Consider the following 115343-nt stretch of genomic DNA (forward strand, 5'->3'; position numbering starts at 1 on the left):
GCCTGGCGGGTCTGGCCCGCATTGTCTGGGACGATCTCACCCTCGATGAACTGGTCAGGTCCAAGGGCGACCTGGACAAGCTGACCGCGCTGATCCAGAAGCGCTACGACATGACCCACGAAGAAGCGCAAAAGCAGATCCTGAGTTTCTTCGAGCGGCACCGCACCACGTGACCGACAAACCGACGGGCGACGCGTGCGAACAAGGCGAAGACTGTTTTCCCGTGCATATAGTGAGAAGGTCTATCGCTCAACCACCGAAGGGACTCCATGCTTGAAGACTGCACACCACAGCAGAATGACTTGCTGGCCGCCCTGCCCGGCGATGTCCGGCAAAGGCTTTTCTCACATCTGGAACACATCACCCTGCCCCTTGGACAAGTGCTTTATGAGTCCGGCGAAACCATGCGTCATGTGTATTTCCCGACCGACTCGATCATCTCGCTGCTCAATGTCATGGAAAGCGGTGCCTCGGCCGAGATCAGCGTGGTCGGCAACGAGGGGATGGTGGGTATTTCGCTGTTCATGGGCGGCGAAAGCACCCCCAGCCGCGCCGTGGTGCAAAGTGCCGGGCACGCTTATCGCTTGCAGGGTCAGCGCTTGAAGGATGAATTCAATCGCCACGGTGAACTGCTGGTGCTGATGCTGCGCTACACCCAGGCGCTGATCACGCAAATGGCGCAAATCGCCGTGTGTAACCGTCATCACTCGATCGATCAGCAACTGTGCCGCTGGCTGTTGCTGTCTCTGGATCGCCTGTCGGGCAATCAACTGACCATGACCCAGGAGTCGATCGCCAACATGCTCGGTGTCCGCCGTGAGGGCGTCACCGAGGCCGCCGGTAAATTACAGCGCCAGGGCGTGATCGAATACAGCCGCGGGCACATCACCGTGCTCAATCGCCCGCGACTCGAACAGTTGTCGTGTGAATGTTATGCGGTGGTGAAAAAGGAAACGGACCGTCTGCTGTCCTGATTCATTGCAGCACATACTCATGAAAGAGCTGCGGCCCGTGCTGCTCATCGGCGCGGCAGGTAAACCCCAGACTTTTCGCCAGGCCGTCCATGGCCAGATTACCCGCCGAGTCCATCGAAGAAATCTTGCGAAAACCCTGACGGATCGCCGTGTCCATCAGGTGCTGCATCAAGGCCGTGGCAACGCCCTGGCGCTGCCAGTCATCGGCCACCGCCACGGCAAACTCACAATGCACATCGCCTGGATAGGCACCGTAGCGGGCCTTGCCGATTTGTGTCAGGTGGCCGTCTTCATAGACCAGAGCGATAAAGGCCACGCGATTGGGCAGGCACACATCCATCAATTTATCGTGGGTTTGCTTCAAGTCGCTGAAGGTCGCCAGAAAACGAAAGTGTGGCGTGTTTTGCTCGATGCGCTCAAAGAAAAGCCGGTCGCGCGCGCGGTCAGCCTCTACCAGCGCGCGGATCAACAAGGGCGTGCCGTTTTTGAGCGATTCGATCCAGTACTCGCCCTGGATACTGTCGGTCTCGTCGCTGAAGCGTTTGATGATGGCGGCGTCATAGCTCATGTGCAGTGCTCCGGTGCGTTCAGGAACGGCTTCCTCCAGCATAGGCTTATGTACGCCACCCTTTGACCCTATATTGGCCTGCCAAACGCACTGGCAGACCGCTGGTCATTCGTCAGCCGATCAGGGAATCAAGCGTGCCTTGCGCAACCGCTCAAACACCTCGAAAAAGGCCTGATCGCTGGCCTGAAACGCGGTGAAGCCCATGGCGCGACTCTTCGACATGTCGGTGACCACTTCAATCGGGCGACCGAGATCGGCGTCGGTGTGCCATGGCGACACCAGTCGAGTGATGTCGGCCTCTTGCAAGCCATGCTCACGCACGATCTCGGTCCAGGCACGCTGGTCGTCGGCCATCTGGGTTTCCAGCGGCGACGGTTGCGCCGGGAAGTCGGCCGCTTGCACGCCAAAGTAATCGGCGATTTGCCCCCACATCCAGTTCCAGCGGAACACATCGCCGTTGGTGATGTTGAACGCCTGATTGGCCGCTGCTGGCGTAGTCGCGGCCCACAGCTGTTGTTTGGCCAACTGACGGGCATCGGTCATGTCGGTCAGGCTGTCCCACTGCACACGCGAGCCCGGGAACACAAACGGCCGGCCTGTCGCCTTGCAGATCGAGGCATACACGGCCAGGGTCGTCGCCATGTTCATGGCATTGCCCACGGCGACCCCCGTCACGGTGTGCGGACGGTGCACGCTCCAGGTGAAGCCGTCTTTCTCGGCCGCCGCAAAGACTTCGTCTTCCTGGGCGTAGTAGAAGTTTTCGACGTCCAGACGGCCTTGGGATTCGCGAAATGGCGTTTGCGGCAAGCTGCCTTTGCCATAGGCCTCGAACGGCCCCAGGTAGTGCTTGAGTCCGGTGACCAGCGCCACATGTTGCACGCTGTTGGCGGGTCGCACTGCATCGAGCACGTTGCGCACCATGGCGGCGTTGACACGAATATTTTCAGCTTCCGTGGCCTGCCGCGACCAGGTGGTAATGAACACATGGGTCGGTTTCAGATCGCCCAGTGCACTGGCCAGCGAGGCGGGATCCTGCAGATCGGCGGCCACCGGGATCACACCGGCCACTGAAGACGGGCTGCGAGAAAGCGCGGCGACCTGCCACTGGTTTTCGAGCAAAAGCTCAACGATTGCGCTGCCAACGATGCCGCTGGCACCGACGACCAAAGCGGTCTGGATCATGGGATTCTCCTGAGGTTGAAAATGCATCGCGTGGCAGAGCACCGGTCTGAACCGCCACTCTGCGCCATGCAGACTCAGAACAGGTTGAAGCGCCAGAGGTTCAACGGCAAGTGGGCGTATGCGCGCACCCTGCTCCGGTTTTTCAAAGATGAAGTGCCGGTACCGCCTCAGTACCTTGCCCAGGTGTCTGAACCTTGACCTTTACCGCGATCAGCAGCGCCGCCAACAGCATCATACTGGCAGCGGCGACAAACACACCGGTAACCCCAGTGAAGCCGAACATGACGCCGCCCGCCGCAGCGCCTGCAGCAATGGCCGACTGTACCGACGCTACCACCATGCCGCCTGCGCTTTCAGCCTGATCAGGTACCGAGCGCGCAACCCAGTTCGACCATGCCACGGGCACACCGCCAAAGGCGATGCCCCACAGCATCAACAGCCCCGCGTGGCCGGGGACAGTCGCAGGTAACAATGCAAGTCCCAGTGCGGCAACCCCCACCAGAACAGGCATCAACACCAGCGTTGCGCGAGGGCTGCGCTCAAGCAGCCAGCCGGCCAGTAATGTGCCGACGAAGTTCGCCACACCAAAGCCCAGCAGCATCAGCGACACTCCCTCGGAGCCGACACCGAGGGTGCTTTCCAGGAACGGCCGGATATAGGTGAACAGCGCAAAATGACCGGTGTGTACCAGCACACATCCCGACATGCCCACTGCGATTCCCGGACGCAACAGGACCTCAAGCACCGTTCTCAAGCGCGCCGTTCTTCGTGGCGCCAGCGATGGCAGGGTGAAAAACTGAAAAGCCAGCGTCACACCGCCGACAGCCGCTGCCGCCAGAAACGCACTGCGCCAGCCGTACAAACCGCCCAGGTAGCTGCCCAGTGGAACTGCCACGACTGTGCCCAGAGCAATGCCACTGAAAATGATCGACAACGCACGCGGCAGCAACGCCGCCGGCACCAGACGCATCGCCACCGCAGCGGCCATGCTCCAGAAGCCGCCCAGGGCGATGCCCAGCAGCACACGCATCAACAGCAGCACAGTGAGGCTCGAGGAAAACGCCACCAGCAGATTCGAGCCGATCATCAGTACGCTGAAGCACAACAGCACCACACGGCGGTCGATGGCCCGCGTCAGGCCAGGCACCAATAACCCGGCGAACAAGGCAACCACCGCCGTGACCGTCACCGCTTGCCCGGCCAAGCCTTGCGATACCCCCAACTCAACCGCCATCGGCGTCAACAGGCTGGCCGGAAGATACTCGGCGGTCAACAGCCCGAACACGCCCATCGCCAGCGAGAACACCGCCATCCAGGCCGGTGTTGCAGGGGCTGCATCCACTGTCTCGTCACTTGCACAATCACTCATCGTCAGACATCCCTTGGTCGTTATCGGGAAAAGAAGTCTATGGATGAAAAACCGGATGATCTATGATGCAAAACCCTGAATGATTGACCAAAACCCCGGAAAACATGCTTTCAGACTCAACCGACGCTGCTTCTGACCTCGTCACCGAACTGCTACGAGGCATGCGTCTGCACGGTGTCGAATACCGCCGCATCCAGGTCGGGCCAGCGTTTGGCCTGGGTTTCGCAGCACGGCCCGGGCACGCCTGGTTTCACTTCATCGCCGCCGGCGGCGCCACGCTACGTCTTGCCGACGACACCCGCTACGAACTGACAGCAGGCAACGCGGTGTTCATCGCTCACGGCGGCGCTCATCAACTGCTGTCGGGCGTGGAGAAGCCGGCGCAGGATATCGACCTCTTCGCTGCCACGCCGCTGGGGGATTCGGTGTGTGCCATGGACACACGCCTTGAGGCAGACAGCACCCAGGGTGCCCTGCTTTTCAGTGGCTGCATGGCGTTTGAGCTCGGGCGCCTGCAAGGGCTTGGCCGGCTGATGCCGGAGCTGCTGCTGATCGATGCGCAAGGCCAGCGCTACCCAGGGCTGATGCCGATACTGGCGGCCATGGAGCGCGAGGTCAGTTGCGCACGAATTGGCTTCGCCGGCATTTTGGCCCGCCTTGCAGACGTCGTGGCGGCGATGATTGTCCGCGGCTGGGTCGAATGTGCCTGCGGCAATGCTGGCGGCCTGGTTGCCGCATTACGCGACCCTCGCCTGTCCAGCGCTTTGCTGGCCTTGCACCAACAGCCAGGGCGCGACTGGACAGTGGCCGAGCTGGCGCAGTTGTGTAATGCCTCACGCTCGGTCTTTGCCGAGCGCTTCCAGGCGACCCTTGGCACTCCACCGTTACGCTATGCCACTGAACTGCGAATGCGCCTGGCCAGTCAATGGCTGACGCTGGAGAGGCTGCCTATCGAAACCGTGGCCCAGCGTCTTGGCTACAACTCTCAAGCCGCTTTCAGCCGCGCCTTCAAACGCGTCACTGGTTATCCGCCCGGTGCCAGTCGACAACGTGGTCGAGATTAAGGCGCCTGAACAAGACCAGTCACAGGCATATGGCATTGACAGGTAAAGCGCTCAATGGTCGTTCGCCCACGCATCAGGACGGCTTGAAGCCTGCCCGCCAATGCTCTACCACCCCGCCCTGCCCCGGTGGGTAGGCGCCGACCACCCTGAAATCGTCGCTTGCGCCAAGGTTGCAATGCCCTGTCCCCGCAGGCAGCAACAGTACACTCCCGACCTTGACCTCGACCACGTGGCCGGTCGCGCTCAGTGCGGCGGAGTAGATCAGCACGGGCAGCACCGGATTTGAATTTAAAAACACTGATGTAGGAGGCAGCTCTGCTGGCGATTGAGCGCGAAGCGCTCACAGAAATCTGCGAAACGCTGAATACTTACGACTGCTGGCGCAGCCGATCGCCAGCAAAGCTGCCTCCTACAGGTCCCATGTTTGCTGCGCGACAGCGCGGCGCCATGGCGGTGGGTAATCGTCTAAAGGATGCGGGCCGATCTACGCGCCAGCGGCAATGGAATGGCCAAGCGACTCGAACCCGGTTTGCTGCAACTGCCGAAAGCTGCCTGAAATGGCATCGATCAATTCCGAGTCATCGACCGGATCCATGCCTGGATAAGGCTTGCCGTTGTAGTCGCCGTTATGGGTCAGCACGGCCTCGACATTATCGTCGTTGTCCTTGTACAGCCGCTTCATCACCTGCGCTTCCAAGTCCTTACTGTCGTTGCAACGCAGCGCGTAGTGAATCGCCAAGGCGGCGCCGAAGGCCAACGCTGGCGTTTCAATACCATGCTTGCGCGCCAGGTCGATGCTGCTCAGGATGCGCTCATTGCGTTGCAGTTTGCGCAATGGATCGCGTCCGACACGGGCACATGGGTCCTTGAACGAGGTTTTGCAGCGTTCCAGAAATGTCTTGGCAAAACCGCTGACGGCCTCTGCCATCTCTGCGTTTTCAGCCATCAGGGCGGGCGCGACTTCTTCGCGAATCAAGCGTTCGGCCAGCGCACTGACACGCTCGTCGCCCATGCCCTGACCGACCCAGGTATAACCCAGCAGGCTGGCGTACCAGGCGATGATGGCATGCGGGCCATTCCACAGGCGGTTCTTGATGACCTGGATCTGACCGATGTCAGTGACCGTTTTAACCTGGCGCAGACGCTCCAGCAGATCGCTGCCGCGCTCTACATACAGTTGCATGTCGGGCTCACTGTTGAACAGGATCAAATGCATCTGGCTCAATGCACTGCTCGATTGCGCGAAAGGTCTGAACCGGCCGATCAGCCGTTCGTATTCAGGAACCGGCGCCGATGGCTTTCTAGCGACGACAGGTTCTCCCTCCTCCAGGCTGTTCTGGAACATCTGCGACTTGATACGCAATTGTCGAACCAGTGCGTCATTGCTGATCTTGGACACGATGCGGCTGACCACCGTTTCGGCAAAATGAGTCTTTTGCAGGATCTGCTCGCTGATCGGCGGCGCGCACAGCAACTCCAGCTCGGCTTGCACATGCAGGCGCACGAACGCGGCACCGCCAATCTTGTTCAGCACGATCAGAATGGTCAGCTCGCGACCACGGCGCTCGAAGCGGCGCAGCAAGCCCTTGGCAATCACTTTGGCCTGGTTGCGGATGGCCTGCTCGGGCAGGCTGAGCCCGATGATTTCGGCGCTGTTGTACATGTCGATCACCGCGTCGTCATCGTCCATGTCGATCATGCGCACATTTTCAATGGTCTGGTCGAACGAGGTCGCGCCGTAGCGCACGCTGTAACGGCCGAACGCAGAGACGGTTTCGCGCAGCATGCGCGACCGGGTCGCGGCGATGATTTCAAACGGCCGGGTGTAGCCATCCCAATGCGAGAACACTTGCGTCAGGTAACCACCGCCGATGGCACCGAAGCCATGGATACCGACGCGAAACTGGTTCAGCGACGAAGGAAACGGCTCCGTCAGCTCGGGCATGCCCAGATCGGGAACGCACTCACTCAGGTCGGCCAGAAATTCGTTCATGCTGCTGTAGGCTTTGAGCGCACCGGCCTTGACCTCGGGTGCCGGCGACTTGATGTCTTCGATCAGAATGGCTTGTCCTTCAGCGCGCATGGCCGAGAGCATGCCGTTCTCGGAGTCTTCGACCATGAAGCATTGGTCGGGCTCGCAATTGAGCGCGCTGGCGGCCTTCAGGAATATTTCCGGATGGGGTTTGCCCTGGCTGACTTCATCGCCACAGACGGTGATGTCGAAATATTTGAGCACATTGGCGTTGATCAAATACTCCTCGGCAATGGCACGGCGGCTGGACGTCGCGACGGCCATCGTCAGGCCCGACTTGCGTAACCGCTCCAGCACTTCGAGCAGGCCGGCCTTGATTGGCACGCCGTACTGACGCACATACTCCAGCTCAAGCTCATCGGCGCGCTTGCGAATCTGCGCATACGGAAAGTCTTCACCGTTATGAGCCTTGGCGAGGGCTTCGGCCTTCTTCGCGCTCAGGCCCAGCGAGCCGATCAATGTTTGCTCGCTTAGCGCCTTGCCGAAAATCTCCATCGAGGCTTGTTTCAATGTCTTGAAGCGCAAGCGCTCGGTATCGAACATGGTGCCGTCCATGTCGAAAATGGCGCTGAAAATTCGTTTACCTTGAAAAAAAATCATAACGTGATGCCCCTGTTTGTTGCCTCGTGAAACAGCCCGCTGTCAAAACGCGGACACGCGAATACTGCGAAAAAACTGCAGATGGCTGTCAGGTAGGGGGCATACGACCTATGGGCGCGCGCTTGGGCACAACGACGAGGTAAGGCGGGACAGAGCGGGGGGTGCAAAGCAGGGTTACAAGCTTCGAGGCACTCAAGGCGCCTTGTTTGACGTTGACTTCACGCTCACTGGCTGCCTTGAGGTTGGCAGACAATGAGCGAAAAAAGCGATGGATACGTGTGATTCCGGGCATAAGGTGCTTTTTTTCCTGTACGGTGACTGATGTTCCTTTTTACCCTTGCACGTATGCGCTGTCACATGCAAGTCGTAAGGCCATCACAGGAGGCAAAAGCAGGCGCGTTTCAAGCCTGTTTCGATGTGTTATCGCGGATGGTCTGATGATTGATCACGACTTCATCGATGACGGTTCTGAAGACTTTTTGAATGAGTTCGGCACTCACTCCGTAGCGTTCAGCCAGCACGCTATACCGTTGCGCTTGCGCAGCCTCGCGAGACGGGTCGACTGCTTCCAGACTGTGCGCGGCCTTGAGATGGCCCACTTTGCTCGTCGCGATGAATCTCAGCGAAAGATTCCTGATGATCTCTTCATCCAGATGATCAATTTCAGCTCTCAATAGCCCTAATTCATCGTCGCTCATGCAGATTGCCTCGAAGTTGATGGAGTTGCGGCGGAGTGTATCCTGTCCGGGTCAGGCTTTGCCTTACGTCTGAAAGCGACCTGGATCTGTAGCTTAAGCACATTAATGCCAACTCGCTAAACAGTGCATGCACTGGCGTGCCCGCCAGGTCCTCAACGGCCCACCGCAGAATGAGCAGTACGCAACCTTTTGCGTGCAACTGAGCGTCATTCGATGATGGAAATACTCACTGACGATGCCAGGATCAACCTTCTCCCGTCGTGCGATCTCATTGATCACTGCCTGAGGGTCTACATCCAGGAAAATCTTGGGTGCCGCAAACGTTTCAATCAAAGGGCAATACGCTGTTATCCGCTCACCACAACGATCACAAAGACGATGTCCATAGTCGCGTTCCATAAAATCACTTCTCTGGATAGAGCAGGAACTGTACCTTTTGTGCGTGCCACGAGAGACGCATCAACAGATGCCGATGGACATGGCATGAGCGTATTTCATGCCCTCTTCACCCTGCACCAACGGTTATATAACACATGACTAACCTCCTGTTTATCTGCAGCCGTAACCAATGGCGCAGCCCCACTGCAGAAACCATCTGGCGTCGCCGTCCGGGCTTCAATGCCCGCTCGGCAGGCACCAGCCCGAACGCACGCAAACCTGTCGGAGTTGTGGATATTCGCTGGGCTGATGTCATTTTTGTCATGGAGCGCAAGCACCTGAATCGCCTGCAGGCCGACTACGCCCGCCTGCTTGAACACAAGCCGATTCATTGCCTGGAGATTCCCGATGATTTTCGTTACATGGACCCTGAATTGGTGGACATGCTTGAAGACACGGTAGCGTTCTATCTGGCTGACTAATTTTCCGGCCTGCATCAGATCTTCTTGTACCTGTCCGTGAAGGCTACTCCGCTGTTTCAGCAAGCAAACCAAAATACTTCCCCCTGCCACCTTGCAGAAAAATCCCGCCGCCTCACATAATGATAATGAATCCTAATTACATCACCTCCCGACATCATGCCCAGCCCTTCCCCCTTCAAACAGCAGGTCGGCACGTTTTACCGCGACCATCACCGCTGGCTATTCAGCTGGTTGCGGCCGCGTGTCGAATGCCGGGATCTGGCGGCCGACCTGGTGCAGGACGTGTTTATCCGGGTGCTGACCGCCAAGGACGGTGAAGCACAACTGGAGGCGGTGCGTGAGCCCAAGGGCTATCTGGCGACTATCGCACGGCGCTTGATGATCGATCATTTTCGCCGTGCCCGGCTGGAACGCGCCTGGTTGCAGGCCTTGGCCGAGCAGCCTGAGGCGGCGACCATCAGCGAAGAAACCCGGGCGATTCTGCTCGAAAGCCTGTGCGAACTGGACGCCATGCTCGCGGGGCTGGGTGCCAATGTGCGACGGGCGTTTCTGTTGTCGCAGCTGGACGGCATGACCTACACCGCGATTGCCGCCGAACTGGAAGTGTCGGTGGTGACGATCAACCGCTACATCGCCAAAGCCACGCAGCATTGCGTGCTGTTCAGCCTGGGCGTGGTCACCTCTTCAACATGACGACGCTCGACAGCCGGCAAATGGTGGCCATCAAACAGGCCGCGCACTGGTTTACCCGGCTGCAAAGCGAGGCGGCCAGCAGTGCCGACCAAAAGGCATGGCAGCACTGGCTGGAGGCGTCCGGGGAGAATCGCTGGGCGTGGGAACAGGTTCAGGGATTGCAGCAACGCCTGCATGGCATGCCGGCAGGGCTGACCGGGCGGGCCTTGAGCCTGGCCGATCAGCCGGACAAAAATCGGCGCACCCTGCTCAAAGGCCTGATGCTGGCGGCCGGCACAGGCCTGGTCAGCTATGGCGGCTACCGCCAGGTGCAGACCTCGGGCTGGCTGGCCGACTACCGCACGGCGACGGGTGAGCAGCGCACGATCGTGCTGCCGGATGGCTCACAGTTGCAGCTCAATACCGCCAGTGCCGTAGACCTGGCCTACAGCGTCAGCGAACGGCGGCTGATCGTCCGCGAGGGCGAAGTATTGATTACTACAGCGACCAACAGCGCTGGCCGACCATTTTTCGTGCAAACCCCGCAAGGCACGGTGCAGGCACTGGGCACGCGCTTTTCGGTCCGCCGCGACGGTACGCGTGACCATGTCGCGGTCTTCGAACATCAGGTGCGTATCACGCCGTTCGCGGGGCAACCGTCCTTGCTGGCAGCGGGTAATCAGTGCAGCTTCGACAGCCGTCAGACAGCCGCAACGACGCCTGTGAGCGCCGGCCAGGACGCCTGGGTCAAAGGTGTGCTGGTGGCCAACGATCAGCGGCTGGACGCCTTCATTGCCGAACTGGGCCGCTACCGCGCCGGCTGGCTGCGCTGTGATCCAGCCGTGGCCGGGCTGCGCATCAGTGGAGCGTTTGCCTTGAACGACACGGATCAGGCCTTGCAGGCGCTGACCACCAGTTTGCCGGTGCGGGTCGAACAGAAAACCCGCTACTGGGTCACCGTTGTGGCGCGCTGAAAAATATTTTCGCGCAGGTGATAGGTTTTCTCATTCTCGTTCGACTCATGGGTGCCAAGGGACAACTGCTCCACCCTGCCCATCACGACAACGAGATCAACCCGACATGAAACGCCCTCCACAGCCCAGCCGCCTGACGCTCAGTCTTCGCCGCGCCCTGCTCTGCTCGACCTTGCTGACAACAGGTGCCGCCCTGCAGGTAAACGCCGCCGAGACCGCCGTGCGCGAATACCACATCGGTGCTGGCGATCTGGGTGCGGCCCTGACCCGCTTTGCCGCTGAAACAGGCGTGGTGTTGTCGTTCGACCCGGCGCTCACCCGTGGTCAGCGCACCACCGGACTGGATGGCCGCTTTGCGGCGAACGAAGGCCTGGAGCGGCTGCTGTCGGGCTCGGGCCTGCAAGCTATTCGCGAGAGCGACGGGCGTTACTCCCTGCGCGCTGGCAGCCAGGAGGCTTCGGTGCTGGAGCTGGGACAGACGCAAATCGTCTCCAACGAACTGGGGACCATCACCGAAGGCTCAGGCTCCTACACCCCCGGCACGATTGCCACGGCGACGCGCCTGGTGCTGTCGCCGCGTGAAACGCCGCAGTCGATCACCGTCGTTACCCGCCAGCACATGAACGATTTTGGCCTGAACAATGTTGACGACGTCATGCGCCACACGCCGGGCATCACTGTGTCGGCGTTCGATACCGAGCGCAGCAACTATTACGCGCGCGGTTTCTCGATCAACAACTTCCAGTACGACGGCATTCCCTCCACCGCACGCAACGTGGCTTATTCGGCGGGCAACACGCTGAGCGACATGGCCATTTATGACCGTGTCGAAGTGCTCAAGGGCGCGACCGGCCTGCTGACCGGCGCAGGCTCTCTGGGCGCCACCATCAACCTGGTGCGTAAAAAACCCACCGCCGAGTTTCAGGGCCATGCCAGCCTGGGCGCCGGCTCCTGGGACAACTACCGCAGCGAACTAGACGTCAGCGGCCCGCTGACCGACACCGGCACTGTGCGCGGCCGCGCCGTGGCGGCGTACCAGGACAAGCATTCGTTCATGGATCGTTATTCGCGCAAGACGCCGGTGTACTACGGCATCATGGAGTTCGACCTGTCGCCGGACACCATGCTGACCGTTGGTGGCGACTATCAGGACAGCCTGCCCAAAGCCTCGACCTGGTCGGGCAGCTTTCCGCTGATCGATGCCAATGGCAATCGCAACAACGTTTCACGCTCGTTCAACAACGGCGCGGACTGGAGTAGCTGGGAGCAATACACCCGCACCGTGTTCGCCATGCTGGAACATAACTTCGACAATGGCTGGGTGGCCAAGCTGCAAGTGGACCACAAGATCAACGGTTACCACGCGTTGATGGGTTCGATTCAGGGCAACACGCCCAACACCGACGGCACTTCGTCGATCACGCCCGGCAAGTACACCGGCGAAACCACCAGCGACTCGGCCGACCTGTATGTCAGCGGCCCCTTCAGTCTGTTGGGCCGCGAGCATGAACTGGTCGTGGGCGGCTCCATCGCCAATTCGACCTGGAAAGGCAAAGGCTTCTGGAACTACACCCCATACGGTCCCAACGTCGTCGACTTCAATAACTGGCACGGTAACTTCCGCGAACCGGACTGGGGCGAACAAGCACAAACCATCGACGACACCGTGCGCCAGACCGGCGCTTACATCACCACTCGCTTGAACCTGGCCGACGACCTGAAAGTGCTGCTTGGCGGACGCGTGGTCAATTACCAGCTCACCGGGCTGACGCCGTCGTACAAGGAAACCGGGCGCTTCGTGCCGTATGTGGGTGCGATTTATGACCTGAACGACACGTACTCGGTGTACGCCAGCTACACCGACATCTTCATGCCGCAGGAAAACTGGAACCGCGACCGCGACAACAAGATTCTCGAGCCGGACGAAGGCCAGAACTACGAACTGGGTATCAAGGCCGAGTTCTTCGACAAGCGCCTGAACGCCAGCGCGGCCGTATTCGAAATTCGCGAAGACAACCGCTCGGTCTCCGACGACGACTACAACAACCGCCAGCCGACACCGTCCAACTACGCCTTCAAGGGCACTAAGGCTGTGACCAAAGGCTATGAAGTCGAAGTGTCCGGCGAAGTGTCCCCAGGCTGGCAAGTGCAGGCCGGCTACACGCACAAGATCGTACGCGACGATAACGACGTGAAGATCTCGACCTTCGAGCCTGAAGACCAGGTCACCCTCTACACCTCGTACAAACTGCGCGGCAGCCTGGACAAACTCACGATTGGCGGCGGCGCCCGCTGGCAGAGCGTGGGCTGGCAGGACATCTACAATTCGCCAAAAGGCGGCTATGAAGAGTTCTCGCAAAAGGCCTACTGGCTGGTGGATGCCATGGCCCGTTATCAGTTCAGCGAACACCTGTCGGCCACGTTGAATGCCAACAATGTCTTCGACAAGTCGTATTACACCAACATCGGTTTCTATAACTCGGCGGCGTATGGAGAGCCACGCAACTTCATGCTGACCACGCGTTGGGATTTCTAAGAGCACAGTATTTCCAGGGGCCTGCAGGCTCCTGGAAGCAGCCCAACTACCATCCACACCACGAATAGCGCAAGTGCACTTTTTCGATTTCCATAATCCTCATCAATCCATCACCCTGCACGCCGGATAAGCCACCACCTGCCTACAGGGATAGAACATGTTCAGCAAAACCGTACTTCTTGCAGTGCTGCCAACGGCCATGGCGTTCATGGCCGGGGCGGTCATTCCGGTTCAGGCGGCCAGCAATTCCGCCGTCGGGCGTGCGCTGGGGCATCCGTTATGGGCCGCGCTGACCTCGTTGTCGCTGAGCACGGTGGTGGTGATCATCGCTCTGCTGGTGCTGCGTATTTCCGCACCGGACATCAACAAGGCCCTGCAAGGCTCCTGGTGGTTCTGGACGGGCGGCATTCTGGGCGCGTTCTATGTCGGCTCGGCAGCGGCGCTGATCCCGCAACTGGGCGCGGCAGGCTTTCTGGTGCTGGTGGTGGCAGGCCAGATTCTGGTGTCGATCGTGCTCGACCATTTCGGTTTGATGGGGCTGGCGGAAAGACCCATCAGCCTGCCCCGAGTGGCGGGCATCGTGCTGATCCTCGGTGGCGTGCTGCTGGTGCAATACACGCCCGGCACAACCAAACCTGAAAGCCCCGCAGCCGACGTCAGGTAATCGGCTGGCTACATGCAAAGATCGCTTCACGCAGCCAGCGATGGCCGGGATCACTGTCTTTACGGACATGCCAGGCCTGCTGGTAGGCAAACGGTGCCAGCGCCAGTGGCGGCTCGAATTCGCGCAGGACCTTGTGCGATTTGAGCGAGCCGATGGCGCGCCTGGCCATGGTCAGGATCAAATCGGTGCCGGGCAGTATCTCGACAGCAGCGCTCCAGTGCGGCATGACCAACACCACATCGCGTTGCAAACCCTTGGCGATCAGCGCCCGCTCGACCTCGTCCTGCGCATCGGGGCGCATGGTCAGCATCACATGCGGGCGCGCCAGCCAGTCGTCCAGGGCCAGCCCGCCGCGCGCCGGCAACACGCTTTTATCGGCGATGCTGACGAAGTGCTCCTCAAACAGGTCCTGCACCAGCACTTCACCGGACGAGGGCGCAAAGATTCCCAGCGCCAGATCCAGCTCACCGTCCAGCAACTGCGCCAGCATCACGTCACGGCTGGCCTGACTGATCGACAGATGAATGCCCGGCGCTACCCGGCGCAGATGGCGGATCAACGGCGGCAAGACAAGCCGCGACGCATAATCGGACAACGACAATCGAAACCGCCGTTGAGCCTGCGCCGGATCGAAATCCGCTGCGGCCAGCAAGCCATTGAGGCTGCCCAACGCCTCAACCAGCGGCTTGACCAGCCCTTGTGCCCGAACACTCAACACCATGTGACCGTCACGGCGAATCAATAATGGATCATTGAAGTGTGCGCGCAACTGCGCCAGCGCATGGCTCACCGCCGGCTGGCTGCGATGCAGGCGCAAGGCGGCACGGGTCACATGCCGTTCGATCAGCAAAGCGTGCAGAGCCAGTAGCAGGTTGAGGTCGATTTTGCGCAGTTCATCCATGGGGCGAATAGTCTCGGTTCAGTGCTGGCGTTTCATTCGGACGAAGGATAACGCCAGACCGGCGCCGGGTCAGTTCTTCCAGCAATCGACCAGACGCTCGCACACACCATAGCGCCGATCGAGATCGGCCATACGCGTCAGATGCTGGCTGTAGCTTTGCTTGAGCACATCCTCGGTCAGCATGCGGTAGTACTGCGTCCTTGAGCTGTTGACCTCAAGAATCCGGCTTTCATCGGCGCTGTCGCTGTCGGGCAGCAGCCGCTTGAGTTCAGCGCTGTCGAGCTGACGCAGCCGGGTGCGGTAGTCGTCCTTGTACAGCTGCAAGGTCCGCGCCTTGCTCGCCACCATGTCCTGCGTGAACGTCTCCAGATTCTGCCGGTACTCGGTCCAGTAAACCGTCGGCAGGTTGAAACTGATTTTCTGCTGACGCTCTTTGAGGCTCTTGTCGATGGCCTGCAAGCGCTCGGCTTCGCTGCCAGCCGCCAGCTCGGTTTTCATCTGCGTCGTGATGCTGTCGTCGATGATCCGCTCGATCATCGCCGTGCGCTCCGGGGTATCAGGCAGCGTCTTGGGGGCAGCGGGAAACACCGGATTGCTGCCTGCGCAGGCCGGCAAACCGTTGTTCAACAGTGGCACCGGCGAGCGCGTCACCTGGCCGTTCAACTCATGCAGGCGCATCAACGACGACACGCACTGGCGGCCCTTGAAGCTGAAGGTCAGCTCGTATTCGGAATTCGCCTGCGGGACGAAGTTGAACGCGTTGGTGCACACGCTGCCGGTGCTGAGCGTATTGGGGCGCAGCAACACTTCGTTGCCCGGCTTCAGGCGAATCTCCAGGTACGGCTCGTCTGTGCTGGACGGCGCAATGCGCATGTCGGCGCGGCGCGCGGTGTCGGCGGAAAACAGATTGTTCATTAACCCGGTGGTCTGCCCGCCGCAATGTGCAACATCGAAAACATCCAGCGTGACATTGTCCATGCTGCTGATAAAACGCAGCTTGGCAGCATCAGCCTCGGTGGCATCGGGGTAGGTGCCGTTGAAACTACAACCGCCGAGCAAAACCGCGCCGCCCAGCAGCGTGGCGAATAAATGCAAAAAACGAGAGTCGAAGGTGACCATGTGTCGTCCTTGTCGGAAAATGTCCAGGCTAACTGGACCTGCCGAGTGCGATCTGGTTCCAATCGACGAGGTAAGGGATGCGCAAAATTCTGGCGATAAGCCTTATAGGGATGTTGGGGGGCTGCGCCACGATGCCCGATGAAATCAAGCTCGACTCCACTGTTTATTCGGCGCAAAACGCAGGTCTTGTCGTCGGTGCAATGGCCGACAGTGGACCGTACGGCTCCTGGATCGAGTTTCTCAATCTCGACACCGGCAAACGCTTTGGCTGGGGCGTGCAGGATTATTATTCGGCCTGGTTGCCGCCGGGATCCTACGAAGTGCACAGCATGGGTTCACGCCGTGGCGTGATGGGCCCCTACTCCAGACCACTGCGCTTCAGCGTGAAACCGGGCGCCATTAACTACCTCGGGGAAATGACCTACGGCTGCTCGGCGCGAGCGCAGCCCGAAGCGTTGTACGGCGTAAAAAGCTGTGGCTTTCTGGCGCTGTTTACCTGCAGCGTGCCTTCGCCTACGGTCGGCCTGTGTGTCGAAGACCGGCAGGAACAGGGCGTACGTAACTTCCTGAAAAAGAACCCCGAATACGCCACCCTGCCCGTGCGCTCTTCAGTCATGGTGCAGCAAGCGCAAGACTGATTTTTCAGGCTCGGATCACTCGGCCAGCGGTGCCGGAATGCGCCGCAACACATCGTCATAAGGCACCAGATCCAGAAAGGCCGTGACCTCCACGGCCTTGCCTTCACGCATGTGCAAGATCCACGCGTAGCTGTTGTCATAGGCCTGCCCGTCACGTGCAACGCCGGCGCCGTCCCACTGGATCAGCACATGGTCGCCATCGGCCCACAGTTGCTTGCTGACCGGCCGCACCGGGCTGGACAATCGCGACACAAACGGGCGCACGGCCTGTTCGACAAACAGCTCACGGCCTTTGAACACACCGGCACTGGGGCCTGAGCCCTTGATCGTCCAGATCACATCCGGCGCCAGCACATCATTGAAAAATGTATTCCCACCTGCGGCCCAGCGATCAAATGCCTCACTGACCGTCTGCTTGTTACGCGATGCCGTATCGGACGCTGAAGCGGCTTGAACCACGCCCGACAACAGCACGATGCCGATGACTGCCGCGACGACCGAGCGGATGTTTTGCACGATTGAAACGTACATGCCAAAGACTCCTTTTGGGGTATCAAACGAACGGCCGCATGCTTACGCCCGGTGTTGCAGACGAGTACCGCCGAAGATCAGTTGCTGCACCAGAGGACGCTCGACAAAGCGCGCCGGAAAGATCGGCTCTGGCGCACTGGCCCGATCAAGGCGGGCGATATGTTCCTCGCTCAATTGCAGGCTCAGCGCGCCCAGATTGTCCTGCACCTGGGCCAGGGTTCTGGCGCCCATCACCGGCGCAACCACAGCCGGATTCCACAGCGTCCAGGCCAGGGCTACTTGCGAAGGCGTCACGCCGATCTCTTGCGCGACTTCGCCGACCACACTGGCAATCTGCAAGGCGCGCTCGTTCATATGCCCGGACGAACTGATCACGCCCTTGCGCGTGGGCGACACATTCGCTTCGCTGGCCTGGCTCAGGTCGTCGCGGCTGTACTTGCCGCTCAAAATCCCGCCACCCAGCGGCGACCATGGCAACACCCCAAGGCCCAGCGCCTGCGCCATCGGGATCAACTCATGCTCGACGCTGCGCTCGACCAGGCTGTACTCGATCTGCAGGGCCACCAGCGGCGACCAGCCACGCAAATCGGCGAGCGTTTGCAATTGCGCCACCTTCCACGCCGGGGTGTTGCAAATGCCGAGGTAAAGCACCTTGCCGCTGCGCACCAGATCGTCCAGCGCACGCATCACCTCGTCGTCCGACGTGGTGAAATCCCAGGCATGCAGGTACAGCAATTCGATGCGATCCGTGTCGAGCTGGCGCAGGCTGGTCTCCACCGAGCGCATCAGGTTCATGCGGTGATTGCCGCCTGAGTTGGGGTCGCCCGGATCACGCGCCATCGTGTACTTGGTCGAGACGACAAGGCGATCCCGCTTGCCCTTGAGCAACTGGCCGAGAATGCGCTCTGCGGCGCCATTGGTGTAATTGACTGCGGTATCGATGAAATTGCCGCCGTGGTCGACGTACAGATCGAAGATCTGCTGCGCCCCCGCCTCATCCGCCCCCCAGCCCCAGTCAGAGCCAAAGGTCATGGTGCCCAGCGCCAGCGGTGAAACGCGCATGCCTGATCGTCCGAGCAAGCGGTAGTGGTCGAGTAACGGGAGAGTGGCCATACTGAACTCCTTGCAAAAGTGAAAGACGACTTCTATGGCGTTCAGTCTGCCGCCAGGCGAGCAGCCACCTGTAGCAAGATCGTCCTGTGTTCTTGCACGATCATCCGGAAGCAGACACCCATGGTCTCTCTGAAAACGCTGGTCGACCTCATCAGCCGCCACACCCCCGGCGACGGTATCCACCCAACCCCGATCCCCGGCGTCAGCCTGGCACGCTCGGCCAGCCCGACAGCGCCCATGCCCGTCGTGTATGAGCCCACCCTGTGCCTGATCGCCCAAGGCCGCAAACAGGTCATGGCCGGCACCACCACCTATATTTACGACGCCGCCAACTACCTGGTCGCCTCGGTCGACATGCCGGTGATGGGCTCGGTCATCGAGGCCAGCGAAGCCGCGCCCTACCTGTGCCTGATCCTCGACCTGGACATGGCCGCTCTCAGCGACCTTGCCTTGCGCTACCCCGCCGCAGACGAAAAGAATGCCCTGCCCGCCGCCGGTATCGAGCTCAACCCGACCACCGCTGAACTGCTCGACGCCGCCGCACGGCTCGCCAGCCTGCTCGATACCCCAGACGATATCGATGCCCTTGCGCCGCTGGTGACGGGTGAAATTCTTTATCGCCTCCTGACCCGCAGCGGCAACGGCATGGTCCGGCAAATGGCCAGGGCCGACAGCCGCCTGAGCCAGATCGCCAAGGCGATTGCGTGGTTGCGCAGCCACTATCGGGAAACCTGCCGCATCGATGATATTGCCGATATCGCCGGCATGAGCCGCTCAACCTTTCATGCGCATTTCAAAGCGGTTACCGCCATGAGCCCGCTGGAATTTCGCAGCCAGCTGCGGTTGCAGGAGGCCCGCCGATTAATGGTCGCCCAAGCGCTGGATGCGGCCGCTGCGGGGTATCGCGTAGGGTATGAAAGCCCCTCGCAGTTCAGCCGCGATTATGTGCGCATGTTCGGGCTGCCACCGGGCAAGGATGCGGGGCGGTTGCGCGAGCCAGTGAGTGTATTTCGCGATTAAACCAGGACGTTTCATCGATCACACTGATGATTACTATCGAACGGCTCGCCTGTCGGGTTGCCGAAACCGACTCCTATAATTGCCGCCCAATCCCCCCCGCTCCTCCGTCTGTTTCAGGCGACATTCCCCCCAGGAATCCAGCACCATGCCAAGCGCCAGCCAGGCCTCTCACCGTCCCCCCGAACCTAATAAACAGAGCGTCGCACAGCAGTGGCTGGCGATTCTTTCGGTCGCCGTGGGTGCCTTCGCCCTGGTGACCAGTGAGTTTCTTCCGGTAGGCGTGCTCAACGATGTCGCCAGCGACCTCGGTATCAGCGCCGGCCACGCCGGCCTGATGGTCACTTTACCCGGCATCATGGCCGCCCTCGCCGCGCCCTTGCTGTCTGTGGGCATTGGCGCCATGGACCGCCGGTATCTGCTGATCGGCCTGACACTGATCATGATCATCGCCAACGCCGTCGTGGCCTACGCCAGTGACTTCAACCTGCTGCTGTTCGGCCGCGTTTTGCTGGGCATCAGCATCGGCGGTTTCTGGGCGACGGCCATTGCCCTCAGCGGCCGCCTGGCGCCCAAGGGCGTCGGTGTCGCCCAGGCGACCTCGATCATCATGGTAGGCGTGACGCTGGCCACCGTGCTGGGCGTGCCCGTAGGCACCTGGCTGAGTGGCCTGATGGGCTGGCGCATGACCTTTCTGGTCACCGCGCTGGTGGGCATTCCGGTGCTGTTGGCGCAGGTCTTTCTGTTACCGCAACTCAAGCCGGACAAGGCCATTCGCATCAGTGACCTGCCGGCGTTGTTTATCAACCCACAAGCCCGGGTTGGATTGATTGCGGTCTTGCTGATTGGCCTGGCGCACTTTGCCGCCTACACCTATGTCGCGCCCTTCTTCAAACAAAGTGCCGGCTTCGATGGACCCACGATTGGCTCGCTGTTGCTGCTCTATGGCATCGCCGGCGTCATGGGTAATATTTTCGCCGGCTTCGCCGCCAACCGTAGCGTGCGCCACACCTTGTTGCTGGTCGCCCTGATGATCGGCACCAGCACCGCACTGTTTCCCTGGTTCGCCACCGGCATGACAGGCGCTGCGATGCTGATCGCACTGTGGGGCTTCGCCTTCGGCGCCTTCCCGGCCTGCGCCAGTATCTGGATGTTTGTCGTGGCGCCCAAGGATGTCGAACGCGGCATGCCCCTGTTCGTCGCCTTGTTTCAGGTGATCATTGCGTTGGGCTCGTTCTTCGGTGGGCAGATCGTCGACCAGTTGGGCAGCTCGGCACTGTTGAGTCTGGCCACGGCATTGGTGGGCTGTGGTTTTGTCACGGTGCTGGTGCTGGGGCGTAATGTCAGTAATGGTTTGGCGGCGCAGCCCTGCTGATCAATTGCTCCCTCTGGTACGCTGACGTTTTTTCTCCAGCATGGAAGAACCTATGTCAGCGGTGTACCAGGGAAGCTGCTTATGCGCAGCCGTCACTTATGAGTTGCTAACTCCCCCCAAAGCGGTGAGCCATTGCCATTGCAGCCAGTGCCGCAAAGGCCATGGGGCCGCATTCGCTTCGTATGGCAGCGTTCCACGCAGTGCGCTGCGAATACTGGGTGGCGCCAGCAGCATCAAAAGCTATGCGTCATCAGAGACCGTGTCGCGCGAGTTCTGCATGCACTGCGGCTCGACCCTGTTCTGGTCACGCACTCAAGGTGAGTTTGCCGACTGGATTTCGATCGCGCTGGGCACGCTGGATACGCCCTTCGTGCCTGAAAAGCAGAAACATGTTCATGCCGACTCGGCAGTGCCCTGGTACACGGTCTCCAGCGCAGGTACTTGTATCGAGCGTTGATGGCTAATCGTTGAGGCCCCGCATAATGTCCCGAACCAATGGCTTCGTGTATTTTTCGCCAGGTTCAGTCTGCGGCGGGTCGTCACCGCGGCGCCATTCACCCTGATCGAACGCTTGGTAAAGGGCAAACGCAGGCTGAGGCATATCATGAGTCATGCCCACCTCAACCACGGCATTTATGATCCCGTTCATGACGTCATCGCAAAATTCATAGGTCAACGATCCATCCAGATAATCTTGCGCAACCAGGACGGACAACTCATTCAACACCTGTTGCGGCGCAACATCGTATGTCTCGCAAAAAGCGGCGAGATCATGCAGCGTTAAACCATCTGCCTGGGCTTTCACCGAAAGCTCCAAGAGTTCGTTTTTCGGTAGCACCCTTATCATGAGCCTCACTTTTTCAAATTCGAATGCTGCTCAATCGACAGCCTGTCAGGCAAAAAGCATTAAGCTCCTTATGTCTTGAAACGTGAACCTCCCACATGACCGCTTTTTATCTCAAGCTCCTCATTACTCCTGCCCTCATGCTAGCCATCTCGCTGGCGGCCAAACGCTGGGGCACTCACATAGGCGGGCTGCTCTCCGGATTGCCCATCACTTCAGCGCTGGTCATGCTGTTTCTGAGCCTTGAGCAAGGCGCAGAATTTGCGTCGATGGCCGTACCCGGTGCATTGGCCGGACTGGCGGCGATTCAGGCGACTTACCTGTTTTACTTTCTGATAACCCGCAAAGTTTCAGCCGTTATTGGCTGCCCGGCGGCCCTGGCGTTTTACGCGGCAGTTGCCTTCACATTGAGCCGTCTGGATGAATTGGCAATGTCGATCGCTGCCACGCTGCTGTTGGTCGTCTCGATCATAAGCCTCACCGCGAAACAGGCAGCGCCGAGCGAAGCGCCTTATGTTCCGGTGCCACGCTGGATCATTCCGATGCGCATGCTGACCGCCACGCTGCTGCTGTTGGCGATTACAGCCAGTGCAACATGGCTGGGGCCGGTGGTCAGTGGATTGCTGGCGCCGATTCCGGTGATCGCCTGGCCGCTTGCCGTGTTCGCCCATGTTCAGGGCGGGCGCTTTGAGCTGGCGGCCATCATACGCGGCAACGCCATTGGCGCTGTTGGCGTGGTGGGTTTCTACCTGACGCTTAACTATTCAATTCTGCAGTGGGGTGCGCTCGCCTCTATTACCACAGCCGTGATACTGGCTGTCGTCGTCACTGCGCTGTTGGCAAGATTGCTGGCAACGCGGTAACCGCAAACCCCTTTATGAGGATCTGCCAGCGTATGAAGTCGTTCCTTGAAGACATTCGGGATTTCCTGATCAACGCTGTTGTTGTGGATGATGCTTTTTTGCCCATGCACTATGCCGACCCGGAACGCCTCGATGATTACCAGGCAGGCTTTCGCACGCACGGTCTTACCGGCGAAAACCTGGTGTCCGAAGCTGACGGCGAGTGGCAGCCGGACTGGTATGTCATCGCACTGACGGGGCTGGATGATCCGGTTTTTGTTGCCACAGGTGAGGCCCAAAGCGGCTATCCCGTTTATACCGCACTCCATGGCGCCGGACGCTGGGATGCGATAAAGATAGCGCCGAGCCTCGCAGCCTTTGCCCGTCTGCTAGAAGCGTTGGCAGAGGTGCAGGAGGATACCGCCGAGTTTGAACGTTTGATCATCGCCTGGACCGATCCTGCGAATACCTACTGGCGCGAGGTTCTCGATGCACTTCGCGATAGCGAGGACTCAGAGGAGCCGCCGTCTGACAGTGGCGATTTCGATCCCGCCGACTTTGAACAAGGTGACCTGATCGTCAACGACCTGGGCCCGCATAAACTCAAGGTGGTGCAGATCATCAGCAAATCGCGCGGCGTGTCGTTGAAGGACGCACTGACGCTCGCCGAAACGCCGCCATTGAAAGCTGCAAGCGGCGTAAGGCTGCGACTGCAACGTTTGCACAAACAACTTGAAGCGGCAGGCGCGACGGTCGAATTCAGGCCTGAGTCATAATTTCATGCGTAACACCTCAGTCTTCGATGACGTGGGTTATAAATTGCGTGACATCAGGTATTGGGGCTTTTCCCATGCCGCAAAGCGCTCCAGCACCTGCCACCCAAGCCGCCTGTAGTAGTCACTCTGGTCGTGGGTGTGCAGATACAAAACCTTGAACCCAGACTGTTTTGCCTGATTACAAATGCCTTCGATCAACTGCGCCGCGAGCCCTCTGCGTCGCGCGTGGGGAGCAATGAGCACACACGCAAGCCATGGCCCCAGATCAGGGCGGTCAGGCAGGTCGTTACTGGCGAGCGTAGCGCCGCCCAGCAATTGACCATGTTCCATTGCAATCAGGCAGCTCCAGTTGCCATCGCACTGCCCCTCAGCAAACTCCTGCTGCCAACTTGAAAGAGATTGCTGCGCATATTCATGGCTGAACGCTTGATACAGCCACTCCGCCATTACGTCGCATTGGTCCATGTGTTTGACCAGCCAATCCACTTGCAGCATCTACAACACTCCTTGTCTACCTTGTGTATCAGTCCGGACTATCAAGCATGCGTTCACGGCTGACAACGAAACCTGTGAGTGGCTTCTGGAATGGGAAGGCGATCAGCTTTCAAATCGGCCGGTCCACAACCCTGGCGTTCCACTGCTCGCGGTAGCGTTCGCGCCAACCCGGACTGCCGTGATCCAGCCACACCAATGTCGCTTCAATGCTGTCGGCACTGATGATGAAACTGTCTATATGGTCGGCAATACGCTCATTCGACAGGTGCAGTGCATCAAGATAGCCATTGAAAGAGTCCGCCAGCACGACGTACTCGTTGCCTTGCTGACGGCGCCCGGTCCATGCCGGCAAGCCCGCCACCATCGCCGCGACGTCCTGGCGACCGTCGCGCAGGTCCAGCAGCAGGATGCTCGCACCCCCGTCGCGGCCGATAGGCAACAACCCGGTCATGGGGAAGTCGGGGTCCTTGAGCAACTGCACAAGTTCGAAAGGGTTGGATTCATACTCTTCAGCAGCATCCAGCCCATACAACGCAAAACTCAGTAATTCCTTATCGCCATTGGCCATGGTGGCGAGCACATCGTAGTCCAGATAGCCGCCGTTGCAGGTCTTGAGAAACTGTCGGTAATCGTCTGGCAAACGTGCGCCAAGGCTGGCTTCCAGTTGTGCGATGGCAGCGTCGGTGGCGCCTTCGCGCGTGTCGTCGAATATCAATCCACGGTAGTCAGTCATTCAGGCCTCGCAACGATTCAGGGGATGCGCCGGATACTCGCATAACTCAGGAGCAATGGCTTCTCCATGACAATGGTGCGCTCCTGGCCATGAAACTCATCCCGGACTTTTTGATAACCCAGGCCGGCGTAGAACCCCTGTGCGGTGATCGATGACGGCACGCGCAACGTGCCAACCCCTGAACTGACAGCGGTGGCATGAATAGCCTCCATCAGTTGCCTGCCAATCCCCCTGCCCTGATACAAGGGATCAACGAACACACTTCTGACCACATCGTAATCAAGGCTCGCCGTCGCGATCAGGCGCTCTGCTGACAGGGCTACGAACACGGTGCGTTTGTCGAGAAGCTCCTTGATGGCCTCTGGCGCGAAGCTCTTTTCAACCTGAGCGATGATCTCAGGCGAATAGTCCTGAGCATTCGACTCTCGCAACGCCGCAATCACTACACGGCTGATCGCGGCTGCATCGTCGTGCGTGGCGCGTCGAATCTGGCAGGTCATGCGGTGTCCCTCAATCTGTAAATCGCAAGTAGTGCGCCCGTCAATACAGCGGTCATCCCCAGCGTTTCATACACCGTCGGCAGGCGTTGCTCAAATGCCAGGCCCATGACAGTGGCGAAAAAGGCTTCAAGCGCCACAAGCTGCCCCGAAAGCACCATGGGCAGAACACGAGACGCCTTGTTCCACGCCCATGCCCCCAATACCGATGACAACACGGCAATGACAAAGGCCCACACATACAGGCGTCCTGCCTGAGCAAAGCCGGCACCTTGAGCAGGCATTTCAAACAGGTTGAATACATAACCTATGGGCACGATAAAAAGCATTCCCAGCGAACTGCCCACCATCATCAGTCCTGTCCAGGCACCGGTTGAGTGCGCGGCAATAGTGCCCAGACCCTTTTGATTCAACCAACTGAAAGCCAGCCATAACGCCACGGCCCCCAGAGAAAACAACACTCCCATTACAGGGGTGCCCGCTGAGGCCTGCGAGGTGTCGTGACCCAGGATATTGACCAGTAGCAAGCCGGACACCAGCAGCAACAAAGGCAATGCCAATTGTCGCCACGTCAGCACCTGGTCTTGCGCGTTACCCAGCAGCGCCAGGATCACGGGCACCACGGCAATAAATGCCGGCGTTAGAACAGGACCGCTGATCATCACGCCACAGGCAATGCAGATACCGTAGCCAAGGTAACCAATGACGCCTAGCGCCAATGCCATGAGTCGCATGGAACGTTTCAGCTCACGGACTCTGTGGCGCTCGACAATCATCCAGACGGCACCAATAACCCCGACGACCATGAACTTGACGGCCAGAAAATCGAACAGGCTGTAGCGCCCCGTGACGTAAGGAACAATGAAGTTCGTGCCCCAGCACAGGGTGGCGAATAGCGCAAACAGCACGCCTGCGGCCAAGGGATGGGCAGAGATGATCATGAACGACTCCAGGCAGAGGAGTCGCCAGCTTGTACGTTTGCGCCGTTATGTTAAAACGAGTTCTCAGCCCGCCATGCATAAGCCACGGTTATGAATTTACTCGGCCAGTCACTTCCTCCACTTGCCAGTTTGCTGCCCTTCGAAGCCGCCGCGCGGCTGGGTAGCTTTTCAAGGGCCGCTGACGAGCTGCACATCACTCAGGCAGCGGTCAGCCGGCAGATTCGCGGGCTTGAATCCGATCTTGGCGTCGTCCTGTTCGAGCGGCGTAACCGGGCTGTGTTTTTAACGCCGCAAGGGCAACAGTTAAGCCAGGTCGTCAGTGCCGCGTTGAACCAGATAGGCGCGGTGGCTGATGGTTTGCGCGATGCATCACGCAAACATCAGGTGGTCTTGCTTTCGCAGTTATGCGAGGCGTTTTACTGGTTGATGCCGCGCCTTGCCGGCTTTCATCAACGCCACCCCGATATCGAGATTCAAGTGGTGACTACCACGCAACCGCTGACTGAATTCGGCGGTCATTTCGACGTGGCGTTGCAAAGTACCGGACGAGCCAGCGGGCTCAGCCCACTGTTATTCACCGCCTCAGACAAAGTGTTCCCGGTGTGCAGCCCCGATTACCTTCAAACATCGCAGCCAGCCTTGAAAGTCGCCGACTTGATGCAGCACACACTGTTGCATCATCGCGCGACTCCACCTCATTTAATGGAGTGGGAAAGCTGGCTGGCCGAGTTCGGCGTGTTAATGGACAGGCGCAATAAACATCGTTACTTCGACAGTTACCCCATGATGCTTCAGGCGGCGGTGCAAGGGCATGGCATTGCCGTGGGTTGGGCTCGCACCGCAGGACGGTTGATTGAAAGCGGCGACTTGATAAGGCCCTGTGCTGAAAGCGTCCTGTTGCCGCAAGCCCTCTCGGTGTTTAAAAGCCCGATGGCGGCTGAACGAGCAGGCACGAACTCGCTGATAGAGTGGCTCAGGTCCGAATTACTGGAAGCGTCGTCGCCATTCAGACCTGCAAAATAATCTTGCCGACATTCTCCGAAAACTCCATGCGCCCCCTGTGGTTCTCGACTTGCGCCCGCTACCCGCAGATAAACGCCAGCAAATCCGCATTGATTCGGTCCGCATGGGTCGTCGGCATACCATGAGGAAGACCCGGATACGATTTCAGCGTGCCATGCTTCAACAGCTTCACCGACAACGGTGCGGAATCTGCAAATGGCACAATCTGGTCGTCTTCACCGTGCATGACCAGCGTAGGCACTTCAATCGCCAGCAGGTCTTCGGTGAAGTCGGTTTCGGAAAACGCTTCGATGCAGTCGTAATGCGCCTTGGCGCCGCCCATCATGCCTTGGCGCCACCAGTTATTGATCGTGCCTTGCGCAACCTGGGCATCGGGGCGATTGAAGCCGTAGAACGGACCCGTCGGGATATCCAGATAAAACTGCGCGCGGCCGGCAACCAGTGCGGCACGAAAGCCATCGAACACCTCCAGCGGCAGACCGCCAGGGTTGTTGTCCGACCGGACCATGATCGGCGGCACGGCGCTGATCAACACGGCTTTGGCAACCCGGCCGGGTTTGGCGCGGGCGGTGTAGCGCGCCACTTCGCCACCGCCGGTCGAATGGCCGACATGGATGGCATTTTGCAGGTCCAGCGCGTCGGTCAAGGCGATGACATCAGCGGCGTAGGTGTCCATTTCGTTGCCTTGCCAGGTCTGGGTCGAACGCCCGTGCCCACGGCGGTCGTGGGCGATCACCCGATAGCCTTCGAGCAGGAAGAACATCATCTGGTTGTCCCAGTCGTCAGCGCTCAACGGCCAGCCGTGGTGAAAGACAATGGGTGTAGCGTCTTTGGGGCCCCAGTCCTTGTAGAAAATTACGGTACCGTCCTGAGTGGTAATCGAGTTCATGGCGCGTCTCCCTTTTTAGCGTGTGGGTTACTGCACTGGGTGATTTGAACTCATTGAACCCTAGACGGTTTGCGCAAAAGATCGCCTGCCTGCTGTCGGCGAATCACCGGCCGCACAGGCAGCACCGCCGCTTGCTGCCGTCTGCCAGCCGGGTGCTCGAACTCAAGCCTTGACCCCACCGGCCGGTCTTCGACGATGCGCCCGCCGTCCAGTAACAACACGCGCTGGCAGAAATACTGCACCAGGCTCAGGTCGTGGCTGATCAGGACAAAGGCCGTCGAGCTTTCACGGCGCAAGGCATCCAGGCGCTGGAGCAATTGCAGTTGCAGCACCCGGTCGAGGTTCGACAAGGCTTCGTCGAGCACGATCAGTTCCGGCGCGATGGCCAGTGCACGCGCAATATTGGCGCGCTGCAGCTGGCCGCCGCTCAGTTGCTGCGGCAGGCTGTGCGCGTGTTCGGGGCGCAGGCCCATCTGTTCGAGCAACTGCACAACGCGGGCGTGCTGCTGTGTTTCGTTCAGGTCACTGAGGTGGCGCAGCGGCTCGGCGATGCTCCAGCCAATACTGCGCTGCGGGTTGAAAGCGCCGGGAGCGTCCTGAAAGACCAATTGCACCTTGCGCTGAAAATCACGCGCCGGCTCGCCGCGCAAACTGCTGACGTCTTGTCCGGCAAAGCTCACCTGGCCCCGGGTCGGTTTTTCCAGGCCCAGCAATAGCCTGGCCAGTGTGCTCTTACCGCTGCCGCTGCTGCCGAGCAGGCCAACCGACTCGCCGGCCTGCAGGTGCAGGTCGATACCGTCCAGCACCTGCAACCAGCCGCGTTTACGCAATAGCCCGCCGGTGCGGTAGCCGTGGTCGACGTGGTTAACATGCAGCAGGCTCATGACGGGCTCCCGGTGAGCATCTGGTGGGCTTGGAGCAAAGTCTGCGCGGTGTGGCTCTGCGGCCGGTCGAACAGGTCGTGCACGCTCTGGCGCTCCACGATATGCCCGCCGTCCATGACCACGACCTGGGCGGCGCAGCGCGCCACCACGCCCATATCATGAGTCACCAGCAGCACGCCCAACCCGTGGAGGTCGACCAGCTCCATCAGCAGGTCGAGAAAACGCGCCTGGCTCAACAGGTCAAGGTCGCTGGTCGGTTCATCGGCAAGTAGAAACGGCGTTTCGGCCATCAGCGCCAGCGCGATCATCATGCGTTGCAACATGCCGCCACTGAGCTGAAAGGCGAAGGATTCCAGTACCCGGCTGCGGTCGCTCAGGCCCACCGCGTCCAGGCATTCGTCCATGCGCTGGCGGGCGTCGCGGCCAGTGATACCGAGCGGCTTGAGCGTTTCCAGAGCATGCGCGGCCATGCTGCGCACCGGGTTGAACGCACTGCGCGGGTTCTGCAAGACCAGGCTGGCCAGCCGGCCGCGAACCTGGTGCGCCTCAACCGGATGGTCGTCGAGCAACAGTTGGCCGCGCGTGCGGCTCAGGCCGGGCGGCAACAGGTCGAGCAACCCGAGGCAGCTCAAGGATTTGCCCGAGCCGCTGCTGCCGACCAGCGAGCAGACTTCGCCACGGCGCAATTGCAGGTCCACGTCATGCACCAGCACGCCGGCAGGGCCCTCGATGCGTAGCCCGCGTATTTCCAGGGTCGAGGCGTTCATTCAGTGTTTCTCCGCTGTCGGATCGAGGCGATCGCGCAGCGCATCGCCCAACAGATTGAAGGCCATCACCGAGAAGAAAATCATCAGGCCGGGCAACAGCAACAACTGCGGATGGGTCCAGATGAACTCCTTGGCGTCGTTGATCATCACGCCCCACTCGGCAGTGGGCGGTGTGACGCCCAGGCCGAGAAAAGACAGCCCCGAGACGTGCATCATCATGTGGCCGATGTCCATGGTCGCCAATACCAGCAGGGGGCCGGCGACATTCGGCAGCACATGCTGGCGCAGCCGCGCCCAGCGCGAAGCACCGGCCAGCCGCGAAGCCAGAACGTATTCGCGACCACGCTGGGCAATCACCAGGCCGCGCACCATGCGCGCATACCAGGCCCAGTGCGACAAGGCGATGGCGACGATCACGTTGCTCAGGCCGGTGCCCAGCAGGGCGATGAAGAAAAAGGCCAGCACCAGGGTCGGAAAAGTCATGAACATGTCGCACAGGCGCATCAACAGCAGGTCGGTGCGCCCGCCAATAAACCCGGCCACGCCGCCGATAGCCAGTCCCAGGGCAAGCACCAGCGCCAGAGTCAGCATGACGCTGCCCAAGGACAACCGGGTGCCGACGATCAGCCGCGAAAGCAGGTCGCGGCCCAGATGATCGGTGCCCAGCCAGTGACTGGCATCGGGCGCTTGCAGGCGCTGGCCGAGGTCGACCAGGTCCGGGTCGTGCGGCGCGATCCACTGACCGAACAGTGCCAGCACGACCAGCAGACCGACCAGTACTGCCCCCAACAGCAAGCTGCCGTAACCCGCCAACACAGGTCGGCGCAGGATGGAAACAGCCTTCATGCGCTCACCCCTTGCAGACGGCTGCGCGGATCAAGCCAGGCATAGCAGACGTCGACTACCAGATTGCACAGCATCAACAGCCCGGTGAGCAGTAGCGTGAAGCACTGCATGACCGGAAAATCGCGGTTCAGCACCGCCGACACGGCAAAGCGGCCGACGCCGGGCCAGGCGAAAATGGTCTCGATCACCAATGCGCCGCCGATCAGTTCACCGACATGCATGCCGGTCGCAGTCACCAGCGGCAGCCAGGCATTGCGCAGAATATGGTCACGCCACACCCGACGCTCGGGCAGGCCACGGGCGCGGGCATAGATCACATGCCGCTGACCGCCGGCTTCGAGCAGGCTGGCACGCAGCAAGCGGGCGTTGATCGACATCGACATCAAGGCAATCGCCAGCACCGGCATCACCAGGTGACTGGCTGTGCCGCGCCCAAGCGGTGGCAGCCAGCCCAGCCATAACGAAAACAGGGCGATCAGCAAAAACGCCAGCCAGAAATTGGGCATCGACACGCCGAGGAAGGTCATCGCCCGCACCGTGTGATCGGGCCAGCGACCTTGCCAGCGAGCCGCCAGCAGCCCCAGCGGAATCGACAGCAACAGCGTACACACCAGCGCCAGACCGCCCAGTTGCAGGGTGGCGGGCAGGTAATAAAGCAGGTCGTCGAGCACCGGGCGGCCGGTCATGTACGAAATACCAAAATCCAGGTGCAAGGCTTTCCACAGCCAGGTGAGGTATTGCTCATACAACGGTCGGTCGAGCCCCAAGGTATGACGCACCTCGGCAATCGCCGCATCGGTCGGCGGAATGTGCGACAAGCGCAAAAAATCCAGCGCCGGGTCAGTGCTGCCCAGGTGCAACAGCACGAACACCAGCAACGAGACGCCGAGGATCACCGGCACCAGCAGCACCAGGCGCAGGCAGATATAGCGCAGCATGTCAGCGCTCCTGCTTCGGGGTCATGACTTCGAACGGCACATCGAACAGCGTGCTGCCGAATTGCACGTTGCTGACCGTGTCACGGCGCACGCTGATCGCGGTCAGGTAAGAAATCGGCAAGTACACCGCCTGCTCGTGCAGGGTGCCGAGGATAAAGCGGTACTGTTCGGCACGCTGTTGCTCATCGGTGCTGGCCAGCACCTCGCCGATGCGCCGGTCCAGCTCGTCCTTGATCGGCAGGCCACGCTGGGCCATGTAGTCGGCGTGCCCGGCGTAGCGCATCGAGCTGACAAACGAATGCGGGTCGTACGGCGCGCCCCAGGTATCGGCGAAGATCATGCCGAAGTCGCCCTCACGCTGACGCCGCACCATGGCGCCCTCCTCCACGGCGCGCAAGACGATCTGGATGCCGACCTTGGCCAGTTCGCCCTGCAGCACTTCGGCGAGGCTTTTCTGCAAGGCGCTGGTGCCGAGAAACACCAGTTCGATCGACAGCGGCGTGCCGTCCTTGCTGCGCACCGAGGCACCGGCAGCAAGTGTCCAGCCGGCGGCATCGAGGCTGGCAGTGGCTTGCGCGGGGTCGAAGCGGTAAGGCTTCAGATTGAGGTCGGCGTAAGGCATGTTCGGCGCGAACAGTGCGTCGGCGCGTGGCTCCAGACCATAAAGAATCTTGTCGATGATGGCCTGCTTGTCGACCGTCTGATTGATGGCCTGACGCACGGCAAGATCGCCGGTGGCGCCACGACCAGTGTTCATCGCCAGGGTGCGAGTGGCCAGCGGCGCCGACAGCGCAGTAGCAAACCCCTGGTCGCGCAAACGCACGAAGGTGCCGGCGGTGATCTCGCCGGCAGCGCCCTGAATCAGCTCCAGCTCACCGGCTTGCAGGGCCAAGGCACGGCTGTTGGGGTCGGGAATGACCTTGACCATGACCTCGCCATAGGCCGGCTTCGGCCCCCAGTATTCAGGGTTACGCACGAAGCGGTCGTATTCGCCCAGACGCGCTTCGGCGCGCATCCACGGCCCGGTGCCGGCAGGCTGGCCCGGCCTGGCCTGGGGTGAGCCGAAGCGCAGCGGGCGAACCTGGGCCAGCTCCATCAACGTCGGGTAATACGGGTGCTTGAGCACCAGGCGCAGGGTCAGCCGGTCCGGGGCTTCGATGTGATCAAGGGTGGTGACCAGTTCGAGCCAGCGATGACGCTGGCTGTTGGCCAGGACCGCGTCCAGATTGGCCTTGGCTGCCGCCGCATCGAACGCGGTGCCGTCACTGAAACGCACGCCGTCGCGCAGGGTGAAAGTGTACGTCTTGCCGTCGGCGGACACTTGCCAGGCCGTGGCCAGCCAGGGCTCAACCGTACCTGCGGCGGTGTAGCGCACCAGTGGCTCGTAGACCATGGCCTGAGCGTACATCTGATTGGGCGAATAGCCACGCGGGTCGAGCGGCCCGGCATTGACCGGCCACGAATAGACCAGCGTGGGACCGTGATCGCCCGTGCTGGCGGCCTGCGCAAAGAAGCTTGCGGCGAGCAAGAGAAGGCCCCAGAGGGCGGGCTTTTGTTTGCCGGTCGGCTGCTTCAAACTGCGGTCCCCACTTCAACGGAGGCGGTAGCCTAAAGAGCGGTGGGTATGATGTCTATGCAAAATCATCTTACTGGAAGTAACAAAATGCAACGGATCACCATCACGCTGGACGAAGAACTGCTTGAGGTCATCGACCGGCGGGTGACCGAGCATGGCTATCAGGGCCGCTCCGAAGCCATACGCGACCTGCTGCGCACCGGCATGCGCGAGTCAGAGCCGCTGGCACCAGAGGCCGAATGCGTGGCGGTGGTCAGTTACCTGTACGACCATGAAACCCGCGAGCTGCCCAAACGCCTCAATCAGACCTTTCATGCCCACCACGACCTGACCCGCTCGACACTGCACGTGCACCTGGATGCCGGTCACTGTCTTGAGGTGTCGGTGCTACAGGGTCAAAGCGGGCAAGTGGCCGAGCTGTCGCGCCAATTGATGACCGAGCGCGGTGTCGAACACGGGCAAGTGCAGATGATGCCGGCACCGGGGAAAGGATCGGTGGATCGTTGATTTCCTTGGGTGATTGTCGGTCGTTGCTCATTACAGAAGTAGGAGTATTCCGAAAATTCTGGAATCCTCTCTCGTAATCGAGTAAGCGCTTGTTCATCTCTTGCCTGTTCACTAACCTGAGACGTGCTACCACAGTCCAGAATCGCGGCCAAAAGCCGATATCCATGAGATGAGCGGGCTCTACAGGACCACTTGTCCACTTTGAAGTGACGCCTGAACGACTCCGTTGACTAATGGATAAACTGACTGACAATCGCGCCCCTGCGAACCCAAATGCCCATGGATGGTGCAAGAGAGGTGACTCTTGATTTTTTCCGAACAAAAAGTGGCCCAGATGGCGGCTTTCTTTTTGGCTCGCCGTGAAGCCCCGATGGCTCACATCAAGCTAATGAAGCTGCTTTATCTGGCTGACCGCTTGAGCATGGAACGGTATGACGTTCCTATGACCGACGATGTTCACTGCAACATGAAAAACGGCCCGGTCCTTTCAGCCACACTGAATCTGATGAACGGATCCAGGCAAAGCAAGGCATGGAGTGCGTTTGTTGCTCCCATCCAGAATTTCGAGCTCAGCTTGCAGAGAGACTTCGCCTGGGATGAGCTGGATGAGCTTTCTCGTGCAGATGTCGCCATTCTCGATGAAGTGTTTGAAAAATATGGCCGCATGACCCGATGGGCGCTTGTGGATCTTCTCCACACACTTCCCGAATGGGAAAACCCCGGTAACTCGAGTAAAGCGATTGATACCGAGGTGACGTTCCAGTCTTTTGGTTTCAGCAAGGCGCAGGCTCATGAGAAGGCTGAGATGCTTAATGCCCGCCGTCAGCTAGGTCAGAAACTCTCAGAGATGTCGTAATGCCAAGGACTGTTTTTCAGCAAGGAACGCTGTTGATCCAAACCGGGCCATCACATCATCTTCACATCGTAATGAATGACCCTGTGTTGTGTGGCGAGTTAGGCGAACTTAGCGTGTTGGTAGTCAATATTTCCTCTGTTAAAGACAAAGACGGGGGAAAACATGATTCGACGTGCATTCTTCCTACCGGTTGTCACCCCTTCGTGCGCCAGGGCAGTTGGGTCGTGTACGGCGAAGCCGTGGTACTGCGTCTTCCTCGTCTGGAAGCCGATATTGCCGCAGGAGGCACTATTGCTCGGCCTCCTGTGAATATCGATGTATTCCTCCAGGTTAGATGCGGCTTTGATATATCGCCTCGGGTAAAACCCAAGATTGGCCGGTATCTACGTTGTCATGGAATCTGAATAATCGATCCCTATGGTTTTATCTGTGCGTCTTCACCCGCCGTATCGATACTGACCACCACCGACATCCCCGGCCTTAGTCGTCTGGCCAGTTCCTGCCCGGCATCCACGCTGATACGCACCGGAATGCGCTGAGAGATTTTCACGAAATTGCCGGTCGCATTGTCGGCCGGTAACAGGCTGAATTCCGAGCCCGTGGCGGGCGAGATGCGCTCTACCCTGCCCGTCAGTTTCTGGTGATTCAGCGCATCCACGGTAAAGCTCACCGGCTGGCCCAGTTGCACATGGGCCATCTGGGTTTCTTTCATGTTGGCAATCACCCACAGGGTGTCGGGCACCAGCGCCATCAATTGCGCACCGGAGTTGACGTACGCACCGAGGCGTACGCCAATCTGGCCCAGTTGCCCATCGCGCGGGGCGGTGATGCGGGTGTTGTCCAGGTCGATACGCGCCAGTTCCACGGCGGCCTGGGCGTTGACCACCTGAGCCTCGAGCGAGTCGCGGTTGACGATAACCGTTTGCAGGTCTTCCCTGGCGATCTGGATGGCAGCGCGAGCTTCGGCGACAGCCGCCTGGGCCTGGGCATCGGCGGCGCGGGCAACGTCGAGTTCGCTGCGTGATACCGAACCATCGGTGACCAGCGCCTGATTGCGTTTCAGGTCAGCGGCGCTTTTGCGGCCCTGGGCGATGCTGCTTTGCAGGCTGGCTTCGCGCTGAGCAATGGTCGCCTCGGCGCTGCGCCGTTGTTGCAGGTTATTGGCCAAGGCGGCTTTTTGTACGCCGACCTGGGCCTCGGCCTGTTCCAGCCGCTGCTTATAGATGCGGTCGTCGAGGCGCACCAGCAGGTCGCCGGCTTTGACGTGCTGAAAGTCCTGCACGGTGACTTCATGCACATAGCCGCTCAACTGCGGGCCAATCAACGTGGTCTGGCCGCGCACCAGGGCGTTTTCGGTGCTTTGCACTTTGCTGGTGAAGGGCGGCAGCTCCCAGGCATAAAGCACCAGCAAAATGCCGCCGATGGCAATCAGGGCAAACACGGTCGTGGACAGCACACGGGCACGGGTCGAGCGCGGCTGGACGGTGGCTGGCGAAGTCAGCGGCGCCGGTGGCGGGTTGCTGGCGGCGGCCGGAGTGGAAGCTGGCGGGTCGTTGCGAGTCGTGTCGTTCATTAATTTTGCGCACTACTGGAAGATACGGGAGCCGCCGACAGCGGCGCGACAGGTCGGGTGGTCATTTTCAGCCACAGCACGCGAAAGCTGATCCACACCATGGTCAACACAGCGATCAGGGCAATGAGCATGAACACATCGTTATAGGCCAGCACATTGGCCTCGCGGGTTGCGGTCGTCGACAACGCGCGCATGGCTTGGGATGTACGCGCAGCCGGGTCGGCGATCACCCCGGCATAACTGGCCGCGCCGCTTTGCAGGCGGGCTTGCACCAACGGGTCGAACAGGGTCAGGTGTTCAACGAGCTGGCTGGAGTGAAACTTCTCGCGCACCACCTGAAAGGTGCCTAGCGCCGCCGAGCCGATCAGGCCGCCGAGGTTTTGCGCGATCCCGAACAGCACCGAGAAACTGACCATGTTGCGTGGGTTGGCCAGTACCCCGCTGATGCCCATTACCAGCGTCGGGCCCAGAAAGAAAGTGCCGCCGAACGCCAGCAGAAACTGGCTGAGGTACATGTTTTCCGGGCGGGTCTGATAGGTCGAACCGCTGTCCATCCAGGCACCGGTGGCCATCATCGCCAGCGATACCAGCAGCGGTTTGACCAGGTGCGACGGATGTATGGTCAGGGCGCTGACGACCAGCCCGGCGATACTGCCGACCAGCATCACCAGATACAGGCTGTGCAACTGCTCGCTGCCCAGGTTCAGGGTCTGGAAAAAGCCCACCGCGCCAATCGATTGTTCCGACAGCACAACGCGAAACAACATGACCGCCAGCCCCAGCCGCAGGATTGCGCCGCTGCCCAGCCAGCGGGTGATCAGCAGCGGGTTGCGGCGATTGTGTTCAATGGCCAGCCCCGCGCAAATCAGCGCGATGGACGCCGCCGACGCAAGACCGATCCACGGCGCCTCCAGCCACCATTCGATACGCCCCAGCGACAGCACGGCACACAGCAGCGCCACACCGGTAGCAAGCAGGCCGAAGGTCAGGAAGTCGAGTTTTTCGAAGGCCTTGAAGCGGTCGCCCGGCGGCAGTTTGAGCATCAGTACGCAGCCCAGCGAGAGCATCGCCATGCCCAGTTCGAACAGGTACAGGCCACGCCATTCGGCGATTTGCAGCAGGTCTTCGGAAATCAGCCGGGCCATGGGCGTGGCCAGTTGCGCAGTGCCCAGGCCCAGCACCAACGCCTTGAGCCGCCATTTTTGCGGAAAGGCCTGAATCATGTAGTACAGCCCCAGCGTACTCAACGCTGCACCGACCATGCCGTGAGCGGCGCGCACAGCGATAGCCGAGTCGATGTCGTTGACGAACAGGTGGGCCAGGGTCACCAGCGCATAGAGCACCAGAAACAGCTCGGTGAAGGCACGCAGACCGTACTGCTGACGGAACTTCACCAGCAGCAGGTTCATCGAAACATTGGTCATGATGTAAGCCGCCGGCAACCAGGCAATGTCTTGCGAGGTTGCACCCAATGCACCTTGCAGGTACGGCAGGTTGGCGACTACCAGGGCGTTGCCCAGCCCGCCGGTCAGCGCCACGATCACCCCGACCAGCGCAAAGGCCCAGCGCTTGTGCGTAGGGTGCAAGGGCGTTGAAGGCGAACCCGGCATGGTCGGCCGCTCGTGGGGCTGCCACTGGCGAGGCGCGTACTTATCTTTCATCGTCTGGGGTTTTCATGAGCAGAGTCTTTCATGAGCGGGCGTTTTTAGAGGCAGACCTAGAAAATTCAAGGGTGTGACATTGGCGGCAGCCGGAATACTCAGCAACATCTGCAAATACACGCCACTGTCAGCCAGTGAAGCCTAATCGGCTGTAAAGCACCAGAGACACTTGAGGGTTGGAGCTATGCTGTGGCTATCCGCGAAATACCCAGTACAAGGAGTTCACCATGAGTTCATCGCAGGCCTCTCAGGTCAGCCAAAAGCCCATCCTGATCGAGGTACGCAATCACATCGGTCATCTGGTGCTCAACCGCCCGGCGGGCCTGAATGCCCTGGACCTGCACATGGTCCGTACCCTGCAAGCGCAGCTCGATGCCTGGGCCGCGGATGACGATGTCTATGCCGTGGTGCTGCGCGGTGCCGGGGGCAAGGCGTTTTGTGCCGGCGGCGATATTCGTGCGCTGTACGACAGCTACACCAGCGGCCAGGATCAGCACCTGCGTTTTTTCGAAGAAGAGTACGCGCTGGACCTGAGCATTCACGACTACCGCAAACCGGTGCTGGCCTTGATGGATGGCCTGGTTCTGGGCGGCGGTCTGGGGCTGGTACAGAGCGCTGATTTACGGGTGGTCACCGAGCGCAGTTCGCTGGGCATGCCGGAGGTGGCCATCGGTTACTTCCCGGATGTCGGCGCCAGCTACTTTCTGCCGCGCCTGCCCGGCGAGCTTGGCCTTTACCTGGGCGTCAGCGGCGTGCGAATCGGCGCGGCCGATGCCTTGTATTGCGGGCTGGCCGATTGGCACATGCCCAGCCAGTCGCTGTCACGCCTGGACCACATGCTCGACCACCTGAAATGGAAAAGCGCGCCGCTCAAGGATTTGCAGGGGGTGATGGCAAAGCTCGGCACCCAGCGCCTGCCTGACCCGCCGCTGCAGGCCTTGCGTACGGCCATCGATCATTTTTTCGCCCTGCCCGACATCGCCAGCATCATCGAGCAATTGCAGCAGGTCACTGTCGCCGGCAGCCGCCAATGGGCGCTGGACACCGCCGCCGCCTTGCAAAGCCGCTCGCCGCTGGCCATGGCCGTGACTCTGGAATTGCTGCGCCGTGGCCGGCAACTGCCGCTGCAGGAGTGCTTTGCACTGGAGCTGAGCCTGGACCGGCAATGGTTTCAACACGGTGACCTGATCGAGGGCGTGCGCGCCCTGATCATCGACAAGGACAAGCAACCGCGCTGGCAGCCTGCCACTGTGCAGGCCCTCAAGGATGAACATGTGCAGCGTTTCTTCACGACAGCGGAGAGCTGAACATGCATGACATCGAACTGAGTGAAGAGCAGGTGATGATCCGCGACATGGCCCGGGATTTTGCCCGCAATGAAATTGCCCCGCATGCCAAGGCATGGGAGCAAGCCGGCTGGATCGACGACGCGCTGGTCGCACGCATGGGTGAGTTGGGCCTGCTGGGCATGATCGTTCCCGAACAATGGGGCGGCAGTTATGTCGACTATGTAGCCTATGCCCTGGCGGTGGAGGAAATCTCTGCCGCCGATGCAGCCACCGGCACGTTGATGAGCGTCCACAGCTCGGTGGGTTGTGGGCCGATTCTCAATTACGGCAATGACGAGCAGAAAAACACCTGGCTGGCGAAACTGGCTACCGGACAAGCCATCGGCTGCTTTTGCCTGACCGAACCGCAAGCCGGTTCCGAGGCGCATAACCTGCGCACCAAAGCCGTGTTGCAGGGTGGACAGTGGGTGCTCGATGGAACCAAGCAATTCGTCAGCAATGGCCAGCGGGCACAACTGGCCATCGTGTTTGCGGTGACTGACCCCGCGCTGGGTAAAAAGGGTCTGTCGGCGTTTCTGGTGCCCACCGACACACCGGGCTTCAACGTCGAGCGTCGCGAGCACAAGATGGGCATCCGCGCCTCGGACACCTGCGCCATCAGCCTGACCGACTGCCGTATTCCGGCCGCCAACCTGCTGGGTGAACGCGGCAAGGGCCTGGCAATTGCCCTGTCCAACCTGGAAGGCGGGCGCATCGGCATCGCCGCCCAGGCGCTGGGCATTGCCCGTGCGGCCTTTGAGGCGGCGCTGCTGTATGCCCGTGACCGGGTGCAATTCGACAAGCCGATCATCGAGCATCCCGGCGTCGCCAATCTGCTGGCCGACATGCACACGCGCATCAATGCCAGCCGGCTGCTGGTTTTGCATGCAGCACGACTGCGCAGCGCCGGCCTGCCCTGCCTGTCCGAGGCCTCGCAGGCCAAGCTGTTTGCTTCGGAAATGGCCGAGCAGGTGTGTTCAAGTGCCCTGCAGATCCATGGCGGCTATGGCTACCTGGAGGATTACCCGGTTGAACGCTATTACCGCGACGCGCGGATCACCCAGATCTACGAAGGCACCAGCGAGATCCAGCGTCTGCTGATCGCCCGCGAGTTGCGGCATTATTTGCCGTAAACCCTTACGCCCGCGTGGCGAACCTCTCGCGGCCCAACAGGCTGATGAGCAAGGCCACGGAGTCAGCGTTTTTCAGCATGATTGCACTGCGCTTTTGCGCGTTCACGTAAAACACGTCCCGTGCTTCTTCGAGAGTGTTCTTGCCGGTAATCCTCAGGATACTGGTCTTGCCATCCTTGTCGCGCCGGCGCAGATCCTCCCAGACGCCGTCCTTTAACTGGCGAAACAACTCACTGCGATCAGTGTTCCAGGACAAGGTGCGTTGCTGCGCGGCGATCACCTGGTCGCGCACGCGCTTTCGATAGCCTGCCGTGTCTTCGAGCATGTCGATGTACGGGCTATTGGCGTCGACATAGGCAATGTCATCGGTCTTGCAGTACAGATGGGATAATTCATGAAGCAGCACCACGGCCCGGTGGTGCGTGCCGTAATTGAAGCTGCTTGCCCGCCAGATCCTGCTTTTGAGACGAAATACCGGTGTCTGAAAGAAGCGCTCGGTCAAAAAGATACGCTTCTGCGGGTCGGAATCGAAGGTGAACGCCATGGAGTCTTCATGGCCTAGCCTGCTCAAGCCCACGACATAACGCTCAGAGCGATAAGGAGACAGTGAGTTGTCCAGCAGGCCTCTGTAAATAGCCTTGATCGTGTCGCCAATGGCGTCGCACAGCGCCTGATCAGGCTCAGTAACGCTGAAAAACTCGCCAATGATTTTTTTGCTGCGTTCGCTGCGAAGGTTGGACGGCGTATGCGGCGCCAGATTATCCAGACAGTTTTCCAGGTACTGACGTGCCTGGGTATGCGCCTCGGCAATGTACTGGGACTTGTCGCGAAATTTCTGGCGAATTTCCGGCATGCTGCGGGCCTGGACGATCATGACCTGATTGACCAGGCTGTCCAGCGCCACCTCACGCACACGGCTGACCACGCCACCTCCGCCTTTGAGCCCGCCCTGAATATCCAGTTGCCACTGAAGCTGCTCGTTAAGCTTGATGGGTGGCCCTACCCGGTCATCTACCACAATGTAAGAGGCCTCGGCGCTGAACAGAATCTGATAGACCTGTCCACCGACCCCGGCGTAGCGCTTGCTGGTACGGGTATCCAGATAAAAGTTGTAAGCCTCGTCTTTTTGCAGGGTGTCAAGCACCACATCATGGGCTTCGAATTGCTGCAGGCGGGCCTGCAACTCGGTACTCAGGGTATTGTTGCCCCAGTTGAACACCGGAAAGGCCATTGGCTCTATTGCGCTCTCCGGCTCCGGCACAGCCTCGGCAGCGGCATCGGGCTGCATTTGCGCGGTTTCGCGGTTGGAGATCAGCAGTCCCAGTGCCGTCATGAACTGCATCAAGGCCTTGCCCCACTGCTCTTTCGAGCCTGACTTGAAAGAGTCGTGAAACAGGTCCTTGGCTTGCCACAAAGCCACCAGAAAGCCCACCCGCCCAGGGAGCAGGGCCAGCACCTGCTCGCCTCCCAGCGTCATCAGATAGTGGGAAGACAAGCGATTTGTTTCAGCCGTGGTGACGCTTTCCTGCCCGGCTTTCAACATCAGCGTTTGCACAGTGCCCTCGAACAAAAGCTGCATGGCATTGCCCTGAAACGGCGTGATCTTGATAGTGACCGGCGCAGGTGCGCCTAAAGGAATATCCAGGGAGGACTCGACACTGAATGGCACATGTGGCTCGATAAATCCGCCGTTGTCGTAGAGCTTGCGCGCATAGGTATCGACCCTGCCGAGAATGCACGTTTGCAGTTTCAGATCAGTGTGCAGATCGGCCAGCAACTCCGCACGCCCTGCATACTCTTTAAACACAAAGCCCTCATAAAGAATCATGTAAAGCACCCATGGTCCGTCCTGCGGTTCAATGGGGGCTATCACATAAGCACCCGTGACAGGATTGGGTGCCAGCCCCTGATCCTCGACCCATAACTGCAGCGGGCTGATCATCACATGACGCTCAAGCATGGGCAGGCGAGCCAGCGCATCGGGCATGCTCATCACCGCGCAGATGAACATGAAGGCTTTGCCGCTCAGTTCAGCGGATATCTGCATCTTGATGGCCTTGAGCATTTCCGTCAGCGGCATCTGTTGGTAGAAGTAACCCCTGCGCGTCAGGTAATCCGGGGCGTCTTCAGACAGCTTGAGCTTCAGTTGGGCGCGGTACTTCGCTGCCACATCCAGAGATTCAACCAGGCTCTTCAAGGCCTCCAGGCTAATGATGTCCTTGAGTGACTGCCCTTTTTCGTCAGACAGACTGATGAGCCCATCCTGCAGTTGAGCAAAGCGGTTGATTGCATACTCTGTCAGGGTTTCAGTGACCCGGCGGGTCGCCGCTGGCAACCCGCCTGGAGTTTGTCCTGCGCCGACCGGAATGCCGATGTAACGGGTCGAGGTGACCATGATCTGCTCGGGATCCAGAGACTGACCGGGATATTCGTCATCCAGCTTTGCCTGCACGAGCGTACGCGCGTAGTCGGTCAGTTCGGGTATGCCATACCGGTAATCGGGCTCGGCAGAGAAGATCATGAAAAACCTCCGGACAAGCCAGCTCAATACAATCAGATCCCTTATCGAGGCGCCCCTGACCCAGTCAGGAAGACTCAGGTTGCTGAGCAAGGTGTCGAGCAGCGCCGCCACATCGTTGAGCTGCTGGCGATTCATGTCATCGCTCTCGGTAGCGCCCAGGGCATTGCGCATCAACTGCGAATCCAGTTGCCATGCCCGGCTGCTGTGCAGCATGTCCATGACTTCCAGCCTGTTGCGTACAAACTCCGCCTGTTGCAGCGCCTGAATGAAGTGGCCTTCGATCGGCTGCAACTGGATACGCAGCATCGCCATGTCAGGTCGATTGAGGTAACTGCGCATCGCCGGCCGATCAGCCGGTAGCAGCATTTCCTGCCAGTGTTCGAACCAGTTGTGATAACGCAATCGATAGTTGAGGGCTGTTTCCAGGTCGGCCAACGAATCGTAGCCTTCCAGCCCCATGTACACCGACCAGAGGGCAATGCGCCCGGTGCCTGAGTGCGAGCGCAGCACGAAGGTATTGCTCCATTCCATGACCGCCAGATTCGATGCCAGCTGACAACGCAAGGTGCACACCTCAAGGCGCTGATCGCCCTCGGCCAGCCGCAACAGCTCAAGCGGACGGTCGAGCACACGGCCGAGCATGTCCTTGATGTCCTTGTCGCCCGGCTCCAGGCGCCGCTCCATAGTCAGTTCGAAGCGCAGGGCTCGCTCGCGGGTGATGACGGCCAGCGCACCGGGGTCCAGTTGCATGTCCTGCCAGCGCATCGTCCGGGTACAAAACCTGCGTAACTGACGCTCATAAAGCCGGGTGAAATCGTTTTGCACCAGCACCAGCACTTGCTCGATCAGATCGGGTGTCAACCCCGCAACCGCCTGGGCACTCTCAGGATCGACCGAAAGCGTCCTGATACTGCTGCCTTGGGTAAAAGGCTGAGGATTGAATCCGTTGACCTGCTCCAGAGCCACATCGATCAGCGCCTTATGGCTCTGATCGGCGTAATGCACCTGCAGGTCACGTGCATCGGTCGAGGAAAGATCGAAAACGGCCAGGTAGCGATTCAGTGCATGCCGCACACAGCCCCCCGGCCCTTCGTGCAACTGGCTCTGGCACTCGATCAGCCAGTCCAGCTTCTGCACCTGATCGAACCAGGTGCCGGTGTCCTCCAGCACGATGCCATCGACCGCCTGGCCTGGATGTGCCGTGGCTGCCAGGCCGGGTTGCGGCACTGGCAGAGCGTTGGCCGGCCAGATTTGCGCAAACGACCAGAGTCCTGCGCGCCAGCGGCCTGAATCGTGCAATGTCAGTAGACGACGATCAATCAGAGCGCGTACATCCAGCGCATCATCGACTCTGACCGGCGAGTGCAGGTCCGCGATCGCAGGCAGGGTCAGTACATACGCCAGGTTACGTTTGTTCAAAGCAATGATCGTGTCGATGACCTTGAGTGCCCAGGGTGACTGCAGCGTTTCAAGGTGCAGCGAACGCTCGCCCTGGCCTTGCACGAGGGGGTGGTCATTCAAGGAGGTATGGCACAGCAGCTCGACCTTGCCTGCAACACTTTCCAAGTGCTCGATCAGCTTCTTTTTACTCTCGACGCGGCGCAGGCCATGCGAAGTCGAATACATGAACAGACAGGGCAGGTTCGCTACCTCAATCTCGATCAGCAGCATGCCGGCCAGCTTGACCGGCTCCTGCTCGCCAATACGCAGGGCCATGCGCTCGACTTTGATCGATTGATCCACATCCCCGCTCAGGCCCACGTCAGACAGCCTGCCGAGCAGGTAAAACGCCTCGGCACTCAACACGCCGGCAGCACGTTGGTGCAATAACGTCTGGCGCAAGAACCCGGCCAGCGCCCGCGCCATTTTTTCGCGCCTGGAAAGCGCACCCGCCTGGGTGCTTGCCCAGTAGTCGGTCAACAGCCGCTCATAGGCTGCAGGCAAAGAGCCGTTGGTATCGGCCAGCGCCTGGATATACGAACGAGACTGGTCGTCTGTAAGCGTTTGCCCTTGCGCACCCAAAAAACGTCTTTGCAGGGTGGGCTTCAACTGTCGGCCACTGAACAGATCGAATGCTGCCTCGACCAGGCTCTGGGTGCCGCTGACGTGCTCTGCTGCCCGGTTGTGCGCAGCGGGGTCAACCTTGACGACTTGCAGCAGATGACTGAACACATCGAGCTGTGTGCCGGGCATTTTCAACGTGATCTGCTCCTGCAAGGCCCTGCCAAGCGCCTGACGCAAGGTGGGCAGCTCATGCAGTTCGTCGAGCAGAGTGTCCAGATGATGACTCTGCTGCTTGAGTATCATCAGCATCCGCTGCTGGAACAGGTCGTCGTCGACCCACTCGGCCTCTAGCTGCGACGCCGCAGAAGCACCAAGAGCGAATCGCTGTTTCACCGCATCGATCAGCGCCGCCCGATCAGTAAATCGTTCGATACCCGACAATAAGGTACTGAGAAACGCAGGTCCGGCGGTGACCGTCGTATCGGTGATCATCCAGGCACTGGCGAGCTCGTCATGCTCCGGCGTGGCATCGCCGATCAGCAGCCTGTCGACCCGAGGCATGGGCGATGTATCGTTATCGGCGTCCAGCGGAGCGCTCAGACGGGCAAGCCACTGGCTCTGAGCATCGTCGATGCGCGAGGCCGTCAACGCCGCCTTGACATCCTGGGTGAAGCGCGTGCGCAACGAATCGCTGTAAAAATACGGCGTGGCCATAGCTCTTTTCCTTGGATAAAAAGGAAAAGAGCTTACGCAGGGCCTGACAGGGCCCTGCGCTACATATTGATAGTGATCAGGCGCGGTTCTTCTCGACCCAGGCGGCAAAGGTGTCGATGAAGGTTTGCAAGAAACCACGAGTGCGTTCGTTCAACTGGCCGTTCTCGTCGAAGCCGGCGCCGATGTTGCCCAGATAGGCCTCAGGTTGTTGCAGGCAGGCGACATCGAGAAACACCAGCGACTGGCGCAGGTGATGGTTGGCACCAAAGCCGCCGATAGCGCCGGGTGATGCACTGACCACAGCGCCCGGCTTGCCGCTGAAGGCGCTCTTGCCGTAAGGGCGGGAGCCGACGTCGATGGCGTTTTTCAGGGCGCCAGGGACAGAACGGTTGTATTCGGGGGTCACGAACAGCACACCGTCGGCTGCTGCGAGTTGTTCACGAAAAATGCTGTAGGCTGCCGGCGGGCTCTCGCCGTCGATGTCTTCGTTGTACAGCGGCAGGTCGCCGATTTCGACTATGTTCAGGCTCAGGCTCGGCGGCGCCAGTTCGGCGAAAGCCAAGGCGATTTTGCGGTTGATCGAGTCTTTTCTGAGACTGCCGACCAGTACGGCAATGGAATGGACCTGACTCATGTAAGCTCCTGCTCTGCGGTTTGAGGAGTCATGAGTTATAGATCAAGCGCGACCCGGGTTGTATAAAGCCTGTGCTTTTCTTTTTACGACAGCACAGGAAGCGACCGGGCGGCGAACTCAATTTCGTTTTGGTGGTCTACAGGGCCAATTGGCAAGCAAAATCCGTGGTTCTTCACAGAGGTTCAAGGCAAATGGCTTCAGTTATGGTTGGACAGTTTCAGGCAAGAGATGCCGAGGGGCGCGTCTACCCGATGCATGAATTCCAAGAGGCAAAGATCGACGAAGCCGGTGATGCGAGTGTGGTGACCACTTACCGCCTGGCAATCGGCGATCGGGTCAACCACCTGGGTGGCGATGAGTTCGAGCTGGTACAAAGCGGCATCAAGATGATTCGCATCGCTTGATGATCCAGGTGGTTCTGAGTCGCCCGGCGCGACTCAGGCGGCCTTGAAGATCAAGTACCAGAAAATACCGGTTTCACGGGTGTGCGCATCGATACCGCGATAACACAGGTGATCGACGCTGCCGACCACAAACCCGAAGTTTTCATACAGCATGCACGCCGCCAGATTGTTGTTCTGGGTCTCCAGTACAACCCCCGCCAGATTGCGCTCTTCGCTCCATGCCCTTGCCTTTTCGAGCAGTGAACGCGCAACCCCCGTGCGCCGTGCCGGCCTGTCCACGGCCAGTTCATCGATATAGGCAAAGCCGTTCCAGTGCATGCGCAGCACGATATGCCCGACTGCCTGCTCGCCCCACCAGGCGACCAGTACCGTGGACTGACTGGCCTGACGGCGGTCGCAGAACTCCTGGGAGTCGATGCAGTAGTTCTTCTCGAAAGGCTCGACCTCATCCACCCGCCAGGCCGCTACCGGCTCGCCGACGCGTGCGTGGGCGTAGCCGTGCACCATAAAGGTGAAGTCACCGTTCAGAAGGTAGTCTTCGAACGTTTCGTCAGCGGCACGAATGCTCAGGATGTGGACCATGGCGCGATGAACTCAGGACGCCGCCGGTTGCCCGGCTTCCAGCAATTGCGCCCATAGCGACGGTGCACCGGCGGCCTTGGCGATGATTGCCAGACGCGCCTGATGCTCGGCCAGTTCGCTGTCGCTGGCACGGATGATCCGCGAGGCCGGGCGATTGGCCGGCAAACGACGGATTTCACTCGGCCGGCTCGCGTCGCCGTCGCCGCCCTCAGCGCCCTGGCCAGACAGTGACAAGGTGGTCTGGCCACCGGTCATCGCCAGGTAAACGTCAGCGAGAATCTCGGAGTCGAGCAAGGCGCCGTGCAGCTCACGCCCTGAGTTGTCTACGCCATAGCGTTTGCACAGGGCATCGAGGCTGTTGCGCTGGCCGGGGTGGCGCTCACGAGCCATGAGCAAGGTGTCGAGCACCGTGCAGTATTGGGTAACGTCGGTTTTGTCCGACTGGCCGATCAGGGCAAATTCGTTGTTGATGAAACCAACGTCGAACGCCGCGTTATGAATGATCAGCTGTGCGCCACGAATGAACTCGTAGAACTCGTCGGCCACCTCGGAGAAGCGCGGCTTGCCGACCAGAAATTCGTTGGTGATGCCGTGCACACCGATTGCGCCCTCGTCGCTTTCGCGATCAGGCTGCAGATAAACGTGAAAGTGCCGGCCGGTCAGGCGCCGGCCGATCAGCTCGACACAACCGATCTCGATGATGCGGTGGCCTTCGGTCACCGGCATGCCGGTGGTCTCGGTGTCGAGCACGATCGAGCGGTTTTCGATGTTTTGCAATGCCATGGTTCGTTGCCTCTTGTGCAGGCGGCGATCTTAACATGGGCTTACCGCTTACCGGGACCTCAAGCCTTGCCGCGCACCTCATCCACGCCACGGTTGGCCAACTGGTCGGCACGTTCGTTGCCGGGGTGGCCGATATGGCCGCGCACCCACTGCCATTTGACCTGATGGCGATTGACCTGCTCGTCGAGCAATTGCCACAGGTCGGCATTTTTGACCGGTTCTTTGGCGGCGGTTTTCCAGCCGCGCTTCTTCCAGTTGGTCATCCACTCGGTGATGCCTTTCATCACGTACTGCGAGTCGGTAACCAGGGTCACTTCGCAGGGGCGCTTGAGGGCTTCAAGGCCACGAATGGCGCCGGTCAGTTCCATACGGTTGTTGGTGGTGTTGGCTTCGCCACCCCAGAGTTCCTTTTCCTGGCCCTTGCAGACCAGCAACGCGCCCCAACCGCCAGGTCCGGGATTGCCCTTGCAGGCACCGTCGGTAAACAGTTCAACGGATTCGCTCATCAATCTCTTCCCAAATAACGGTAATACCAAGGCTTGGGCATCGGTTGACAGGGGTCAGGGCTCACAACCGTCACGGCTGACCTTGGCCAGCGGCATCGGGATCAGCTTGCCCAAGGGCTCGCGCCGCACCTGACGCAGTGGACGCAAGCCCACCACCAGTTTGCGTGCGACCAGCAGATAAAATCCGCCGCCCAGCGCCTGCCGGCTGTGGCCCCAGCCTTCCAGCCCTTGCAGGCGTGCCTGCCAGTTTGCCGATGCAAACGGCGGACGATAGCACCCGAAGCGGCGCTTCTCCAGCGCAAAGCCCAGCAGGTTCAGCCAGTCGACGACCCGTGAGGGCGAAATACAGCGGGCCTTGCGCAAAGCACCGCGACTGAATAACCGCCGCACTCCCCAGGTGCTCCAGGGGTTGATGCCGACAATCACCAGGTGTCCGCCGGGGCGCACACTGCTGGCCGCCTCACGCAGCAGGCCGTGGGGCGAAAGACAGAAATCCAGACCGTGCTGCAGCACCACGATATCGGCAGCGTGCTCGCTCAGGGGCCAGGCCAGTTCTTCACAGACAATCTCCGTGCCCGGCAAGGGTGCCCCCAGACGTACGGTACGCTGCACTTGCGGTGCCTGTGGCGGGTTCTGCGCCGTGGGGCCGTAATGCACCAGGTAGCCACCAAAGAAACGCGCCAGTTCCTCTTCGAGCACCCGGCGTTCTTCTTCGACCAGCATGTGTCCCAACGGACCGGACAACCATTCACGGGCCGCCAGGGTCAATGCCAGCCATTGCGGATCGGCCTGGGCAAACGCTTGATCGGTCATCGGTGTATTTCCTCCGGGAGCTTGCGGCTCGACGAGCCTGTGTACAGACCCTAAGATGCACTATTGTTCCTCGCCAAGCGAACTGCGCCATGATACAGATCCACGCCTTGCACGCTTTCAGTGACAATTACATCTGGTTGTTACAAGACCTTTCGACCCGCCGCTGCGCCGTGGTCGATCCGGGTGATGCAGCGCCGGTGCTGGACTGGCTGCAGCACAATCCTGGCTGGCAACTGACCGACATTCTCATCACCCATCACCACAATGACCATGTCGGTGGCGTGGTGGCCATCAAGCAGGCCACCGGCGCCAAGGTGTCGGGACCGGCCAGCGAGACCATTCCCGCCCGTGATGTCGCCCTCAACGACAACGACCAGATCGTGGTGCTGGGCCTGACCTTTGACGTGCTGCTGGTGCCCGGCCATACCTCGGGGCATATCGCCTTCTATCACGCAGATGCCGACCAGCCTCTGTTGTTCAGCGGCGATACTCTGTTTGCTGCCGGCTGCGGGCGACTGTTCGAGGGCACGCCCGAACAAATGCACGAAGCCCTGACCCGGCTGGCCGCCCTGCCCGCGCACACGGCCGTGTACTGCGCGCATGAGTACACCCTGAGCAACCTGCGTTTTGCCAAAGCCGTCGAGCCGGACAACCGCGACATCGCCGAACGCTTCGAACACGTCAGCCGGTTACGCCAGCAAAACCGTATCAGCCTGCCAACCAGTCTGGCACTGGAACACCTGACCAACCCTTTTCTCAGGGTCCACGTAACATCCGTTAAAGAAAAAGCGGACGAGTGGAGCAGGCGAGACAACACGTCGCCTGGCGCGGTTTTTGCCAGCTTGCGAGCCTGGAAAAACGACTTTTGAAGTGACCACCCAGCTGCCCAAAGTTCCCTAAAGGTTGACCAGTGGCATCGCGCTTTCTAGAATCGCCCGACATTTTTGCCTGGATACACCCCGGACAATGTCGTCATCTACTGGAAAACCCGCAAGTTCCGACACATTGACGCGCCTGGCTCAAGCCATCGCGGTGACGGCAAGCGCGCTGTTGGCAGGCTGCCAAAGCACCAGTCACGTCGACTCCGAAGCCAATCAAACGACTTCGACTTCGACCTGGCGTGCCCAGCCCAACCTCGCGGCGGGCATCAAGCAGAAACCGATCTTCGCCCCCGCCCCATCCGTGCAGGCGCCACCGCAGGATGTGTGGGAACGCATTCGTCTGGGCTATCAGTTGCAGCAAGGCAACGATATGAACCCGCGCATCGACCAGCAGCGCCTGTGGTTCGCCAACAACCCGTCGTTTCTCGAAAACGCCGGCGAACGTGGCAGCCTGTACATGCACTACATCGTCGAGCGCCTCGAAGAACGCAACATGCCGCTGGAGCTGGCCCTGCTGCCGGTGATCGAAAGCGCCTACAACCCGATGGCGGTTTCCCGCAGCCAGGCCGTGGGCCTGTGGCAGTTCATTCCGTCTACCGGGCGCTACTTCAACCTGCGCCAGACCGGCTTTTATGACGGGCGTCGCGATATCCAGGCCTCGACCAACGCAGCACTGGATTATCTGGGCCGCCTGCACGAAATGTTCAACGGCGACTGGATGCTGGCCCTGGCCGCCTATAACGCTGGCGAAGGTACGGTAAGCCGGGCCATCGAGCGCAACGAAAAGCTCGGCCTGCCCACCGATTACTGGAACCTGCCGCTGCCTCAGGAAACCCGCGACTATGTGCCCAAGCTGCTGGCCCTGTCGCAAGTGGTCCTGACGCCTGCGGCCTATGGCGTCAACCTCAACCCGATCGCCAACGAGCCGTACTTCGAGGCGGTCGCGGTAAACAAGCGTGTCGACCTGTCGCGGGTCGCCAGCCTTGCCAATATCGATGAAGACGAGCTGATCCAGCTCAATCCCGCCTTCAAGAAGCGTATGACCGTCGACGGCCCGCAGCACCTGCTGGTGCCAACGGCCAAGGCGCAACTGGTGACTGCCAACCTGCCGAATCTGAAACCTGCCGAGTTGATGGAATGGCAGCAATACCGGGTCCGCCGCGGCGATACGCTGGAAAGCCTTGCCAAGCGTTATCAGGTATCGACCAGCTCGCTCAAGAGCAATAACCGCCTGGCTGGAAATGCGCTGAAAATCGGCCAGTCGTTGAGCATTCCGGCACAACCGGGCGGCGTATCGCAACCGGCGTTCGAAGCCCTGGCGAGCAATGACAAACCGGCTCGTTCGCGCACCTATCGGGTCAAGAACGGCGACAACCTGACGACGATTGCGCGCGCCAACAAGGTCGATGTCGAAGCCCTGCAACGCTGGAACAACCTTACTGGCCACCGTCTGAAAATCGGCCAGAGCCTGGTGATCCAGGACAACAGCAAAGCCGCGCCGGCCCGTAGCAGCACCAAGGCCACCGCCGTCGCCAGCAGCGCTGACAACGACGGCAAGCCGATGCAGTACAAGATCAAGAAGGGCGACTCGATGTACCTGGTGGCCAAGCGCTTCAATGTCGAGATGAAACACCTCAAGCGCTGGAACCCACGCTCTGGCCAGGCGCTTAAACCCGGCCAGACCCTGACCGTTTACCTGCCTCATTGATCTGCCGACGCGCCAGTCCCGCCAAGGCCGCGGGGACTGGCGTGGCCTTTTGCAGGCTCCTGCAAGCTGTTACTGTTAGCGCCCCGAAAGCCCAAGCCGTATGGATCGTGATACGTCCCATCCTGTTAGCCATCAGCCTGGGTTTGAGCTTCAACGCCAGCGCCGCCATCAGCGAAAGTCATGGCTATGCGCAGTTTGGCGTCCTCAAGTACCCGGCCAGCTTCACCCATTTCGACTGGGTCAATCCCGAGGCGCCGAAAGCCGGCACCTTGAGGATGATGGCATTCGGCACGTTCGACACGCTTAATCCTTATACCCTCAAGGGCAGCAGCCCGGTTTCGACCGGCAATTTCCTGCAGTACGGCGTCAACGAGCTGAACGAACCGTTGATGGTCGGTACCGGCCCTTATGATCCGTCAGGCGACGAAGCCACGTCCAGCTACGGGCTGATTGCGCGCAGCGTCGAGTACAGCGAGGACCGCAGCTGGGTGGTCTACAACCTGCGCCCCGAAGCACGCTTCCACGACGGCAAGCCGATCACCGCCTACGACGTGGCGTTTTCCTGGCGCACGCTGCTCAAGGATGGCCATCCGCAATACCGCACTGCGTTGCAGGAGGTGCAGCGGGTCGACATTCTCAATCGCCACCGCATCCGCTTTGTATTCAAGCGCGTCGGCAACCCGCTGCTGATCATGCGCCTTGGCGAGATGCCGGTCTTGGCGCAGCACTACTGGAAAGACCGCGACTTCAAGGCCACCACCTTCGAACCGCCGCTAGGTAGCGGGCCGTACCGCATCACGCGGGTGCAGCCGGGCCGGCAGTTGGTCTTCGAACGGGTCAAGGATTACTGGGGCAAGGACCTGCCGGTCAATCGCGGCAAATACAACTTCGACCGCGTCGAGGTCGAGTTCTACCGCGACAGCGAAGTCGCGTTCGAGGCGTTCAAGGCCGGTGAGTTCGACATTTATATCGAGCACCAGGCCAAGAACTGGAGCAATGGCTATCAGTTTGCCGCCGTCAACAACGGCCAGGTGATCAAGGCGGCCATCCCGCACAAGATCCCGACGCAGACCCAGGGCCTGTTCCTCAATACCCGCCGCGCGACCTTCAGCGACAGCCGGGTGCGCGAAGCACTGGGCATGCTGTTCAATTTCGAATGGACCAACCGGGCGCTGTTCAGCGACGCCTACCAGCGCTCGACCAGCTATTACCCCAACAGCGAGTTTGCTGCCAGCGGGCTGCCGACCGGGCGAGAATGGCTGATGCTGTCTCAATACCGCGACCGCTTGCCGGCCAGCCTGTTCACCCAGCCGTTCGAGCTGCCGCGCACCGACGGCGGCGGCATCCCGCGTGAAACGCTGCGCAAGGCACTAGGGTTACTGAGCGAGGCCGGCTGGCACTTTTCCGGGCAACGGCTGGTCAATGATCAGCAACAGCCGCTGCGCTTCGAGATTCTGTTGGTCAACCCGAACCTTGAGCGCATTCTGCAGCCGTATGTGCAAGACCTGCGCCGCGTCGGCATCGACGCCGGCCTGCGTACCGTAGACCGCGCCCAGTACAAACAGCGCCTGGACCGTTTCGAGTTCGACATGATCCTTTTGACCCTGCCGCAGACCCTGAGCCCGGGGCTGGAGCAATGGCAGTACTTTCACTCCAGCCAGGCCACGGTCAATGGCAGCAAGAATTACGCGGGTATCAATAGCCCGGTAGTCGACGGCCTGCTCAATCAATTGCTGGCAGCGCAAAGCCGCGAAGACCAGGTGGCCGCCGCCCGTGCCCTGGACCGGGTGTTGCTGAGCCAGCACTACATGATTCCCAATTGGTACCTCAACAGTCATCGTCTGGCCTGGCGTGATCGCTTTGCCAGGGTCACCACCCCGCCCTACACCCTGGGCCTGCGGGCATGGTGGCTCAAGCCTCTGGAGAACACCCGATGAACCCGATCCGTTTGCTGCTCGCGCAGGCAGGCGGCCTGTTGCTGGCCAGCCTGGCCTGCACGGCCCTCGCCGCGCCCCAGCATGCTGTAACGCTGTACGACGAAGCGCCCAAGTACCCGGCCAACTTCACGCACTTCGACTATGTGAACCCGGACGCGCCCAAGGGTGGCACCTTGCGTCAGGCCGGTTTCGGCAGCTTCGACAGCCTCAATCCTTTCATCAACAAGGGCACACCGGCCGAAGACCTTGGCGGCCTGGTCTATGACACGCTGGCGCGTTCGAGCCTGGATGAGCCGCTGACCGAATACGGCCTGATCGCCAGCAAGATCGAAAAAGCCCCGGACAATACCTGGGTGCGTTTCTACCTGCGTCCTGAAGCACGCTTTCATGATGGCCACCCGATCCGTGCCGAAGACGTGGCGTTTACCTTCAACACCCTGATCAAGGACGGCGCGCCGATGTATCGCGCCTATTACGCCGGCATCGACCAGGTGGTCGTCGAAGACCCGCTGCGCGTGCTGTTCAAGTTCAAGGACAGCCACAGCCGCGAATTGCCGCTGATCATCGGCCAGTTACCCGTGCTGCCCAAGCATTTCTGGGCGACGCGCGATTTCAACAAGGGCAATCTGGAATTTCCGCTGGGCAGTGGCCCTTACAAGGTCGCCGAGGTCAAGGCCGGTCGCTCGGTGCGTTACGAGCGGGTCAAGGACTATTGGGCCAAGGACCTGCCGGTCAACCGTGGCCAGTACAACTTCGACGTGATGAACTACGACTATTATCGCGACAGCGACGTGGCCCTGGAGGCTTTGAAGGCCGGGCAATACGACTACCGCGAGGAGAACGCCGCCAAGAACTGGGCCTCCGCTTACGATATTCCGGCCGTGCGTGACGGCCGGCTGATCAAGGAAGAAATACCCAACGGCAACCCGCAAGGCATGCAGGGCTTCATTTTCAACCTGCGCCGCCCGGTGTTCCAGGACCCCAAGGTACGCGAAGCCCTGACCCTGCTGTTCGATTTCGAATGGACCAACAAACAGCTGTTCAACGGCTCCTACACCCGCACCAAGAGCTATTTCGACAATTCCGAGATGGCCGCCAGCGGCCTGCCCTCGGCCGAAGAACTCAAATTGCTCGAACCGCTGCGCGGCAAGGTTCCAGACCGGGTGTTCAGTGAACCGTTCGCGCTGCCCACCAACGATGGCAGCGGCATGATTCGCCCGCAATTGCGCCGGGCCTATCAGTTGTTGCAGGAAGCCGGCTGGCGCATCAAAGATGACAAGATGACCGATGCCCAGGGCAACCCGGTCAAGCTTGAGTTCCTGATGGCTCAGACGGCTTTCGAGCGGGTCATGCTGCCCTACAAGCGCAACCTTCAGGACCTGGGCATTGAACTGGTGATCCGCCGCGTCGATGTGGCCGAGTACATGAACCGCCTGCGCTCACGCGACTTCGATCTGATCGTCAGCAGTTTTCCGCAATCCTCCTCGCCGGGTAACGAGCAACGCGAGTTCTTTCATTCGATCAGCGCCGATCGCACCGGCAGCCGCAACTTCATGGGCTTGAAAGACCCGGCGGTGGACACGCTGGTCGACGGTCTGATCAATGCCGACTCCCGCGAAAGCCTGATTGCCCACACCCGCGCACTGGACCGGGTGCTGCTGTGGGGCTTTTACATGGTGCCCAACTGGCATATCAAGAGCTGGCGCATTGTTTACTGGGATCACCTGGCGCACCCCAAAGCCAAGGCGCTGTCGGATATCGGCCTGAGCAGTTGGTGGGCCAAGCCGGACGTGCAGCCGGCGCCACCGGCCTCACCGCCGCCCGAGAGCGACGCCAAGAACGAGGAGCGCTGAAATGCTGGCTTATATTTTTCGGCGCCTGTTGCTGATCATTCCCACCCTGCTGGGCATCCTGATCATCAACTTCGTCATTATCCAGGCCGCGCCCGGTGGCCCGGTGGAGCAGATGATCGCCAAGCTCGAAGGCTTCGACGGCGCCACCAGCCGTATTTCCGGCGGCGGTTCGGAAGTGTCGGTGGCCGGCTCCAACTACCGCGGTGCGCAAGGGCTTGATCCCGCTCTGATCGAAGAGATCCAGCGCCTGTACGGCTTCGACAAGCCGGCACCGGAGCGCCTGTGGATCATGATCAAGAACTACGCGAAACTCGATTTCGGCACCAGCTTCTTTCGCGATGCCAAGGTCACCGACCTGATCATCGAGAAGATGCCGGTGTCGATCTCGCTGGGGCTGTGGAGCACGCTGATCATGTACCTGGTGTCGATTCCGCTGGGCATCGCCAAGGCCACCCGGCACGGCAGCCAGTTCGACGTCTGGACCAGTTCGGCGATCATCGTCGGCTATGCGATTCCGGCGTTTCTGTTCGCCATCCTGCTGATCGTGGTGTTCGCCGGTGGCAGTTATCTGGACTGGTTCCCGTTGCGCGGCCTGACCTCGAACAACTTCGACGAACTGAGCGCTACTGGCAAGGTGCTGGACTATTTCTGGCACCTGGTGCTGCCGATCACCGCGCTGGTGATCGGTAACTTCGCGACCATGACGCTGCTGACCAAGAACAGCTTCCTGGATGAAATCAGCAAGCAGTACGTGGTCACCGCCAAGGCCAAGGGCCTGAGCAACAACCGCGTGCTGTATGGCCATGTGTTTCGCAACGCCATGCTGCTGGTGATCGCCGGCTTTCCATCGGCGTTCATCGGCATCTTCTTTACCGGCTCGTTGCTGGTAGAGGTGATCTTCTCCCTCGACGGTCTGGGCCTGATGAGTTTCGAGTCTGCCATCAATCGCGACTACCCGGTGGTGTTCGGCACCCTGTTCATCTTCACGCTGTTGGGGCTGCTGGTGAAACTGATCGGCGACCTGACCTACACCCTGGTCGACCCGCGTATCGACTTCGAAAGCAGGGAGCACTGATATGCCGTTGTCCCCCCTCAATCGCCGCCGTTTCGAGCGTTTCAAGGCCAACAAGCGCGGCTGGTGGTCGCTGTGGCTGTTCATGGCGCTGTTCATCTTCAGTCTGGGCGCCGAGTTGATCGCCAACGACAAGCCGCTGGCAGTGCGCTACGACGGGCACTGGTACTTCCCGGTACTGGAGCGCTACCCGGAAACCACCTTTGGTGGTGAATTCCCGCTGGAAGCCAACTACAAGAGCCCTTATATCCAGGATCTGCTGGCCGCCAAGGACGGCTGGACATTGTGGGCCCCGATTCCTTTCAGCTACCAGAGCATCAACTACGACCTGAAAGTCCCGGCCCCCGCGCCACCGTCGCGGGACAATCTGCTGGGCACCGACGATCAGGGCCGCGATGTGCTGGCACGGGTGATCTATGGCTTCCGGATTTCGGTGTTGTTCGCCCTGACCCTGACCCTGATCAGTTCGGTCATTGGTGTGATTGCCGGCGCCCTGCAAGGCTTTTATGGCGGCTGGGTCGATCTGGTTGGCCAACGCTTTCTGGAGATCTGGTCGGGCCTGCCGGTGTTGTACCTGCTGATCATCCTGGCCAGCTTTGTACAACCCAACTTCTGGTGGCTGCTGGGCATCATGCTGCTGTTTTCGTGGATGAGCCTGGTCGATGTGGTGCGCGCCGAGTTTCTGCGTGGCCGCAACCTCGAATACGTACGCGCTGCCCGCGCGCTGGGCATGCGCAATGGCGAGATCATGTTCCGGCACATTCTGCCCAACGCGATGATCTCGACCATGACCTTCATGCCGTTTATCCTCACCGGCGCCATCGGTACCCTGACCGCGCTGGACTTTCTCGGGTTCGGCCTGCCGGCAGGTTCGCCGTCGCTGGGCGAACTGGTCGCACAGGGCAAGGCCAACCTGCAAGCGCCATGGCTGGGCATCAGTGCCTTTGCCGTACTGGCCGTGATGCTCAGCCTGCTGGTATTTATCGGTGAATCGGCCCGCGATGCCTTCGACCCAAGGAAATGACATGACTCAGGACACTCTGATCGAAATCCGCGATCTGGCGGTCGAGTTCGTCAGCGGCGATACCCGCCAACGTGCGGTCGAGGGCATCAGCTTCGATATCCGTCGCGGTGAAACCCTGGCGCTGGTCGGCGAAAGCGGCTCGGGCAAATCGGTCACCGCCCACTCGATCCTGCGCCTGCTGCCCTACCCCATCGCCAGCCACCCTTCGGGCAGCATCCGCTATGCCGGCGAAGACCTGCTCAAGCTTGACGAGAAGCACCTGCGCCGGCTGCGTGGCAACCGCATCGCGATGATCTTCCAGGAGCCGATGACCTCGCTCAACCCGCTGCATTCGGTCGAGAAGCAGATCAACGAAGTGCTGGCGCTGCACAAGGGCCTGACCGGCAAGGCCGCCACCGAACGCACGCTGGAGCTGCTGGAGCTGGTCGGCATCCCCGAACCGCGCAAGCGCCTGAAGGCCCTGCCCCACGAATTGTCCGGTGGCCAGCGTCAGCGGGTGATGATCGCCATGGCCTTGGCCAACGAGCCCGAGCTATTGATTGCCGACGAGCCGACCACCGCGCTGGACGTCACGGTGCAGCTGAAAATCCTCGAATTGCTCAAGGAGCTGCAGGGCCGTCTGGGCATGGCGCTGCTGCTGATCAGCCACGATTTGAACGTTGTGCGGCAAATAGCCCATCGCGTATGTGTCATGCAGCGCGGTTCCATCGTCGAACAGGCATCGTGCGAAGAACTGTTCCGCGCGCCTCGACATCCGTACACGCAAACGCTGCTCAATGCCGAGCCCAGCGGCGGGCCTGTGGCCAATGTGCCGGGCAAGCCGTTGATTGAAGTCGACGATTTACGGGTCTGGTTCCCGATCAAAAAGGGCCTGTTCAAACGCACCGTCGATCATATCAAGGCAGTGGACGGCGTCAGTTTCAGCCTGCCACAAGGGCAGACACTGGGGATTGTCGGGGAAAGCGGATCGGGTAAATCCACATTGGGCCTGGCGATTTTGCGCTTGCTGTCCAGCGATGGCGCCATACGTTTTCAAGAGCAGCCCTTGCAGGGTTTGTCGCAGCAGCAGGTGCGCCCGCTGCGCCGGCAGATGCAGGTGGTGTTTCAGGACCCGTTCGGCAGCCTGAGCCCACGCATGTCGGTGAGTGAAATCGTTGGCGAAGGCCTGCGCATTCATGCCATGGGCACACCGGCCGAGCAGGAACAGGCAATCATCGAGGCACTGACGGAGGTAGGGCTGGACCCGCAAACGCGTCACCGTTACCCTCACGAGTTTTCTGGCGGGCAGCGCCAACGTATCGCCATTGCCCGGGCGCTGGTGCTGAAACCGGCGCTGATTCTGCTGGACGAGCCCACTTCGGCGCTCGACCGGACCGTGCAGCGCCAGGTGGTCGAGCTGCTACGCTCGCTGCAAGAAAAGTACAACCTGACGTATCTGTTCATCAGCCATGACCTGGCTGTCGTCAAGGCGCTGAGCCACCAGTTGATGGTGGTCAAGCAAGGTAAAGTGGTCGAACAAGGTGCAGCCGAGGCTGTTTTCGCCGCACCGCAACATCCTTACACACAGCAGCTACTGGAAGCCGCCTTCATGGCACCCGTAGCTGTCGATTAACCTGAAGAGGAACAACACATGGGTTTTCTCGCCGGTAAGCGCGTCCTGATCGTCGGTGTCGCCAGTAAACTGTCCATCGCATCCGGCATCGCTGCCGCCATGCATCGTGAAGGTGCAGAGCTTGCTTTCACCTACCAGAACGAAAAACTCAAAGGCCGTGTCGAAGAGTTCGCCGCAGGCTGGGGTTCCAATCCTGAGCTGTGCTTCCCTTGCGATGTGGCCAGCGACGAAGAAATCGCCAAGGTCTTCGAAGAGCTGAGCAAGAAGTGGGATGGCCTGGACGTGATCGTTCACTCGGTCGGCTACGCGCCGGGCGACCAGCTCGATGGCGACTTCACCAGCGCCACCACCCGTGACGGTTTCCGCATTGCTCACGACATCAGCGCCTATAGCTTCATCGCCCTGGCCAAAGCCGGCCGCGAACTGATGAAAGGCCGCAATGGCAGCCTGCTGACCCTGTCGTACCTGGGCGCCGAGCGCACCATGCCTAACTACAACGTGATGGGCATGGCCAAGGCCAGCCTGGAAGCCGGTGTACGTTACCTGGCCGGCAGCCTGGGCGCCGAAGGCACCCGCGTCAACGCCGTCTCGGCAGGCCCTATCCGTACTCTGGCAGCCTCGGGCATCAAGAACTTCCGCAAGATGCTGGCCGCCAACGAAGCGCAAACCCCGCTGCGTCGCAACGTCACCATCGACGAAGTCGGCAACGCTGCCGCCTTCCTGTGTTCGGACCTGGCCTCCGGCATCAGCGGTGAAATCATGTACGTCGACGGCGGCTTCAACACCACCGCGATGGGCAATATCGAAGAGTAAGCTTTACGCTTGGTCAGACGCCAAAAAGAAGGCCGTCCCAAGGGGCGGCCTTCTTTTTGGCTGCAAGCTATGAGCTGCAAGCTACAAGCGAATCGCGCTGACCTGAATTGCCTTTTCAGTCAGCGCGACCTGCTTGCAGCTTAAAGCTTGAGGCTGCTTTTCAGTTCTTCTCGATCTTGGCTTTGTGTTCCAGCTCGGCGCGGTACGCCGCGAAATCCTGCTGGCCGGCACGTGAGGCCAGGAAACGACGGTACTGAGTTTTCTCTTCGTCACTTGGCGCTGCGGCCTCGTTGACACCCTTCAGGCGCACGATCACGTAGCTGCCATCACCGGTGGTGAGGCTTGCGTACTCGGGCTTGTCCTTGCCTTCAGGCTTGGGCATGCGGAACAGGGTCTGCAGCACCGACGGATCAACGCCTTCCTGACCGCGGCTGACCGCTTCCAGGACTTTCCACTCGATACCGTCCTGACGAGCTGCCAACGGTACCTTGCCGTCGCGCAGGCCGCTCAGCAGAGCCTCACCCTTGGCTTTGGCCGCAGCACTGGCCTTGTCCTTGAGCAACTGGCCACGAATGGACGCGGATACGCTTTCCAGTGGTAACTGCTGGGGCTGCAGATGCTCTTTGGAACGCACCACCAACACGGTGTCCGGATCAAGTTCCAGTGCACTGCTGTTGGAGCCTTCTTCAAGCACTTCAGGGCTGAATGCCGCCTGGATCACAGCACGGTTGGCGGTCAGACCTTCCCCGCCTTCACGACCGAAGGGCGCGGTGGTCTGAACCTTCAGACCCAGTTCCTGAGCCGGCTGGGCCAGATCGGACGATTCAAACGCCGAATCCTGCAACTGCTTGGTCGCCTCGACGAACTTCTGCTCGACCTGTTGGGACTTCAGGTCGGCGGTCAGTTTGTCTTTCAGGCTGGCCAGGGTTGGCACCGACGGAGCCTCGACACCCAACAGCTTGATCAGGTGCCAGCCGTAGTCGCTGCGTACCGGCTGCGAAACCTGGTCTTTGTTCAACGCGTACAGCGCGCTTTCAAAGGCCGGGTCATAAACACCCTTGCCGGCATAGCCCAGATCGCCACCCTTGTTCGCCGAACCCGGGTCCTGCGAGAACTCTTTGGCCAGGGTCGCGAAATCTTCACCCTTGGCCAGTCGCTGCTGCACTTCTTCCAGCCTGGCCTTGGCCTGCTGGTCGTCGAGCTTGCCGCCCACCTCAATGAGGATATGCGCGGCGCGGCGCTGCTCGCTCAGGTTGGCGATTTCCTTCTCGTAGGCCGCTTGCAGATCTTCATCCTTGACCTGAACCTTGTCGAAGAAAGACGATTTTTTCAGCTCGACATAGTTCAGCACCACCTGCTCGGGGCTCATGAACTCTTTGGCGTGCTGGTCGTAATGCGCCTTGACCTCGTCATCGGTAACCGAAACCGCCGTCAGATTGACCGGCACGGTCAGGGTTGCCGAGTCACGGGTCTGCTTCTCAAGACGAGCGAAGGCCGCAACCTGAGCGTCGGTGACGAAGGCACTGCCCGCGATACCGGCACGCGCCTGGGCGATCAGCATTTCCTGGGTCAGCATCTGACGGAACTGCAAACGGTTGTAGCCGAGTTGACGGATGACCTGATCGAAACGATCGGCACTGAATTTGCCGTCGACCTGAAACTCGGGCGTCATCAGCAACTGCTGGTCGACTGCGGCTTCGGAGAAGGCGAATTTGTCGTCAGCCGCGGCCTGCAACAGCAGTTTGCGGTCGATCAGACCCTTGAGCGCCGACTCACGCAGCAGCTTGTCATCCAGCAGCGCAGGGTCGAAGTCCCGGCCCAGTTGCTGAACCAGTTGCTGGGTCAATTGACGGCGTTGCATTTCAACCGCCTGACCCAGTTCGTTCTGGGTCACTTCTTCGCCGTTCACTTCGGCAGCGGTCTGCTTGCTGCTGTTAGCGGTGAACAGCGCTTCAATGCCCGTCAGAGCCATCAGTGCAACGATGATCCCGATGATTGTCTTGGCAATCCAGCCTTGTGAATTGTCCCTGATGTTTTGCAGCATGCGTCCCCCAGAACGGTTGAACTCACGAACCAACCGCGGAGCGTGGGTAGAAAGCGGATAGAAGAAAGGCGCATCCGAGGATGCGCCTTCTCGTAAATCGCGAAGCAGAGGGTCTCGACCCCTTCGCAAGCGGTCCGCGAACAATCGCGGACCCGCGCGCGTCAAGCCTGGAAAAAGCTTAGTTGACGGCTTCTTTCAGCGCTTTACCGGCTTTGAAAACAGGCTTCTTGGCCGCCGGAATTTCCAGAGTGTTGCCGGTTTGCGGGTTGCGGCCCACGCGAGCAGGACGATCGGTTACGGAGAACGTACCGAAGCCAACCAGTACAACGGAGTCGCCAGCCTTCAGAGCGCCAGTGACGGATTCGATCACAGCGTCCAGCGCACGGCCAGCAGCAGCTTTCGGGATATCAGCAGATGCAGCGATAGCATCAATCAGTTCCGACTTGTTCACGCTAAGTCCCCTTATCTCTTTATGGAGTATGTTTCTAAGTTTTTGGTTTAAGCAAAACGTGCACTGAATGGCCTACAGGCACCGGCTTGAAGGAGCCGCTTTATAACAAGCGCTCCAAAAAGCTGTCAAGAAAGGCCATTCAGACTTAATGCGTGCTAATTCTTTCCTTAGAGTCAGACTCGCGCTTTTCGTCCTTTGCCACTCTCTCGGGAGCCACATCCGGCAAGGGCTCAGGCGCGTATTGCAGCGCAATTTGCAGGACTTCGTCAATCCATTTAACAGGCTTGATCTGCAGGTCTTGCTTGATATTGTCAGGAATTTCTTTCAAATCCCGTACGTTTTCTTCGGGAATGATCACTGTCTTGATTCCGCCCCGATGTGCGGCCAGTAGTTTTTCCTTCAGACCACCGATGGCCAATACCTGACCACGCAGGGTAATTTCACCGGTCATTGCCACATCGGCGCGCACCGGAATCTGGGTCAGGGCCGACACCAGCGCGGTGCACATGCCGACACCGGCGCTTGGACCATCCTTGGGCGTAGCACCTTCGGGCATGTGGATATGCGTGTCGTGCTTCTCGTGGAAGTCCGACGCAATCCCCAGGCTCTTGGCGCGGCTGCGCACAACGGTCTGTGCAGCGGTGATCGATTCAAGCATCACATCGCCCAGCGAACCGGTCTTGATCAGTTGCCCTTTGCCCGGCACCACAACCGACTCTATGGTCAGCAACTCGCCGCCCACTTGAGTCCAGGCCAGGCCGGTCACCTGACCGATCTGATCCTGCTGCTCGGCCAGACCGTAGCGGAATTTGCGCACGCCCAGGTAGTGCTCAAGGCTTTCGGCCGTGACATGAATTGAAAACTTTTTCTCCTGCGTATGCTCTTTGACCACCTTGCGGCAGACCTTGGCAATCTGACGCTCCAGCCCGCGCACACCGGCTTCGCGGGTGTAATAGCGGATGATGTCGCGGATCGCCTTGTCTTCGAAGTCCAGCTCGGTCTTTTTCAGACCGTTGGCCTGAATCTGCTTGGGCGACAGGTACTTGACGGCAATGTTGATCTTCTCGTCTTCGGTGTAACCGGGCAGACGGATGACTTCCATACGGTCGAGCAGCGCCGGCGGAATATTCATCGAGTTGGAGGTGCACAGGAACATCACATCGGAGAGGTCGTAGTCGACTTCCAGATAGTGATCGTTGAAGTTGTGGTTCTGCTCGGGGTCCAGCACCTCAAGCAAGGCCGAGGCCGGGTCGCCACGCATGTCGCTGCCCATCTTGTCGATTTCATCGAGCAGGAACAGCGGGTTGCGTACACCCACCTTGGTCATCTTTTGAATCAATCTTCCTGGCATCGAACCGATGTAAGTACGGCGATGGCCACGAATTTCCGCTTCGTCACGCACACCACCCAGGGCCATACGCACAAACTTGCGGTTGGTTGCACTGGCGATGGACTCGGCCAGCGAGGTCTTGCCGACACCCGGCGGGCCAACCAGGCACAGAACCGGGCCACGAATCTTTTTCACCCGTTTCTGCACGGCGAGGTACTCAAGGATGCGTTCCTTGACCTCTTCCAGACCATAGTGGTCGGCATCGAGAATTTCTTCAGCGCGGGCCAGGTCCAGACGTACCTTGCTCTGCGCCTTCCACGGCACCTGTACCAGCCAGTCGATGTAGGAGCGAACCACGGTGGCTTCGGCCGACATGGGCGACATCTGCTTGAGCTTGTTCAGCTCGGCCGTTGCCTTGGTGAGTGCATCCTTGGGCAGGCCGGCAGCATCGATGCGCTTTTTCAGCTCTTCGATTTCGTTGTGACCTTCGTCGCCATCGCCCAGCTCTTTCTGAATGGCCTTCATCTGCTCATTCAGGTAGTACTCACGCTGGCTGCGCTCCATTTGTTTCTTGACCCGCCCACGGATACGTTTCTCGACCTGCAACAGGTCGATCTCGGCATCCAGCAGGGCCAGTACGTGCTCGACGCGGCTGGACAGGTCGATGATTTCGAGGATTTCCTGCTTTTGCTCGATTTTCAGCGCCATGTGCGCCGCCATGGTATCGACCAGGCGACCCGGCTCTTCGATGCTGTTGAGCGAAGACAGGACTTCGGCAGGGACTTTCTTGCCCAGTTGAACGTATTGCTCGAACTGCGCCAGCAGGCTGCGCACGAACACTTCGGACTCGCGATCCGGCGCGTCGACTTCGTCGATCAGCGACACTTCAGCGCGGCAATGGCCGTCAACCTCGATGAAACGCTCGACATAGCCGCGCTGCTCGCCCTCGACCAGCACCTTGACGGTACCGTCGGGCAGCTTGAGCAATTGCAGAACAGTGGCAATGGTGCCGACGCCATACAGCGCTTCTTCGCCAGGATCGTCGTCAGCCGGGTTTCTCTGCGCGAGCAGCAGAATCTGTTTATCACCCGTCATCGCAGCCTCGAGGGCTTCGATAGACTTCTCGCGCCCCACGAACAGCGGGATAACCATGTGCGGATAAACCACAACATCACGCAATGGCAAAAGAGGCAATTCGATGGTGGTTTTCATGATTTCGCCTCTACAGCGGCCAATCGGCCGTGGACAGATGGAATGAGCTTGGGACCAAGATGGGGGCAGTATCGGAAAAAAACAAGCCTTAGTGTCTTGCTATGGTAATAGTTGCCCACTTGCCTCCCACCCCTTGCATGGCTTGCCGGACAGCGATGCGCATCGCCATCGTCACAAGCACCTCGATCAGGCGGTATCAGGCTGACAGAGACGCAAAAGGGGGCCCGAAGGCCCCCTTTTGTCAACGGTTACCACCCGCTACAGGACGCAGGTCACACGTCAGGTACAGCCTTTGCGGTAGGCTCGTTGTTTTCGTAGATCAACAGCGGCTTGGAGGTACCCTCGATGACGCTCTCGTCGATCACCACTTTGCTCACGTCGTTTTGCGACGGAATTTCATACATGGTGTCGAGCAGCACGCCTTCAAGGATCGAACGCAGGCCACGGGCGCCGGTCTTGCGCTCCAGCGCACGACGGGCAACCGCCTTGAGTGCGTCGGCACGGAACTCCAGGTCGACCCCTTCCATCTCGAACAACTTGCCGTACTGCTTGGTCAGCGCGTTCTTCGGTTCGGTCAGGATTTGCATCAGTGCCGCTTCGTCCAGCTCGTCCAGCGTGGCCAGAACCGGCAGACGCCCGACGAACTCGGGAATCAGGCCGAACTTGACCAGATCGTCCGGCTCGACTTCACGCAGCGACTCGCCGACCTTCTTGCCTTCTTCCTTGCTGCGTACTTCAGCGTTGAAGCCGATGCCGCCGCGGGTCGAACGGTTCTGGATAACTTTTTCCAGACCCGAAAAGGCACCACCACAGATGAACAGGATATTGCGCGTGTCCACTTGCAGGAATTCCTGCTGCGGGTGCTTGCGGCCGCCTTGAGGCGGTACGGAAGCCACAGTGCCTTCGATCAGCTTCAGCAGAGCCTGCTGAACGCCTTCGCCGGACACGTCCCGAGTGATGGACGGGTTGTCGGATTTGCGCGAAATCTTGTCGATTTCGTCGATGTAGACAATACCCATCTGGGCCTTCTCTACGTCGTAATCACATTTCTGCAACAGCTTCTGAATAATGTTTTCCACGTCCTCGCCCACATAACCGGCTTCGGTCAGTGTGGTGGCGTCGGCAATGGTGAACGGAACGTTAAGCAGGCGTGCCAGCGTTTCGGCGAGCAGGGTCTTGCCCGAGCCGGTAGGCCCGATCAGCAGGATGTTGCTCTTGCCCAGTTCAACGTCATCATTTTTCTTGTCGCGCTGGTTCAGACGCTTGTAGTGGTTGTACACCGCTACTGCGAGAACCTTTTTGGCTCGCTCCTGACCGATGACGTACTGGTCAAGGATGCCGCTGATTTCTTTAGGCGAAGGCAATTTATGCGCGCTGCTTTCGGCCTGTGCCTCCTGCACCTCCTCGCGGATGATGTCGTTGCACAGGTCGACGCACTCGTCGCAGATAAAGACCGAGGGGCCGGCAATCAATTTGCGCACTTCATGCTGGCTTTTGCCACAGAAGGAGCAATAGAGCAATTTGCCGTTGTCCTCGCCGTTGCGGGTGTCAGTCATTCGATCGATCCAATCCGTTAGGCTTGCAACACAAGATGAAGGCTATTGCGGGCTTTTTCAAGTCCACAGGCGGTCAGTTACGCAGACCGCCTATATCCCGGTTGCTCAGGCAGGCATTTCACGCTTGGTGATGACCGAGTCGATCAGGCCGTATTCAGCAGCGCGATCCGCACTCATGAAGTTATCGCGCTCGGTGTCACGCTCAATGGTTGCAAGGTCTTGACCGGTGTGTTCGGCCAGCAACGAGTTGAGGCGATGACGGATATGCAGGATTTCACGGGCATGGATATCGATATCCGTGGCCTGACCCTGGAAACCGCCCAGCGGCTGGTGAATCATCATGCGCGAGTTCGGCAGGCAGTGACGCTTGCCCTTGGCGCCACCGGCGAGCAGGAAGGCGCCCATGCTGCAGGCCTGGCCGATGCAGATGGTGGAAACGTCTGGCTTGATGAACTGCATGGTGTCGTAGATCGACATGCCTGCAGTGACCGAGCCGCCAGGTGAGTTGATGTAGAGATGGATATCCTTGTCCGGGTTTTCCGCTTCAAGAAACAGAAGCTGCGCGGCGATCAGGTTGGCCATGTAGTCTTCTACCGGGCCGACCAGAAAGATCACGCGCTCTTTGAGCAGGCGCGAATAGATGTCATACGCGCGCTCGCCACGGGCGGACTGCTCGATAACCATCGGGACCAGGCCGCCAGCGGCCTGGATGTCAGAGTTCTGCTGAAAATAAGAATTGCGGGACATGTCCTGCATTCACTCCCAAATAGTCGAGTCTTCAATACGCACAAGCCAGCGCGAAGGCTGGCTTGTGAGTGTTATCGAACGAAAGGAGAAAGTCAGTCGGCTTGTGGAGCTTGCACCGGCTTGACCGCTTCTTCGTAGGAGACCGAAGTGTCGGTCACGCTAGCTTTCTGCAAAACAGTATCCACAACTTGCTCTTCCAGCACAACAGAACGGACTTCGTTCAGTTGCTGCTCGTTCTTCAGGTACCAGGCCACGACCTGCTCTGGCTCCTGGTAAGCCGAAGCCATTTCCTGGATCAGCTCGCGAACGCGGGCTTCGTCAGGCGTCAGGTCGAACTGCTTGACTACCTCGGCAACGATCAGACCCAGCTCGACGCGGCGCTTGGCCTGCTCTTCGAACAGCTCGGCTGGCAGTTGGTCAGGCTTGATGTTGCCGCCGAACTGCTGAACAGCCTGCACGCGCAGACGGTTGACTTCGTTTTCCAGCAGTGCCTTTGGCACTTCGATCGGGTTGGCGGCCAGCAGACCGTCCATGACCTGGTTCTTGACCTTGGACTTGATGGCCTGACGCAGTTCACGGTCCATGTTCTTGCGAACTTCGGTACGGAAACCGTCGATACCGGTTTCCTTGATGCCGAACAGCTTGAAGAACTCTTCGTTCAGCTCAGGCAGTTTTGGCTCGGAAACGGTGTTGACGGTCACGGTGAACTCGGCGGCCTTGCCGGCCAGCTCCAGGTTCTGGTAATCCTCAGGGAAGGTCACGTTCAGAACGCGCTCTTCACCGGCTTTGGCGCCAACCAGGCCATCTTCGAAGCCCGGGATCATGCGGCCGGAGCCCAGAACCAGTTGAGTGCCGGTCGCCGAACCGCCAGCGAATGCTTCGCCGTCGACCTTGCCAACGAAATCGATGTTCACCTGGTCGTCGGTTTGCGCGGCACGGTCGGTTTCTTCGAAACGGACGTTCTGCTTGCGCAGGATTTCCAGCATGTTGTCCAGATCGCTATCGGCGACGTCGGCCGACAGGCGCTCTACCTTGATCGACTCGAAGCCCGAAACGGTGAACTCCGGGAATACTTCGAAAGTAGCAACGTATTCCAGATCCTTGCCCTTTTCGAAGGCTTTAGGCTCAACGGAAGGCGCGCCAGCAGGGTTCAGCTTCTGCTCAACCACAGCTTCATAGAAGGTTGCCTGGATCAGTTCGCCCAGCGCTTCCTGACGGGCGCCGTCTTCGTAGCGCTGACGGATCACGCTCATTGGCACCTTGCCTGGGCGGAAGCCCGGGATCTTGGCCTTGCGTGCAGTCTGTTGCAGACGCTTGCTGACTTCGGTCTCGATACGCTCGGCAGGGACGCCGATGGTCATGCGGCGCTCAAGAGCAGAAGTGTTTTCAACAGAAACTTGCATGGATATTCCTCGTTGCACAGACGGTAGCCGGCGTTTCCGACCCTAGAATCAAGGGCATGCATTCTAGTGGGTCAAACTCAAGAAGTCACCCTGCATCAAAGGACCAGGTAAAGAGGATGTGATCGACCAGCCGACAAAAGGCCGAAGGCTTGTCGATAATGCCTCGCCGAGGTGTCTGGGACAGACGTCAGCACGGACTGCCAGCGAGTGACGCTACCAATGATTTTGCACGGCGCAATCAGCCCGCTCGACCAGCGGACGCCACTGCCACGCCCTGACTTGCGCCACTCAAAGAGCGTGCTTTACACCTCCACGCATGCCGCAACAATTGCAGAACAGCACAAATGCCCCAAGGCGCTACTGTTGACTATTCCCGGATCAGCCCTACCATGGCTCAACCTATAAATTTGATAGGTAAAGGATGACAACTGCCAAGCCGTTATGGACAACGCTGGAATTGGAAAATCTGGTTCATGTACTGGCCAGAGACTCTGCCAAGGTAGTGATTACCCTGCACTGCCAGGAAAGAATGGTTCAGCGCGAGATATCTACCATAGAGGTGCTGCGGTGCCTGCAACGTGGCGCAATCATCTCGGAACCGACCTACAACCAGCAAAACAGGCACTTCGTATTCAAGATGAGCGAGCCTGCGCCAAGGGATGTCGTGTGCGTAGTCGCAGCTGTCGAGCCAAATCCTGAGCCCGGCAAGCTTTTTGCCGTTACGGTATGGGAGGTATGAGTATGTTCGAATACACAGGCAGCGGCCTGGATGGCATCTTTCTGAAAAACGGCTACACCCTTGTCGAATCAGACTTCGGCCCAGGCGTTGCAATTCAGGATGTGGAGGGCCTGCATCGCGCCATCGCAGCAGACATCGTGCGCCAGAAAACACCGATGACCGGCCACCAGTTCCGCTTTCTGCGCAAAGAGCAGGATCTGGTGCAGTCAGAGCTTGCTGCGATGCTCAGAATCGACGTGCAGACCATTGCGCGCTGGGAAAAGCTTGGAACACAAGCGGTGCCAGGCCCCGCCGACTTTGCCATGCGTGCTTTTTACTCAGCTTTGCGCCATATACAGAACGGCCCTTTCGAGGTACCACCTTGTGCAGCCCCGGATGAAAGCGCTGTTTTCGCGTTTACCGAGGACCAGAGATGGACCGAAGTATTGGCCGCCTAGAGATGCGCCACACCCGAACCCGCTACCAGCCCACACCGATGATCACCTAACCGGATCAGGTGCCGAAGGAAAGACTCGAACTCTCACAGATTGCAGCACTGGAACCTAAATCCAGTGCACCAACCTGCCGCCTCTCAACCGCCAAATAAAGCGCAAAAAAAAGCGCCAGACCGTTAAGCCTGGCGCCTTTAAAATATGGGGTGGACGATGGGGATCGAACCCACGACAACAGGAGTCACAATCCTGTGCTCTACCAACTGAGCTACGCCCACCATATTGCATGAAAAACCCGCCACCAGACGGGCCTTTCGAGAGTTTTACAGCGACCTGTGACAGCCTGTAAAACCCGAATTGGTGCGGAAGGAGAGACTCGAACTCTCACGTCTTGCGACGCTGGAACCTAAATCCAGTGTGTCTACCAATTCCACCACTTCCGCATGCAAAGCGCTTAAAGCAAAGGCGCCAGATGATAAGTCTGGCGCCTTTTCGAATATGGGGTGGACGATGGGGATCGAACCCACGACAACAGGAGTCACAATCCTGTGCTCTACCAACTGAGCTACGCCCACCATATTGCGCATTACCTGTGCCAAAGCTGCCAGTTTATGGCGCACCCGGCAGGACTCGAACCTGCGACCATCCGCTTAGAAGGCGGATGCTCTATCCAGCTGAGCTACGGGCACTTATATAATCTGCATCTTGAACGACGACAAATTAAAGGCTTCAAATCACATCGAACAAGGCGTTAAACCTACCCGACCTGATCAGCATTAACCAGCACCTATTCAAACCGTGCTTGGCTCTGCCCGACAAGTGCGACGAATCTTATAGACGGCCCCAAAGGTCGTCAACACCTTTTTTAAAAAAACTCAGTCAGATAAAGGAGTTAGCTACATCTGCAAGCCAAGCGCCTTTGCCCTGACGTCAGGTCATGCGAGAATGCGCGCTCTTTTCAATTCCTCTCGATGGTTATCACCCGTCATGACTGCAAAACTTATCGACGGCAAAGCGATCGCCGCCAGCCTGCGCCAGCAGATCGCCGAACGTGTCGCCGAACGTCGCCAGCAAGGCCTGCGCACACCAGGCCTGGCTGTGATTCTGGTAGGCAGCGATCCTGCCTCCCAGGTCTACGTCTCGCACAAACGCAAGGATTGCGAAGAAGTAGGCTTCCTCTCCCAGGCTTATGACCTGCCTGCCACAACGACCCAGGTCGAACTGACCGACCTGATCGATCGTCTCAATGACGACAGTCAGGTCGACGGTATCCTGCTGCAATTGCCGCTGCCGGCGCATCTGGATGCTTCGCTGCTGCTGGAGCGCATTCGCCCGGACAAAGACGTCGACGGTTTCCACCCGTATAACGTCGGCCGTCTGGCCCAGCGCATCCCGCTGCTGCGTCCGTGCACGCCCAAAGGCATCATCACCCTGCTGCAGAGCACCGGTGTCGACCTTTACGGTCTGGACGCTGTAGTCGTTGGCGCCTCGAACATCGTCGGCCGACCAATGGCCATGGAACTGCTGCTGGCCGGCTGCACCGTGACCGTCACTCACCGCTTCACCAAGGACCTGGCCGGCCATGTGGCCCGTGCCGACCTGGTGGTGGTGGCTGCGGGCAAGCCTGGCCTGGTCAAGGGCGAGTGGATCAAACCCGGCGCCATCGTCATCGACGTCGGCATCAACCGTCAGGCCGACGGCAAGCTGGTCGGTGACGTGGTTTATGAAACCGCCCTGCCCCGCGCCGGCTGGATCACCCCGGTACCTGGCGGCGTTGGCCCGATGACCCGCGCCTGCCTGCTGGAAAACACCCTGTACGCTGCCGAAACCCTGCACAAGTAAGTTTCTGTAGCGCACAAAAAAACGGCACCCGAGGGTGCCGTTTTTCATTTGCAGATAGCCATCAGTCAGCCAGACGCCAGGTCGTGCCGCCCTTGCCGTCTTCCAGCACCACGCCCATGGCGGTGATCTGGTCGCGGATACGGTCCGATTCTGCCCAGTTCTTCTCGGCCCGCGCGGTCAGGCGCGCCTGAATCAAGGCTTCCACTTCGGCAGCGTCCACCTTGCCTTCAGCGCCAGCGCGCAGAAACTCGTCGGCCTCAAGCTGCAACACACCCAGCACACTGGCCAGTTGCTTCAAGCGTGCCGCCAGACCCGCTGCAGCGCCAGCATCGCTGTCGCGCAGGCGATTGATCTCGCGGACCATCTCGAACAGCACGGCACAGGCTTCAGGCGTGCCGAAGTCGTCGTCCATCGCTGCCTTGAAACGCTCGACGAAGGCTTCCCCACCTGCAGGCTCGACAGCTGGCAAGCCTTTAAGCGCGTGGTAGAAACGCTCCAGCGCGCCCTTGGACTCGCGCAAACTGTCTTCGGAGTAATTGATCGCGCTGCGATAGTGGCTCGACACCAGCAGGTAGCGCACCACTTCAGGGTGGTACTTATCCAGCACATCGCGAATGGTGAAGAAGTTGTTCAAGGACTTGGACATCTTCTCGCCATTGATACGAATCATGCCGCAGTGCATCCAGGCATTGGCGTAAGTCTTGCCGGTGGCCGCTTCGCTCTGGGCGATTTCGTTTTCGTGGTGCGGGAACTCAAGGTCGCTGCCGCCGCCATGAATGTCGAAGGTCTCGCCCAGGCAGCAGGTCGACATCACCGAGCACTCGATATGCCAGCCCGGACGCCCGGCACCCCATGGCGACTCCCAGCTCGGCTCGCCGGGCTTGACGCCTTTCCAGAGCACGAAATCCAGTGGATCGTCCTTGGACTCATCGACTTCGATACGTGCACCGATGCGCAGGTCTTCGATCTTCTTGCGCGACAGCTTGCCGTAGCCAAGAAACTTGCCGACCCGGTAATACACATCGCCGTTACCCGGCGCGTAGGCGTAACCCTTGTCGATCAAGGTCTGGATCATAGCGTGCATGCCGGCGATATGACCGGTGGCACGCGGCTCCATGTCCGGCTTGAGGATGTTCAGGCGCGCCTCGTCCTCGTGCATCGCGGCGATCATGCGCTCGGTCAGTTGCTCGAACGGCTCGCCCTTTTCACGGGCGCGATTGATGATCTTGTCGTCAATGTCGGTGATATTGCGCACATAGGTCAGATCATAACCGCTGAACCGCAGCCAGCGGGTCACCAGGTCGAACGCGACCATGCTGCGCCCGTGACCCAGGTGGCAGTAGTCATATACGGTCATGCCGCAGACATACATGCGCACGTTGTTGCCATCGAGCGGCTTGAAGACTTCTTTGCTCTTGGTGAGCGTGTTGTAGATGGAAAGCACTTTCTACCCTCAGCTCCACGAGTCGCGGAGCGTCACTGTACGGTTGAATACCGGTCGGCCAGGCTGCGAATCCTTGAGGTCGGCGCAGAAGTAACCTTCGCGCTCGAACTGGAAACGGTCCTCCGGCTGCGCTTGCGCCAGCGAAGGTTCAGCACGACAACCGGTCAGCACTTGCAGGGAGTCAGGGTTGATGTTGTCCAGGAAGCTGGCGCCGTCTTCGGCCTTTTCAGGCGAGGCGGAGCGGAACAGGCGGTCATACAGACGCACTTCGCACTCGACGCTTTCAGCGGCCGGCACCCAGTGGATCACACCCTTGACCTTGCGGCCTTCAGGGTTCTTGCCCAGGGTGTCCGGGTCATACGAGCAGCGCAGTTCGACGATATTGCCGTCGGCGTCCTTGATGGCCTCGTCGGCGCGGATCACGTAGCTGCCACGCAGGCGCACTTCGCCGTTGGGCTCCAGACGCTTGTAGCCTTTTGGCGGCTCTTCCATGTAATCGTCGCGGTCGATGTACAGCTCACGCGAGAACGGCAGTTCGCGCACACCCAGGTCTTCCTTGGGGTGACGCGGCAGTTCGAGTTTTTCGACCTGACCTTCCGGGTAGTTGGTGATCACCACCTTGATCGGGCGCAGGACGCACATGGCGCGTGGCGCGCTGCGGTCCAGGTCGTCACGGATGCTGAATTCGAGCATGGCGAAATCGACCACGCCGTCGGAACGGTTGGTGCCGATCATTTCGCAGAAGTTGCGAATCGAAGCTGGCGTGTAGCCACGGCGGCGGAAACCCGACAGGGTCGACATGCGCGGATCGTCCCAGCCCTGTACGTGCTTTTCGTCGACCAGTTGCTTGAGCTTGCGCTTGCTGGTCACCGTGTAGCTCAGGTTCAAGCGCGAGAACTCGTACTGGCGCGGCTTGCACGGCACCGACAGGTTATCCAGGAACCAGTCGTACAGCGGGCGATGGCTTTCGAACTCAAGGGTGCAGATCGAGTGGGTGATGCCTTCGATGGCGTCCGACTGACCGTGAGTGAAGTCGTAGATCGGATAGATGCACCACTTGTCACCGGTCTGGTGGTGATGAGCGTGGCGAATGCGGTACAGGATCGGGTCGCGCAGGTTCATGTTCGGCGAAGCCATGTCGATCCTGGCGCGCAACACACGGGCGCCGTCTTCGAACTCACCGGCCTTCATGCGCGCGAACAGGTCGAGGTTTTCTTCGACGCTGCGTTCACGGAACGGGCTGTTCTTGCCAGGTTCGGTCAGGGTGCCGCGGTATTCACGGGCCTGCTCGGGAGTCAGGTCGTCGACATACGCCTTGCCGGCCTTGATAAGTTCCACCGCCCAGTCGTGCAACTGGTCGAAATACTGCGAGGCATAGCGCACCTCACCGGCCCAGTCGAAGCCCAGCCACTTGACGTCGCTCATGATGGCATCGATGTATTCCTGGTCTTCCTTGGCCGGGTTGGTGTCGTCGAAACGCAGGTGCGTCGCGCCACCGAACTCGTTGGCCAGGCCGAAGTTCACGCAGATCGACTTGGCGTGGCCGATGTGCAGGTAGCCGTTAGGCTCCGGCGGGAAGCGGGTGATGATTTTGCTGTGCTTGCCCGCGTCCAGATCGGCCTGCACGATGGGGCGCAGGAAATTGGTAGGGACGACAGGGCCTGCCTTTGCGTTCGCAGCGGATTCTGGGGTGGGCTTGCTCATGGGATCCTTGGGCATACAGTTTCGCGGCCAGGAAGGGCCGGTCAAATCAAAGCGCCTATCATAGCCGATGCTGTCAAGCCCCTGACAACACAGTGTGCGAAAACTGCGGCTTAACCTGCCACACGGGCAGGCGAACGTGTAAAAACCCTGAAAAAAGATGTATCGCACACGTTAAACTGCGCGTCAGGGTGACATTCACACCTGTTCATGCATGCCAAGAGAGCGACTTTTTATGTCCAAAGTAAAACTGACCACCAACCACGGCGACATCGTCCTGGAACTGAACGCTGAAAAGGCGCCGATCACCGTCGCCAACTTCATCGAGTACGTGAACGCCGGTCACTACACCAACACCGTATTCCACCGCGTCATCGGTAACTTCATGATCCAGGGCGGCGGTTTCGAGCCAGGCATGAAAGAAAAGAAAGACAAGCGCCCAAGCATCCAGAACGAAGCCGACAACGGCCTGGCGAACAACAAGTACACCGTTGCCATGGCCCGCACCATGGAGCCGCACTCGGCCTCGGCGCAGTTCTTCATCAACGTTGCCGACAACAGCTTCCTCAACCACAGCGGCAAGAACACCCAGGGCTGGGGCTACGCGGTATTCGCTAAAGTGGTCGAAGGCGAAAGCGTCGTCGATGCGATCAAAGGCGTGAAAACCACCAGCAAGGCCGGCCATCAAGACGTACCGGCTGAAGACGTGATCATCGAGAAAGCAGAGATCGTTGAGTGATTCTGCTGATCTCCGATCTTCATCTTGAAGAAGAGCGTCCGGACATTACCCGGGCGTTTCTGGATCTGCTGGCGGGCCCTGCCCGCAAGGCCCAGGCGCTGTATATCCTCGGGGATTTCTTCGAAGTCTGGATCGGCGACGATGCCATGTCGCCGTTCCAGACCTCGATTTGCCAGGCCCTGCGCGCCCTCAGCGACAGCGGCACACCTATATTCCTGATGCACGGCAATCGCGATTTCATGCTCGGCAAACGCTTCTGCAAGGCGGCCGGCTGCACCCTGCTGCGTGATCCCTGCGTGGTGCCACTCAATGGTGAACCGGTGCTGTTGATGCACGGCGACAGCCTGTGCACCCGCGACGTCGGCTATCTCAAGATGCGCCGCCTGCTGCGCAACCCGCTGACGCTGTTCATCCTGCGGCATTTACCGCTGAACACCCGGCACAAGCTGGCGCGCAAACTGCGCAACGAAAGCCGTAGCAAGGTCAGCATGAAAGCCAACGACATCGTCGATGTCACCCCCGATGAAGTGCCGCGCATCATGCAACAGTACGGCGTGCGTACGCTGATCCATGGCCACACACACCGGCCGGCGATCCACAAATTGCAGATCGGCGCTCAAACCGGGCAACGCATCGTACTCGGCGACTGGGACCGCCAGGCCTGGGTGCTGCAGGTCGACGAACATGGCTTTGCCCTGAACGCCTTCGATTTCGCGCCCGAGCCGCTGTTACAGTTGGGCTGAGACCTTCTGGCTGCGCGCAAAGCGCAAGGCCAGCAATGAGCCGATCCCGCAAGCGCCCATGATCAGGCACATCGGCAACGGTGTGCCGTCATACAACGCGCCCACCAACGCACTGCACGCCATGCCCAGGCCGAACTGACAAGCCACGGCCAGCCCTGCCGCCGCACCGGCCTGCCGGGGAAACGCCGCCAGCAGGCTGGCCAGGCAATTGGCGCCCAGCAGGCCGGTGATGCTGACATAAAGCACCACGCCGGCCGCCACCGCCGGCAAACCGCCCCAGCCACTGATGCCGGCCACCAGCAAGGCCACGCCCGCCACCGCCGCCACCGCCGTACCGGCACTGAGCAGCCGCTGCGGCCCCAGGCGCTTGACCAGCCGGGCGTTGAGCCAGGTGGCAATGATAATGCCGACAATGTTCATGCCGAACAGCCACGCATAGCCCAGGGGCGACAGGCCAAAGTAATCGATATAGATAAAAGGTGAGGCAGTGATGAACGCGAACATACCGCCGAACCCCAGGCCCATGCACAAGGTGTAACCGATCGCCAGCGGCTGCAGGGCCATGCGCCCATAGGCGAGAAAGACCTGCCCTACCGAATCACCGCGCCTGGCCGGCGGCAGGGTTTCCGGAATCTTCCAGGCCACGGCAATCAGACACAACGCAGAAAACACCGCCAGCGCCACAAACAGCGAGCGCCAGCCGGCCAGCAGCATCAGATACCCCCCGAGCAACGGTGCGGCAAGGGTCGCCAGCATGCTCACCAGGTGCATCAGCGACAGCACCCGCGCCGCTTCGTCGAGCGGGAACAGATCGCGAACAATCGCCCGCGCCAGTACCGACGCCGCCGCGCCGCCCAGTGCCTGAAGAAAACGCCAGAACACCAGATGCTCGACCTGCGCCGCCAGTGCGCAACCGATGCTCGCCAGCAGGTACAACATAATGCCGCCGAGCAGCAAACGCCGGCGGCCGAAACGGTCCGACAGCGGCCCGTAGAGCAACATGCCCAGGCACAAGCCGCCGAGAAAGACACCGATGGTCATCTGTACCTGGGCGTGCCGGGCATTCAGGTCGTCGGCAATGCTGGGCAGGCTCGGCAGGTACATATCGACCGACAACGGACCAAAGGCCACCAGCGCAGCGAGCAAAACGATAAGGCGTTGCGGTACGAGCATCGAAGACTCCGGAACAATGAACGCTCGCCTGCCGGCCAGCAAAACCGTCAACAAGTTAACTTGTTAATAAAACCTGTCAATCCTTGTTACATAGAATCAGACGCTGGCCTGGCAGGCATAGACAAGACCCCTCGGTGCGCCACGGTGAATAATGGCGCGAGTCCGATCACTGCCTGCGAGGGTTGCACCATGAGTGTTTGCCATCATGAACTGGCCCGTCATTGTCTGAACGCTTTTACCCGTCAGGTGCCCGCAGCACTGGGCGCGTTTTACCGGATCGATGACGCCCTGCAAGCCTGCGACTTCGAGTTACACGGCATGCAGCCGCCGATGCATGACGCCTGGCTGCAACACTACCGCTGGCTGGACCCGTTGCAGCCCAGCGCCTGTGCGGCCATCGGCCAGCCGGTGATCGCACTGCGCGAAGGCCTGGCGCAACAGGACGTGGACAGCAGCGGCCAGTACCAGCAGTTTTTACGCCGTCATCAGGTGGTCGATGTGGTGGAAATCATCGCTCAGGTCAACGACCGTCCGGTCGTGGGCCTGTCACTGCTGCGCTGCAAGGGCCAGGGCCTGTTCCAGCCCGATGAACTGCACAGCCTGCTGGCGCTGCAAGGGCTGATGCAGATGGCCGCGCACAGCCTGCCCGCCGACAGTGAAACGGACCGCCTGCAAGGCCTGACCCCGCGCGAACGGCAGATCGCCGTGCTGTTGCAGGACGGCGCCAGCAACAAGCAGCTGGCCCGCCAGCTCGACCTCGGCCTACCAACGGTCAAGACGCATTTGCTCAATCTGTTTCGCAAGATCGGCGTGAAAAGCCGCACCGAACTGGTCAGCCGATTGTTTTTGTAAGGCCCTCTCAACCATCCGGTTGATACCGCGCCCGCGCCCTTGCCTGCACCATCGTGTTCGTCATTCACTTCACGAGCACACCTTGATGAGCACACAAAACGACTGGATCACCGTTGGCGCCCTGGCCGACGGCTTTGCCCCTGAAGCCTTTATCCTGCCCAACATCGCTGAACTGGCCGGCCAGAGCTTCGAGCTGAATTTCGCCAACGGCTGGCAGATCAGCCACCGTTTCGATGCCGAGCAAGTGCACTGGCACGCCGCCGATGGCCACAGCAGCGGCAGCGCGGCCTATCGGGCCACCTCGTTGCGCCCCGGCATTTACCTGGTGGATTTCCTCAAAACCGAAGGCGGCCAGCACTGGTCGATCAGCCTGGTGCTCGACACCCTGACCTCGTCCTTTACCGCCGTGATCGGGCGCCTGCCCGGTGAGGCCGAAACCCGTGAAGGCTTGTATGGCCGGGCGCTGGCCGGCAAGCCACTGACCGGCGTACAGGCCGACTTTCTGCACGGCAGCCTGAATAAACCCTGGCAAGACGGCGCCTGCCCGCATGCGCCCACCGAAGAGCTGGTCGGCGTGCGCAACCTCTATCGCTACAGCCCCACCGAAGTCTACGAACACATCTACCTGAACCGCGACTACTACAGCTGGCAGTGCCTCAAGGGCGTGGAACAAGGCCTGTGCGACACAGATCGGGCGCACTACTACAAGATCGCCGAGCAGCTGTACCTGTTTGTCTGGCGCGAAAAAATCGTCCCGACCCTGGGCCTGATCGTCATCGACCTGCAACAGCACCGCAGCGACGGCAAGATCTATGGCTATGCCGGCGACACCTTCGATGCGCTGAGCAATTTCCCGGTGGCCTCGTACTGCCACCTGCTGAATGTCACGGAGTATGGCCTTGATGCCTGAAACCATCCTCATTACCGGCGCCGGGACCGGCATCGGTGAAGCCTGCGCCCGACGCCTGGCGGCCGAGGGTGCCAACCTGGTACTGATCGGTCGGCGCCGTGAGCCGCTGGAACGGGTCGCCGCCGACACCGGCGCGCTGGTGCTGGTCGGTGATGCGGCATGCAGCGTCACCTGGGCCGGCTTCATCGAGCAGATTCGCCAGCGCTTCGGCGGCCTCGACGCCTTGCTGGCCTGCGCCGGCGGGCATGGACTGGGCAGCGCCACCGACACCAGCGAGCAATCCTGGCAAGCGGCACTGCGCAGCAATCTGGACAGCGCGTTCTACAGCGCCAAGGCGTGCCTGCCGTTGCTGATCGAGCGGCGTGGCAGCATCGTGCTGCTGGGCTCGATTGCCTCGCTGGCCGCCGGCCCCGACGTCTGTGGCTACACCACCGCCAAGCATGCGCTGCTCGGCCTGAACCGCTCGCTGGCCCGCGATTACGGGCCGCTGGGCGTGCGGGTCAACTGCATCTGCCCCGGCTGGGTGCGCACGCCGATGGCCGACGAAGAAATGCAGCCGCTGATGGACCATTACGGCGAAGACCTCGACGCCGCCTATGCCAGGGTCACCGCCGATGTACCGCTGCGCCGGCCGGCATTGCCCGAAGAAATCGCCAGCCTGTGCCGCTTTCTGATCAGCCCCGAGGCCAGCATCATCACCGGCGCCACGCTGGTGGCCGATGGCGGCTCCAGCATTGTCGATGTGCCGACACTGGCCTACACCCGACTGGGAGATAGCTGATGCTCGATTTCAACGGACAAACCGTACTGGTGACCGGTGGCGCACAAGGCATCGGCCAGGCCATCGTCGAAGCCTTCAGCGCACGCGGCGCCCGTGTGTTGATTGCCGATCTGAATCTGCAAGGCGCCACGGCGCTGGCGCAATCGCTGCGTGAACAGGGCCGCGAGGTCGAGGCACAAGGCGTCGATCTGGCCGACCACCAGGCCATCAAGGCGTTGATCGGCGGCCTGGACAGGCTCGATGTGATGATCCATAACGCCGGTTACTTTCCGCTGACGCCCTTCGAGCAAATCACCCCGGCGATTTTGCAACGCACGCTGGATGTGAACCTGTCGTCGCTGTTCTGGCTGACCCAGGCTGCCCTGCCACTCTTCAAGCAACAAGGGCGCGGCACGGTGCTGGTCACCTCCTCGGTCACAGGTCCCCGGGTCGCTTTTCCGGGCTTGAGCCATTACGCCGCCTCCAAGGCCGGGGTCAACGGCTTTATCCGCAGTGCAGCACTGGAGCTGGCACCGCATGGCGTGCGGGTCAATGGCGTGGAGCCGGGCATGATCGCGACCCCGGCGATGGGCAACCTGGGCGACGACGGGCTCAGCGAGCGCATCGCCAGGGGCGTGCCACTGGGACGGCTCGGGGCACCGGCAGACATTGCCAACGCCATGCTGTATCTGGCGTCAAGCCTGGCTGCCTACGTCACCGGCCAGACGATCATTGTCGACGGCGGCGCGACCTTGCCCGAGAGCCATGCCTGAAATGCTGGCCGGCATCGAGTGATCGCTGGCAAGCGAGAACAAATCCCCAGTCACACACAGGCAAGACACCCTGGCAGCAACAGGCCTTAAATAGACCCATCGGCACCGCATTTATCAAAGGTGCGGCCGATGCGTCTTAACCTGCCTTGGGCCTGCGCCATGATCAATATCGAAACGCCTACCTATTACTCAGCGACGAAAAAATACAACCTGAGTTTTCCGACGCTCGAAGACGACGTCGAGGCCGATGTCGTGGTCATCGGCGGCGGTTTTTCCGGAATAAACACCGCGCTGGAACTGGCCGAAAAAGGCATCACCAATATCGTCGTGCTCGAAGCCCGCTATCTGGGATTCGGCGGCACCGGGCGCAACGGCGGGCAGATCATGGCCGGTATCGGCCACGACCTGGAAAAGATCCGCAGCAGCGTCGGCGAAAGCGGCATCCGCGAGATTTTCGAGATCAGCGAGCTGGGCGCCGGAATCATCAAGGAGCGCATCGCCAAATACGACATCGACGCCGATTTCTGCCATGGCTACGGCTACCTGGGCTTCAACAAGCGCCAGGAGCAGACCCTGCGCAACTGGGAGCGCGACTTCAAGTCGATCAACAGCAAAGACGAGATTCGTTTTCTCGGCGGTTCCGAGGTCAAGCAGATCATCGGCTCCGACGCCTACAGCAGCGCCCTGCTGCACATGGGCGGCGGTCACGTGCATTCGCTCAACCTGCTGCTTGGCGAGGCCAAGGCGCTCAGCGGCCTTGGCGTGCGCATCTATGAACACAGCCCGGCGCTGGAGGTGCAATACGGCGAGCGCATCACCGTGCGCACCGGGCGCGGCTCGGTCAAGGCCAGCAAACTGCTGTGGGCCTGCGACAGCTTTCTTAACAAGCTCGAGCCGCAACTGCACAAGACCACGATCAACACTTACGCCTTCCAGATGATGACCGAGCCGTTGTCAGAGGAACTGATCAACCGCATCAGCCCGATTCGCGGCGCCTACAGCGACATTCGCCCGGTGATCGACTATTACCGCGTCACCCGCGAAAACCGCCTGCTGTTCGGCGCGGCGACGCCTTTTGTCGAGCACATTCCGCGCGACCTGAAAGCCTGGAACCGCCGCCTGATGCTCAAGGTGTTCCCGTACCTCAAGGACGTGAAGATCGACCTTGCCTGGGGCGGGCCGATGGCCACCGGCGCCAACCTGTTCCCGCAACTGGGCACCCTCAACGGGCGGCGCAATGTGTTCTATGTGCAGGGCTACTCAGGCTTTGGCGTCACACCGAGCCACATCATCTGCAAGGTGCTGGCCGAAGGCATGAGCGAAGGCTCGGCGCGCTATGACCTGATCAGCGCGATCCGCCACCCCTCGATTATCGGCAAGGATCACCTGCGCCCGTTGCTGCTGACCGGCGGCAAGACCTTTCACCAGTTGTCCGGCTACTTCAACGGTCGCCGCTGATTCATTTCACTTCATTCCAGCAGGAGCACTGCCATGACCCTTACCGTGATTAACCACAACACTCCACTGAGCGAACTCGATGCCTGGGGCACCGTGGCCGATCTGGGCTCGACGATTCTTGAAGGCGAAGTGAACGCCTTCGGCAAGATGACCTTCGGCGCACCGACCGACCCGGTCAGCAGCGCCTATTTCGGCACCACACAGGGCAAGTTCCGCATGGTCTACCCGTTCAACGAACACGCCACCGTGGTCACCGGCGAACTGGTGCTGACCGATGAATCGACAGGCCAGGTCAGCCGCTACAAGGCCGGCGACAGCTGGTTCGTGACCAAAGGCACGCCGGTGCTCTGGGAAGTGGTCAGCGAAAGCTTCGTGAAGCATTATTTCGCCGTGGTTTGATCAGCGCAGCACCGACAACGAATCGCAAAACAACCGCCACAACGCTTTGAGGCGTTTTGCGTACGCCTCGGGCGTGGCGTAGATCAATTCCACGTGCAAACTGTCGACGATGCCTTGATAGGCATCGCTGTACAGTTGCAGATCATCGTCGTCCATGCCCGGATAACGCTGCGCGAGCAGGTGCAGAAAACGCTCGCGCAGCACCGCCAGATAGCCTTCGAAGCCTGCGCTGATCACCGGGCGCAACACGCTTGGCGGATAGAACGCCGCCCGCAGCAAGAAGCGCAACGATGGCGACTCAAGATAGCGCTCGGCAAGCTGCTCGACGTGTAAACGACCCGGCACGCTATTGAGTTCGCTGTCGGGGTTGAAACAGCTTTCCATGTACAGCCGCTCGTTTTCCAGCGCACGCTCGAACACCACCTGGTACAGGTCGTCCTTGCTGGAAAAGTGCGCGTACAACGACGGCTTGCGCATATTGGCCAGGGTCGCGATGTCATTCAGCGACGAACCGTCATAGCCGCGCTCGGCAAAATGCTCGATGGCCAGGCAACAGATTCGCTCGGCCGAAGCGCTCAGGGTTTTCATCAATCAATGTCCTGCCAATCGGTTTTCAGTGACGCCCAGCACCTGGACACTGCGCCAGCTCAGCAGCACCACGACACCAGCGCTGACCAGCAACAGCAGGCCCCAGGCGACGACGCCGCTCTCGAGCAAGGCGCCGGACAGCGGCGTGGCCAGCGAAGATAGCATCAACTGAAAGGCGCCCAACAGCGCCGCAGTCGAGCCCAGCGAGCGTTGCTGCGACGACATGACCTGGGTCATCAGCACGGTTTCGCTGACGCCCAGCCCAAACAGCGCCAGCACCATACCGGCCACGACCGGCGCCAGACTGAGGTGTGCGGTTAACGCAAGCCCCACGATCAGCGCGCCACCGAGCATGCACAGCGCGCCCAGCATCGCCAGTTTCGCCAGCCCTCTGGAGGCCACCAGACGCCCGGCAGACAGCGCACCGGCCAGAATCGCCAGGCCGCTGGCACCGAACACCAGGCCGAACTGCGCAGGTGCCAGGCCGAAGGTCGACTGGTAAACAAACGCCGCACCACCGATGTAGCCGAACAGAAAGAAGAACACCGAGGCGATGGCCAGGGTCGGACGCATGAACGCCGGATCCCGGGCAATGCGCCAGTAAGTGGCAAATGCCTGACGCAGTTGCAAAGGCTCGCGGCGCTCGGCCGGCAGGGTTTCCTTCAGCGATATCACGCTGTTGACCAGCACCAACACGCTCAATATCGCCAGGGTGAGCATGATCGCCCGCCAGCCCCACAGCGTATCGATCAGCCCGCCCAACGCTGGCGCGGTGACCGGTGCCAGGCCTTCGATGGTCATCAGCAAGGCGAAAATCTTCGCCGCCTCCGCCCCCTGAGTGACATCGCGAACCATGCTCATGATCACCACCAGGGTCAGCGCGCTACCCAGCCCCTGAATCAGCCGCGCCAGCAACAAGGCGTCGAGGCTTGGCGCCATCGCCGCCGCCAGCGAGCTGAGCATGAACACCAGCAAGCCCGCCAGCAACGGCACGCGCCGGCCATAAGCATCGACCAGCGGGCCGAAGAGTAATTGCCCGGCGCCCATGGCCATCAAAAACACGCTTAGGGTCAACTGTACCCGCGCATTGGACTCGGCAAACTGCCGGGCAATTTCCGGCAGGCTGGCCAGGTACATGTCAATCGCCGCCGGCCCCAGCGCGCCGATCACAGCCAGTGAAACCGCAAACCGGACAAAGCCGGGCGTCGTTGTCGAACTCATCGTGACACTCCACAGATTGCCTATCGGCAAAACGCTACCTAACGATAGGTAGGAAAAGAAGCGCCACTATATGAGCCTAAGTGCAACGGGTCAAACCTTGTGTAACGTGATCAGGCCGCACCAACCGAATGGGTCAAGCGGTAGCTGCGAAAGTCCTTGGGCGATTGCTCGAACTGTTTCTTGAACGAACGGCTGAAATGGGCCGAATCGGTGAACCCCCATTTATAGGCAATGGTGGTGATAGATTCGCTGCGCAAGAACGGGTTGGCCAGGTCTTCGGCGCTGCGCTTGAGGCGGGCGCGCTGGATATAGCGGCACACGCTGTCGCCTTCGTCTTCGAACAAACGGTACAGATGACGCACCGAAATATTCAGCCGTCCCGCCAGTGCCGACGGATTCAAACCGGGCTGGCCGAGGGATTCGTCGATGAGTTTCTGCACATAGCTGCGCAGATTCGCGTTGCCCAGTGCGCCGAGTTCCGGGCGCTGCTCCAGCCGCTGGGCCTGACTGTGTTCCAGCGCCGAGGGCAGCAGCGAAATCAGCGCGTTCTGCAGGCCATGCTCGTCGGCATCGGGCATTTCTTCAGCGCCGGTGTCCTTGCAGATCTGGTCCATCAGAACATGCAGCATGCGCCCACAGGTGCGGGTGGCGGACACTTTGCCGAAGGTCAGGCGCTCGTGCTTCATGGCCTTTTGCACATCTTTGCGCGGCAACGACAGCGAGGCGTGTTCGATCAGGCCGAACGGGGTGATTTCGCAGGATCCGGTGGAATCCATCAACAGCAGGTCGCCCGGTGCCAGCTTGATGCTGATGCCATGCTGGGTGATCTGTGAATAACCGCTGCGCTGGCTGACCAGAAAGCAGTCTTCGTCGTTGTCCCGGTCGGCGCTACCGGCCTGGCGCATGATATTGCCGGCATTGGTGCGCAGGCTGGCCAACTCCAGACCGGAGCGGGTCCAGGTATGGATTTCACCGATGAACAGTGAACGATTGAACGCCAGTTCAGTGTCGAAACGACCACAAATGGCGTGCAGCCTGGCAGTCCATTGCTCAAGGCCATTACGGGCGATTTGATCAGTGTGCATACCTACCTCTTCGATAAGTCATTGTTGTTATGTGCGCATTGATAACATGTTAACAATATGCGCACAACAGTGATGCGGACCTATCAGATGAAGGCAGGATGCGTGCCAGTTTTCCTACAATTGACCCAGCACGCGCTGCAGAGCGATCAGTGCTGAAAACAGAGCGGCTTTCTGTTCGCCAGCAATGCTGATGTAACGCCTGAACGCCGGCATGCGGTTGACCACCTCGCTGCCGCCCATGTGCTCCAGGTGCACGATCCATTGGCCTTCAGACACTTCCAGACGCAGACGTTTGAAGTCCAGCGGCATCAAGGCTGCACGCAACGGCTCGTCCAGTTCCAGCGCCTGACGCAGCGCCAGCAGCAGCGAATCGTCACCGCCACGGTGCCGGCAACGCAGGCCGGTGCGGCGAATCGACCCGGTATGGTGCATATCGTAACGACCGCTGCACCGGGTTTGGCCAGGTACGCGCAAGACGAACTCACTCATCACCAGGTGCATCAGCAATTGCGACTCGGTGCGCTCGCGCACCTCGCAGCTTAATCCTGGCACGTTCAGCCGCGCGGTGCGCGGCTCGACCACCTGCCAGCCGCTGACCCCAAGGTTGCGGCGCAGGTGTTCCAGGGTCACGCCCGGGCGGTAACCGCTCGGGTCGCGTTCGGCGTTCAGGCCGTCAAACAGTCTTGAGAGCATCACGGGCAGTATCCTCGGTGTGCAAACCAGGTTCGTTGGCAAATTCCTTGGCCAGCACCTCTTCGACCGAGGCCGGCTTGAACGGGTTGACGCGTTGCACCACCAGCGTCCAGAACAGCGCATAGACGGCGGTCGCTGCCAGCATGATGCCGAACGGCACATAAATATCGGCAGGGTTCATGCCAGGCGGGGTGATGAACCACATACCCAGCACAATGCCGACGCTGGAGACGATCTGCGGCAGCGGGAACCAGGGCGAGCGGTAGGCACGCGGCAGGTCAGGCCGACGAATGCGCAGGCTGACCACCGAAATCGTCACCAGCAAATAGGCGGTACTCCAGGCACAGACCGCCGCCAGCACCAGGTGAATGATGTTGTCGGCGTTGCCACCCAGCCACCAGGCGTGCAGGCACGGAATCAGCATCGCGACCAGAATGCACAGCAGCGGCGTCTTGAAGCGCGGACTCAAGTAGGTGAAAACCTTGGGCAACGCACCGTCGACCGCCATGCCGTAAATAATGCGGGGCACGCCAGCCATCAGCGTATTGATGGTCGCAGCCCCGGCAAACAGAAAGCCGATGCCCAGCCAGATCGGGCCGATATCGCCCATGACCTGCTGGGCGAACTTCGGAATCGCCATCGGCGTATCCAGCAAGTGCACGCCACTGGCGGCATCGAGCACCACGTTTTCCACCTGGCGCTTCATTGCCGCGCCATAGATAAACATGCAAGTGGCCACACCCAGCAGGCCGAGGATCATCGCCCTGGGCAAGACTTTGGCCGATTGACGCAGGTCCGGCGCCAACGGCGTGACAAACTCGCAGCCAACGAACATGAACATCGCCATACCAACCAGCGACAGGATGGTGATCAGGTCGGTGCCGACCAGCGACTCACCGAACAGGCCGTCCAGTTGCACCGCCGGCGCGGCGATCAGGCCCAGCACACCGAAGGTCATCAGCGTGACCCACATGCCGAAGGTCAGGATGATTTCGACCCGGCTGAACGCGCTGACGCCAAAGGCATTGAGAATGCCCAGCACCACGACAAAGCCCACGCCCAGCAACCAGGAGCCGCCGGCCGATTCGGCCAGCGTGTTGAGGTGCTCGAAGTTCACCAGCGCCATGACCCCGGCCAGAATGGTCTCGGCGGTGCCGGCAAACACATGCACGATCAGGTAGGCCGACAGCGTGCCCATGATCGCGAAAAAACGCCCCATGCCGCAGTTGATGTAGTCGTACACGGAGCCTGTGGTCGGCAGAATCGACGCGGCTTCGGCGAAGGTCGTGGCCTGGGCCAGCATCATGATCACCGCCAGGATCATCGCCAGGGCAAAGGCGCTGCCGCCGATGCCGAAGCCCATGGTCGCGGTAAGAATCACCGGGCTGGCCATGATCAGGCCGATGGTGCTGGCCAATGCGGTGGGAAAACCCACGGTTCCGCGGTTCAGATGCTCGGTGAGCTGTTGGTTGAGTGACATGCTGGGCCCCTGCAAAGGAGATGGACGTGGGCAATGCAATCGAGCGAATGACCATTGCATTGCGGCATGTAAACCACTTTGCGCCGCAGTCGATCCAGCGTCTTGCCCATGGCTGACGATAATTTTGTTGCAGCCTGCCAGCGCCGCCACGCTGGCGAGCAGGGACAAGCCGTTGGCACGCGCTGCAAAGACTTGAAGCCTGAGAATGCTCCTAACTGTCATGGCAGTCATTACAGACCACCTTGAAGGGGGCAACACCCATGGAGCGCTTTACCCGACGCAACACGCTGATCGGCCTTGGCCTGGCCGGCTTGATCAGTACCAGCAGCGCGCAGGCCATCGAGCTGTACAGCGACGAAGACACAACACTGACCGGCAACTTTCTCGCCGTGTACGGGCATTTCAACAGCCGCAAGAACTACGACGGCACCGCCGGCGGTTCGACCTGGCGCGAAGGCTTCATCAAGTACGGGCTGAGCGGTACCCAGGGCATCGGCCCCTTCGGCAGCCTGTACGGCACCGCCAACCTGGTCAGCTCCGCCACCTGGGGCGACGGCGATGCGGCCGGTTATACCAACGGCAGCGAGCGCACGACCAAATTCGACGAAGCCTTCGTCGGCTGGAAATCCGGCGATCTGTTTCCTGTATTGGGCAAGGACGGCGTCGACCTGTCGTGGGGCCGGCAGATTATTACCCTGGGTGACGGCTTTATCATCAACGACGACGGCATCAACCTTGGCAACGGCCTGGCCGATGGCGACCTGAACCGTGGTGGCGCCTACTATCTGGCGGCCCGGCATGCCTTCGACAAGACCGCCGTGTTGCGTCTGGGTGGCAAGGAAGGCCTGCACGGCAGCGTGCTGTGGTTCGAATCCGATAACCGCGCTCAGGCCAATACCGAAATGGCCGCTGCGACCCTGGAATACACCGCCGCCCCCGGCACGCTGGGCCTGACCTGGATTCATGGCCTGGATGTCGATGAGCGTTATGCCAGCGATTTTCAGCGCCAGCGCGACGGCATGAACATCTACAGCCTGCGTGGCGCCGGCAATGCCGGCATCGACAACGCGCATTTCTCGTTCGAGTACGCCCGGCAGAACAAGGACGCCGGCAACGAAAACGCCTGGTACCTGGAAGGCGGCTACACCTTTGCCAACCTGCCATGGAGCCCGGACCTGACCTACCGCTACAGCCGCTACTCCGAAGGCTGGGACTCGATGTTCAACGGCCAGAGCCGTGGCTTCGGTACCTGGTTCCAGGGTGAAGTCACCGCCAACTATGCTGGCCCGTTCAACAGCAATACCGGCATTCACCATGTCGGCCTCAAGGTCAAACCGCTGGAAAACCTGACCCTGGGCGCGCTGTTCTTCAACTACAAGACGGTGGATACCGGCGAAGCGCTGAACCTGGACGGCCGCGAGCTGGACGTGTACGCCGAATGGGCAGTCAACGACCACCTGATCATCACCCCGCTGGTCGGCCTGTACAAACCGCGCAAGGACCAGGACACCGGCGGCAACCAGTCCGGCGGCAACGGCAGCAACCTGTACAGCCAGGTGATCGTGGCCGTGCCGTTTTAAATACCGGGTGACTCACAGGCCCTAATGATAGGAGGGGCTTTAGCCGCGAACGAGTGCAAAGCGCTCGAAAAAATCTGCGAAACGTTGAAACTCTACGACTGCTATCGCAGCCGATCGCGGCTTAAGCCGCTCCTACGGGATAATGCCGATCAGTTAAGCTTCGGCACGGACTTGTAGGAGGCTGCGGGCGGCGATCCGTCTCTGCTGGCGATTGCTGCGGCACAGACGCCGCAGATGTGACGATTTTACTGGCCTCATCGCCAGCAGAGCTGCCTCCTACGGGAGAGCGTTCAATATTCGAAAGCGCGCACAACAAAAAACCCCGCCTCTCTCAAGGCGGGGTTTTTCGTTTACAGCCCGTTCAACCCATTACACCGGGTTGGTCTGGGCGCTCATGGCCAGGTCCAGCAGTTCACGGTTGGCCACCGCATACATCGCGTAATCGGTGCCGCTGGCCGCACGCAGTTCGACCAGCATCGCGCGCCAGCGCTCGACCATCGCCGCATGCTGTTCCAGCCACAGGGCCAGACGCTCTTCCACATCCGCCGGACCATCGGCCATTTGCAGCACGGAAATGGTGATTGCCCGTTGCTGCCAGTCGATATCGTCGCGGAACGCTTCGCGGGCCAGGGCTTGCCAGTTGTTTTCTACCGGCAGGCTGCTGATCTGTTGCAGGTACCAGGTGATTTCCAGGGCACTGCCCACCGCAAAGTAGGTCTTGGCCACGTCAGCGGCGTTCTGCCCGGTGACGTCGGAAGCCTCGATGATCGGCAGCAGGGTGTACAGGTGCGTGGTACCGGCCACCATGCGCGCCAGCAGTTCCGGCACGCCGGATTCCACGTACGCCTCGTAGCGTTCCTGCCAGACCGCACGGGTGCGACCTTCGAGCAGGCCATCGAGTTTCAGGCCCAGTGCTGCGATGTGCGGACCGAAGTGCGCGACATCACGCGCCGCATCCAGCTCATTGCGACGGCTGCGCAGGAACCAGCGGGTTGCCCGACGGCCCAGACGCATCAGTTCGTCCATCAAGGCCAGTTGAATCTCGGCCGGCACCTTGTAGTCCAGTGCTTCGATCTGACGGAACCAGTGCGGCAGGTGGAAGATGTCACGCACGATCACATAGGCACCGGCCACGGCGGCGGCGCTCATGCCGGTGGACTCCTTCAGACGCTGCACGAAGGTGATGCCCATGTGGTTGACCAGATCGTTGGCGATCTGGGTGCTGACGATTTCGCGCTTCAGGCGGTGATTACGCATGGCAACCGAGAAATTCGCCGCCAGCGACGACGGGAACGCGGTTTCCATGTCACGCGCCAGATAATCGTCATCCGGCACGCGCGATTCGAGCAGCGCCTCTTTGAGGTCGATCTTGCTGTACGAGATCAGTACCGACAGCTCGGCACGGGTCAGGCCGTGGCCGGCCGCAACGCGCTCGGCGATCTGCTCTTCGGACGGCAGGAATTCGATGACCCGGTCCAGCTTGCCGCGCAACTCAAGGTCGCTCATCAGGCGCTTGTATTCGGCAATGCGGTCGTAGGCACGACGCGCCGCCAGCGACAAGGCCTGGGTCTGCTTGTAGTTGTTGCCCAGCACCAGATGGCCAACATCGTCGGTCATGCTCTCGAGCAACTGGTTACGCTGCTTCTGGGTCATGTCGCCGGCCTGAACCACTTCGTTGATCAGGATCTTGATGTTCACTTCGTGGTCGGAACAGTCCACACCACCGGCGTTGTCGATGAAGTCGGTGTTGGTCGCACCGCCGTGCAGGCCAAACTCGACACGGCCCAGCTGGGTCATGCCGAGGTTGCCGCCCTCGCCCACCACCTTGCAGCGCAGCTCGTCACCGTTGACACGCAGGGCGTCGTTGGCCTTGTCGCCGACATCGGCGTGGCTTTCTTCGCTGGACTTGACGTAGGTACCGATACCGCCGTTCCACAACAGGTCCACCGGCGCCTTGAGCAAGGCGTGCAGCAGTTCGGTCGGTGGCAGCTTGTCGGCCTTGATGTCAAAGCGCTCTTTCATCTGCTCGCTGATCGCAATGCTCTTGGCACTGCGCGGGAAGATGCCACCACCGGCCGAGATCAGGCTGGCGTCGTAGTCGGTCCAGGCCGAGCGCGGCAGGTCGAACAGGCGCTGGCGCTCGGCAAAGCTGCTGGCCGGCTCCGGGTTCGGGTCGATGAAGATGTGCAGGTGGTTGAACGCCGCCACCAGCTTGAGCTTGTCGGACATCAACAGGCCGTTGCCGAACACGTCGCCGGCCATGTCGCCGATGCCGATCACAGTGATGCTGTCTTGCTGGACATTGATGTCACGCTCACGGAAGTGGCGCTGCACACCGACCCACGCGCCCTTGGCGGTGATGCCCATCTTCTTGTGGTCGTAACCGGCCGAACCGCCCGAGGCAAAGGCGTCGCCCAGCCAGAAGCCGTAGTCGATGGCAATGCCGTTGGCGATGTCGGAGAAGGTCGCGGTGCCTTTGTCGGCTGCCACCACCAGGTACGGGTCATCGTCATCGTGACGTACGACGTTGGCCGGCGGCACCAGCACGCCTTCCTTGAGGTTGTCGGTGATGTCCAGCAACCCGGAGATAAAGATGCGATAGCAGGCGATGGCCTCGGCCTGAACCTCGTCGCGACCGCCGCTGGTCGGCAGGCGGCGCGGCACGAAGCCGCCCTTGGCGCCGACCGGCACGATCACCGAGTTCTTGACCTGCTGGGCCTTGACCAGACCCAGCACCTCGGTGCGGAAGTCTTCTTCGCGGTCCGACCAGCGCAGGCCGCCACGGGCGACGTTGCCGAAGCGCAGGTGTACGCCTTCAACACGCGGCGAATAAACGAAGATCTCGAACTTGGGCACCGGTTTGGGCAGTTCGGGAATCAGGCGCGGGTTGAACTTGAAGCTGAAGTAGCCCTTGTTCTGGCCGTTGGCGTCAGTCTGGTAGAAGTTGGTGCGCAGGGTCGCCTTGATCAGGTCAAGGTAGCGACGCAGGATGCGGTCTTCGTTGAGCACCTGAACATCGTCCAGGGCGGTCAGAATCGCCTGCTCCAGACGCAGTTGCTTGTCGTCCAGATCATCGGCACCCAGCTTGCGCGCCAGATAGAAGCGGGTCTTGAACAACCGGGTCAGCTCGCGGGCGATCTCGGTATGGTTGTTCAGGGTGCTGGCAATGTAACCAAGGTCGAAGCCCAGGCGGATCTGCTTGAGGTAGCGCGCATAAGCACGCAGCAACGCCACATCGCGCCATGGCAGGCCGGCGGTCAGTACCAGGCGGTTGAAGGCATCGTTCTCGGCATCGCCGCGCACGATGTGCACGAAGGCGTCCTGCAACACGTCGTTGAGCTGCTGGATGTCGAGGTTCAGACCTTCGGCGGTGAAGGCAAAGTCATGAATCCAGAACTCGCGGCCATTGACATGGCGCAGGCGGTACGGGAACTCGCCGAGCACACGCAGGCCGAGGTTTTCCAGAATCGGCAGCACGTCCGACAGCGCCAGCGGGGTGTCGGCGTGGTACAGCTTGCAGTGCAGTTGCTGGCGGCTGCCCGACAGCGGCTGGTAGAAGCTCATCACCAGCGGATTGCTTTCCGAGAGGCTTTGCACGTGCTGCATATCGACCACCGCCGAGTGCGCCGCAAAGCGCTCGCGGTAGCCGGCCGGGAAGCCCTTGGGGAAATCTTCGAGCACGTTGGTGCCGTTGGCTTCGCCGAAGCTTTCGATGACCAGGCTGGCGTAGTCGTCCTTCCACGAGCGGCAGGCCTGGATCACTTCGTTTTCCAGTTGCAGCGGGTCGATTTCCAGGGTGACCTTGGGGTCGACGCGCAGGATCAACTGCACACGGGCCAGCACCGACTCGGAGAAGAAGGTCCAGAACTCGCAGTCGCTGGCCTTGAGGCGGTCCATCAGCACCTGCTGAATCTTTTGCCGCACTTCGGTGGAATACACATCGCGCGGCACATAGGCCAGGCAGTAGCAGAAGCGGCCGTACGGGTCTTTGCGCAGGAACACGCGAATCTTGTTGCGCTCCTGGATCTGCACGATCGACATCACGGTGCCGAACAGTTCGTCCACCGGGGTCTGGAACAGATCGTCGCGGGGCAGCACTTCCAGCACCTGCGCCAGTTCCTTGCCCAGGTGCGCCTTGGAGTCGAAGCCGGAACGGCGTTCGATTTCGGCGACCTTGCGGCGAATGTAAGGAATCTGGTGCACGCTCTGGCCATACACCCGCGAGGTGTACAGGCCCATGAAGCGGCATTCCTTGACCACGGCACCGGTGGCATCGATCAGGCGGATCGACACATAGTCAGGGTAAGCCGGGCGGTGCACACGGCTTGGCAGGGCGGCCTTGGTGAACGACAGCAAGGTCGGTTGCTGCAGGTAGTTCACCGCGTAATCTTCGATGTGCAGCTCTTCCGTGCTCAAGCCCACGCGCAGCAGTTTGGTCAGGCCCAGGAAGGACGACGGATCGTATTCGATCTGGCCACCGTCGGCCTCGCCACGCACCTGAAACTCTTCATAACCCAGGAAGGTGAAATGGTTGTCGAGCAACCATTGCAGGAACACCTTGACCTCGGACTTCTCTTCGCCGTCGATGCTGTATTCGCTGTTGTCGATGGCCGCCAGCACATCGTTGACCCGCGCCTTCATGGCCTCGAAATCTTCGACTACCACGCGCACTTCGCCCAGCACCTGCTCCAGCTCGCGGGCCAGGGTGTTGAGTTCGCCGGCATTGGAGCAACGGTCGATTTCCAGGTACATCAGCGACTCTTGCTGCACGTCATCGCCGGTGGTGCCCTTGGGCAGCAACTCCAGCAGCTCGCCCTGCGGCCCGCGACGCACGCTGAGCACTGTGGTTTGCAGGGTGTGGATGCTGTAGCTGCGACGGTTCAGCTCGGTACGCACCGAGTCGACCAGGAATGGCAGGTCGTGGTGCAGCACTTCGATCACGGTGTGGGTCGATTGCCAGCCGTGACGTTCGTAATCGGGGTTGTAGACGCGGACTTGAGGGGTTTGGTGTTCGAAGCGTTCCAGCAGCCGCCAGGCCGACAATGTGCAACCTGCCAGGTCGGAAAGTCGACGCTGGGTCAGTTCGTCCAGGGAAATGATGCCGAAGAATTGTTCGGCGAACAGCGCCACTTGTGGCAGTGCCTGTTCACTGATGTGCTGAGCCAGGGCCGCTTGCAGTTGATGCTGGAAGTCGGCCTTGCTGGCTGCGGTGAAGAACGCCATCGATGATACTCCGCTTTGCTTTTATAGAGGGAGGCTTGGAGCAGGTGTCACGATCAATCGGGCAGGACATGATCGAGTGTAGAGCCAAACGGACGATGCCTCTGGTATCGGGCTCGTCGCTTGTGAATTCCGAGAAGTACGTCAGAAAAAGCGACGATTCGGTGTCGCGAATGCACACACCGTTCGTCGCCTTTCAGCTTAACGATAGCGGTCCCTGCAGGGCGTACAGGGCTGCGACATATTCGGTCATCGTGAAGCAGACTGTGCTTTTCGGGACTCGTCCGTTGGCGCTGCGGGTTACTTGGCGACGGGGTTGTATAGATTGGATGTTGTGAATCAGTGAGATAGGTTCCGACCCGAAGAGGGCCGGAACCCATCTTAAAGACTGCCACAGAAACCCAGACACCTCAGCCCCAGCAATCGCACTACAGCAAAGTTCACGAAGGACTGGCAAAATCACGCCTTTGCCAGCCAGCTCAGGAAATGCCCCCATGCTTATCAATACCCCCTGCCTGATCGCCAACCCGTGCGACGACGAATACGACGACATGGCCCTGCTCTGCTGCCACAGCGAAAACGGCGACCTGTTCTCCCTGAGCCGCTTCCCCGATGAAAACGAAGTCGAAGTCAGCCTGGGCGATGAAAAGAGCGTGACTGTGACCTCCTTGAAGGTGACTTTCAGCGCCGAACGCCTGCTGGTCGAACTCGATGCCGCCGACGCCGCCAGCCTGGGCGGCGATCAGCAGTATGAGATTCGTCACACCAGCGATGCTCAGGACGCTCGGGAAGCCGACGCAACGTTGCGAATCATTCTCGACAATGTCGGTACATATGTCAGCGAGATCGCCTGAGTCAGAGGAGTAAAGTCAGGCACCCTTTTTCTGGAGCCCGCCATGACCGCCCCCCGCTTCGACGCTCACTGCCATATTTTCAACCCGCGCTTCCGGCTCAAGACCCACCTTGAGTCGCCGCCCGAGCCGTTCACCATTCAAGACTACCGCGACTGCACCGTGCCGCTGGGTTTCAGCGGCGGTGTGGTGGTGTCCAGCGCCCTGCAGGGCTTTCAACAAGGCCACCTGCTGGACTCGTTGCGCTGGCTGGGGTCCGGTTTTGTCGGGGTGACACAAGTCTCGCCGATGGTCACCCATGCCGAACTCGACACCCTCAACGGCTTCGGCATCCGTGGCCTGCGCCTGACGCTGAGGCGCGGCGGCGCATTGCTGCCCGAGCAGGTGCTGGGCATCGCCCGGCGCGTGCACCACCATATCGGCTGGCACACTGAACTGGCCGTCGATGCCCGCGAACTCGCCGAACTGGAAGACACCCTGCTGCAATTGCCATCGGTAAGCCTGGACCCCAGGGTACTGAACCGGCTCGCCCTGCCCGGCCTGCTGCGTCTGGCCGAACGCGGCGTGCGTATCAAGGTCTGCGCACCCGGACGCTTCAATCCAGGCATGGCCATGATGCTCAGGGACATCCACGACGCCAATCCCAATGCGCTGATGTTCGGCAGCGGCGCGCCCCTGATCTGCGGGCAACGCGGCATTACGACCCAGGATATCGACATCCTGTTCGACACCCTGGGCGCTGCCGGCGCCCAGCGGGTGCTGTGGCACAACGCTTTTAGCTTCTATCGCCTGCAAACCACATAAAAAACCCCGCAGCCATTAGTGGTTCCAGCCCCGGATGCATTAAAGTATCGCCCCCGGTACAGGGTCTGAACCCAGGTCGATGCGCCGCCCCTCCCTGACCGCTATCCGACATAACGGCACACGCCTGCCAGGAACCATCACCGATGGAACATCGTGAAGCGCTGAATGCGCTGCGAACCTTTCTTTCTACCCAGATTCTTGGCCAGGAAAAGCTGGTCGAGCGCCTGCTGATTGCCCTGCTCGCCGATGGCCACATGCTGGTCGAAGGCGCGCCGGGGCTGGCCAAGACCAAGGCCATCAAGGAACTGGCCGAGGGTATCGAAGCCCAGTTCCATCGCATTCAGTTCACCCCGGACCTGCTGCCCGCCGACATCACCGGCACCGAGATCTATCGCCCGGAAACCGGCAGCTTCGTGTTCCAGCAGGGGCCGATCTTCCATAACCTGGTGCTGGCCGACGAAATCAACCGGGCCCCGGCCAAGGTGCAGTCGGCGCTGCTCGAAGCCATGGCCGAACGCCAGGTCAGCGTGGGGCGCAGCACCTACGACCTGTCGCCGCTGTTTCTGGTCATGGCCACACAGAACCCCATCGAGCAGGAAGGCACCTACCCGCTGCCCGAAGCCCAGCTCGACCGCTTTCTGATGCACGTAAAAATGGGCTTCCCGGACGCGGCGGTAGAACGCAAGATTCTCCAGCAGGCGCGTGGCGAGGCCCTGAATGGCGAAACCAAGCCTGAAAGACGGGTCAGCCAGCAAGCGATCTTCGCCGCACGCAAAGAAATTCTCGGCCTGTACATGGCCGATGCGGTCGAGGAATACCTGGTGCAACTGGTGATGGCGACCCGCACGCCGGCCAAGTTCGACCCGGAACTGGCCGAGTGGATCGCCTATGGCGCCAGCCCCCGTGGCTCGATTGCGCTGGACCGCTGCTCGCGGGCACATGCGTGGCTGGCCGGGCGCGACTTCGTCAGCCCCGAAGACATTCAGGCGGTGCTGTTCGATGTGCTGCGCCACCGGATCATTCTGTCTTTCGAGGCAGAAGCGGCCGGCATCGACCAGGACCGGGTGACCCAGCGCATTCTCGATGTCGTCGCCGTTGCCTGACGCCATGCAACCGGATCTGATTTCCCAGCCGGGCATCCGCGTCAGCCTGCGTGAGCTGATCGAAATGCGCCATCGCGTGCGCGAGGTGCAATTGTTCTCCACGCCCACCCGACGCAGCCCGCTGATCGGCCTGCACCACTCCAAGCTGCGCGGACGCGGGGTGGATTTCGATCAGGTGCGCGTGTACCAGGCCGGCGACGATGTGCGCAACATCGACTGGCGGGTTACCGCACGCACCCAAGAGCCGCACACCAAGCTGTTTCATGAAGAGCGCGAGCGGCCGATCTTTCTGCTGGTCGAGCAAAGCCGTCGTTTGTTCTTTGGCTCGGGGCTGACCTTCAAGTCGGTGCTCGCCGCTCAGGCAGCGGCGCTGATCGGCTGGGCGGCGCTGGAGCATAACGACCGGGTCGGCGGGCTGGTGTTCGGCGACCGCGAGCACTACGAAATCAAGCCACGGCGCAGCAAGCAAAGCCTGTTGCAACTGCTCAACCGGCTGGTGCGCGTCAACCAGTCGCTGCACACCGAGATCGCCGCCGACCGCGACGCCTTTGGCACGGCCCTGCGCCGTGCCCGCGAGGTGCTGCGCCCCGGCAGTCTGGTGATCGTGTTGTGCGACGAGCGCGCCCTGAGCGATGCCGCCGAACAGCAATTGAGCCTGTTGTCGCGCCACTGCGATCTGCTGTTGCTGCCGCTGTCCGACCCGCTGGACCGCGCCCTGCCCGCTGCCGGCCTGCTACGCTTTGCCGAGCGCGGCGCCAGCCTTGAGCTCGATACCCTCGACAGCGAGATGCGCAAGAATTACCGCACCCAGGGCATTGAGCGCTGCGCTCGCTGGGAACGGCTGGCCAAGAAACTGCGCGTGCTGTTGATGCCGCTGAGTACCCAGACCGAACTGGTCGAACAACTGCGTGAGTTCCTCAACCCCCAGCGTCCGGGCAAACAACCATGAACCCGCTGGACCAACTGCAACCGCTGATCGCCCCCGCGCCCATCAGCGCCTGGCCGCCGGCTCCGGGCTGGTGGCTGCTGGCCGTGTTGCTGCCGCTGGCAGGCGTTGGCCTGTGGCGCCTGCGCCGGTTGCTACGGGTCAAGGCGCCGCTGTCGCGGGCCGAACAACCGCTCGACCCGCTGCGCGTGGCGGCCCTGGTCGAACTGGCCAGCCTGCCCAAGCCCTACGATGGCGCGCCGGCCGGGGCCTGGCTGCAACAGATCAACGCGCTGCTCAAGCGCTTGTGCCGCAACCAATACCCTTATAGCCAGAGCCACACCCTGAACGGGCGCAAGTGGCTGGCGTTTCTCGACAACCGCTGCCCCGCCGCCGGCCTGACGCGCTGGATGGTGCTGGTCGAAGGCGCTTACAAACCCGAATGCAAGCTCGACGACAAGGCCATCAGCGGCCTGACCCAGGCCGTCGACACCTGGATTCGCAAGCATGTTTGAATTTGCCTGGCCGTGGATCTTCGCCCTGTTGCCCTTGCCGTGGGTGATGCGCTGGCTGCTGCCGGCCGCCGACAACGGTGAGGCGGCGCTCAAGGTCAGCTTTCTCAATGAACTCGAAGGCCTGAGCGGCCGGCGTGCCAAGGCCAACCTGCCGGTCTGGCGCCAGGGCGCGCCGCTACTGGTGATCTGGCTATTGCTGCTGGGGGCCAGCGCCCGCCCGCAGTGGCTGGGCGAGCCGTTGCCGATCGCCGCCAGCGGCCGCGACCTGCTGGTGGCGGTGGATGTGTCGGGTTCGATGGACTACCCCGACATGCAATGGCAAGACGAGGATGTCACCCGTCTGGCGCTGGTCCAGCAACTGCTGGGCGACTTTCTCGAAGGCCGCGAAGGTGACCGGGTCGGCCTGATCCTGTTCGGCAGCCAGGCCTTTGTGCAAGCGCCGCTGACCTTCGACCGGCATACCGTGCGGGTCTGGCTGGACGAGGCGCGCATCGGCATTGCCGGCAAGAACACCGCCATCGGCGATGCCATCGGCCTGGCCCTCAAGCGCTTGCGCCTGCGCCCGGCCGAAAGCCGGGTGCTGGTGCTGGTCACCGACGGCGCCAACAACGGCGGGCAGATCGACCCGGTGACTGCCGCACGGCTGGCTGCCGAGGAAGGCGTGCGCATCTACCCCATCGGCATCGGCGCCGACCCCGACAGCACCGGTGTGCAAAGCCTGCTGGGCCTGAACCCGAGCCTGGACCTGGACGAGCCGACCCTCAAGCGCATCGCCCAGCTCAGCGGCGGCCAGTATTTCCGCGCCCGGGATGGCGATCAGTTGCAGAGCATCCGCGCCACGCTGGACGCCATGGAGCCGGTCGCGCAACAACCGACCCAGGCCCGCCCCGCTCACGCACTCTACCCCTGGCCGCTGGCATTGGCGCTATTGCTGAGCATGGTGTGGGTAATCGTCGAACTATGGCCCAACAATGCCTTGCAACGCCTGCACGCCTGGGCCCGCCAGCGGCTGGTCGCGCACCTGCAACGCGTGCGGCAACGCCTTGAACAGCTACGGAGCCCGAAATGATCAGCCTTTGGCCGCACTGGTTGCGCCCCGCCTGGCTAATGGTCGTGCCGTTGCTGGTCTGGCTGTTGTACAAGCTGTGGCACCGGCAAAAACGCGCCGGCCGCTGGCAGATGATTCTGCCGCCCGCCTTTCATCACGCCTTGCTCGGTGGCGGCCGGGGCCGCGACAGCAAAATCCACTGGGTAGTGCTCGGCATTGCCTGGCTGTTGGCGGTACTGGCGCTGGTCGGTCCGAGCTGGCAGCGCCTGGAGCAAATGGGTCAGAAACCCATCGACCCACTGGTGGTGGTGCTTGAACTGACCCCGCAGATGCTCGCCAGCGACACCCCGCCCAACCGTCTGGAACTGGCCAAGCGCAAGCTGCGCGACCTGCTGGCCACGCGCAGCGATGCGCAGACCGCCATCGTGGTTTACGCCGGCAGCGCGCATACACTGGTGCCGCTGTCCGACGATCTGGCCACCAGCCATAACCTGCTCGAAACCATCAAGCCTGCGATCATGCCGCTGGCCGGCCAGCGTGCCGACCTGGCCATCGTCAAGGCGCTGGCCCTGCTGCATCAGGCTGACGTCGGTCAGGGCCGTATCCTGCTGATTGGCACCTCGCTCAGCGATCAGGAGCGCCAGGGCATTCGCGCAGCGCTGGCAGGCCAGTCCACGCCGCTGCTGATGCTGGGCATGGGCAGCAGCGACGGCGCACCGGTCAGCCTGGACAACGGCGGACTGCTGCGCGACGAACACGGCGCCATTTTGCTCTCGCGCCTGGACAGCGCCAGCCTCGATGACTTCGTCACCTCCATGGACGGCCGTTATCAACCGGCACGCGGCGACCTGCAAGACCTGCACACCCTGGGCCTGCTCGACAACCCGCAGCGTGTGCTCAACGATGGTCGACGCTTGCGCCTCGACACCTGGGCCGATCAGGGTTACTGGCTGCTGTTGCCGTTATTGCTGCTGGCCGCCACCGCCATGCGCCGCGGCTGGCTGTTTGGCCTGGCCTTGTTGTGCGTGCTGCCGCGTGAAAGCCTGGCCTTCGAATGGCGCGACCTGTGGCAGCGCCCCGACCAGCAAGGCCAGCGCCTGCTGGAACGTCATCGCCCGTCCGAGGCGGCAAAACGCTTCGATGATGTGCAATGGCAGGGCATGGCCCTGTTCGCTGCGGGCGACTACGCCGGCGCCGCCCAGCGTTTCGCTGCCGGCGACAGTGCCGCCGACCATTACAATCGTGGTACCGCCCTGGCCCTGAGCGGCGAACTCGACGCCGCGCTGGACGCCTTCGAACTGGCGCTGGAGCGCCAGCCGGACTTTCCGGCGGCGCAGATCAACCGGCTGCTGGTGCAACAGGCCCGCGATGAGGCGCAGGCGGCCGCCGAACCAGCGCCCGATGAGCCGTCGCCTGAAGAAGACAGCGAGCCGCCCCCACAAACCGACAACGCCGCCCAGGATGCGCCACCGGCCGACGGCCAGAGCGACGCGCAACCCGGCGAGCCGGCCGAGAGCAACAGCACGCCCGGCGACGCTGACAGCGACCCGGTCAGCGGTACACCGATCTCGGACGACGCCGACAACACCACCCGCCCACCGCTGCAAACCGGCGACGCGCCCATCGACGGCGAGCGGCGCCAGGCGCTGGAACACTGGCTGCGGCAGATCCCGGATGACCCCGGCGAGCTGCTGCGACGCAAATTTCGCTATGAACAGCAGCATCAGGAAAAGAGTCCATGATCCGCGCTTTTGCCTTGTTCACTGGCCTGCTACTGGGACTGCTCGTGCTACCGGTCCACGCAGCGGAGTTGACCGCCCAGGTCGACCGCACGCGCCTGAGCGCGGGCGAAACCGTGGAGCTGACCCTCGAAACCAGCGACGTCACCCAGTTCGGCAAACCCGACCTGAGCGTACTGGACGCCGATTTCGAGGTGCGCGACACCCGTCAGGTCAACCGTCTGACCACGCTGGACGGCGCCAGCCAGGCCAACACCCGCTGGCTGATCACCCTGCTGCCACGCCAGACCGGCAGCGTACAGATTCCACCGTTGACTCTGGGCGAACTGAGCAGCCAGCCGATCACCCTGCAAGTGTTGCCCAGCGACACACAAGAGCCGGCCAACGAGCTGGCGCCGGTGTTCATCGAGGCCAGCCTGGACCACGACAGCGTCTATGTGCAGGCCCAGGCCGTACTGACCCTGCGCATTTATCATTCGGTGTCGCTGTTCGACGACAGCAGCCTCAGCCCGCTGCAACTGCCAGAAGCGCGCATCGAAAAGCTCGGCGAATCACGTACCTATGAAAAGCTGATCAACGGCATTCGCCACGGAGTCATCGAAACCCGCTACGCCATTTACCCGCAGCGCAGCGGCACTTTGCAGATTCCGGCACTGGTGTTCAGCGCCACCCAGGTACAAACCGCCTCAAGCGTCGGCCCCGGCCAGCAACAGGCGCCCAATCCGTACGGCCCACAACCGGGCAAGGCGTTGCAGGTCAGCTCGGCCGAAATCAACCTGACCGTCAAACCCGCGCCTCAGGAATGGCCCGCGCACCTGCCCTGGTTGCCGGCCCGCAGCGTGACGCTGGAAGAAAACTGGAACCCCGACACCATCAACACGCAAGTAGGCGACTCGCTGACCCGCACCCTGAGCCTCAAGGTCGAAGGCTTGTCTGCCGCGCAACTGCCACCGTTACAAAACCCGGACCTGCCGGGCCTGCGCCGTTACCCGGACCAGCCACAACTGAGCAACGAGGCGCACGAGCGCGGGCTGATCGGCCGGCGTCAGGAAAGCGAAGCCCTGGTGCCCAACCGCGCCGGTGCCATGGAGCTGCCGAGCATCGAAGTGACCTGGTGGAACACCCAGCAAGAACACATCGAGCACACCAGCGTGCCGGCCCGCACCCTGCAAGTCACCAGCAATCCGGGGCTGGCCATCGACACCCCGGTGGGCAGCGAACACAGCAACCTGGCGCCGTGGCTGTGGGTCTGGCAACTGAGCACGTTGTTTTTCGCCTGCACCACCTTGCTGGGAGCGATTTTCTGGTGGCGCGCACGCGGTCAACCGGCCGTGGCGCGCAGCGCGCAAAGCGGCCCCAGCCCGCGTACGGTGCTGGACGACCTCAAGCGCGCCTGCCAGGCCAACGACCCGCAAGCCACCCGCCAGGCCCTCGACGCCTGGGCGCGCCAGCAACCGGAAACCCTGGCCGACATGGCCGCGCGCTTCGTGCCGCTGTCCGATGCCCTGGATGGCCTGAACGGCGCGCTGTACAGCGAAACCGGGCAGTTCTGGCTGGGCGAAGACCTGTGGCGCGCGATTCGCACCCTGCCGGCCAGCGAACGTGTGCAGCAAGACAGCGGCGAAGCGGGGTTGCCGCCGCTGTATCCGAAATAACCAAGGCCACAAGGTAATCAAATGCGTCTGTTCCACACCTCCGACTGGCACCTGGGTCAGCACCTGCATGGTCAGGAACGGGATTTCGAGCATCAGGCTTTTCTGACCTGGCTGCTGGCCCGTCTGGCCGAGCGCCAGCCTGATGTGCTGCTGATCGCCGGCGATATCTTCGACACGGTCAACCCGCCGGTCAAAGCCCAGGAACGCCTCTACGAATTCATCGTCGATGCCCACGAGCAACAGCCGCAATTGACCATCGTGATGATTGCCGGCAACCACGACTCCGGCTCACGCATCGAGCTGCCCGCGCCGTTGATGCGCCGCCTGCGCACCCACGCGCTGGGCCGCGTGCTGTGGCTCGACGACGGCAGCCTGGACGCCGAACGCCTGTTGCTGCCGCTGCCCGACGCCCAAGGCGAAGTGCGCGCCTGGTGTCTGGCGCTGCCGTTCCTGCGCCCGGCCGAAGTCACCGGCGCATTGCTGGGCGACGATTACCTGCACGGCATCGCCCAGGTGCATCGCCTGCTGATCGACGCCGCCGTCGCCAAACGCCAGCCTGGCCAGGCGCTGATTGCCGTCAGCCATGCGCACATGGCCGGCGGCTCGGTGTCCGAAGATTCCGAACGCAGCCTGATCATCGGCAACGCCGAGGCCCTGCCCGCCAGCCTGTTCGTACCTGAAATCACCTACGTTGCCCTCGGCCACCTGCACAAGCCGCAGCAGGTCAACGGCGAAGCACGCATCCGCTACAGCGGCTCGCCGATTCCGCTGTCGTTTTCGGAAATCGGCTACCAACACCAGATTCTGGAAATCACCTGCGACGGCGAACGACTGGTCAGTGTCGAGCCGCTGCTGATTCCGCGCGCCGTGCCGTTGCAGCGTCTGGGCCCGTTACTGCTCGATGAGCTGCTGGTGCAGATCGCCGCGCTGGCCACTATCGACCTGCTCGATGACCCTGAACGCCGGCCGTGGCTTGAAGTGCGTGTGCGCCTGGACCAGCCGCAGCCCGATCTGCGCAACCGCATCGAAGCCGCCCTGCAAGGCAAGGCCGTGCGTCTGGTACGCATCGCCGCCGAATACGCAGGCCTCAACAGTGACGACCCTGACGACGCCGGCCTGGAGCTGATCGAGCTGGAACAGCTCACTCCGCAAGAACTGTTCAGCCGCGCGTGGCAAGACAACTACGGCAACCCGGTCGACGAGCAGACCCTCAGCGATTTCGCCACGCTGCTGCGTGAAGTCCAGCACGAGAGCGAACAGCCATGAAAATCCTTGCCATCCGCCTGAAGAACCTCGCCTCGCTGGCCGGCCCGTTCGAGGTCGACTTCACCGCCGAACCCCTGGCCAGCGCCGGCCTGTTTGCCATCACCGGGCCTACCGGTGCCGGCAAAAGTACCCTGCTGGACGCCCTGTGCCTGGCGCTGTTCGGCGCCATTCCGCGACTGAGCCGCATCACCGCCTCCAAGGTGCCGGACATCGACGGCGAGATCACCACCAGCGACCCGCGCACCCTGCTGCGGCGCGGCACCGGCAGCGGCTACGCTGAAGTCGACTTCATCGGCATCGACCAGCGCCGCTACCGCGCCCGCTGGGAAACCAACCGCGCCCGTGACAACGCCGCGAAAAAGCTCCAGGCCAGCCGCCAGACCCTCACCGATCTGGACAGCGAGCAGGTGCTCAGCAACCAGAGCAAGCGCGAGTTCGAGCAACTGATCGAGCAGCGGCTGGGCCTGAACTTCGAGCAATTCACCCGCGCGGTGATGCTGGCGCAGAGCGAGTTCAGCGCCTTTCTCAAGGCCGACGACAAAGAGCGCAGCGAACTGCTGGAAAAGCTCACCAACACCGCCATCTACAGCCAGTTGGGCAAGCGTGCTTACCTCAAGGCCAACGAGGCCAAAAAGACCCTGGAAGACCTCAACCTGCTGGCCAGCGGCGTCGCGCCCATGAGCGCCGAGGCACGCGCCGAACTGGACACGCAGTTGAACGAAGCACTGCAACAGTTCAAGGCTCGTCAGGCCCGGCTGCGCGAGCTGGAACAACAACAGCAATGGCTCGCGCAATTACAGCACCTGAACGAAGAAACGCTGACCGCACGTAACAGCCTGCACGCCGCCGAACAGGACTGGCAGCAACTGGGCGAGCAACGGCAGATGTCTGACCAGCTTGAACGCCTGGGCCCGCAGCGCCATCGCTTTGCCCGCCGCACGCAGTTGCAGGCGCAACTGACGCCACTGGCAGAACGCATTGGCCAGCAACAGGCCCGCCAGAAAGAGCTGAGTGCGCAGCACCTGAACCTGCAAATCCGCCGCGATGACGCGCACAGCGCACTGCTGGCGGCCCAGCAACAGTCGAGCGAGGCGCGACCGCGCCTGCAACAGGCCTTCGACACCCAGAACACCTTGAACCACCTGGCTGAAGGGCTGGGCAAAGCGCTTACCCAACAGCACCAGGCCGAGCAGGACCAGCAACAGGGCAAAGCGCAGCTGGCAACCCTGCTCGACCAGCAGCAACAGGTCGGCCTGCGCCTGCACGCCATCGCCGGGCAGCTTGAAACCAGCACCGCGCTGGCGCCGCTGACCCAGGCCTGGAGCGCATGGCGCGACCGCTTGAAGTCCCTGACCCTGACCGCCAACCGCGTACGCCTCGGCCAGCAGGAACTGCCAGCGCTGCAACAGCGTGCGGTGGACGCCGAGCAGCAACTGGGCGACCAGCGCAGCGCCGTGGATTTGCTCTACCGCGAGGCCGCTGTCGAGGTCCAGGCGGTGACCGAACACCTGCAACTGCTCGGTGGCCTGCTGCAAGACAACCGCAAGCAACAACGCGCGGTCGAAGAACTCAGCCGCCTGTGGGCCAGCCAGCAGGAACTCGACGCGCCCTTGCAGACCCTGAGCGAGCAACTGCAAAACGCCCAGCAAGAGCGGGTGCAATTGACCGAAAACGGCATGGCGATTGCCGAACAACTCAAGGTCGCCGAGCAGACCCTGGTTGTCACCCGGCAACTGCTCGACCGCCAGCGCCTGGCACGCAGTGCCAGCGTCGAAGCGCTGCGCAATCAGTTGCAGGACGAACAGCCGTGCCCGGTGTGCGGCAGCGCCGAGCACCCCTGGCATCAACCCGAAGCCATGTTGCAGGGGCTGGCCGAACACGACGAAAGCGAACAGGCCAACGCTGAAAAAGCGGTGGATGAGCTAAAAGAACGCCGCAGCCAGCTCCGTGAGCAGGTCGGCGTCATCATCGAGCGGCAAAAAGACTTTCTGCAGCGGCACAAACAATTGCAGGCACAGCAGCAACAGCTGGTCGAACAGTTGCAAGCGCATCCACAGGCCACACCGCTGCTGGACCGTGCGCCAGCCGAGCGCAGCGCCTGGCTGAGCCGGCAACTGGAACAACTGGGCGAAGTCATCCTCAAGGACGAACAGCGCCAGCAAGCGTTGCTTAAGTTGCAACAGGATGCCGCGCGCTTGCAGCACCAGTTGCAGGAAGCGCAACAGGCCAGCCAGACCGCCACACGCCAGGTCGAGGAACAACAGCGGCAATTGCACGCCGACCGCGAGCGTCTTGACGAAGAACTCGGCGCGCTGGCCGGCTTGCTGCCCGATGCCACGCTGGAAAATCTGCGCAGCGACACCAGCGCCAGCGTCATGCGCCTGGAACAGCAAGTCAGCGAGCGCCTGGCGCTGATCGAACAACAGCAGGACGAACAGCAAGAGCAAGCCGAGCGGCAAAAGGCCGTCGAACAACTTCAGTTGCAACAGGGCAACCACCAGCAACGCCTCAGCGAACTGCAAGAGCAGGTGCAGCAACTGAGCGATGGGCAACAGGCCAGCCAGCTCGGCCTGAGTGAAATTCTCGGCACCCACGCCAGCGCCGAACACTGGCAGCAGGCGCTGGAACACGGCGTCGAACAGGCTCGCAGTGCCGAAGCCGAAGCGGCGCAGGCCCTGCAGAACAATCAGGCGCAGGCCATCCAGCTGGCGGCCGAACTCAGCGCCTGCGAACAACAGCATCAGGCGCTGCAAGGCGAATACGCAGACCTGGTCGAGCAGATTGCCGCCTGGCGCAGCACTCATAGCGAACTGGACGATGCCACCCTGCAAACCCTGCTCGACTTCGACGAGGCGCAGATCGAACCGTTGCGCCAGCGCCTGCAATCGAGCGAAAAAGCCCTGGAGCAGGCACGAGTGCTGATTCAGGAACGCGAGCAGCGCCTTGAACAGCATCGGGCGCAACAGCAGGACGTCGATGGCGCGGCGGTGGCCGAGGCGCTACAAACCACTCAAGTGCACTGTACCGAAAGCGAACAACAGTGCGCCGACCTGCGCGCCAGGGTCAGCGAAGACCAGCGCCGCCAGGCTGAGAGTGGTGAGTTGCAAACCCGCATCGAACAGGCGAGCGCCGAGCGCTTGCGCTGGGGCCGGCTGGCCGAACTGATCGGCTCGGCCGAAGGCGATCGTTTCCGCAAGATCGCCCAGGCCTACAACCTCGACCTGCTGGTGCATCACGCCAACGCACAACTGCGTCAACTGGTGCGCCGCTACCGCCTCAAACGCGGGGGTAGCCTGCTTGGCCTGCTGGTGATGGACACCGAAATGGGTGACGAAGTGCGCTCGGTGCACTCGCTGTCCGGCGGCGAAACCTTTCTGGTCTCACTGGCGCTGGCGCTGGGCCTGGCCTCGATGGCCTCCAGCACTTTGCGCATCGAGTCGCTGTTCATCGACGAAGGCTTCGGCAGTCTGGACCCCGAATCGCTGCAACTGGCGATGGACGCCCTCGACGGCTTGCAAGCCCAGGGCCGCAAGGTCGGGGTTATTTCGCATGTCCAGGAAATGCACGAACGCATCGCCGTGCAGATCCGCGTCAGACGCCAGGGCAACGGTTTGAGCACCCTGGAGGTGGGTTCGTAACCCGTTACGTCTTGTGCACCAGCATGGTCTGGATCTGCTGGGTGGCGTGGCGGGTGCTTTCGGCGAGTTTCTTGACCTCGTCGGCGACCACCGCAAAGCCCCGGCCCACATCGCCTGCACGCGCCGCTTCAATGGCGGCGTTCAGGGCCAGCAGGTTGGTCTGATCGGCAATGCCCTTGATCACCCCGACCACGGTGGAAATCTGCCCGTAGGTGGCGTCGTTGTGGGCCTGCATCTGCGCCTGGCTGGCCATGGCCGAGCGCTCGTCGCTGATGTCGCGCACCGCGCCCATCACCCGCTGTAATACGCCCTGCTCGTCTCGGATCGCCCGCCCGCGCTCGCGGCACCAGATATAACCACGGCTTTTGTGGCGCATGCGGTATTCGAAAACGTACTCGCCGCTACCGCCGGGCGCGACGATTTCGCGCTCGAAGGTCTGCAGGATTCCAGGCAGGTCGTCGGGGTGCGAGATGTTCACCTGGCTGTCCCAGCCATCGGGCAGTTCATGCGGCAGATAGCCCATCAAGGTGCGAAACGGGTCGGAGATGCGCATCAGGCTCGCCGGGTCGTCGACACGCCCATTGACCACATGAATGTCCCAGAAGCCTTCGGTCAACGTCGACTGCAGCAACGTCCAGAAGCGCTGCTCCTGACGGTGCTGCTGCACGCTGCTGCGCAATTGCAGGTTTTCTTCCTGCAACATTTGCACATGCTGCTCCAGCCGCTGGCGTTCGGCGTCCATGGCCTTCAGCGTCTCGCGTTCATTATCCAGTTGCGCCTGTAACGCCTCATGCACGGCGATGGCCTGCTGCAAATCGCGGTGCAAGCGCTCGCGCTGGTTAACCAGTTGCGCAAGATCCTCCAGCACCGCCGGAAAACGCTGCAAGGTGGCGCCTTGCAGATCGCCGACAGGCTGGCCGGCGGCGATGCGTTGCAATGCGGGCCTGAGTTCATCCACCCATTTGTTATTGGTAAAAAACATCTGCACACCCCGGACATGAAGGACTCCACGACCGATCTGATCGCGGATCGCCCCTGCCGTGCATGCGCATGGCTGCCAATCTGCTTGCCCCGGCCTGCCAAGCGCCTCAACCGTTGCGGATCACTGCCTGCAACACATGCTTGAAGGTCTCGATCTGCTCCTCGCTGAACTGGCCGAACACTTTGTCCTGCTGCTCGCGGGCGATGCTCCACAGGCCTTCGGTTTCGTCCACACCCTTGGGCGTCAGGCACACGCGTTCGTCACGGTCGCAGACCAGCCCCTTGCGCCGCAGGTTGGCCACTGCCTCTTCGATTTCGCGGACCGGCATCGCCACTTCACGTTGCAGTTCGTTGAGCGCCAGACCGGCGTCGTTCTCCAGCACCATCAGCATCCGCGCTTCGCTGGTGCGTAAACCGGTGGACAACTGGCGCGGCTGGTAACCGGCCTGATACGCCCGCAGCGCCTGGGTCATCAGGTAATACAGGTTGTGCTGCAAGCGGCCCTGAAAGTGGCTGCTCGGCGGCTGGCCTTCTTCACGCCGGGTCATGCGTGTGTGCGGCAGCACCATTGAGTAGGCGCCCTGGTGATATAGCAGCGGCGAACGGCCAAAGTCATCGAAAGCTACCACCTTGCCGATCAGGATCCAGTGGTCGCCGCCGTCTATCTGCTGGTATTTCTCGCAATCGAAACGCGCCGAACAGTCCATCAGCAACGGCGAGCCGCCCACGCCTGGTTGGTGTTCAATGCCGGCGAAGCGGTCGTCCTTGGGCTTGGCAAAGTTGTTCGACACATCGATCTGGTCGGCGGCCAGAATGTTCACCGCAAAGTGCGACGCCTCGGCAAACACTTCGTGGCTGGTGGAGCGTTTGTCGAGACTCCAGAGAATCAGCGGCGGGTCGAGCGACACCGAATTGAAACTGTTGGCGGTGACCCCGACCTTGTGGCCTGCGGCCGTGGCGGCGGTGATCACCGTGACGCCAGTGGCAAAATTGCCCAACGCGCGGCGAAACGCACGCCCGTCCAGCGGGTTGTTGGCGGTGGTTGCGGCAGGTGTGGCTACGGATGTGGACATGCAAGACTCCTGGACAGCGCTCAGTGGCTGCCCTGCTAACTGTTTTTATAAGAATCAGGCTGTATTCAGGCCAGCGTCGGGTCGGGCTCCAGGCCCATCAACTCGCGACCGAGAATCTGCGCGCAGACGTCGTAGTCGGTATAGGCATGCGCGCCGGTCATGTGCACATCGCGGAACAGCCGCTGCATCTCGTTGTTCTCGTACCAGGCGGTGCCGCCGGCCGCCTCGAACAGGCGATCCACCGCCTGGATGCACATTTTTACCGCGTAAGCCTGATTGGTGCGCCAGAACGCCAGGGTTTCGCGCGCCGGGTATTGGTGACGCTCGCTGTGGTCGGCGTGCTCCTGCCAGGTCTTTTCCAGAAAGGCCCGTGCGGCGGCCACTTGATGGGTGGATTCGGCCAGGCGCATCAGCGCAGGGGTTGCTGCGCCCACTGCGGCGCCGGTGTAGGCACGCACGCGGTTCTGGGTCTTTTCGCGGAACGCCACCAGCATACGCTCGGCAACGCCCAGGCTGATGGTCGAGAAGCCGCTGGCGAAATACGGGCGGTACGGCGAATAGAAAATCTTGCTGTCCGGGTACAGGCCAAAGCCTGCGGACTTGCCTTCCATCATGTCCTTGGCTTTCTGGATGCGGTACTCGGGCACGAAAGCGTTATCGATGATCAGGGTCTTGGTACCGCTGCCTTTCATGCCGGCGGCGTACCAGTCGTCACGGATTTCGTAGTCGCTGCGTGGCAGCACGGCAAAGCAGTAGTCTTGAGTGCCTTCGGCGTTCTTGCGGCGAAAGCCGGCGATGGCCCATTCGGCATGGTCGCTGCCACTGCTCCAGCCCATCTCGCCGCTGAAGCGCACGCCGCCTTCGACCTCTTCGATTCGCCCGAACGGTGCCACGCTGCTGCTGGCGGTGGCATCGCGGTCTTCGCCCCAGACTTCGTCCTGCAATCTGGCCGAGAACATCGCCAACTGATGACTGTGAGTGCACAGCAGGCTCATGGCCCAGGCGGTGCTGGCGCAGGCGCCGGCCAGCAGAGCAATGCAATCGCCGAACTGTGGCAGGGAAATTTCCAGGCCGCCGTAGTGGCGTGGCTGAAAGGCGCGGTGCATACCGATGCTTTTGAGCAGGGCAATGTTCTCGGCGGGCACACTGCGGTCTTTTTCGGCCTGGGCGGCATTGGCGGCGATGGCAGGCAGAATGGCGCGCAGGTCTTCAAGCAGGGAATTGGGCTTTTTCATGAGGGGCCTCTGCTTATTATTGGAGGAGTGAGCCCAGTATGTGCGCCGCCCGGACGCCGGGAAATGCACCTTCCAGATGGAAGATTGTACTTTTCATAGCCAAGGTACCCGTCTGGCCATTTGCGTAAGTGGCAGGCACAAACAAGTCCGGGTCATGCTCGATCAAGATTGCCCGGCAGCCGAAAAGTACCCTGAAAGCGTGCGACTTCTTTCCCTGCCCGAGGTACTCCACGTGACCGATATTCAACTGCTCCCCCAGGTCCAGGCCTTTCTGGACCGTGACCATGGCCTGTTCATCGATGGCCGCAGCGTTGCCGCCCGTGGTAGCGAAAAGATTGACGTGATCAGCCCGGCCAACGGCCAGGTCATCTCGCGGGTCGGCAATGCCAACAGCGACGATATCGATGCCGCCGTGGCCTCGGCGCGCCAGGGGTTCAAAACCTGGTCACAAACGGCACCGGCAGTGCGCAGCAGCGTGCTGCACAAACTGGCCGACCTGATCGAGCAGCATGGCGAAGAGCTGGCGCAGATCGAAACCCTGCAGTCGGGCAAGATCATCCAGATTTCGCGTGCCTTCGAAGTCGGCCAGGCCGCACACTTCTTGCGTTACTTCGCCGGCTGGGCAACGCGGATCACCGGGCAGACCATTACCCCGTCGCTGCCCTCGTTCAATGGCGAGCAGTACAGCGCCTACACCTTGCGCCAGCCGATCGGCGTGGTGGTGGGCATCGTGCCGTGGAATTTCTCGACCATGATTGCCATCTGGAAACTGGGTTCTGCGCTGACCACCGGGTGCAGCGTGATCATCAAGCCCAGCGAGTTCACCCCACTGACCATTCTGCGCATTGCTGAACTGGCTGTTCAGGCCGGGCTGCCGGCCGGTGCCTTGAACGTGGTGACCGGGCTGGGCAAGGTCGGCCAGGCATTGATCGAACACCCAGGCACCGACAAGGTGTCGTTCACCGGCTCCGTGCCGACCGGCATCGCGGTGGGCAAGACCGCCATCGGCGCCAACCTGACCCGTGCCACGCTGGAACTGGGCGGCAAGAACTCGGTGGGCTTTCTGGCCGATGTCGACATCGACAAGGCGGTCAACGGCGCCATAGAGGCAGGCTTTCTGCACTCCGGGCAGATCTGTGCGGCGGGCGAGCGCTTCTTTGCGCCGCGCCAGCGCATCGACGAGATCATGGACAAGCTGTCGCAGCGCCTGCAAGCCTTGAAGATCGGCTCACCGCTGGATGAAAGCACCGAGTTCGGGCCGGTCACCAACCGCATTCATCAACAGAAACTGGGCGCCTTTTTTGACCGCGCGCGTGCCGAGAACTGCACCATCGTCCACGGCGGCCGGCTGATCGAGCGCGAAGGGTTTTATGTCGAGCCGACGGTGATCCTCGCCAACTCGGTGAACGATTCCCTGCTCAACGAAGAAACCTTCGGCCCCATCGCCACCTTCCTGCCGTATGACGATGAAGAAGAACTGCTGGCGCTGATGAACAACACCCCGTACGGCCTGAGCGCCAGCCTGTGGACCAATGACCTGGGCAAGGCCATGCGCATGATACCGCGCATCGAAGCCGGCACGGTGTGGGTCAACATGCACACCCTGCTGGACCCGGCCGTGCCGTTTGGCGGGATCAAGGCCTCGGGCATCGGCCGGGAGTTCGGCGAGGCGTTCATCGACGATTACACCGAGTTGAAATCGGTGATGATCCGTTATTGATCAAGGGTCTTAAATGACCCTCGGGATGGTGAAACGGAATTCACTGCCCTGACCGACTTCGCTTTCGACACTCAAGACCCCGCCGTGCGCCTTGACGATGCCCTGGGAGATGTACAGCCCCAGGCCGGTGCCGGTGGGGTTGTTTTCCTTGAGGGTCCAGTAGCGGTCGAAGATGTGCGGCAGTTGCTCGGCGGCAATGCCCTCGCCTTCGTCACGCACGCTGAACAACACATCGTCGCCGCTCACCGAAGCGCTGACGGTGATCTGTCCCTGCTTGGGGCTGAACTTGATGGCGTTGCCGATCAGGTTCGACAGCACCTGAAACAGGCGCTCCGGGTCGGCACTGACCTGCAGGTCCAGGCTTGGTATGAACAGCAGATCAATGCCCTTGTCCAGCGCCAGCGGCGCCAGCAGCGTGTACGCCTCTTCGAAAATATGGCTGACGTCCAGCACCTTGGGCGCAATGGTGTAGCGCCCGGCTTCGATCTTGGAGGTGTCGAGCAAGTCTTCGAGCAGCACGTTCATGCGGCTGGCAGCCTGTTGCATGGTGTCGATCGCCGTAGAAATGCGCCGTGAGGTGTGCGGCCCTTCGGAACTGAACGACTTCTGCATCATGCCGCAGAGCATCGAGATCACTGTCATGGGGCTGCGCAGGTCGTGGGACACCACGGCCACCAGGTCATCGCGCGCGCGGACTGCCTGTTGCTCGCGGCGCACCTGGCGGGCCAGGTCGTTTTCCAGCGCCGAGCGCCGCAGGTCCTGGGCGGCGAACAGGTCGCCATGGCTCCAGGGCGCGGCAATGCCAGTGACTTCGACCTTCCAGATCTCGAACGAGGTGCGCGGACGCAAACGCAAGGCGCCAGCAGGGTCGCTGATGTCCAGCGGTTTTTCCGGATTGCCGCTCCACTGGATACTTTCCTTGACCTCCTGGCGAAACCACAGCACGCCGTTATCGACCGGCTTTGGCAGGCTCATGGCCAGGACACCACTGGCGTCTTTCTGATAGTCGGTTGCCGGCGCATGGACACTGGACAGGTGATGGCTGGCAAACACTGGCTCGCCGCGTGTCATCAGCCAGGCGTGCAAAGCACGAATCTGCTCGGGCGCCGGGCAGTTGCCGTGCCGGTGCAGGGTCGCGCCTTCGATGATTGCCACGCCGCTGGCGCCGACCAGTTCCATCAACAACTGCGGTTGCGCAGCCAGCCCCTCGAACACGGTATCTTCGGCGTCGACCATCGACGTATTGAGCCGCGACAGGGTGTGCAATTTGGCTTCGCGCTGGCGGCTGACCTCCAGCGCTTCCATGGCGCTGATCTGCAACGACAGTACCTGGCCCAGGGTCTGGCAGGCAATGCGCAGTTCATGCGGCACATGCAGCGGCGTACGATGCCCGCAGGTGATCAGCCCCCAGAGCTTGTCGCCCTTGAGCAACGACACGCTCATGGACGACCGCACGCCCATGTTGCGCATGTATTCACAGTGCACCGGCGAGACACTGCGCAGCACGGCAAAGCTCATGTCCAGCGCCTCGCCGGTGTCGGGGCGCAGGCGTGGCACCAGTTCGACCGGGGTGTAGTCGGCGTCGGGGATGATGCGTAACCAGTTGCGCCGGTACAGCTCGCGCGCCTGTTCGGGAATGTCGGAAGCCGGGAAGAACAGGCCGTTGAACAGCTCCATGGCCGGCGAAGACGCCTCAGCGATGACCTGCCCGTGGCCTTGCTCTTCAAAGCGGTAGATCAGCACCCGGTCGTAGCCGGTGAGCTTCTGGATTTCCTGCACGCTGGCTTCGTACAGCGCCTGCAGGCTTTGCGCTGCCTGCAGCTTGCTCAGCATGCGCCCCAGATTGCTGGTCAGCACCTTGTCGTTGACAGCCAGGCCATGAATGGCCTGGCGCTCCAGTTCCAGCATCAATACGCCCGCGTGGCGGTGCAACAGGGCCTCGAAGACCTGGCCATTGACCTCCACCAACCGTTGCGGCGCATCCAGGAACGACCCTGCCAGGCTTGCCTGGGCAATGCTCGCGGCCTGTTGTTCGCCCAGCAGTTGCGCCAATGGCTGGCCCAGCACCTGGTCGGGACGCTGGCCCAAGAGCGTGTCGATGTTGGCGCTCACCTGCAAAAGCGTCAGGCCCGGCTCACTGAGGGTCAGCAACACGCCGTGAGGCTGGATGGCGCCGGGGTACTGAATCGGCTCGCTGGCGCAGTTGTCGAGCAATTGCTTGAAGATGGCCGGATCGAGCTGGCTCATGACAGGACTCCCTGACGATCGAGCCAGTGCTCGAAACAGCTAAAAGTGGAATGCGCGGCCTGTGCCGCCGCCTCGTGCAGCGCAGGATCCGCCGGCTGCCCGGCAAGCAGTG

Annotated in this window: 98 protein-coding genes, 4 tRNA genes and 1 pseudogene (1 of these 103 cut by a window edge); 50 read left to right on the plus strand and 53 right to left on the minus strand. The window is 60.9% G+C overall.

Annotated features, from left to right (window positions below; all coding sequences use genetic code 11):
* The first annotated feature begins 269 nt into the window (after positions 1-269).
* Positions 270-974 carry a Crp/Fnr family transcriptional regulator gene (locus ACYP2A_RS26680; RefSeq protein ID WP_459748931.1) on the plus strand — a complete coding sequence of 235 codons (705 nt, stop codon included), beginning with the start codon at positions 270-272 and terminating at the stop codon, positions 972-974.
* 1 nt (position 975) lies between these two features.
* On the opposite strand, the gene ACYP2A_RS26685 is transcribed toward ACYP2A_RS26680, so the two are convergent.
* From ACYP2A_RS26685 to ACYP2A_RS26695, 3 genes are all read right to left on the minus strand, one after another.
* Positions 976-1542 carry an N-acetyltransferase family protein gene (locus ACYP2A_RS26685; protein ID WP_459748932.1) on the minus strand — a complete coding sequence of 189 codons (567 nt, stop codon included), beginning with the start codon at positions 1540-1542 and terminating at the stop codon, positions 976-978.
* Between the two features lie 120 nt (positions 1543-1662).
* On the minus strand, positions 1663-2724 hold the full coding sequence (locus ACYP2A_RS26690) for an SDR family oxidoreductase (protein WP_459748933.1): 1062 nt from the start codon (positions 2722-2724) through the stop codon (positions 1663-1665).
* 142 nt (positions 2725-2866) lie between these two features.
* Positions 2867-4093 (minus strand): MFS transporter, encoded by a 1227-nt coding sequence (locus ACYP2A_RS26695; protein WP_459748934.1) that lies wholly within the window; start codon positions 4091-4093, stop codon positions 2867-2869.
* A gap of 104 nt (positions 4094-4197) precedes the next feature.
* Here ACYP2A_RS26695 and ACYP2A_RS26700 point away from each other — a divergent pair, with 104 nt between their 5' ends.
* Positions 4198-5157 (plus strand): AraC family transcriptional regulator, encoded by a 960-nt coding sequence (locus tag ACYP2A_RS26700; RefSeq protein WP_459748935.1) that lies wholly within the window; start codon positions 4198-4200, stop codon positions 5155-5157.
* Between the two features lie 118 nt (positions 5158-5275).
* Here the strand turns inward: ACYP2A_RS26700 and ACYP2A_RS26705 are convergent.
* The 3 genes and pseudogenes from ACYP2A_RS26705 to ACYP2A_RS26715 all read right to left on the minus strand — a co-directional run.
* Positions 5276-5392: pseudogene (locus ACYP2A_RS26705) on the minus strand (cupin); the annotation flags it as partial.
* Positions 5393-5641: 249 nt separating this feature from the next.
* Positions 5642-7789: a bifunctional mannitol-1-phosphate dehydrogenase/phosphatase gene (gene mtlD, locus ACYP2A_RS26710; protein ID WP_459748936.1), complete on the minus strand. Its 2148-nt coding sequence runs from the start codon at positions 7787-7789 to the stop codon at positions 5642-5644.
* A gap of 401 nt (positions 7790-8190) precedes the next feature.
* Positions 8191-8487 carry a chorismate mutase gene (locus ACYP2A_RS26715; protein ID WP_459748937.1) on the minus strand — a complete coding sequence of 99 codons (297 nt, stop codon included), beginning with the start codon at positions 8485-8487 and terminating at the stop codon, positions 8191-8193.
* A 533-nt stretch (positions 8488-9020) separates the two neighbouring features.
* Between ACYP2A_RS26715 and ACYP2A_RS26720 the strand changes: the two genes are divergently transcribed.
* From ACYP2A_RS26720 to ACYP2A_RS26740, 5 genes are all read left to right on the plus strand, one after another.
* Positions 9021-9347, plus strand: coding sequence for a low molecular weight protein tyrosine phosphatase family protein (locus ACYP2A_RS26720; protein WP_459748938.1), 327 nt, complete (start codon positions 9021-9023; stop codon positions 9345-9347).
* A 156-nt stretch (positions 9348-9503) separates the two neighbouring features.
* Positions 9504-10040: a sigma-70 family RNA polymerase sigma factor gene (locus ACYP2A_RS26725; RefSeq protein ID WP_459748939.1), complete on the plus strand. Its 537-nt coding sequence runs from the start codon at positions 9504-9506 to the stop codon at positions 10038-10040.
* A complete protein-coding gene (locus tag ACYP2A_RS26730; protein WP_459748940.1) occupies positions 10037-10993 on the plus strand; it encodes a FecR domain-containing protein in 957 nt (318 codons plus the stop codon). Before ACYP2A_RS26725 ends, ACYP2A_RS26730 begins: the two co-directional genes overlap by 4 nt.
* Positions 10994-11099: 106 nt before the next feature.
* The gene (locus ACYP2A_RS26735) at positions 11100-13529 is read left to right on the plus strand and encodes a TonB-dependent siderophore receptor (protein WP_459748941.1); all 2430 of its coding nucleotides are present in this window, start codon (positions 11100-11102) and stop codon (positions 13527-13529) included.
* Positions 13530-13686: 157 nt separating this feature from the next.
* Entirely contained in the window at positions 13687-14193 is a 507-nt protein-coding gene (locus ACYP2A_RS26740; RefSeq protein ID WP_459748942.1) for a DMT family transporter, read from the plus strand.
* Here the strand turns inward: ACYP2A_RS26740 and ACYP2A_RS26745 are convergent.
* The gene (locus ACYP2A_RS26745; RefSeq protein ID WP_459748943.1) at positions 14186-15094 is read right to left on the minus strand and encodes a LysR family transcriptional regulator; all 909 of its coding nucleotides are present in this window, start codon (positions 15092-15094) and stop codon (positions 14186-14188) included. The two genes, ACYP2A_RS26740 and ACYP2A_RS26745, sit on opposite strands and share 8 nt — an antisense overlap.
* 69 nt (positions 15095-15163) lie before the next feature.
* Positions 15164-16213: a hypothetical protein gene (locus ACYP2A_RS26750; protein WP_459748944.1), complete on the minus strand. Its 1050-nt coding sequence runs from the start codon at positions 16211-16213 to the stop codon at positions 15164-15166.
* A 131-nt stretch (positions 16214-16344) separates the two neighbouring features.
* Between ACYP2A_RS26750 and ACYP2A_RS26755 the strand changes: the two genes are divergently transcribed.
* Positions 16345-16851, plus strand: coding sequence for a hypothetical protein (locus ACYP2A_RS26755; protein WP_459748945.1), 507 nt, complete (start codon positions 16345-16347; stop codon positions 16849-16851).
* Positions 16852-16866: 15 nt separating this feature from the next.
* Here ACYP2A_RS26755 and ACYP2A_RS26760 read toward each other — a convergent pair whose 3' ends face one another.
* Both ACYP2A_RS26760 and ACYP2A_RS26765 read right to left on the minus strand, forming a co-directional pair.
* Entirely contained in the window at positions 16867-17382 is a 516-nt protein-coding gene (locus ACYP2A_RS26760; protein ID WP_459748946.1) for a nuclear transport factor 2 family protein, read from the minus strand.
* A gap of 42 nt (positions 17383-17424) precedes the next feature.
* The gene (locus tag ACYP2A_RS26765; RefSeq protein WP_459748947.1) at positions 17425-18495 is read right to left on the minus strand and encodes an aldo/keto reductase; all 1071 of its coding nucleotides are present in this window, start codon (positions 18493-18495) and stop codon (positions 17425-17427) included.
* 120 nt (positions 18496-18615) lie between these two features.
* Between ACYP2A_RS26765 and ACYP2A_RS26770 the strand changes: the two genes are divergently transcribed.
* The 3 genes from ACYP2A_RS26770 to ACYP2A_RS26780 all read left to right on the plus strand — a co-directional run bounded on the left by ACYP2A_RS26770 (position 18616) and on the right by ACYP2A_RS26780 (position 21344).
* Positions 18616-19515: an AraC family transcriptional regulator gene (locus tag ACYP2A_RS26770; RefSeq protein ID WP_459748948.1), complete on the plus strand. Its 900-nt coding sequence runs from the start codon at positions 18616-18618 to the stop codon at positions 19513-19515.
* A 145-nt stretch (positions 19516-19660) separates the two neighbouring features.
* Positions 19661-20887: an MFS transporter gene (locus tag ACYP2A_RS26775; RefSeq protein ID WP_459748949.1), complete on the plus strand. Its 1227-nt coding sequence runs from the start codon at positions 19661-19663 to the stop codon at positions 20885-20887.
* A 52-nt stretch (positions 20888-20939) separates the two neighbouring features.
* Positions 20940-21344, plus strand: coding sequence for a GFA family protein (locus tag ACYP2A_RS26780; RefSeq protein ID WP_459748950.1), 405 nt, complete (start codon positions 20940-20942; stop codon positions 21342-21344).
* 3 nt (positions 21345-21347) lie between these two features.
* Here ACYP2A_RS26780 and ACYP2A_RS26785 read toward each other — a convergent pair whose 3' ends face one another.
* On the minus strand, positions 21348-21692 hold the full coding sequence (locus tag ACYP2A_RS26785) for a hypothetical protein (RefSeq protein ID WP_459748951.1): 345 nt from the start codon (positions 21690-21692) through the stop codon (positions 21348-21350).
* A 137-nt stretch (positions 21693-21829) separates the two neighbouring features.
* Here ACYP2A_RS26785 and ACYP2A_RS26790 point away from each other — a divergent pair, with 137 nt between their 5' ends.
* Both ACYP2A_RS26790 and ACYP2A_RS26795 read left to right on the plus strand, forming a co-directional pair.
* On the plus strand, positions 21830-22594 hold the full coding sequence (locus ACYP2A_RS26790; protein ID WP_459748952.1) for a hypothetical protein: 765 nt from the start codon (positions 21830-21832) through the stop codon (positions 22592-22594).
* Between the two features lie 32 nt (positions 22595-22626).
* The gene (locus ACYP2A_RS26795; protein ID WP_459748953.1) at positions 22627-23349 is read left to right on the plus strand and encodes a hypothetical protein; all 723 of its coding nucleotides are present in this window, start codon (positions 22627-22629) and stop codon (positions 23347-23349) included.
* A gap of 36 nt (positions 23350-23385) precedes the next feature.
* Here the strand turns inward: ACYP2A_RS26795 and ACYP2A_RS26800 are convergent, their stop codons facing one another.
* From ACYP2A_RS26800 to ACYP2A_RS26815, 4 genes are all read right to left on the minus strand, one after another.
* The gene (locus ACYP2A_RS26800; RefSeq protein WP_459748954.1) at positions 23386-23844 is read right to left on the minus strand and encodes a GNAT family N-acetyltransferase; all 459 of its coding nucleotides are present in this window, start codon (positions 23842-23844) and stop codon (positions 23386-23388) included.
* A 109-nt stretch (positions 23845-23953) separates the two neighbouring features.
* Positions 23954-24577, minus strand: coding sequence for an SMI1/KNR4 family protein (locus ACYP2A_RS26805; protein ID WP_459748955.1), 624 nt, complete (start codon positions 24575-24577; stop codon positions 23954-23956).
* Between the two features lie 17 nt (positions 24578-24594).
* Positions 24595-25077, minus strand: a complete 483-nt coding sequence (locus ACYP2A_RS26810) for a GNAT family N-acetyltransferase (RefSeq protein WP_459748956.1) — start codon at positions 25075-25077, stop codon at positions 24595-24597.
* Entirely contained in the window at positions 25074-26015 is a 942-nt protein-coding gene (locus ACYP2A_RS26815) for a DMT family transporter (RefSeq protein WP_459748957.1), read from the minus strand. The genes ACYP2A_RS26810 and ACYP2A_RS26815 overlap by 4 nt, the downstream gene beginning before the upstream one ends.
* 90 nt (positions 26016-26105) lie before the next feature.
* On the opposite strand from ACYP2A_RS26815, the gene ACYP2A_RS26820 reads away from it, so the two are divergent.
* Positions 26106-27038 (plus strand): LysR substrate-binding domain-containing protein, encoded by a 933-nt coding sequence (locus ACYP2A_RS26820; protein WP_459748958.1) that lies wholly within the window; start codon positions 26106-26108, stop codon positions 27036-27038.
* Between the two features lie 58 nt (positions 27039-27096).
* Here the strand turns inward: ACYP2A_RS26820 and ACYP2A_RS26825 are convergent, their stop codons facing one another.
* The 6 genes from ACYP2A_RS26825 to nikA are packed head-to-tail and all read right to left on the minus strand — an operon-like array spanning position 27097 to position 32938.
* Positions 27097-27927, minus strand: coding sequence for an alpha/beta fold hydrolase (locus ACYP2A_RS26825; RefSeq protein WP_459748959.1), 831 nt, complete (start codon positions 27925-27927; stop codon positions 27097-27099).
* A 50-nt stretch (positions 27928-27977) separates the two neighbouring features.
* A complete protein-coding gene (gene nikE / locus ACYP2A_RS26830; RefSeq protein ID WP_459748960.1) occupies positions 27978-28811 on the minus strand; it encodes a nickel import ATP-binding protein NikE in 834 nt (277 codons plus the stop codon).
* On the minus strand, positions 28808-29578 hold the full coding sequence (gene nikD / locus ACYP2A_RS26835; protein WP_459748961.1) for a nickel import ATP-binding protein NikD: 771 nt from the start codon (positions 29576-29578) through the stop codon (positions 28808-28810). Before nikD ends, nikE begins: the two co-directional genes overlap by 4 nt.
* The gene (gene nikC, locus ACYP2A_RS26840) at positions 29579-30424 is read right to left on the minus strand and encodes a nickel ABC transporter permease subunit NikC (protein WP_459748962.1); all 846 of its coding nucleotides are present in this window, start codon (positions 30422-30424) and stop codon (positions 29579-29581) included. It lies immediately after the preceding gene.
* Positions 30421-31362 carry a nickel ABC transporter permease subunit NikB gene (gene nikB / locus ACYP2A_RS26845; RefSeq protein ID WP_459748963.1) on the minus strand — a complete coding sequence of 314 codons (942 nt, stop codon included), beginning with the start codon at positions 31360-31362 and terminating at the stop codon, positions 30421-30423. The genes nikC and nikB overlap by 4 nt, the downstream gene beginning before the upstream one ends.
* A 1-nt stretch (position 31363) precedes the next feature.
* Entirely contained in the window at positions 31364-32938 is a 1575-nt protein-coding gene (gene nikA / locus ACYP2A_RS26850; RefSeq protein ID WP_459748964.1) for a nickel ABC transporter substrate-binding protein, read from the minus strand.
* A gap of 87 nt (positions 32939-33025) precedes the next feature.
* Here nikA and nikR point away from each other — a divergent pair, with 87 nt between their 5' ends.
* Both nikR and ACYP2A_RS26860 read left to right on the plus strand, forming a co-directional pair.
* Complete coding sequence (nikR, locus tag ACYP2A_RS26855; protein ID WP_459748965.1) at positions 33026-33445, plus strand: nickel-responsive transcriptional regulator NikR; 420 nt, start codon at positions 33026-33028, stop codon at positions 33443-33445.
* 304 nt (positions 33446-33749) lie between these two features.
* Positions 33750-34301 carry a Panacea domain-containing protein gene (locus tag ACYP2A_RS26860; RefSeq protein ID WP_459748966.1) on the plus strand — a complete coding sequence of 184 codons (552 nt, stop codon included), beginning with the start codon at positions 33750-33752 and terminating at the stop codon, positions 34299-34301.
* A gap of 415 nt (positions 34302-34716) precedes the next feature.
* Here ACYP2A_RS26860 and ACYP2A_RS26865 read toward each other — a convergent pair whose 3' ends face one another.
* Both ACYP2A_RS26865 and ACYP2A_RS26870 read right to left on the minus strand, forming a co-directional pair.
* Positions 34717-35874, minus strand: coding sequence for an HlyD family secretion protein (locus tag ACYP2A_RS26865; protein WP_459748967.1), 1158 nt, complete (start codon positions 35872-35874; stop codon positions 34717-34719).
* Positions 35874-37535 (minus strand): MFS transporter, encoded by a 1662-nt coding sequence (locus ACYP2A_RS26870; RefSeq protein WP_459748968.1) that lies wholly within the window; start codon positions 37533-37535, stop codon positions 35874-35876. The genes ACYP2A_RS26865 and ACYP2A_RS26870 overlap by 1 nt, the downstream gene beginning before the upstream one ends.
* 227 nt (positions 37536-37762) lie before the next feature.
* On the opposite strand from ACYP2A_RS26870, the gene ACYP2A_RS26875 reads away from it, so the two are divergent.
* Both ACYP2A_RS26875 and ACYP2A_RS26880 read left to right on the plus strand, forming a co-directional pair.
* A complete protein-coding gene (locus ACYP2A_RS26875; protein WP_459748969.1) occupies positions 37763-38842 on the plus strand; it encodes an enoyl-CoA hydratase/isomerase family protein in 1080 nt (359 codons plus the stop codon).
* A 2-nt stretch (positions 38843-38844) separates the two neighbouring features.
* Complete coding sequence (locus ACYP2A_RS26880) at positions 38845-39996, plus strand: acyl-CoA dehydrogenase family protein (protein ID WP_459748970.1); 1152 nt, start codon at positions 38845-38847, stop codon at positions 39994-39996.
* Positions 39997-40000: 4 nt separating this feature from the next.
* Here the strand turns inward: ACYP2A_RS26880 and ACYP2A_RS26885 are convergent, their stop codons facing one another.
* Both ACYP2A_RS26885 and ACYP2A_RS26890 read right to left on the minus strand, forming a co-directional pair.
* Positions 40001-45235 carry a dermonecrotic toxin domain-containing protein gene (locus ACYP2A_RS26885; RefSeq protein WP_459748971.1) on the minus strand — a complete coding sequence of 1745 codons (5235 nt, stop codon included), beginning with the start codon at positions 45233-45235 and terminating at the stop codon, positions 40001-40003.
* A 76-nt stretch (positions 45236-45311) separates the two neighbouring features.
* The gene (locus tag ACYP2A_RS26890) at positions 45312-45869 is read right to left on the minus strand and encodes an NADPH-dependent FMN reductase (RefSeq protein ID WP_459748972.1); all 558 of its coding nucleotides are present in this window, start codon (positions 45867-45869) and stop codon (positions 45312-45314) included.
* A gap of 191 nt (positions 45870-46060) precedes the next feature.
* Here ACYP2A_RS26890 and ACYP2A_RS26895 point away from each other — a divergent pair, with 191 nt between their 5' ends.
* Positions 46061-46273, plus strand: a complete 213-nt coding sequence (locus tag ACYP2A_RS26895; protein ID WP_459748973.1) for a hypothetical protein — start codon at positions 46061-46063, stop codon at positions 46271-46273.
* A 33-nt stretch (positions 46274-46306) separates the two neighbouring features.
* Here ACYP2A_RS26895 and ACYP2A_RS26900 read toward each other — a convergent pair whose 3' ends face one another.
* From ACYP2A_RS26900 to ACYP2A_RS26915, 4 genes are read right to left on the minus strand one after another with little or no spacing between them, the layout of a single operon-like run.
* Complete coding sequence (locus tag ACYP2A_RS26900) at positions 46307-46855, minus strand: GNAT family N-acetyltransferase (RefSeq protein WP_459748974.1); 549 nt, start codon at positions 46853-46855, stop codon at positions 46307-46309.
* Positions 46856-46867: 12 nt separating this feature from the next.
* Positions 46868-47638 (minus strand): DNA polymerase III subunit epsilon, encoded by a 771-nt coding sequence (dnaQ, locus tag ACYP2A_RS26905; RefSeq protein ID WP_459748975.1) that lies wholly within the window; start codon positions 47636-47638, stop codon positions 46868-46870.
* A gap of 59 nt (positions 47639-47697) precedes the next feature.
* Positions 47698-48144: a ribonuclease HI gene (gene rnhA / locus ACYP2A_RS26910; RefSeq protein WP_459748976.1), complete on the minus strand. Its 447-nt coding sequence runs from the start codon at positions 48142-48144 to the stop codon at positions 47698-47700.
* A gap of 54 nt (positions 48145-48198) precedes the next feature.
* Positions 48199-48957 (minus strand): methyltransferase domain-containing protein, encoded by a 759-nt coding sequence (locus ACYP2A_RS26915; RefSeq protein WP_459748977.1) that lies wholly within the window; start codon positions 48955-48957, stop codon positions 48199-48201.
* 89 nt (positions 48958-49046) lie between these two features.
* Between ACYP2A_RS26915 and gloB the strand changes: the two genes are divergently transcribed.
* From gloB to fabI, 8 genes are all read left to right on the plus strand, one after another.
* A complete protein-coding gene (gene gloB / locus ACYP2A_RS26920) occupies positions 49047-49826 on the plus strand; it encodes a hydroxyacylglutathione hydrolase (RefSeq protein ID WP_459748978.1) in 780 nt (259 codons plus the stop codon).
* 97 nt (positions 49827-49923) lie between these two features.
* Positions 49924-51546, plus strand: a complete 1623-nt coding sequence (locus tag ACYP2A_RS26925; RefSeq protein ID WP_459748979.1) for a LysM peptidoglycan-binding domain-containing protein — start codon at positions 49924-49926, stop codon at positions 51544-51546.
* Between the two features lie 107 nt (positions 51547-51653).
* On the plus strand, positions 51654-53483 hold the full coding sequence (locus tag ACYP2A_RS26930; RefSeq protein WP_459748980.1) for an extracellular solute-binding protein: 1830 nt from the start codon (positions 51654-51656) through the stop codon (positions 53481-53483).
* The gene (locus ACYP2A_RS26935) at positions 53480-55336 is read left to right on the plus strand and encodes an extracellular solute-binding protein (RefSeq protein WP_459748981.1); all 1857 of its coding nucleotides are present in this window, start codon (positions 53480-53482) and stop codon (positions 55334-55336) included. The genes ACYP2A_RS26930 and ACYP2A_RS26935 overlap by 4 nt, the downstream gene beginning before the upstream one ends.
* A 1-nt stretch (position 55337) precedes the next feature.
* Positions 55338-56411 (plus strand): microcin C ABC transporter permease YejB, encoded by a 1074-nt coding sequence (locus ACYP2A_RS26940; RefSeq protein ID WP_459748982.1) that lies wholly within the window; start codon positions 55338-55340, stop codon positions 56409-56411.
* A gap of 1 nt (position 56412) precedes the next feature.
* Positions 56413-57432, plus strand: a complete 1020-nt coding sequence (locus ACYP2A_RS26945) for an ABC transporter permease (RefSeq protein WP_459748983.1) — start codon at positions 56413-56415, stop codon at positions 57430-57432.
* Position 57433: 1 nt separating this feature from the next.
* Positions 57434-59044, plus strand: coding sequence for an ABC transporter ATP-binding protein (locus ACYP2A_RS26950; RefSeq protein WP_459748984.1), 1611 nt, complete (start codon positions 57434-57436; stop codon positions 59042-59044).
* Between the two features lie 18 nt (positions 59045-59062).
* Positions 59063-59857: an enoyl-ACP reductase FabI gene (fabI, locus tag ACYP2A_RS26955; protein WP_459748985.1), complete on the plus strand. Its 795-nt coding sequence runs from the start codon at positions 59063-59065 to the stop codon at positions 59855-59857.
* A gap of 160 nt (positions 59858-60017) precedes the next feature.
* Here fabI and ACYP2A_RS26960 read toward each other — a convergent pair whose 3' ends face one another.
* From ACYP2A_RS26960 to tig, 6 genes are all read right to left on the minus strand, one after another.
* Positions 60018-61901, minus strand: coding sequence for a SurA N-terminal domain-containing protein (locus tag ACYP2A_RS26960; RefSeq protein ID WP_459748986.1), 1884 nt, complete (start codon positions 61899-61901; stop codon positions 60018-60020).
* 178 nt (positions 61902-62079) lie between these two features.
* On the minus strand, positions 62080-62352 hold the full coding sequence (locus tag ACYP2A_RS26965) for an HU family DNA-binding protein (RefSeq protein WP_056840806.1): 273 nt from the start codon (positions 62350-62352) through the stop codon (positions 62080-62082).
* A gap of 145 nt (positions 62353-62497) precedes the next feature.
* On the minus strand, positions 62498-64894 hold the full coding sequence (gene lon / locus ACYP2A_RS26970; protein WP_459748987.1) for an endopeptidase La: 2397 nt from the start codon (positions 64892-64894) through the stop codon (positions 62498-62500).
* A 272-nt stretch (positions 64895-65166) separates the two neighbouring features.
* A complete protein-coding gene (clpX, locus tag ACYP2A_RS26975) occupies positions 65167-66450 on the minus strand; it encodes an ATP-dependent Clp protease ATP-binding subunit ClpX (protein ID WP_459748988.1) in 1284 nt (427 codons plus the stop codon).
* A 105-nt stretch (positions 66451-66555) separates the two neighbouring features.
* On the minus strand, positions 66556-67197 hold the full coding sequence (gene clpP, locus ACYP2A_RS26980; protein WP_459748989.1) for an ATP-dependent Clp endopeptidase proteolytic subunit ClpP: 642 nt from the start codon (positions 67195-67197) through the stop codon (positions 66556-66558).
* 92 nt (positions 67198-67289) lie between these two features.
* Positions 67290-68600: a trigger factor gene (tig, locus tag ACYP2A_RS26985; protein ID WP_459748990.1), complete on the minus strand. Its 1311-nt coding sequence runs from the start codon at positions 68598-68600 to the stop codon at positions 67290-67292.
* A 421-nt stretch (positions 68601-69021) separates the two neighbouring features.
* Between tig and ACYP2A_RS26990 the strand changes: the two genes are divergently transcribed.
* Positions 69022-69339: a DUF4258 domain-containing protein gene (locus ACYP2A_RS26990; RefSeq protein WP_459748991.1), complete on the plus strand. Its 318-nt coding sequence runs from the start codon at positions 69022-69024 to the stop codon at positions 69337-69339.
* Entirely contained in the window at positions 69336-69776 is a 441-nt protein-coding gene (locus ACYP2A_RS26995; RefSeq protein WP_459748992.1) for a helix-turn-helix domain-containing protein, read from the plus strand. The genes ACYP2A_RS26990 and ACYP2A_RS26995 overlap by 4 nt, the downstream gene beginning before the upstream one ends.
* Before the next feature lie 196 nt (positions 69777-69972).
* Here ACYP2A_RS26995 and ACYP2A_RS27000 read toward each other — a convergent pair.
* The 4 genes from ACYP2A_RS27000 to ACYP2A_RS27015 all read right to left on the minus strand — a co-directional run bounded on the left by ACYP2A_RS27000 (position 69973) and on the right by ACYP2A_RS27015 (position 70459).
* Positions 69973-70048 (minus strand) — tRNA-His (locus ACYP2A_RS27000).
* Between the two features lie 80 nt (positions 70049-70128).
* Positions 70129-70213, minus strand: a tRNA-Leu gene (locus ACYP2A_RS27005).
* 56 nt (positions 70214-70269) lie between these two features.
* Positions 70270-70345 (minus strand) — tRNA-His (locus ACYP2A_RS27010).
* 37 nt (positions 70346-70382) lie between these two features.
* Positions 70383-70459: transfer RNA gene (locus tag ACYP2A_RS27015), tRNA-Arg, on the minus strand.
* A 298-nt stretch (positions 70460-70757) separates the two neighbouring features.
* On the opposite strand from ACYP2A_RS27015, the gene folD reads away from it, so the two are divergent.
* Positions 70758-71612, plus strand: a complete 855-nt coding sequence (folD, locus tag ACYP2A_RS27020; RefSeq protein ID WP_459748993.1) for a bifunctional methylenetetrahydrofolate dehydrogenase/methenyltetrahydrofolate cyclohydrolase FolD — start codon at positions 70758-70760, stop codon at positions 71610-71612.
* A gap of 61 nt (positions 71613-71673) precedes the next feature.
* Here folD and cysS read toward each other — a convergent pair whose 3' ends face one another.
* On the minus strand, positions 71674-73056 hold the full coding sequence (cysS, locus tag ACYP2A_RS27025; protein WP_459748994.1) for a cysteine--tRNA ligase: 1383 nt from the start codon (positions 73054-73056) through the stop codon (positions 71674-71676).
* A 9-nt stretch (positions 73057-73065) separates the two neighbouring features.
* The gene (locus ACYP2A_RS27030) at positions 73066-74760 is read right to left on the minus strand and encodes a glutamine--tRNA ligase/YqeY domain fusion protein (RefSeq protein ID WP_459748995.1); all 1695 of its coding nucleotides are present in this window, start codon (positions 74758-74760) and stop codon (positions 73066-73068) included.
* Between the two features lie 232 nt (positions 74761-74992).
* Between ACYP2A_RS27030 and ACYP2A_RS27035 the strand changes: the two genes are divergently transcribed.
* Together ACYP2A_RS27035 and lpxH are read left to right on the plus strand one after the other, a co-directional pair.
* Positions 74993-75496, plus strand: a complete 504-nt coding sequence (locus tag ACYP2A_RS27035) for a peptidylprolyl isomerase (protein ID WP_459748996.1) — start codon at positions 74993-74995, stop codon at positions 75494-75496.
* The gene (gene lpxH, locus ACYP2A_RS27040) at positions 75493-76239 is read left to right on the plus strand and encodes a UDP-2,3-diacylglucosamine diphosphatase (RefSeq protein ID WP_459748997.1); all 747 of its coding nucleotides are present in this window, start codon (positions 75493-75495) and stop codon (positions 76237-76239) included. The genes ACYP2A_RS27035 and lpxH overlap by 4 nt, the downstream gene beginning before the upstream one ends.
* Here lpxH and ACYP2A_RS27045 read toward each other — a convergent pair.
* Positions 76225-77412 (minus strand): Bcr/CflA family multidrug efflux MFS transporter, encoded by a 1188-nt coding sequence (locus tag ACYP2A_RS27045; protein WP_459748998.1) that lies wholly within the window; start codon positions 77410-77412, stop codon positions 76225-76227. The genes lpxH and ACYP2A_RS27045 overlap by 15 nt on opposite strands.
* 189 nt (positions 77413-77601) lie before the next feature.
* Here ACYP2A_RS27045 and ACYP2A_RS27050 point away from each other — a divergent pair, with 189 nt between their 5' ends.
* The 6 genes from ACYP2A_RS27050 (at position 77602) to ACYP2A_RS27075 (ending at position 82564) form a co-directional block, all read left to right on the plus strand.
* Positions 77602-78264 (plus strand): helix-turn-helix transcriptional regulator, encoded by a 663-nt coding sequence (locus ACYP2A_RS27050; RefSeq protein ID WP_459748999.1) that lies wholly within the window; start codon positions 77602-77604, stop codon positions 78262-78264.
* A gap of 85 nt (positions 78265-78349) precedes the next feature.
* Positions 78350-79174: a molybdenum cofactor biosynthesis F family protein gene (locus tag ACYP2A_RS27055; RefSeq protein ID WP_459749000.1), complete on the plus strand. Its 825-nt coding sequence runs from the start codon at positions 78350-78352 to the stop codon at positions 79172-79174.
* Positions 79167-79955: an SDR family NAD(P)-dependent oxidoreductase gene (locus tag ACYP2A_RS27060; protein WP_459749001.1), complete on the plus strand. Its 789-nt coding sequence runs from the start codon at positions 79167-79169 to the stop codon at positions 79953-79955. Before ACYP2A_RS27055 ends, ACYP2A_RS27060 begins: the two co-directional genes overlap by 8 nt.
* Positions 79955-80707: an SDR family oxidoreductase gene (locus ACYP2A_RS27065; protein ID WP_459749002.1), complete on the plus strand. Its 753-nt coding sequence runs from the start codon at positions 79955-79957 to the stop codon at positions 80705-80707. The genes ACYP2A_RS27060 and ACYP2A_RS27065 overlap by 1 nt, the downstream gene beginning before the upstream one ends.
* Positions 80708-80866: 159 nt before the next feature.
* Positions 80867-82165 carry an NAD(P)/FAD-dependent oxidoreductase gene (locus ACYP2A_RS27070; protein ID WP_459749821.1) on the plus strand — a complete coding sequence of 433 codons (1299 nt, stop codon included), beginning with the start codon at positions 80867-80869 and terminating at the stop codon, positions 82163-82165.
* A gap of 33 nt (positions 82166-82198) precedes the next feature.
* Positions 82199-82564 (plus strand): cupin domain-containing protein, encoded by a 366-nt coding sequence (locus tag ACYP2A_RS27075; protein ID WP_459749003.1) that lies wholly within the window; start codon positions 82199-82201, stop codon positions 82562-82564.
* Here the strand turns inward: ACYP2A_RS27075 and ACYP2A_RS27080 are convergent, their stop codons facing one another.
* From ACYP2A_RS27080 to ACYP2A_RS27100, 5 genes are all read right to left on the minus strand, one after another.
* Positions 82565-83152, minus strand: a complete 588-nt coding sequence (locus ACYP2A_RS27080) for a TetR/AcrR family transcriptional regulator (RefSeq protein WP_459749004.1) — start codon at positions 83150-83152, stop codon at positions 82565-82567.
* A gap of 3 nt (positions 83153-83155) precedes the next feature.
* Positions 83156-84373: a multidrug effflux MFS transporter gene (locus ACYP2A_RS27085; RefSeq protein WP_459749005.1), complete on the minus strand. Its 1218-nt coding sequence runs from the start codon at positions 84371-84373 to the stop codon at positions 83156-83158.
* 110 nt (positions 84374-84483) lie between these two features.
* A complete protein-coding gene (gene feaR / locus ACYP2A_RS27090; protein ID WP_459749006.1) occupies positions 84484-85458 on the minus strand; it encodes a transcriptional regulator FeaR in 975 nt (324 codons plus the stop codon).
* Positions 85459-85572: 114 nt separating this feature from the next.
* Complete coding sequence (locus ACYP2A_RS27095; protein WP_459749822.1) at positions 85573-86151, minus strand: DUF3156 family protein; 579 nt, start codon at positions 86149-86151, stop codon at positions 85573-85575.
* Positions 86132-87631 (minus strand): APC family permease, encoded by a 1500-nt coding sequence (locus ACYP2A_RS27100; protein WP_459749007.1) that lies wholly within the window; start codon positions 87629-87631, stop codon positions 86132-86134. The genes ACYP2A_RS27095 and ACYP2A_RS27100 overlap by 20 nt, the downstream gene beginning before the upstream one ends.
* Before the next feature lie 260 nt (positions 87632-87891).
* Between ACYP2A_RS27100 and ACYP2A_RS27105 the strand changes: the two genes are divergently transcribed.
* Positions 87892-89211, plus strand: a complete 1320-nt coding sequence (locus ACYP2A_RS27105) for an alginate export family protein (protein ID WP_459749008.1) — start codon at positions 87892-87894, stop codon at positions 89209-89211.
* Positions 89212-89580: 369 nt separating this feature from the next.
* Here ACYP2A_RS27105 and ACYP2A_RS27110 read toward each other — a convergent pair whose 3' ends face one another.
* On the minus strand, positions 89581-94434 hold the full coding sequence (locus ACYP2A_RS27110) for an NAD-glutamate dehydrogenase (protein WP_459749009.1): 4854 nt from the start codon (positions 94432-94434) through the stop codon (positions 89581-89583).
* Positions 94435-94925: 491 nt separating this feature from the next.
* Here ACYP2A_RS27110 and ACYP2A_RS27115 point away from each other — a divergent pair, with 491 nt between their 5' ends.
* From ACYP2A_RS27115 to ACYP2A_RS27160, 10 genes are all read left to right on the plus strand, one after another.
* The gene (locus ACYP2A_RS27115) at positions 94926-95285 is read left to right on the plus strand and encodes a hypothetical protein (protein ID WP_459749010.1); all 360 of its coding nucleotides are present in this window, start codon (positions 94926-94928) and stop codon (positions 95283-95285) included.
* A 42-nt stretch (positions 95286-95327) separates the two neighbouring features.
* A complete protein-coding gene (locus ACYP2A_RS27120) occupies positions 95328-96086 on the plus strand; it encodes an amidohydrolase family protein (protein ID WP_459749011.1) in 759 nt (252 codons plus the stop codon).
* Positions 96087-96229: 143 nt separating this feature from the next.
* Entirely contained in the window at positions 96230-97189 is a 960-nt protein-coding gene (locus tag ACYP2A_RS27125) for an AAA family ATPase (RefSeq protein WP_459749012.1), read from the plus strand.
* A gap of 4 nt (positions 97190-97193) precedes the next feature.
* The gene (locus ACYP2A_RS27130) at positions 97194-98138 is read left to right on the plus strand and encodes a DUF58 domain-containing protein (protein WP_459749823.1); all 945 of its coding nucleotides are present in this window, start codon (positions 97194-97196) and stop codon (positions 98136-98138) included.
* A complete protein-coding gene (locus ACYP2A_RS27135; protein WP_459749013.1) occupies positions 98135-98629 on the plus strand; it encodes a DUF4381 domain-containing protein in 495 nt (164 codons plus the stop codon). The genes ACYP2A_RS27130 and ACYP2A_RS27135 overlap by 4 nt, the downstream gene beginning before the upstream one ends.
* Positions 98622-99698 (plus strand): vWA domain-containing protein, encoded by a 1077-nt coding sequence (locus ACYP2A_RS27140; protein WP_459749014.1) that lies wholly within the window; start codon positions 98622-98624, stop codon positions 99696-99698. The genes ACYP2A_RS27135 and ACYP2A_RS27140 overlap by 8 nt, the downstream gene beginning before the upstream one ends.
* Complete coding sequence (locus ACYP2A_RS27145; RefSeq protein ID WP_459749015.1) at positions 99695-101419, plus strand: VWA domain-containing protein; 1725 nt, start codon at positions 99695-99697, stop codon at positions 101417-101419. The genes ACYP2A_RS27140 and ACYP2A_RS27145 overlap by 4 nt, the downstream gene beginning before the upstream one ends.
* Positions 101416-103071: a BatD family protein gene (locus tag ACYP2A_RS27150; RefSeq protein WP_459749016.1), complete on the plus strand. Its 1656-nt coding sequence runs from the start codon at positions 101416-101418 to the stop codon at positions 103069-103071. Before ACYP2A_RS27145 ends, ACYP2A_RS27150 begins: the two co-directional genes overlap by 4 nt.
* A 21-nt stretch (positions 103072-103092) precedes the next feature.
* Positions 103093-104337, plus strand: coding sequence for an exonuclease SbcCD subunit D C-terminal domain-containing protein (locus tag ACYP2A_RS27155; protein ID WP_459749017.1), 1245 nt, complete (start codon positions 103093-103095; stop codon positions 104335-104337).
* Complete coding sequence (locus ACYP2A_RS27160; protein WP_459749018.1) at positions 104334-107975, plus strand: AAA family ATPase; 3642 nt, start codon at positions 104334-104336, stop codon at positions 107973-107975. The genes ACYP2A_RS27155 and ACYP2A_RS27160 overlap by 4 nt, the downstream gene beginning before the upstream one ends.
* 4 nt (positions 107976-107979) lie before the next feature.
* Here ACYP2A_RS27160 and ACYP2A_RS27165 read toward each other — a convergent pair whose 3' ends face one another.
* The 3 genes from ACYP2A_RS27165 to ACYP2A_RS27175 form a co-directional block, all read right to left on the minus strand.
* Positions 107980-108957, minus strand: a complete 978-nt coding sequence (locus ACYP2A_RS27165; RefSeq protein WP_459749019.1) for a methyl-accepting chemotaxis protein — start codon at positions 108955-108957, stop codon at positions 107980-107982.
* A gap of 106 nt (positions 108958-109063) precedes the next feature.
* Positions 109064-110029 carry a p-hydroxyphenylacetate 3-hydroxylase reductase component gene (locus ACYP2A_RS27170; RefSeq protein WP_459749020.1) on the minus strand — a complete coding sequence of 322 codons (966 nt, stop codon included), beginning with the start codon at positions 110027-110029 and terminating at the stop codon, positions 109064-109066.
* A gap of 65 nt (positions 110030-110094) precedes the next feature.
* The gene (locus ACYP2A_RS27175) at positions 110095-111264 is read right to left on the minus strand and encodes a p-hydroxyphenylacetate 3-hydroxylase oxygenase component (protein WP_459749021.1); all 1170 of its coding nucleotides are present in this window, start codon (positions 111262-111264) and stop codon (positions 110095-110097) included.
* A 232-nt stretch (positions 111265-111496) separates the two neighbouring features.
* On the opposite strand from ACYP2A_RS27175, the gene ACYP2A_RS27180 reads away from it, so the two are divergent.
* Positions 111497-112984, plus strand: a complete 1488-nt coding sequence (locus tag ACYP2A_RS27180) for an aldehyde dehydrogenase family protein (protein ID WP_459749022.1) — start codon at positions 111497-111499, stop codon at positions 112982-112984.
* 9 nt (positions 112985-112993) lie between these two features.
* On the opposite strand, the gene ACYP2A_RS27185 is transcribed toward ACYP2A_RS27180, so the two are convergent.
* Complete coding sequence (locus ACYP2A_RS27185; RefSeq protein ID WP_459749023.1) at positions 112994-115231, minus strand: ATP-binding protein; 2238 nt, start codon at positions 115229-115231, stop codon at positions 112994-112996.
* Positions 115228-115343, minus strand: partial view of a biliverdin-producing heme oxygenase gene (locus ACYP2A_RS27190; RefSeq protein ID WP_459749024.1) — the end only. The gene runs 490 nt beyond the window's last position; the window shows 116 of its 606 coding nt (coding positions 491-606); its start codon lies beyond the right edge, outside the window; it ends in the stop codon at positions 115228-115230. The genes ACYP2A_RS27185 and ACYP2A_RS27190 overlap by 4 nt, the downstream gene beginning before the upstream one ends.

The organism is Pseudomonas sp. 3A(2025) (genome assembly GCF_054589175.1).

Coding starts and splice junctions, on each gene's coding strand:
- ACYP2A_RS27165 (WP_459749019.1), bottom strand. CDS start 108,957: ATGTTTTTTACCAATAACAAATGGGTGGATGAACTCAGGCCCGCATTG.
- clpX (WP_459748988.1), bottom strand. CDS start 66,450: ATGACTGACACCCGCAACGGCGAGGACAACGGCAAATTGCTCTATTGC.
- ACYP2A_RS27140 (WP_459749014.1), top strand. CDS start 98,622: ATGTTTGAATTTGCCTGGCCGTGGATCTTCGCCCTGTTGCCCTTGCCG.
- ACYP2A_RS27075 (WP_459749003.1), top strand. CDS start 82,199: ATGACCCTTACCGTGATTAACCACAACACTCCACTGAGCGAACTCGAT.
- ACYP2A_RS26940 (WP_459748982.1), top strand. CDS start 55,338: ATGCTGGCTTATATTTTTCGGCGCCTGTTGCTGATCATTCCCACCCTG.
- tig (WP_459748990.1), bottom strand. CDS start 68,600: ATGCAAGTTTCTGTTGAAAACACTTCTGCTCTTGAGCGCCGCATGACC.
- ACYP2A_RS27085 (WP_459749005.1), bottom strand. CDS start 84,373: ATGAGTTCGACAACGACGCCCGGCTTTGTCCGGTTTGCGGTTTCACTG.
- clpP (WP_459748989.1), bottom strand. CDS start 67,197: ATGTCCCGCAATTCTTATTTTCAGCAGAACTCTGACATCCAGGCCGCT.
- ACYP2A_RS26815 (WP_459748957.1), bottom strand. CDS start 26,015: ATGATCATCTCTGCCCATCCCTTGGCCGCAGGCGTGCTGTTTGCGCTA.
- ACYP2A_RS26750 (WP_459748944.1), bottom strand. CDS start 16,213: ATGGTCACCTTCGACTCTCGTTTTTTGCATTTATTCGCCACGCTGCTG.
- ACYP2A_RS26885 (WP_459748971.1), bottom strand. CDS start 45,235: ATGGCCACGCCGTATTTTTACAGCGATTCGTTGCGCACGCGCTTCACC.
- ACYP2A_RS26695 (WP_459748934.1), bottom strand. CDS start 4,093: ATGAGTGATTGTGCAAGTGACGAGACAGTGGATGCAGCCCCTGCAACA.
- ACYP2A_RS26810 (WP_459748956.1), bottom strand. CDS start 25,077: ATGACCTGCCAGATTCGACGCGCCACGCACGACGATGCAGCCGCGATC.
- ACYP2A_RS26990 (WP_459748991.1), top strand. CDS start 69,022: ATGACAACTGCCAAGCCGTTATGGACAACGCTGGAATTGGAAAATCTG.
- ACYP2A_RS27170 (WP_459749020.1), bottom strand. CDS start 110,029: ATGTCCACATCCGTAGCCACACCTGCCGCAACCACCGCCAACAACCCG.
- nikD (WP_459748961.1), bottom strand. CDS start 29,578: ATGAACGCCTCGACCCTGGAAATACGCGGGCTACGCATCGAGGGCCCT.
- nikE (WP_459748960.1), bottom strand. CDS start 28,811: ATGAGCCTGCTGCATGTTAACCACGTCGACCACGGCTACCGCACCGGC.
- ACYP2A_RS27110 (WP_459749009.1), bottom strand. CDS start 94,434: ATGGCGTTCTTCACCGCAGCCAGCAAGGCCGACTTCCAGCATCAACTG.
- ACYP2A_RS26870 (WP_459748968.1), bottom strand. CDS start 37,535: ATGAAAGATAAGTACGCGCCTCGCCAGTGGCAGCCCCACGAGCGGCCG.
- folD (WP_459748993.1), top strand. CDS start 70,758: ATGACTGCAAAACTTATCGACGGCAAAGCGATCGCCGCCAGCCTGCGC.
- ACYP2A_RS26700 (WP_459748935.1), top strand. CDS start 4,198: ATGCTTTCAGACTCAACCGACGCTGCTTCTGACCTCGTCACCGAACTG.
- ACYP2A_RS26755 (WP_459748945.1), top strand. CDS start 16,345: ATGCCCGATGAAATCAAGCTCGACTCCACTGTTTATTCGGCGCAAAAC.
- ACYP2A_RS27035 (WP_459748996.1), top strand. CDS start 74,993: ATGTCCAAAGTAAAACTGACCACCAACCACGGCGACATCGTCCTGGAA.
- ACYP2A_RS26745 (WP_459748943.1), bottom strand. CDS start 15,094: ATGGATGAACTGCGCAAAATCGACCTCAACCTGCTACTGGCTCTGCAC.
- ACYP2A_RS27145 (WP_459749015.1), top strand. CDS start 99,695: ATGATCAGCCTTTGGCCGCACTGGTTGCGCCCCGCCTGGCTAATGGTC.
- ACYP2A_RS26730 (WP_459748940.1), top strand. CDS start 10,037: ATGACGACGCTCGACAGCCGGCAAATGGTGGCCATCAAACAGGCCGCG.
- ACYP2A_RS27045 (WP_459748998.1), bottom strand. CDS start 77,412: ATGCTCGTACCGCAACGCCTTATCGTTTTGCTCGCTGCGCTGGTGGCC.
- ACYP2A_RS27115 (WP_459749010.1), top strand. CDS start 94,926: ATGCTTATCAATACCCCCTGCCTGATCGCCAACCCGTGCGACGACGAA.
- ACYP2A_RS27060 (WP_459749001.1), top strand. CDS start 79,167: ATGCCTGAAACCATCCTCATTACCGGCGCCGGGACCGGCATCGGTGAA.
- ACYP2A_RS26795 (WP_459748953.1), top strand. CDS start 22,627: ATGAAGTCGTTCCTTGAAGACATTCGGGATTTCCTGATCAACGCTGTT.
- ACYP2A_RS27070 (WP_459749821.1), top strand. CDS start 80,867: ATGATCAATATCGAAACGCCTACCTATTACTCAGCGACGAAAAAATAC.
- ACYP2A_RS26715 (WP_459748937.1), bottom strand. CDS start 8,487: ATGAGCGACGATGAATTAGGGCTATTGAGAGCTGAAATTGATCATCTG.
- ACYP2A_RS26805 (WP_459748955.1), bottom strand. CDS start 24,577: ATGACTGACTACCGTGGATTGATATTCGACGACACGCGCGAAGGCGCC.
- ACYP2A_RS27080 (WP_459749004.1), bottom strand. CDS start 83,152: ATGAAAACCCTGAGCGCTTCGGCCGAGCGAATCTGTTGCCTGGCCATC.
- ACYP2A_RS27125 (WP_459749012.1), top strand. CDS start 96,230: ATGGAACATCGTGAAGCGCTGAATGCGCTGCGAACCTTTCTTTCTACC.
- nikC (WP_459748962.1), bottom strand. CDS start 30,424: ATGAAGGCTGTTTCCATCCTGCGCCGACCTGTGTTGGCGGGTTACGGC.
- mtlD (WP_459748936.1), bottom strand. CDS start 7,789: ATGATTTTTTTTCAAGGTAAACGAATTTTCAGCGCCATTTTCGACATG.
- ACYP2A_RS27055 (WP_459749000.1), top strand. CDS start 78,350: ATGAGCACACAAAACGACTGGATCACCGTTGGCGCCCTGGCCGACGGC.
- ACYP2A_RS27160 (WP_459749018.1), top strand. CDS start 104,334: ATGAAAATCCTTGCCATCCGCCTGAAGAACCTCGCCTCGCTGGCCGGC.
- ACYP2A_RS26765 (WP_459748947.1), bottom strand. CDS start 18,495: ATGGCCACTCTCCCGTTACTCGACCACTACCGCTTGCTCGGACGATCA.
- ACYP2A_RS26760 (WP_459748946.1), bottom strand. CDS start 17,382: ATGTACGTTTCAATCGTGCAAAACATCCGCTCGGTCGTCGCGGCAGTC.
- ACYP2A_RS26950 (WP_459748984.1), top strand. CDS start 57,434: ATGACTCAGGACACTCTGATCGAAATCCGCGATCTGGCGGTCGAGTTC.
- ACYP2A_RS27105 (WP_459749008.1), top strand. CDS start 87,892: ATGGAGCGCTTTACCCGACGCAACACGCTGATCGGCCTTGGCCTGGCC.
- rnhA (WP_459748976.1), bottom strand. CDS start 48,144: ATGAGCGAATCCGTTGAACTGTTTACCGACGGTGCCTGCAAGGGCAAT.
- ACYP2A_RS26995 (WP_459748992.1), top strand. CDS start 69,336: ATGAGTATGTTCGAATACACAGGCAGCGGCCTGGATGGCATCTTTCTG.
- lon (WP_459748987.1), bottom strand. CDS start 64,894: ATGAAAACCACCATCGAATTGCCTCTTTTGCCATTGCGTGATGTTGTG.
- ACYP2A_RS27100 (WP_459749007.1), bottom strand. CDS start 87,631: ATGTCACTCAACCAACAGCTCACCGAGCATCTGAACCGCGGAACCGTG.
- nikR (WP_459748965.1), top strand. CDS start 33,026: ATGCAACGGATCACCATCACGCTGGACGAAGAACTGCTTGAGGTCATC.
- ACYP2A_RS26875 (WP_459748969.1), top strand. CDS start 37,763: ATGAGTTCATCGCAGGCCTCTCAGGTCAGCCAAAAGCCCATCCTGATC.
- ACYP2A_RS26945 (WP_459748983.1), top strand. CDS start 56,413: ATGCCGTTGTCCCCCCTCAATCGCCGCCGTTTCGAGCGTTTCAAGGCC.
- ACYP2A_RS26925 (WP_459748979.1), top strand. CDS start 49,924: ATGTCGTCATCTACTGGAAAACCCGCAAGTTCCGACACATTGACGCGC.
- ACYP2A_RS26960 (WP_459748986.1), bottom strand. CDS start 61,901: ATGCTGCAAAACATCAGGGACAATTCACAAGGCTGGATTGCCAAGACA.
- ACYP2A_RS27175 (WP_459749021.1), bottom strand. CDS start 111,264: ATGAAAAAGCCCAATTCCCTGCTTGAAGACCTGCGCGCCATTCTGCCT.
- nikB (WP_459748963.1), bottom strand. CDS start 31,362: ATGCTGCGCTATATCTGCCTGCGCCTGGTGCTGCTGGTGCCGGTGATC.
- ACYP2A_RS26895 (WP_459748973.1), top strand. CDS start 46,061: ATGGCTTCAGTTATGGTTGGACAGTTTCAGGCAAGAGATGCCGAGGGG.
- ACYP2A_RS27050 (WP_459748999.1), top strand. CDS start 77,602: ATGAGTGTTTGCCATCATGAACTGGCCCGTCATTGTCTGAACGCTTTT.
- ACYP2A_RS26780 (WP_459748950.1), top strand. CDS start 20,940: ATGTCAGCGGTGTACCAGGGAAGCTGCTTATGCGCAGCCGTCACTTAT.
- ACYP2A_RS26825 (WP_459748959.1), bottom strand. CDS start 27,927: ATGAACTCGATTACCACTCAGGACGGTACCGTAATTTTCTACAAGGAC.
- ACYP2A_RS26915 (WP_459748977.1), bottom strand. CDS start 48,957: ATGACCGATCAAGCGTTTGCCCAGGCCGATCCGCAATGGCTGGCATTG.
- ACYP2A_RS27065 (WP_459749002.1), top strand. CDS start 79,955: ATGCTCGATTTCAACGGACAAACCGTACTGGTGACCGGTGGCGCACAA.
- ACYP2A_RS27155 (WP_459749017.1), top strand. CDS start 103,093: ATGCGTCTGTTCCACACCTCCGACTGGCACCTGGGTCAGCACCTGCAT.
- ACYP2A_RS27130 (WP_459749823.1), top strand. CDS start 97,194: ATGCAACCGGATCTGATTTCCCAGCCGGGCATCCGCGTCAGCCTGCGT.
- ACYP2A_RS27150 (WP_459749016.1), top strand. CDS start 101,416: ATGATCCGCGCTTTTGCCTTGTTCACTGGCCTGCTACTGGGACTGCTC.
- gloB (WP_459748978.1), top strand. CDS start 49,047: ATGATACAGATCCACGCCTTGCACGCTTTCAGTGACAATTACATCTGG.
- ACYP2A_RS26790 (WP_459748952.1), top strand. CDS start 21,830: ATGACCGCTTTTTATCTCAAGCTCCTCATTACTCCTGCCCTCATGCTA.
- ACYP2A_RS26690 (WP_459748933.1), bottom strand. CDS start 2,724: ATGATCCAGACCGCTTTGGTCGTCGGTGCCAGCGGCATCGTTGGCAGC.
- ACYP2A_RS26685 (WP_459748932.1), bottom strand. CDS start 1,542: ATGAGCTATGACGCCGCCATCATCAAACGCTTCAGCGACGAGACCGAC.
- fabI (WP_459748985.1), top strand. CDS start 59,063: ATGGGTTTTCTCGCCGGTAAGCGCGTCCTGATCGTCGGTGTCGCCAGT.
- ACYP2A_RS26890 (WP_459748972.1), bottom strand. CDS start 45,869: ATGAGTCAGGTCCATTCCATTGCCGTACTGGTCGGCAGTCTCAGAAAA.
- ACYP2A_RS26935 (WP_459748981.1), top strand. CDS start 53,480: ATGAACCCGATCCGTTTGCTGCTCGCGCAGGCAGGCGGCCTGTTGCTG.
- ACYP2A_RS26800 (WP_459748954.1), bottom strand. CDS start 23,844: ATGCTGCAAGTGGATTGGCTGGTCAAACACATGGACCAATGCGACGTA.
- ACYP2A_RS27030 (WP_459748995.1), bottom strand. CDS start 74,760: ATGAGCAAGCCCACCCCAGAATCCGCTGCGAACGCAAAGGCAGGCCCT.
- ACYP2A_RS26900 (WP_459748974.1), bottom strand. CDS start 46,855: ATGGTCCACATCCTGAGCATTCGTGCCGCTGACGAAACGTTCGAAGAC.
- ACYP2A_RS26880 (WP_459748970.1), top strand. CDS start 38,845: ATGCATGACATCGAACTGAGTGAAGAGCAGGTGATGATCCGCGACATG.
- ACYP2A_RS26775 (WP_459748949.1), top strand. CDS start 19,661: ATGCCAAGCGCCAGCCAGGCCTCTCACCGTCCCCCCGAACCTAATAAA.
- ACYP2A_RS26740 (WP_459748942.1), top strand. CDS start 13,687: ATGTTCAGCAAAACCGTACTTCTTGCAGTGCTGCCAACGGCCATGGCG.
- ACYP2A_RS26720 (WP_459748938.1), top strand. CDS start 9,021: ATGACTAACCTCCTGTTTATCTGCAGCCGTAACCAATGGCGCAGCCCC.
- ACYP2A_RS27095 (WP_459749822.1), bottom strand. CDS start 86,151: ATGCTCTCAAGACTGTTTGACGGCCTGAACGCCGAACGCGACCCGAGC.
- ACYP2A_RS27185 (WP_459749023.1), bottom strand. CDS start 115,231: ATGAGCCAGCTCGATCCGGCCATCTTCAAGCAATTGCTCGACAACTGC.
- dnaQ (WP_459748975.1), bottom strand. CDS start 47,638: ATGGCATTGCAAAACATCGAAAACCGCTCGATCGTGCTCGACACCGAG.
- ACYP2A_RS26820 (WP_459748958.1), top strand. CDS start 26,106: ATGAATTTACTCGGCCAGTCACTTCCTCCACTTGCCAGTTTGCTGCCC.
- ACYP2A_RS27135 (WP_459749013.1), top strand. CDS start 98,135: ATGAACCCGCTGGACCAACTGCAACCGCTGATCGCCCCCGCGCCCATC.
- ACYP2A_RS26735 (WP_459748941.1), top strand. CDS start 11,100: ATGAAACGCCCTCCACAGCCCAGCCGCCTGACGCTCAGTCTTCGCCGC.
- ACYP2A_RS26680 (WP_459748931.1), top strand. CDS start 270: ATGCTTGAAGACTGCACACCACAGCAGAATGACTTGCTGGCCGCCCTG.
- ACYP2A_RS26725 (WP_459748939.1), top strand. CDS start 9,504: ATGCCCAGCCCTTCCCCCTTCAAACAGCAGGTCGGCACGTTTTACCGC.
- ACYP2A_RS26770 (WP_459748948.1), top strand. CDS start 18,616: ATGGTCTCTCTGAAAACGCTGGTCGACCTCATCAGCCGCCACACCCCC.
- ACYP2A_RS27120 (WP_459749011.1), top strand. CDS start 95,328: ATGACCGCCCCCCGCTTCGACGCTCACTGCCATATTTTCAACCCGCGC.
- ACYP2A_RS26865 (WP_459748967.1), bottom strand. CDS start 35,874: ATGAACGACACGACTCGCAACGACCCGCCAGCTTCCACTCCGGCCGCC.
- feaR (WP_459749006.1), bottom strand. CDS start 85,458: ATGCACACTGATCAAATCGCCCGTAATGGCCTTGAGCAATGGACTGCC.